The sequence below is a fragment of the Lutibacter oricola genome, assembly GCF_900106565.1.
Lineage (GTDB): Bacteria > Bacteroidota > Bacteroidia > Flavobacteriales > Flavobacteriaceae > Lutibacter > Lutibacter oricola.
In genome coordinates, this window is the sequence record NZ_FNNJ01000005.1 from 115344 (window position 1) to 230686 (window position 115343).

Below are 115343 nucleotides of genomic sequence, written 5' to 3' on the forward strand. Positions count from 1 at the left end.
AACCAACAATAATATAATCTACATTCATAAACATTCTTATTTGAAACAAAAAACTCCTACCAAAAGGTAAGAGTTTTTTGTTTTATATACTTAGAATTACTAGTAATTCCACATATCTAATTCTTTGTTTCTTATTTCGTCTTTAATCTTATTCGATTCAAGAACTTGGAATAAAGCATTACCTTTTACATAATGAGCAACATCTCTATCTCCGTAAATATTTTCTTCTCTATAAATAATTGAATTAAATCTACGAGCGTTTAATAAATGATCATAAGAAATTGGATATGCAGAATTCTTTTGGTTGAATACTTTCATATTGTGCATAATTTTTCTTGTTGAAGGATACCAAACCCAAAACAATGCTAATTGTTCACTTATATCCATATCATCTCTACCCATAGTTTGCACATCTGGTGCAACTGGAGCTAGAGCTAACAATCTATACTTTAACTCACCTTGACGTTTATCAAAATACCAAAGCCCTTTAACTTTAAAACCTTCGATATCTTGAGATGTTAAGTTAATTCTATCAATATATTCATCAATATTAGTGTTCCCAGCATTTAATTCATCAAAACCAGCATCAGTAGTATCCACTCTTTGAAGTTTCACAGCAATTTCTGCTTTTGTCATTTTTGCTGTAAAATAAGAATCATCATAAATTTCTGTTATCTCACCTGCTTTGATTCCTCTTAATAAAGTGTCAAATAATGAACGTCTATTCATTGAAACATTTGTAGTGTCAACTGGGTAATACAGTGGTAAATTTATTCTTTCATTTAAATCAATATACTCCCAAACTACTTTAGACCATAAAATATCTCTATCATCAATATAGCCATAATCTAATGGTTTATCATTATCATATGCCAATTGACCAGCTGATTTTTTACCTATTTCAGAAGGATTTTTAGCATTCAATAAATTTGATTGCGCCATAGTAACTTGACACAACATTAATGCTAAAATAAATATCCCAATGCTTTTCTTGTTCATCACTTTGAATTTTTATTATTGAATTTCTACACTTACAGGAGAAGCTGGTTTAATTCTATAACCAGAGTTTCCTGAAATAGTTGATTTTATATCAAAAAGAGTTACAACATCACCTCTTTTGGCTTTGCTAATAGCTTTTTGAGCTTGTACATTCATTCTGCTTCCTCTAACAACTACAGCAGATTGACCTGGTACTTTTACAGTAAAACCAGTTGTACTTAATTTTAAATCGAAATCAAAATCTGCCAATTCTACACCCACTGTTGCCTTACCTAAGCTTGTTTTAGGCATTTTAATATGACCACTTTGTTTTCTTATAGTTCCTCTTGGAGAAGGAATATCTTTAATTCTAAATTTTTGAGATGAGCTAACTTTTTGTCCATTAGGTAAAGTTCCTGAAACATTAATTGTAACCTCTCTACCAGAACTAGGTGTCATAATATATTTACCAGAACCACTTCCTTTTCTTAAACCAGAACCAGTTGCAGTAACTTTATTATCTGGAATACCAGGAATTGAAATAGTCATAGGGTTTACAACACCTCTATAAACTACATTCATTTTATCTGCTGAAATAACAGCACTGTTAGGTTTTGGGATTACGGCATAAGAACTGTTAATCTCAATTTCAACAGGCTCTCCGTTCTCTATAAAAACAAACTTTCCTTTTATATCTCTTTCTCCTACACTTCCAGCTGGAAACTCTAAAATAGCACCACCATCTTCAATTTTAGTAACTTTTCGTCCGTTTACTACAACTTCAGAAGGTTTTAAAGAGGCATCGTATCTACCCAATACAATTTTACCCTTAAAATTCTCTCCTTGGAAAAAGGCTGATTTTTCTGGAATTAAAATTGTTTTATAGTTAGACATTGAAACATCACTCTCTAACTGACCACCTAATAGGTTACTAAAAATCTCAGATTGAGTTGTTTTAATATCAGTTTGCATGGCAGTTAAATTGGTTACTGTAGAAATTAAAGGAAAACCTTCATATCTATTGTTTAACCATGGTTGTAGTTTAATACCATCTTTTATTTCTTGATCTGATGTATCGAATCTTTTATTAATTGAAGCCTTTAATGGACTTTTATCTCCTAATAACTCAATTATAGAATTTCTATAACCATTAATGTTATCTAAAAACTTTTGACCTTCATCTGTAGGTTTATTATTTTTAAAGAAATACTCATCAACTAAGTTAGATTGATCCATTGTCTCATAATCTGTCTTATCTTCTTTTCCTTCTAAAAAGAAAGTTTTTTGAGATTCTAAATAAGTATTAAAATCGTTAGACAGTGTATTTACTTTTGAAGCAATTTCATATAAACTTTTATATTTTTCTGGTTGCTCAGAAGCTTTAGTTGCTAAATTATCAAGTACATCTTGATTTTTAGTTGTTGCTGTTATATTGTTTTCAATTAATTTTTCATTCATATAACCAAATGCAGACAAAACTTCCTTAGACATATTCATTGCTAACATAGCAATAAAAACTAAGTACATTAAGTTAATCATTTTCTGCCTTGGTGATAATTTACCTGAAGCCATATTTAATTAGTTTTAGTGGTTAATAATATATTTGACATTAAACTAATTAATTGTTTTTAGGTGCCATAGCAGAAAGCATACCTCCATAAACTCCGTTTAAAGAAGATAAATTTGAAGTTAAAGATTCCATTTGCTCTTTTAGTTTACCAGCATTTTCGGCAACTTGTTCGTTTACCTCAGCTTGTCTACTTGTACTTTCTAACTGAACTTTATATAAACTATTTAAAGATTCCATTTGTGCAGCAGCCATTGATAGTTGCTCGCTATATTTATTTGTTGCTGCTATAGAGTCAACTGCTGGGGCTATATTATCAGCTGCTCCTTTAAAATTTTGGATGCTTTCTCCTAAGCTCTCCATTAAACCAGCATCAAGCTTAGCCTCTTTTAACATATCGTCTAATTTTTGAGACAACATACTTTGAGCTTCACCAGCCTCTTTCATTTCTTTATTTTTTCTCATTCCACCAGCTAATTCAGGGTAAACAAGAGACCAATCTAAGTCATCTTCTACTGGTTCAAATGCTGATATTGCAAATATAATAGCTTCAGTAATTAAACCAATTGCTAACATTACTCCTCCTGTTAAAGGTCCAATACTAAAGTGAGTAAGTTTAAACAGTGCTCCAATAATTACAATTGATGCTCCAAGCCCATAGGCCATATTAAACATTTTTTTAGTAGATTTAGACTGTGCCATAATAATTTTTATTTTAAAGTTTTAGGTTGATTTTGTTTTTATTGTCCAGTAATTGTTGTCCCTAAGAAGTCTTGAACTGTTCTAAATCCAATATAACTTCTAGCTGAATCAGCATATTCATAATCTCTTGTACTTACTTGTAAAAAGTAAGCAACATCTTTCCAGGATCCTCCTCTAATTACTTTTCTTCTATTATCGTTTATTTCAACATTTGGGTTCATTGTAGAACCAATATAGTATGATGCTTCGCTATACGCAGTGTTTGTCCATTCAGAAACGTTACCTGCCATATTATATAATCCATAATCGTTTGCATTGTACGATTTTGCTTCCATAGTGTATAACGCACCATCTACAGCATAATCTCCTCTACTAGGTTTAAAGTTTGCTAAAAAGCAACCTCTATCACTTGTTGTATAAGGACCACCCCAAGGGTAAGTTGCAAATTCTAGGCCTCCACGAGCGGCATACTCCCACTCAGCTTCTGTAGCTAATCTAAAGTAAGGAACTGAACTAGGGTTCTTTTTAGATTTTAAGTAGTCATTTTTCTTTTTAGTTCTCCAACTACAAAAAGCTTTTGCTTGTCCCCAAGAAACACCTACTACAGGATAATCATTATAAGCTTGGTGATAAAAATAATCTTGGTGCATTGGATCATTATACGAGTAGTTAAAATCTTTTACCCAAACTGTTGTATCTGGATATACTTCAACAACTTCACTTTTTATAAAGTCTTTTCTTTCTCCATTACTTCTTGCAGCAGCTTCTTGATCTAACCAAGAGTGTCTGAATTTTAATTTTTTAGTATCTAAAATTCTAGTTCCATCAAAACTATCTCCAATTGGGATATACATAGAATCCATTACTTCAGAATAATATACATCTGGAAATTCATTTGTTTCCCAAATTAAATCCTCTTCCCAGCTTAAAGCTCTTCCTTGTAAAGGAGAATTTACATCACCTAAGCTACCATAATTATCCATCATGTATTTTTCATATGGACTCATATTGGCTGTATCTTGATTTTTAAATTGATAATCTGGCAAAATTATATTAGCATCATCAGACATTAATTCTGAAAACAAAGCTAGTTCAGTTCTTACAATTGAATCACGAACCCAGACAACAAATTCTTTATATTCAGAATTTGTTATTTCTGTTTCATCCATATAATATGGACGAACGGTTACTGTTCTTGTAGGTGAGTTTAATGCTCCTGCAATATCCTCATCTTCTTTACCCATGGTAAATGAACCACCTGGAATAAGAGTCATTCCTACTGGTTTTTGTGAATGCCATTTGGTTTTTGATCTAACACCCATTAATTCTCCTTGGTCGTTAGAACCGCAGCTATACACTAGTAATGCTAATAAAATATACAATGATATTTTCTTCATAATAATTTTCTTATTTCTAGATAGGCAAACCTATTACTATTTATTTTAAAAAACAATATTTTCTTTTAATCTGTTAAAACTATAAAAATCTTAGTTAAGTATTAAATAATTACTAAATAACTAAACTAATTTTTTCAATGTTCTTATCCATCGATCAGGTATTTCTTGGTTTGTTGCACTAATATAATCTTGGTATGTACAAGGTATTAACGCATGTCTTTTAAATTTATTATTCTCATTTAAACTAATTTCCATCCACCATCTTCCACTCTTATTACTTTTATGAAAATTCAATACTTGATCGTCTATTGGAACAATATATTTTTTATAATTATCCTTTGTTCCAAACGGATAATCATTTGCTCTATAATTAACACCTTCAATAAAATACCAAATAATTTGCGCTATTAATTGAGCTGTTTGAGTTTTAGCATCTAACTTTTTATTATACTCATATATTCCAAACGAAGATACTTTATCGCTTATTCCTGCATACCTTGCAATCGCACACATATCTGCTCCACTTAAACCATTTGGAGTTCCGTTATTATTTGCTGGTGCTTCCACATTTTTAATGGCAGAAAGGTCTAAGCTTACAATATCTGCATCTCTTAGAACTGGTTCAACAATTTTTATATCGTTAAATACTTCTCCTAATCTATAAGTGTCGAAAAACAAATTATCAAGTAAAGCTATTTCGTCTTGAGAATTAAAGTATGTTTGATAACCAATATTTGTAAAGTTGAATAAATTATTAGGCTCATTCATTACAATTTTACTTAAATATGAATTAGAGTTTAATTCTTCTTCAATAGATCCTAAATTAAATTTATTATCAATAGAAACTAAATTTACTGTTTGCTCTAATTTATCGTAAGCTCTATAATTGGCGTATGTTAAGTCTTGACCACCACCAATAATAATAGGTATAATTTTATTTCTTATTAAATATGAAATTATTTCACCTAAAGCAAAGTAAGTGTCTTCAATAGTATTTCCTTGAGGAATATCTCCTAAATCGGCAACTTGAATTGGCCAATTTCCAGGATATAATTTATAAAGTTCTTTTCTAATTTCATCTAAATTATCTCCCGTTCCGTAATTACCAACAGCTGCTCTACCTTCATTAACACCTACAATTGCTATTTTTTTATTTGATAATTCTGGGAAACCAGAAGACATAGAGTTAATTTCAATACATTTCCCAAATGTTTGATTTGATTGCATTTTAGCATGTGCTAAAAGTGCCTCATCTACAGGTTTTAAGTATTCGAAATTCATTAATAGGGGTTACTTTTTTCTCTTTCGGGTTGCCAAGTTACTAAAAAAATTATTTTTTCTTCGTTTTTCTCTTAGCTGGTTTTTTCTTTTTTGTGTTTTTTTCGATAATTCCTTTAACTTCTTCCAAAGTTAATTTAGCTGCATCAACAGTTTTTGGTAATTCAATTTTGGTTTTTCCTTTTAAAATATTTGAGCGTCCCCAACGTGCTTTTTCTACACGAATACCTTCTTCTTCCCAATTATGAATTACTTTTTCTATTTCTTTTCGTTTTTTATCTTCAATTAATTCAACAATATTATCGAAAGTTAAATTATCGAAATCGTATTTTTTGTTTACATTAATAAACATACTATTCCATTTTATAAATGGACCAAATCTACCAACTCCTTTTTGAACTGGTAAATTTTCGTATTCTGCAACAGGAGCATCAGCTTCACGTTTTTCTTCAATCAATTCAATAGATCTATCCAAATCAATTGTCATTGGGTTTTCTCCTCTTGGAATTGACACATACATAGTATCAAACTTTACATAAGGTCCAAATCTACCATTTGCTACAATTACATCTATATCTTCATAAGTACCAATTGTTTTAGGTAACTTAAATAGTTCTAATGCTTCTTCGTAAGTAATTGAAGTTAATGTTTGCTCTCCTTGTAAACTTGCAAAACGTGGCTTTTCTTCATCTGTTGCCTCGCCAATTTGAACCATAGCTCCAAATCTACCCAACCTAGCATATACGTTTTTACCACTTTCTGGATCTACACCTAATAAACGTTCTCCTGTAGCTCTACTTGCATTTTGAGAAACATCTTCAACCAATGGGTTAAAAGTTCCATAAAACTCTTTTATCATTGAAATCCAATCTTCTTTACCTGCTGCAATTTCATCAAACTCATTTTCTACTTTGGCTGTAAAACCAAAATCTAATACTCCTGAAAAGTTTGCTACTAAAAAGTCGTTTACAATATTTCCAATATCTGTTGGCACTAACTTTCCTTTATCCGCACCTACTTTTTCTGTTAACGTTTTATCTTCAACAATACCATTAGATAATTCTAATTGGCAATAATTTCTTTCAACGCCTTCAACAGTTCCTTTTACAATATACTCTCTACGCTGAATTGTTGAAATTGTTGGTGCATATGTAGATGGACGTCCAATACCTAATTCTTCTAATTGCTTTACTAAAGAAGCCTCTGTAAATCTATAAGGTGCTTTTGTATAACGTTCTGTTGCTGTAATAAAGTTATCGGTTACTGTTTCTCCTATTTTTAAGTTAGGCAGCATTCCTGCCTGCTCTTCATCTTCATTATCGTTTCCTTCTAAATATACTTTTAAAAACCCTTCAAACTTTATCATTTCACCATTTGCTGTAAAAATCTTTTTATTGTTTGAATTTGAAACTCTTACGTTTGTACGCTCCAATTGAGCATCACTCATTTGAGATGCTACTGTTCTTTTCCAAATTAAATCGTACAACCTATCTTGGTCATAATCTACCGAAACAGTATGTGTACTCATATTTGTAGGTCTAATGGCTTCGTGGGCTTCTTGCGCTCCTTTAGATTTTGTACTAAAGTTTCTTGGATGGCTATACTCCTCTCCATATGAAGAAATAATTTCTTCTTGCGCATTGTTTTTAGCATCGTCAGATAAGTTTACACTATCTGTTCTCATATAAGTAATTAAACCAGCTTCATATAAACGTTGCGCCATCATCATGGTTTTGGCTACCGGAAAATATAATTTTCTAGCTGCTTCTTGTTGCAATGTTGAAGTTGTAAAAGGTGCTGCTGGAGATTTTTTTGCAGGTTTTTTTTGTAAATCTGCAATTTTAAAATCTGCATCTATGCAAGAATTTAAAAAATCTGATGCTTCTTTTTTAGTTTTAAAATTTGAAGGTAATGTAGCTCTAAACTTTTTACCATCTTCTGAAAGAAATTCAGCGACTACCTTATAAGATTCTACTGGTTTAAAAGCTTCAATAGATCTTTCTCTTTCTACAATTAACCTAACTGCAACCGATTGCACTCTACCTGCAGATAAACCTCCTTTTACTTTTCTCCAAAGTACTGGCGACAATTTATAACCAACTAACCTATCTAAAACTCTACGAGCTTGCTGTGCGTTAACTAAGTTATAATCAATTGCTCTAGGATTTTCTACTGCTTTTAAAATTGCTTTTTTAGTAATTTCATGAAAAACAATTCTTTTAGTAGCATCATCTTTCAACTTTAATTGCTCAAATAAATGCCAAGCAATTGCTTCTCCTTCACGATCCTCATCAGATGCTAACCAAACAGTATCGGCTTTTTTTGCTAAAGATTTTAATTTTTTTACTACTGCTTTTTTATCTGTTGAAACTTCATAATTTGGTAAAAAATCACCATCTACATTTATCCCAATTTCATTTGAAGGCAAGTCCGCAATATGTCCAAAACTAGACTCAACTTGATAATCTTTTCCTAAAAACTTCTCAATTGTTTTTGCTTTTGCTGGTGACTCTACTATAACTAAATTCTTCGCCATAAATACTATATTTCAACAAGTTACCCTTTTAAAACGCCTATTATAAAAGGTTTTTTCCTTAGATTTTTGATTGCAAAAGTATGTAGATTTTTTTTAACTTTACAAAATAATATGTACCTGACAAGAAAAAATTTCTAAAAAAAGAAAAAATTCCACCTCACATTTCAACCAATAAAAAAGCTAAAATAAGTTTAGTTTAGATTAAATGTACTTAATAAGTTTAAACCTGATTCTTGATAAGAATATTGATATAAAACTCCATCTCCTATCATTAATAAATTTGAAGCTAACGGAATTACATCGTACGTATTGATGTTTTCAAAATGATTCAACAGTTTTAAATCTTGAACATTACTCTTATCATATACTTTTAAACCAGAATCACCATCGCAAATAAAAACTTTTTCATCTTTAACACCTAAACCGTAAGGACTATCCATTAAATAGGATTTTTCTAATACCGGATTTTTTAAATCTTCAATATTTACAATTTGTAAACTGCTATCAAAAGCACCACATAAATTACCCGCTCTTAAAGTAATATAAGCATATTTATCATCTACCACTACAGGATCGCAGGCAGTACCGTGTTGAAATTCAGAAATAAAAGTTGGTGTACTTGGGTTCGAAATATTGTAGATATACATTCCAGACATGCTACCTATAAATAAATGATCGTCTTTATTAAAAATAGTTTCAATGTCAAATCCCGCATGAACACTTTCTAACTTTTTAGGTTCATCTAAATTTTGAATACCAAACACATTTATATTGTGACTATCTACAACATATAAATAATCTTCAACAATTTTAAATCGAGCCAATGACCCACCAGTTCCAACATTAGAAGCTTCTGCTGTTGCAAAAACCATATCATCGATATAATAACTGGTTTCGTTTTTTAACCTTTTCTCTTTTGTAATTACCCAATCTACCGGCAAACTTTCTTGAGTATTAAATGAAGACCAATCTACATCATCTGCTCCTTCAGGAATATTGTAGTAATAATAAAATACATCTTTTAAAATATTTACCTGTTTAATATTGTCAATATTCGAAATATCAAACACAACTAAATCAACCAAACTATTTGCATACAATTTATTGTCTTTTACAGAAATATCTACATTACCAGGAATATTTAAAAACCCAATCTTTTTAGGATTTTCTGGATTTCTATTATCTATAATATGCACACCTTTATTTGCATCATTTACAAAAACATAATAATTATAGGTGTAAATTTTACCAGACTCTTCAATTTCTCTTGGAGGTAACAAATTGAATGAAGCTCTAATTTCACTCAAATCCATTAAAACAGGAGTAGCTAAGTTATAATATTCATATTCTTCATTTTCATCACAAGAAACCAGCACCAAAAAATAGAACACAACTAAAAAGTAAAGCTTTTTCATAATATTATTTTAAATTAAAATACATAAAGGCTTAAAAATACGCATTTTATTTAATCTACTTGCTTTAAATTCTGATCTTGTTAAAATTCTGCCAATATGTCATATTTATCATTTTTTGGTTATATCTTTGCAATCCAACAAAATAATATGGGTAACGAAAAAGTTATAATAGAAAAAAATCAAGGTCAAGCATTATTAACCGAGAAAAAAGAAGGCAACGCAAAAAAGGTTTACCTTGAAAGTTATGGTTGCTCAATGAATTTAAATGATAGTGAGATTGTTGCTTCAATTCTTTCTGAAGAAGGCTACAACACTACACATTTAATGGAGGAAGCTGATTTGGTATTAGTTAATACCTGCTCTATTAGAGAAAAGGCAGAACAAACTGTTAGAAAACGTTTAGAAAAATATAACGCTGTAAAAAGAATTAATCCAACTATGAAAGTTGGAGTTTTAGGTTGTATGGCCGAACGTTTAAAAGCTAAGTTTTTAGAAGAAGAAAAAATTGTTGATTTAGTTGTTGGGCCAGATGCTTATAGAGATTTACCTAACCTTTTAGCAGAAGTTGATTCTGGTAGAGATGCTGTTAATGTTATTCTTTCCAAAGAAGAAACCTACGGAGATGTATCACCTGTTAGACTTAACAGTAACGGTGTATCTGCTTTTGTATCCATAACTCGTGGTTGCGATAATATGTGTACATTTTGCGTTGTGCCATTTACAAGAGGACGAGAACGAAGTAGAGATCCAAAGAGCATTATTGAAGAAATTAGAGATTTAGTAAATAAAAACTATAAAGAAATTACGCTTTTAGGTCAAAATGTAGATAGTTACCTATGGTATGGTGGTGGATTAAAAAAAGACTTTAAAAATGCTTCTGAAATTGCCAAAGCAACCGCTGTTGATTTTGCTCAGCTTTTAGACATGTCTGCAAAGGAATTTCCAAATACTCGTTTCCGTTTTTCTACATCTAACCCTCAAGATATGAGTGTTGATGTTATACATGTAATGGCTAAACACAAAAACATATGTAAATACTTACACTTGCCAGTACAATCTGGTAGCACTAGTGTTTTAAAAAGAATGAATAGACAGCACACCAGAGAAGAGTACATTGAATTAATTGATACTGTAAGAGAATTAATTCCTGAATGTTCTATTTCTCAAGATATGATTGCTGGTTTTTGTGGAGAAACAGAAGAAGAACATCAAGAAACTTTAAGTTTATTAGAATACGTAAAATACGATTTTGGTTTTATGTATGCATATTCTGAAAGACCTGGAACACCTGCCGAAAAACGTATGGAAGACGATGTTCCTTTAGCTACTAAAAAAAGAAGATTAGCCGAAATAATTGAATTGCAAAGAAAACACGGCCATTCAAAAATTAAACAATTTGTTGGTCAAACTGTAGAAGTACTTATTGAAGGATCTTCAAAAAAATCTGATGCACATTGGAAAGGTAGAAATACGCAAAATGCAACTGTTATATTTCCAAAAGGAGATGAAAAAGTTGGAGATTTTGTAAATATCTATATTGAAGATTGCACCTCTGCTACACTATTAGGAAAAAGAAAATAAAATACTATGGAATCACTTCAGGTTATAAAACAACGTTTTGGAATTATTGGTAATGATGTACATCTTAATTTAGCGCTTGAAAAAGCAATTAGGGTTGCTCCAACTGATATTTCGGTGTTGGTAACTGGAGAAAGTGGAGTTGGAAAAGAAAATATTCCGAAAATAATACACAATTTATCGCACCGTAAACATGCAAAATATATTGCTGTAAACTGTGGTGCTATTCCAGAAGGAACTATAGATAGTGAACTTTTTGGGCACGAAAAAGGTGCATTTACAGGAGCAACTTCAACAAGAAAAGGTTATTTTGAAGTAGCTGATGGAGGAACTATTTTTTTAGATGAAGTTGGAGAATTGCCACTTACAACCCAAGTTCGTTTACTTAGAGTTCTAGAAAATGGTGAGTTTATTAAAGTTGGATCATCGCAAGTTCAAAAAACAAATGTTAGAATTGTTGCCGCTACCAATTTAAATATGCCACAAGCAATTAGTAAAGGTAAATTTCGAGAAGATTTATTTTATCGATTAAGCACAATAGATATTCAATTACCTCCTTTAAGAGATAGAGCTGGAGATATTCATTTATTATTTAGAAAATTTGCTTCAGATTTTGCTCAAAAATACAGCATGCCAACTATTCGATTAACTGAAGAAGCTATTAAAGTTTTAATGAATTACAACTATCCTGGTAATATTAGACAGTTAAGAAACATTGCTGAACAAATTTCTGTAGTTGAAGAAGAACGCTTAATTACACCACAACGTTTAGTTAATTATTTACCAGGTAAAGGCTCAAACCTACCTTCGGTAATTGATCAACATAAATCGAATAGCGATTTTGCGAATGAACGAGAAATTATGTACAAAATTTTGTTCGATATGCGAAATGACATTAACGACCTAAAAAAATTAACGCTAGACTTAATGAAAAGCGAAGATACTGTTAAGGTTAAGGAAGAAAACAAACAATTAATTCAAAAGATATATAGCGAAGAAAAACCAATTGAACCTCAATTTAATAATGAAGTTGAAGTAGTTAGGTATGACAACGATTTTAAAGAGCCAACCAATTACGAATACGCCGAAACTATAGATGAAGATGAAAACCTATCTATTCAAGAAAAAGAAATTGAGTTAATCAAAAAATCTTTAGAACGTAATAACAACAAACGAAAACTTGCAGCAAAAGAGCTTGGAATTTCAGAAAGAACACTATACCGTAAAATAAAACAGTACGATTTATAGTTTAATTACTAAATTTGGCTAATTCAAAAAAAAATGAAAAAATTACACCTTATCATATTTGCGGTTTTTATAGTATTTACACAAAGCTGTGGTATTTATTCTTTTACAGGAACAAATATTAGTCCTGATGTAAAAACAGTACAAATAGATTATTTTCCAAACAACGCTATTTTGGTTGAACCAGGCTTAAGCCAAGCTTTTACAACCGACTTTAGAGATTTATTTGATACACAAACTAATTTAACATCTGTTAGTTCTGGCGGCGATTTACAGTTTGAAGGGGAAATTACGGGGTATAAAATTAATCCTATGACAGCTACAGCAGATCAAACTGCTGCACAAAATAGGCTAACAATAACTGTTAATGTACGTTTTTACAACAATAAAAATGAAGATGATAACTTTGAGAAATCATTTTCTCACTTTGTAGATTATGATGGAGACGTACAATTAGTAGGTAGTTTGTTAGATGATGCTTTTGAAGAAATTAACGAGCGTATTACACAAGATATTTTTAACGCATCTGTTGCAAAGTGGTAATTAAATGAATAGTACTGAATTTACATATTTACTTGAAAATCCAGAAAAAATTGATGGTCTAAACACCTCAAAACTGGATACAGTACTAAATGAATTCCCATACTTTCAAGCTGCAAGAGCAATTCAATTAAAAGGTTTAAGTAATTCAAATAGCTTTAAATACAATCAATCATTAAAAAAAACAGCTGCTTTTACAATAGATCGTAAGGTTTTGTTTGAGTATATAACATCTCCAATATTTATTTCTAATTCTAAAAAAGTTGAAGAATTAGAAGATATTACTGTAATTGAACCTGAATTAGTTCAAAACTTTATAGAAAACAACAATAGTAATACTGAAGAGGAAAAGAACATTACAGCTACAGTTTTAGAAATTGGAAAACCTCTTGAATTTAAAAGTACTGAGCCTCATTCGTTTAACGAATGGATGCAATTGGCTTCAAAAAAACCAATAAAACGAAAAGAAAACAATAAAATTACTGAGGAGAACGACACAAATTCAACTGATAAATTTAACCTAATAGAAAAATTTATTGCGTCGAATCCTAAAATTAAACCAGTTGATAAAACCAAGCAAAACATAGACATTTCGCAAGAAAGTTCTAAAGAAAATGATCACCTAATGACCGAAACATTAGCTAAAGTTTATTTAGAACAAAAAAAATATGATAGCGCTATAAAAGCTTATCGCATATTAAGTTTGAAATATCCAGAAAAAAGTGGTTTCTTTGCAGACCGAATTAAGGCAATAAAAAAAATACAAAATAAATAAGTCATGACATACAATGTTTTTTTAATCATAATTATGATAGTAGCGCTATTGTTAGTATTAATTATAATGGTTCAAAATCCTAAAGGAGGAGGATTATCTTCTTCATTTGGAGGTGGAGGTACTCAATCTCTTGGAGGTGGAGTTCAAAACACAACAAACTTTTTAGATAAAAGTACTTGGACATTATCAATTGTTTTATTAGCTCTAATTTTATTATCTAACTTTGCTGCACCAAGAGCAACAGCAAGCACTAGTTCTGAAGTAGAAAACACAATTGAGAATAGAGAAGTACAAGATGTACCTGCAACTACAACTGTTAAAGATACTGTACAGTAATCTAAATTCAACAACATATAAAAAATGCCAACGTGTCACACACATTGGCATTTTTTTATGTCTAAAAGTTACCTAAAAAGTATATTTGTCATATTTAGTGCATTGGCACACTTTTAGTCTATTTAATATTCGAATAAATAATTTTAAAAAACATATAATGAGCAACATAAACATTAAACCATTAGCAGATAGAGTATTAGTTGAACCTGCTCCTGCTGAAACTACAACAGCTTCAGGGTTAATTTTACCTGATTCAGCTAAAGAAAAACAACACAAAGGAACTGTTATTGCGGTTGGAAACGGAACAAAAGACGAACCAATGACTGTTAAAGTTGGTGATACTGTTTTATATGGAAAATACGCTGGAACTGAGCTTATTTTAGAAGGAACAGATTATTTAATTATGAGAGAAGCTGATATAATGGCAATTATTTAATTTACGGTTAACTAGTAAATAAATAAACTCTATAAATAACATAACAATTAACTTATAATAAGCTCTAAGTAACATTTAAAAGCTTATTCAAAAAATAATAAAATGGCAAAAAATATAGTATTTGATATTGAAGCACGCGACGGTTTAAAACGTGGAGTTGATGCTTTAGCAAACGCAGTAAAAGTAACATTAGGACCAAAAGGTAGAAATGTAGTAATTGGCAAAGCTTTTGGTGGCCCTTCAATTACAAAAGATGGAGTAAGTGTAGCAAAAGAAATTGAGTTAGAAGATCCATTAGAAAATATGGGAGCTCAAATGGTAAAAGAAGTTGCTTCTAAAACTAACGATCTTGCTGGTGATGGTACTACAACAGCAACCGTTTTAGCACAGGCTATTGTAAAAGAAGGATTAAAAAATGTTGCTGCAGGTGCAAATCCACTAGATTTAAAACGTGGAATTGATAAAGCTGTAATTTCTATTGTTGAAGATTTACAAAAACAATCTCAAGAGGTAGGCGGAGCTTCAGAAAAAATAAAACAAGTTGCATCTATTTCTGCAAATAATGATGAAGCTATTGGAGATTTAATTGCTCAAGCTTTTGAAAAAGTTGGAAAAGAAGGTGTAATTACTGTAGAAGAAGCAAAAGGAACTTCAACTTATGTAGATATTGTTGAAGGTATGCAGTTTGACAGAGGTTACCTATCTCCTTACTTTGTTACTAACGCAGATAAAATGTTAACAGATTTAGAAAATCCTTACATTTTATTGTTCGAAAAGAAAATAACAAACCTTAAAGATTTATTACCAATTTTAGAACCTGTTTCTCAAAGTGGTAAACCTTTATTAATTATTGCTGAAGATGTTGAAGGTGAAGCTTTAGCTACCTTAGTAATGAATAAATTACGTGGCGCTTTAAAAATTGCAGCAGTAAAAGCTCCTGGTTTTGGAGACAGAAGAAAAGCAATGTTAGAGGATATTGCAATTTTAACTGGTGGTACTGTAATCTCTGAAGAAAGAGGATTAACATTAGAAAACACAACGTTAGAAATGTTGGGTACTGCAGAAAGAGTTACAATTGATAAAGATAACACTACAGTTGTAAATGGCGCTGGAGATGCAGACGTTATTAAAACTAGAGTTGCTCAAATTAAATCTCAAATAGAAACTACAACATCAGACTACGATAAAGAAAAACTACAAGAGCGTTTAGCTAAATTGGCTGGTGGTGTTGCTGTTTTATATGTTGGAGCTCCTAGTGAAGTTGAAATGAAAGAGAAAAAAGACAGAGTTGATGATGCTTTACACGCTACGCGTGCAGCAGTTGAAGAAGGTATTGTTGCTGGTGGAGGTGTTGCTTTAGTTAGAACTAAAGATGTACTTAAAACTATTACAACTGATAATTTAGACGAAGTAACTGGAATTAAAATTTTAGATAGAGCTATTGAAGAGCCATTACGTCAAATTGTAGAAAATGCTGGTGGTGAAGGATCTGTTGTTGTTGCTAAAGTAATGGAAGGTAAAAACGACTTTGGTTACAATGCAAAAACTGAAGAGTACATTAATATGCTTTCTGCAGGTATTATAGACCCAACTAAAGTTACAAGAGTTGCTTTAGAAAACGCAGCTTCTGTAGCGGGTATGATCTTAACAACTGCTTGTACATTGGTAGATATTAAAGAAGAAGCTCCTGCTGGTGGTGGAATGCCTCCAATGGGTGGTGGAATGCCAGGTATGATGTAAAAGATTTTCTTAAATATTTAAAAAAGCCGCTTTAATTAAAGCGGCTTTTTTTTGTATAAAATTTTCGATTTAATATTAAAAGACTGAATTTCAATAAGTTTTTATAACCAAACATTAATTTTTATTATTTGATTAAAAATTTGGCACTATATTTATAACGCTATAAAAAACGTTTTCCCTCTCGTTTAAACAATTTTCCCCTAATAAATTATTGTAACCATAATCGGTCCAACTAATTAATATGTATTAAATGAAGCTAACCAAACTAATTCTTTTAGTAATATCAATTGCTGTTTTAAACACTGGAACTTCCCTCCTTTATTCAAAAAACAATAATGCAATTAATAATATAGAATGCACACAAACAATTACAGGTAAAATTATAGATAAAGAAAATGGAACTCCCGTTTTAGACGCATTTGTATCCGTATTTCTTAACGAAGTAGAAATTAAAATAGCTAAAGCAAATATTAATGGTGAATATACTTTTGATTTAAAATGTAATGCTAGCTATAAAATAACTGTAAAATCTTCCAGACATTTTAACAATTCCAAAACTATAAAAACTTCTGGTATTGACAACAATACTTTAAATATAAATTTTGAATTAAACCCAACTTGTTTCCAATCAATTTCTGGTGTAATTACTAACGAATTGTCGAAAGAAAAAATTGAAGATGCAAACGTTACACTTCAGCTTGATGGAGAAGATATTGAAAGTGTTAAAACTAAGAGTGATGGAGCCTATTCATTCGCAATAAAATGTAATACCAATTATAATATTATAGTTAGTAAGGATAATTTTATAAAAGATTTTTATGGTTTTACTTCCACAAAAAATAATAGCGACAGCAGTTCGCACAACTTTATTTTAGAACCAGAATGTATACAAACAATATCTGGAAACTTACTAAACAAAGTTACTAAAGAGCCACTTAGTGGTGAAATTAAATTATACTTAAACAATATTGAAACTGAAACAATAAAAGTAAATAACAATGGTAAATACTCTTTAAAATTTCAATGTACTACCAACTATAGAATTGTTGCTACAAAACCTAATTTTAAAGAAGATTCTTATTATTTTTTAACTGATTTTATTGAAAACAAACAACCAGACTATTACAATTTAAAAAAGGATTTGCTATTAGAACCAAACGAATGCTTTCAAGTGGTTTTTGGTAAAGTATTAAATAAAAACACCGAACAAATTATACCTAATTCAACAGTATCTTTACTTTATCAAGGACACGAAATAAAAACATTTCAAACAAATAATGACGCCTCATTCTTATTTAATATAAAATGTGGTTTAGCATATGAGTTAACTTCATCTAATACTGAAATGAATGCTAGTAGCATTACATTTAAAGCTTCTAACAAAAAAAACGACAAACTTAATAAAGACATCTATTTAGAAGAAAAAGATTGCAACCAAACTATTAACGGAATTGTTGTAAACCAAAACAGTAAAGAACCTATTTCTAACGCTACAATTACGTTGTTTGAAGGAACTTCAGAAAAAAATAAAATAACTACGGATACTAATGGAACCTATAGTTTTAAAGTAAACTGTGAGACTAGCTATAAAATTACAACTAGTAATGCTGAATTTAACTCGAACGAAATTTCTTTTACTACCAATAAAAAAAGAGATAATGCTATTTCTAAAAATATTGAGTTAAAACCTCTTGATTGCAACCAAACTATTAGCGGAATTGTTGTAAACCAAAACAGTAAAGAACCTATTTCTAATGCTACAATTACGTTGTTTGAAGGAACTTCAGAAAAAAATAAAATAACTACGGATACTAATGGAACCTATAGTTTTAAAGTAAACTGTGAGACTAGCTATAAAATTACAACTAGTAATGCTGAATTTAACTCGAACGAAATTTCTTTTACTACCAATAAAAAAAGAGATAATGCTATTTCTAAAAATATTGAGTTAAAACCTCTTGATTGCAACCAAACTATTAGCGGAATTGTTGTAAACCAAAACAGTAAAGAACCTATTTCTAATGCTACAATTACGTTGTTTGAAGGAACTTCAGAAAAAAATAAAATAACTACGGATGCTAATGGAACCTATAGTTTTAAAGTAAACTGTGAGACTAGCTATAAAATTACAACTAGTAATGCTGAATTTAACTCGAACAAAATTTCTTTTACTACCAATAAAAAAAGAGATAATACTGTTTCTAAAAATATTGAGTTAAAACCTCTTGATTGTAACCAAACTATTAGCGGAATTGTTGTAAACCAAAACAGTAAAAAACCTATTTCTAATGCTACAATTACATTGTTTGAAGGAATTTCAGAAAAAAATAAAATAACTACGGATGCTAATGGAAAATTTAGTTTTACCGCTAGCTGCAACACCAAATATTCTATAAATGCAATTGCAGATAATTATACTCTTAACACGAAAGTTATAACTACAAATACAGAAAGAGACCATAACAATTCAGTAAAAATTGAGTTATCTGAAAAAGAATGCAACCAAAAAGTGAGTGGTATTATTAGAGATAAAGAAAGTAAAAAACCTCTAGCAAACACAACTATTACACTGTATCAAAATAATCAAATAATTGCATCACAAACTGTTGGAAATGATGGTGTTTATCAATTTCCTTTGGAATGTTCATCTACCTACAAATTATCTGTATTTAAAAACAATAATTTAGAATCGTTTAGGCTTAAAACTGCACAACAACACAACAGAACGCTTACACTTCATTTTGATATTGAAGCACCTGCTTGTATGCAATTTATTAATGGTTATGTTCTTGAAAACATTAGTAACAATCCAATTCCAAATGCAAAGGTTAGCTTATTAAATTATTCTAAGCAGATTAAAAATGTAATAACAGATTCTAACGGTGCATTTTATTTTCAAATTGACTGTAACACAACATACAGCATAATAGCAGAAAAGTTAAACTATACTAAAGCACAAAAAAACTTGGTTTCTACAAGTACAATATCCCACCCACACAAAATGGATTTAGTTATAGAACCAATTGTTAAAATTTCAGAAAAAAATGGAATACAATATATTGAAACAAACCCAATACTATTTGAACTAGATGAATATGAAATAACTAACGAAGTTAAAGCTGAATTAAATAAAATTATTTTTAATATGAATCAAAACCCTGCTATAAAAATAGAAGTTAATTACCATACAGATAGTAGAGGACCAGATAAATACAATTTAGAATTAACTAAAAATAGAGCAAACGCTACCAAGGATTATTTAATTTCAAAAGGAATTGAATCTAACAGAATAATTTCTAATGGTTTTGGAGAAACCAAACTCTTAAACAATTGCAGTAACAATGTAAAATGTACAGAATTGCAACACTCTAAAAACCGCAGAACAGAGTTTATTGTTAAAAAATAATCACAAAAAAAGCGCTTAATAAAATTAAGCGCTTTTTTATAAAATATGTTTCTTAAGCTTTACAGTCGCAGCTCCCAGGCTCGCAACCATTACAATCTTGCTTAATTCTAGCTAATTTCTTTTCTTTTCCATCACAACTACTTGGCTTACATTCTTTTTTGTCTTTACAGCTAGCAGCAGTTTTACTATCTTTCTTGTCTTTGCAATCTGCAGAAGGCTTACAATCTTTCTTTTCTTTACAATCTGCTGAAGGTTTACACTCTTTTTTATCTGTACAAGATTTTTTACACTCACATTTTCCTGGTTCGCATTTAGTGCATTCCGCTTTATTTGCTTTTAAGTTCATTTTACATGTTGGACAAGTTCCAGCTTCTCCATATGTTTTTCCTTTCTCGCAATCCATTGGACATTGATACGCTAGTTTAGTTTCCGCAACTCTCTCTACAACTTCTTTCACATCGTGATTGTGCCCATCGTGATTGTCATGTTTTTCAGTTTTTACTACTTCTTTTTTAACTTCGTTACAAGAAGTAAATATAACTGCAAACGAAAACATTGCTGCAATTACCAAAATTGATTTCTTCATAATTTATATTGTTTGTTTTAATTTGATATAATTTCGCCTAAAATAGTAAAAATAAATTATTATAAGTTTTCTTTTATTTTTTTGAAGAAATATTTTGAAGTTTCTGATAATAAAACGCTGGTAACAAAACAATTAAAAAAACTGGATGTATTAAAAATCTTCTTGCATAAAAAACAACCATATATGTATTAAAAAAACGGTAGTTTAAATCTAAAATTAAAATAACACTAAGTAAAATAAACATTGCTATATAAAATTTTAAAGCAAACCTTACATAATTACCATTTTTATAAAACAAATAAATTATTATAAGCGAAATAATTGTATTTATAGAAAACCTAAAAAATAACGAAAACGTATATTTTAAATTATTAATTTCAGGAAACTCAATATATAAATAATCACTTTTAAAATAACTTATCAAAGGATCATACATATAGGTGTCAAAAAAGCCTCGCAAAAAAATAAGTAATGCAAATAATACAACTATTAATAATATTTGAAGTTTATTACTCATTTTTCAATTTCGAAAATTTTCTAATCCAAACAAACCAAAGTAAAAAAGTAAGTCCATATATAATTGCAGGAAAAATATAATCGTGCAACCAATGTTCATATTGAGGAAGTTTATATATAGCTACAGCAATTATTCCAATTCTAGCAACATTAACAACATAAATTAATGCGCTTCCAAATAATACATACAAAAAAGTACTTTTAAAGCCTGCTGAAAAAGCTACAACAAAAGAAATAAATAAAATTATAATACTTACTGCATTACAACCTTCAATAACCCTTGCTACAATATTATTATCTATAAATAAATTCATAGAAACTTCATTTGAATTTTGTTCTATTTTAGAATCAACTCCAAATGCATTTAACAACAAATTGGTTTGATTGGCAACAGCTTTAGTTATAGGTGCACAAGCAAAGTAGCTTTCTTTTTTTTGCGTACTACTTAAATAAAAAGAATACAACAAAAACAACACTAAATAAGTGCCAAAAAACTTTAACAAAAAAAATAATACTGTTTTATTTCTTTCCACTAAAAAAGACTTTAATTTTGCATAAAACTACAAATTAAAAATGAACATTACCGTATATAAAGAAGCAATACAAAGCATCATAAATTCAAACAAGCCTAATTCTAGTAAACTTCAATCTATTTGTAATTATTTAAAAGAACAAATTGATTATTACGATTGGGTAGGTTTTTATTTTAAAAATGGAGATAAAAACGAATTAAAATTGGCAGAATATGCTGGTGAAGAAACTGAACACACAATTATTCCGTTTGGAAAAGGAATTTGTGGTCAAGTTGCAGTAAGTAATAAAAATTTTGTAGTACCAGATGTTTCTGCCCAAGACAATTATATTTCTTGCGGTTGGAAAGTTAAGAGCGAAATTGTAATTCCTATATTTATAAACAATAAAAATATTGGTCAAATAGATATAGATTCTCATACAGTAAATCCATTTACTAAAAAAGATGAAGAATTGTTAGAGTTTGTATGTAAAAATGTTTCAAAAATACTTTCTTAAAAAAGCATTTGTTCAACAATTCGATTCGTTTATTAAAATAACATTTCCATTTGTTTTAGAACTCGTACAAGTTCAACAATTAAACTATTGTATTTACAAAACATAAATATTATATTTGCAATAACTAACCCTCTATAATTAATATGTTAAAACGAACCCTAAAACTAGGCGTTTTAAATAAAAACGCATCCAAAAAAGTATCCCTACTTTATAAACTTTTAGGTAAAAACGAACAAAACTCTTCTAATCAAAACTATAATGATATGGTAAATAACTTTTATTCTAAAGTTAAAAAGAAACCCTAAAATTTACCTTCATTTTGTATTGTTTAAATAGCTGATAATTATTAGCTTTGCGCAAACACAACAATACATTAAATGAGCACTACTAAAAAAGCAAAATCTGCACTAATTTCAGTCTTTCACAAAGACGGATTAGGTCCTATTGTACAAAAATTAAATGAACTAGGAGTTACTATTTATTCTACTGGTGGAACCGAAAGTTTTATTAAAGATCAGGGAATAAATGTTGTACCTGTTGAAGAATTAACATCTTACCCTTCTATTTTAGGAGGAAGAGTTAAAACTTTACACCCAAAAGTTTTTGGAGGAATTTTAGCGAGAAGAGAAAACGAAAATGATTTATCTCAACTTGGAGAATTTGAAATTCCAGAAATTGATATTGTAATTGTAGACCTTTACCCATTTGAAAAAACTGTAGCAAGTGGAGCTGCAGAACAAGATATTATAGAAAAAATTGATATAGGTGGTATTTCTTTAATTAGAGCTGCTGCAAAAAACTTTAAAGATGTTATCTGCGTTTCTTCAATGGAACAATATGGCGAGTTTTTAGACATTATGTCTAATGGAAACGGAGAAACTTCTATAGAACAACGTAAAAGTTTTGCTGCAAAATCATTTGCAGTTTCTAGCCATTACGATACTGCAATTTTTAAGTATTTAAATAAAGAAGAAATTGAATTTAGAGAAAGCTTCAATGTTTCTTCACAATTACGTTATGGAGAAAACCCACACCAAAAAGGTTTTTTCTTTGGTAATTTAGATGAATTATTTACAAAACTTCACGGAAAAGAACTTTCGTACAACAACTTATTAGATGTTGATGCTGCTGTAAATTTAATTGGAGAATTTAAAAATGAAGCGCCAACTTTTGCTATTTTAAAACACAACAATGCTTGTGGATTTGCACAAAGAGAAACATTAGTTCAGGCATACATAGATGCTTTAGCTGGCGATCCAATATCTGCATTTGGAGGTGTATTAATCGCAAATAAAGAAATTGATGAAGCAACGGCTTCTGAAATTCACAGTTTATTCTGCGAAGTGGTAATTGCTCCAAGTTATTCTGAAGAAGCTTTAACTATTTTAAAAGGAAAGAAAAACAGAATTATTTTAATTCAAAAAGATGTAGAATTTCCAAATATTAGTTACAGAACAGCTCTTAATGGAGTTTTAGCTCAAGAACCAAATAATATTACAGATACTAAAGAAGGTTTAAAAAACGTTACTAACAGAACAGTGTCTGATAGCGAAATAGAAGATTTACTTTTTGCTTCAAAAATATGTAAGCACACAAAGTCTAATACTATTATTTTAGTTAAAAACAAACAATTATGTGCTGGTGGAACAGGACAAACAAGTAGAGTTGATGCTTTAGAACAAGCAATTGCAAAAGCAAATCATTTTAAATTCGATTTAAAAGGAGCTGTTATGGCAAGTGATGCTTTCTTCCCATTTCCAGATTGTGTAGAAATTGCTGGGAACGTTGGAATTGAAGCTGTAATTCAACCAGGAGGTTCAATAAAAGACCAATTGTCTATAGATTATTGCAACGAGCATAATATTGGGATGGTTTTTACTGGTACTCGTCATTTTAAACACTAATTTTAGTAACTTTGTGAGATTTCAATTTAAAAATTAATAAAACAAAATATATTTATGGGTTTTTTCGATTTTATGACCGAAGACATAGCCATTGATTTAGGTACTGCAAACACCTTAATTATTCACGATGGTAAAGTTATTGTTGATGCACCGTCAATAGTAGCTAGAGACAGAAATTCGGGCAAGATTATTGCAACTGGAAAGAAAGCCAGTTTAATGCAAGGAAAAACACATGAAAACATAAAAACTATTAGACCTCTTAAAGATGGTGTAATTGCTGATTTTGAAGCTTCGGAACAAATGATAAAAGAATTTATCAAAAACATTCCAAGCATTAAAAAGAAATTTTTTACACCATCATTAAGAATGGTAATTTGTATTCCTTCAGGAATTACAGAGGTTGAAAAACGTGCTGTAATTGATTCTGCAGAGCATATGAATGCCAAAGAAATATATTTAATTCACGAACCAATGGCTGCAGCAATTGGTATTGGAATTGATATTATGCAACCTAAAGGTAATATGATTATTGATATAGGTGGTGGTACTACCGAAATTGCTGTAATAGCTTTAGGTGGTATTGTTTGCGATAAATCTGTAAAAGTTGCTGGAGATGTATTTACTGGTGATATTGCTTACTATATGAGAACGCAACACAACTTATATGTTGGTGAACGTACTGCTGAAAAAATTAAAATTCAAATTGGTGCAGCTACAGAAGATTTAGAAACTCCACCAGAAGACATGTTAGTTCAAGGTAGAGATTTATTAAGCGGTAAACCTAAACAAGTTCAAGTTTCATACAGAGAAATTGCAAAAGCATTAGACAAATCTATTTTAAGAATTGAAGATGCTGTAATGGAAACGTTATCTCAAACACCTCCAGAATTAGCTGCCGACATTTATAACACTGGTATTTATTTAGCAGGTGGTGGATCTATGCTTAGAGGTTTAGACAAACGTTTATCTAGAAAAACAGATTTACCTGTGTATGTTGCTGAAGATCCTTTAAGAGCAGTTGTTAGAGGTACTGGTATTTCACTTAAAGATTTAGAAAAATACAAAAACGTATTAATGAAATAGTAATATTTTCTACACAGAATGCAGCAAATAATATATTTTATTAGAAAATTTAGATTCTTTCTGCTGTTTATTCTTTTAGAAACAGTAGCATTATTCTTTACTATTCAACACCACTCCTACCACAGCAGTAAGTTTGTTAATTCAGCAAATAACTTAACTGGCGGCATCTATAGCCAAGCTATTTCTATTGGTGAATTTTTCAATTTAAAATCTGAAAACAAAAGATTAATTGATGAAAACACACATTTAAAAAATATTTTAGAACAGCGAAAACTAGATTCAAGTTCTGAATTTAAAACTCAAATTGACACTCTAAATTATTATCAAAAATACAATTACGTTTTTGCGAAAATTATTAATAATAGTTACTCTAAACCAAATAACTACTTAACCATTAATAAAGGCTCGAAACAACAAATAAATACAGATTTAGGAGTTATAAATAGTAAAGGGGTTATTGGTGTTGTAAAAAATGTTTCCTCAAATTTTGCTACAGTTTTATCTATATTGAATAGTAATTCAAAAATTAACGTAAAACTAAAAAACAGCAGTCACTTTGGTACAATGACTTGGAATGGCGAAGAAACAAATGTTATTCAATTAATTGACATTCCACGACAAGCTGTTGTAAAAGAAGGAGATACTATAATTACAGGAGGAAAATCAGCAATTTTCCCAGAAGGTATTTTAGTTGGAACCATTAAAAATGTAAATTTCGAAAACAACCAATACAAGCAAATTGATATTCAGTTATTTAATGATATGACATCAATTGGTTATGTTCAAATTATAAAAAATCTTCAAAGAGAAGAACAACTTAACCTTGAGAATACTACTGAAAATGAATAAACTAATTTTCTCAAATACGGTTCGTTTTATCTTACTAATTCTTATTCAAGTTTTAGTTTTAAACCACATCAACTTATTTGGTTACTTAAACCCAATGCCATACATAGTTTGGGTACTTTTATTTCCTATTAGAAAAAACAAAACATCATTTTTACTTTTAAGTTTTTTATTAGGTTTAACATTAGATTTTTTCTCAAATTCTGGAGGTATACACGCTGCCGCAACCTTATTTATTGCATTTATTAGGCTGCCTCTGCTAACTATTGTTTTAAGAAAAAATGATTTTGATTATTATCTTTTTAACTTAAGAGGAATTTCATTTAGCAAAGCCATTATTTTTATTTCATTATTAACAATAATTCACCATTTTATCGTTTTTAGTTTAGTATACTTTAACTTTAGTGAAATAATTACCATTCTAAACAACACTTTATTTACTAGTATTTTTACTATTATTTTAAGTCTACTGGGAATTACACTATTTACAAATAAAAAATAAATGAAAAGAACCGGTCTATTAGCTTACTTAATTCTAATTATTGGAGTTATTTACATTGGTAGATTATTCTACTTACAAGTTTTAGACAATTCATATAAAATACCAACGCTTAACAACTCTGCAGTAAAATTAAAATATGAATACCCTGAACGAGGCTATGTTTACGATAGAAATGGAGAACTACTAGTTGCGAATCAATTATCGTATGATATTATGATAATCCCGAGAGAAGTAAAATCAATAGACACTTTAGAACTATGTTCTTTATTAAAAATATCTAAAGAAGACTATATAAAAAAGTTCAACAGAGCTAAAAGATATTCAACTAGAATTCCTTCAACATTTGTTGCGCAACTAGCTAAAAACGATTATGCGTATCTACAAGAAAAAATGCATAAATTCAAAGGATTTTACATTCAAAAAAGATCTTTAAGAGAGTATTTGGTAAATTCAGCGCCAAATGTACTTGGTTATATAAGTGAAGTTAATGAAGATTTAATTAAGAAAAACCCTTATTATCAATTAGGAGAATTAATTGGTAGATCTGGTGTAGAAAGCACTTACGAAGAAACTTTAAGAGGCCAAAAAGGAGTTAAATACATTCAAAGAGATCGATTTAACAAAGAAATTGGTCCGTATAAAAATGGTAAATACGATACCGTTGCAGTTCCTGGAAACGATATTACACTAACTATAGATTCCAAATTACAGCAATATGGAGAGGCTTTAATAATAAATAAGAGAGGTGGAATTGTAGCTATCGAACCTTCAACAGGAGAAATATTGGCACTTGTATCGAGTCCAACTTACAACCCTAACTTAATGGTTGGTAGAAATCGTTCTAAAAACTTTACTAAACTATATTTAGACACTATAAACAAACCTCTTATTGATAGAGGCCTGCAAGGTATGTATCCGCCAGGATCACCTTTTAAAATTATTACGGCTCTAACAGCATTGCAAGAAAACGTAATAAATACCACAACAAGTGTTAAATGTATTAATGGATATCGTTATGGATCTAGAAAAGGTGCTTTTATGAAATGCCACTGTGGTACACATGGCAGCCCCGTTTCGCTAAACAAAGCTATATACAGATCTTGCAACAGTTACTTTGCCAATGCATATAGAAAAGTTATTGAAAAATACCCAACTTCAGAAGAAGGTATGAACACTTGGAATAAACATGTGGAAAGTTTCGGTTTAGGTAATTATTTAAACAACGATTTATCGGTTGGAAGAAAAGGGTTAATACCTGATGGAGATTTTTATAATAGATATTATCCTAGCGGAAGATGGACAGCTACATATACTATTTCAAATTCAATTGGTCAAGGAGAAATTTTAACTACACCTATTCAACTTGCAAATATGACCGCAGCAGTTGCAAACAGAGGTTATTATTTTACGCCACATATTGTAAAAAAAATAAATAACGAGAAAATAAATCAACAATATACAACACCAAAGTATACTTCAATAGATAAAAAACATTTCGAACCTGTTATTGAAGGTCTTTTTCAGGTATTAGAAAACCCAAGAGGTACAGCAAGTTGGTCTAGAGTTAAAGGCATCGAAATTTGCGGAAAAACAGGAACTGCTGAAAATCCTCACGGACAAGATCATTCTATTTTTATTGCTTTTGCACCTAAAGACAATCCAAAAATAGCCATTGCAGTTTTTGTTGAAAATGGCTATTGGGGATCTCGCTGGGCAGGACCTATTTCTAGTTTAATGATTGAAAAATATTTAACAGGAAAAATCACTAAAACTTGGGAAGAGCAGCGAATGTTTAACGGAAGTTTACAAGAAGAATACGAAAAACAATTACAAGAAGAATTAATAGAAGTTGAGAAGTAAAAAAAACAACATATTTTTAGGTATAGATTGGGTCTTGGTAGGTTTTTACTTCGTCCTTATATTTATTGGGTGGCTAAATATTTATGCCGCAACATTAGATGAAATTGACTACGATTTAATAAATTTCTCTACCGAATACGGAAAACAATTAGTCTGGATTGGGTTAAGCATACCTTTAATCTTGTTAATTTTAATGTTCGACTCTAAATTCTACGAAAAATATAGTTCCATTATTTACATAATTTCCGTAGCATCTTTAATTGGATTATTTCTCTTCGGAAAAAACATAAATGGAGCCACCTCTTGGTATAATTTAGGCATATTTAGCTTACAACCTTCCGAGTTTGCAAAAGCCGCTTGTGCGCTTGCTATGGCAAAATTGGTAAGTGATAAACAATTCAACTTAAAAAAAATAAACACACAAGTTCAAGCTTTTAGTATTTTATTAATTCCAGCAATATTTATTACATTACAACCAGATCCAGGTTCAGCTTTAGTTTATGGTGCTTTTATTTTTGTATTATATAGAGAAGGTTTACCAACCTATTACATTACCATAGGTTTTGTAGCAATTATATTATTTATTACCACCTTATACTTTGGGTATTTAAATGTTTTAATAGCAACACTTGCTCTATTTACTTTGTTTATTATCTATTTTTATTTTTTCAGAAAAAAAGTTTTAAAACGTGGTTGGTTAAAACTTATAGGTCTATATTTAATTGTAGCACTATCTACTATTAGTATCGATTTTATTTTTAATCACGTATTTCAACAAAGACATAGAGATCGATTTAATATACTATTAGGAAAGACTGATGACATAAAGAGTATTGGATACAATACAAACCAATCGGTTACTACAATTGCCTCTGGTGGATTTTCTGGCAAAGGATTTTTACAAGGGGAACGAACACAAGGAGATTTTGTACCAGAACAACAAACAGATTATATTTTCTCTACTATTGGAGAACAATGGGGTTTTATCGGAAGCTCGTTAGTTATTATTTTATTTGTAATGTTTACACTACGTATTATTTATACTGCTGAAAAACAAAAATCTAAATTTAGTAGAGTGTATGGTTATAGCATAGCTGCAATTTTCTTTTTTCACTTTGCTATTAACATTGGAATGGTTATAGGTATTTTACCTACTATTGGAATTCCACTGCCATTTTTCAGCTACGGAGGTTCCGCACTTTGGGGCTTTACAGTACTACTTTTTATATTTATTAGACTTAATGCTAACAGAACTTACGAGTGGTAAGCTAAAACAGTTAACATTACGTTTACACATCATTCTAAAAATTTCAATCTTTAATAAAACATATAACACAAAAAAAGCACCTCTAAATAAATAGAGATGCTTACAAAAATTTTTTAATTTTTCTATATGTTATAGAGCAGCTACATGTTTAGCTAATTTAGATTTCATATTTCCAGCTTTATTTTTGTGGATAATATTGTTCTTAGCTAACTTATCTAACATTGCTACTACTTTTGGAAATAAAACTTCCGCTTCTTTCTTATCTGTTAAGGCACGTAAATCTCTAACAGCATTTCTTGTTGTTTTATGCTGATATTTATTTCTAACTTGCTTAGCTCTATTGCTTCTTATTCTCTTTAATGCCGACTTATGATTTGCCATCTTAATTTTTGTTTAAAAATTGTAGTCCGTAGGGGAATCGAACCCCTGTTACCAGGATGAAAACCTGGCGTCCTAACCCCTAGACGAACGGACCATTATTTATTGTAAATACTTTGTAACTTTTAACGTTACTTGAACTTTGTAGTCCGTAGGGGAATCGAACCCCTGTTACCAGGATGAAAACCTGGCGTCCTAACCCCTAGACGAACGGACCATTAAAATGCAACCCTTGGTTATTCCCTTAAATTGCGGTTGCAAAAATACACACTTTTTTTAATCAAACAATGTTTTTTTGAAAAAATTTAATATGCTTTTGCAAATAATACTCTTTGAGTCGATTTTTTACCCGTTAAAATACACTTTCCTTCTTCTAATTTATTATCTAAAGGAATACATCTAATCGTAGCCTTAGTAAGCTCTTTGATCTTATCTTCGGTCTCAATTGTACCATCCCAATGTGCAGAAACAAACCCACCAACATTTTTTATAGCTTCTTTGAATTCTTCAAAAGAATTTACCTCTGTTGTATGTTCTTTTCTGTAAGATATAGCTTTATTAAATAAATTATCTTGAATTTCTTCTAATAAGTTAGCCACCACATCAACAACATCATCTTGAGAAACAGATTGTTTTTCTAATGTATCTCTTCTCGCTACCTCAACTGTATTGTTTTCTAAATCTCTTTTTCCAATTGCAATTCTTACTGGAACACCTTTTAATTCATACTCTGCAAACTTTGCTCCTGGTCTGTAAGTGTCTCTAGTGTCAAATTTAACCGAAATTCCTTTCTTACGCAATTCCTTCACAAAAACGTTTACCTTGTCAGAAATAGCCTCTAATTGCTCTTCTCCTTTATATATTGGAACAATAACAACTTGTATTGGCGCTAATTTTGGAGGTAGTACCAATCCTAAATCATCAGAATGAGTCATAATTAACCCACCTATTAAACGAGTTGAAACCCCCCAAGACGTTGCCCAAACAAATTCTTGCTTTCCTTCTTTTGAAGTATACTTAACATCAAATGCTTTTGCAAAATTTTGACCTAAAAAGTGAGATGTACCAGCTTGTAAAGCTTTTCCATCTTGCATTAAAGCTTCGATAGTATAAGTTTCATCTGCACCAGCAAAACGTTCGCTTTCCGATTTTGCACCTTTAATTACTGGCATTGCCATATAATTTTCAGCAAACTCTGCATAAACATCTTGCATTTGTCTTGCTTCTACTAAAGCTTCTTTTTTTGTTGCATGCGCTGTATGTCCTTCTTGCCATAAAAACTCTGCCGTTCTTAAAAACAAACGAGTTCTCATTTCCCAACGCATAACATTGGCCCACTGATTAATTAACAATGGTAAATCTCTATATGATTGAATCCATCCTTTATACGTATTCCAAATAATAGCTTCGGAAGTTGGACGAATTACAAGTTCTTCTTCTAGTTTTGCAGCTGGATCTACACGTAACTTACCTTCATTATTAGGGTCGTTTTGCAATCTATAGTGCGTTACTACTGCACATTCTTTAGCAAACCCTTCAGCATTTTTTTCTTCAGCCTCAAACAAACTTTTAGGTACAAGCAGTGGAAAATAGGCATTCTCATGTCCTGTTTCTTTAAACATTCTATCTAGTTCTGCTTGCATTTTTTCCCAAATTGCAAAACCATAAGGTTTTATAACCATACAGCCTCTAACTGCTGAGTTTTCAGCTAGATCAGCCTTCACTACTAACTCGTTATACCATTTAGAATAATCTACTTCTCTCTTTGTTAAATTCTTGCTCATAATCAAAAGTTTGGCACAAATATTGCTTCTTTTTTAGTAAAATGTACTAATTTCGACAAAACTAGTACTTTTTGAATTGTTCAACAATAAAAACTACAAATGATTATGGAAGATTCTACTATTTTTAAATCCAAACTTTCACAAGTGAGTGCTCTTTTAGTACTTTTGGTAAGTTTATATTCTTGCGGTACGTATCAAAGTGTATATAATTCAGACAATGATGGAATTTACACAAACGACACTCATAATAGATATTATAACGATGACGTTGTTGAAGTAGTAGATCAAAAAACTTTTGATGAAAATTATTTTTCAAAAAAATTAAATGAAATTGATCAAATTAGTGATGATGATATTATTACTGATATTGATGAGTATTATTATGATGATTCTGAAGAGTTAGATACTAATGATTACGGACCTTGGGAATATACCAATGATGTAACTGTTAATGTTAATTCTGGTTACGGATATTATGGTGGTTTTAATAATTTCGGGTTTTATGGAGGTATTAATAATTATGGTTATTACAATCCTTTTTATCATCCATACCACAACTACTTTCCTTATTACTCTAGTTATTACTACCCTTGGAGGTATAATTACTACAACGCTTTTGGTAACTTCGACTATGTGTATGGTATTGGGTACAACCCTTATTATTCAATTTACTACGGGCCATTTAGTAGCTATGGTAGAAATTACGGGAAAAGAAATTATGGAAAAAGAAATTCCTCGAGTACAAGTTCTCGCAGATATGCTTCTAACACAAAATTAAGCAGGAGATCTTCAGTTGGAGCAATAAATAAAAACGGAATATCATCTAGAAGAAGTACTTCAAGTACTGCAAACAGAATAAAAAGAACTGGAACATCTATTAGTAGTCCTTCAAAATCTATAAGAAGATATAAAACACCATCTAGCTCTACACGTACTAGAACATACAGTTCTCAAAAACCAAAATCAACTAGCAGCTCAAGAACAAAAACTTCTACAAGAAGATCAAGTAGTAATTACGGAAGTTCTAACAATAGAAGATCTACAACAAATAAAAGTTACTCTAAGCCTAACAGAAGTTCAAGCAGCAGTAGTAATTATAGCACAAGTAGAAGAAGCTCTAGCAGTAGCGGATATAGCAGTGGCTCAAGAAGTTCTGGAAGTTATAGTAGCGGTCGATCTTCATCATCTTCATCTAGAAGTAGCTCAAGAAGATATTAATTAAAACATCAAACAGTTAACATTATGAAAAAATTAATTTTAGGTGCAATGCTATGCATTGCCTACATATCTAATGCTCAAACTTTAGACTACAACGATATTGGAGTTCTTTTTTCAAACGAAAAAATAAACGGTACAGCTCGTTACAATGCAATGAGCGGAGCTTTTGGTGCACTCGGAGGAGATTTATCTTCAATAGACGTAAACCCAGCTGGTGCCGCTGTATTTATTAACAGTGAATTTGCTGCAACATTGAGCATTAATAATTCTGAAACAACTTCAACTTATTATAATAACAACTCAATATCTGAAAACGATGCAACAAATTTATCTCAAGCAGGTGGAGTGTTTGTTTTTGGAGGAAACAGAAATTCAGATTGGGGAAAAACCGCAATTGGCTTTAACTACACCATGGCAAATGATTTTGAAGATCTTTGGTTTGCACAAGGAAATAGTGGATATCCAACTTGGACTCAAGGACCCGATGACACAAACGATGTATACCTAGATTCTGACGGACAATATTTTGAATCTCTAACTAACGGAAAAAACAACAAATATTCGTTTACAATTGCAACACAACATAGAGATAATTTATACTTTGGTTTTTCTTTAAACACTTATGATATTGAGCACTATCAAAGAACATTATTAGAAGAAAACAACCACGATGGTAGTGGCAATTACTTAGACGCTTCCTTACTTCAAGAATTATTAACTTATGGAGATGGTGTTTCTGTTAGCTTTGGTATAATTGCTAAACCAAATCAGAACTTAAGATTAGGATTTGCTTACAAATCTCCTGTATGGTACAACCTTTCTGAAGAATATGTAGATTATGATCAAGAATTATATATAAGTAGTACTGATCAATTAATTAAAGATTTTTCTGGAGTAAATGGTTTCGATTACAAATTAAGAACTCCAAGCAAAACTACTTTAAGCGGCGCATATATTTTTGACAAACAAGGTTTAATAAGTGTAGATTATACTTATAAAAACTACAGCAATATTTCTTTAAGTGAAGCAAATTTTAACGATCAAAACACTGCGTTTAAACAAAATTTAGAAAGCACTGGTGAATTAAGAATTGGTACTGAATGGCGTTTTGACAAACTATCTTTAAGAGGCGGTTATCACATAGAACAAAGCCCTTATAAAAATGCCTTTGATTCTGATAATTTAGAAGGGTTTTCTTTAGGAGCAGGAATTAAGTTTAGAGGAGGTAAAATTGATGTTGCTTATCAAAAAGACAATAACACAGCTCCTTATAATTTTTACCCAGATTACAATGTTAATTCTGCAGAATTAGATATTGACAATACAAAAGTTACAGCAACGTTAGTATTAAATCTTTAATAACTAATTTAATTATATGCAAAACGCCTCAAATTTGAGGCGTTTTTATTTTTTAAATAATTACACTTTTGTTTTGTACTTTTGCACAAATAAAGTTGTTTATTTTTAACGACTCTAAATAATTCAATATAAAAATGAGTACAATTTCATTTCAAATAGAACCAACAACAAACGAAAGCATAATTAAATTAACTACTACAGAAATGCTAGTTAATGGAAGCTATCAGTTTAATAATATAGACGAGGCCCAAAACTCACCTCTAGCTCAACAACTTTTTCATTTACCATTTATAAAACGTGTATTTATTTCAGCAAATTTTATTGCTCTAGAACGTTTTACAATTGTTGAGTGGAAGGATGTTCAAAACGAAGTAAAGGAACAAGTTGAAAACTTTTTAAATGATGGAGGAATACTAGTTACTAATGACGAAAGTGAAAAAAGAATACCTATTGAAGTTTATGCTGAAGTTACACCAAACCCTCATGTATTAAAATTTGTATCTAACAAAGCACTTTTTAAAACAGATTTTGAGTTTAAAAATATTGAAGAAGCTAAAAACTCACCTTTAGCAAGCAATCTATTTAGTTTTCCGTTTGTAAAAGAAGTATTCTTATCTGAAAACTACGTATCTATTTCTAAATTTGACATTGTAGAATGGAGCGAAGTTACCAACGAAGTAAGAAGTTTTATAAAAGAATTTATTGCTGCAGGCAATTTATTGGTTGAAGAAGTTGAAATTTCTGAAACACAAGAACAAAATAATTCTTCTGTAAATATTGAAAATCTTGATGATGTTTCTAAACAAATTATAGGCATTTTAGACGAATACATTCGTCCGGCAGTTGCAGCGGATGGCGGAAACATTATGTTCGACTCTTACGATGAAAACACACAAACTGTAAATGTAATTTTACAAGGTGCGTGTAGCGGATGTCCATCTTCTACAATAACCTTAAAAAATGGAATTGAAACTATGCTAAAACAATTAATTCCTGGGAAAATAGAACAAGTAGTAGCTTTAAACTACTAATTTTTATGGCAGAAAAAGTAAAACCTTACAAAAACTCTAACCTTGGTAAAAAGGAACAGGTTACACAAATGTTTGATACTATTTCTAAAGAATACGACGGTTTAAACCGTGTAATTTCTTTTGGAATTGATGTAAAATGGAGAAACAATGTTGTAGATATTATTGCAAAAACCAAACCTTCAACCGTATTAGATATTGCTACAGGAACTGGAGATTTAGCTATTAATTTGGTAAAAACAAATGCTAAAAAAATTGTTGGTTTAGATATTTCTCCTGGAATGCTTGAAGTTGGTAAAGCTAAAGTTGAAAAACTAAAGTTGAACCAAATTGAAATGGTTTTAGCCGATTCAGAAAAAATTCCTTTTGAAGATAATTCATTTGACGCAATTACGGTAGCATTTGGCGTACGTAATTTTGAAGATTTAGAAAAAGGCTTATCTGAGATTTATAGAGTTTTAAAATCTGGAGGTACTTTTGTTGTTTTAGAAACTTCTGTACCTACAAAAACACCTTTTAAACAAGGTTATAACATTTATACAAAACACATAATGCCAACAATTGGCAAAGTGTTTTCTAAAGACAAAGTAGCTTATAAATATTTATCAGACTCTGCAGCTTCATTTCCATACGGAAAAGCCTTCAACAATATTTTAGCAAAAATTGGGTTTATAGATATTGAAAACAAGCCACAAACATTTGGAGTGGCATCTATATACATTGGAAAAAAGTAATTTATGAAAAAAATTGTTCTTCTACTTGTAGTTAGTTTATTTTGCGCAAGCACTTTAACTGCTCAAAAAAAAGATAAAGTAATTTACAAACAAAACTGGGATAAACAAAAGTTGTTTTGGGGTTATTACTTAGGTATAAACAATAAAGATTACAAAATAGATTATACACAAGAAAATGTATTTATTGATGTTACTGCTTCTACAGGTTTTGATGTTGGTTTAATTGGAGATTTAAAACTTACCAAACACATTAACCTACGATTAGAACCTGGCTTATCTAGCAACACTAAAGAACTTGCTTTTACACATATTCCTGGAGGTAAAAAAGATAGTATTAGAGAGGTTAACGCAACTTATTTAAGAGTTCCGTTATTAGTAAAACTAAGCACAGATAGATATTACAATATTAGACCTTATGTAATTGGAGGTGTATCTTACGATTATAATTTTTCTAGCAATCAAGACAATCCAGATGATAACTCGAACGGTGAGTTTAGAATGAAAAAGAACAATTTCACTTATGAATTAGGTGTTGGAATAGATATTTATATGCCATATTTCATATTCTCACCATCTATTAGAGGTGTTTTTGCAATTAATAACGAATTAGTAAAAGACAACGACCCCAATAGCCAATGGACTGGTAATGTAGATAATTTTGGAACTAGAGGAATTTTTCTAAAACTAGCCTTTCATTAAAGTGAACGTCTAAATTCGCTTAATAAAATAGCAGTTGCAGTTGCTACATTTAAACTTTCAGTTTGTTGAATAGTTCCAAAACGAGGTATTGATATAGTATTATTAATTAATTCAAAAACTTCTTTTGAAATACCGTTAGCTTCGTTTCCCATAACTAACACAGCGTTTTTAGGCAATGTAGTTTTATACACATTTTCACCATTCATATCTGCCACAAACTTTGGCAATTTTGTAGTTTGAAGGTAATTTGTAATTGAAGTGTATTTTATAGAAGTTCTTATAAGCGAACCCATACTTGATTGCACTACTTTATTATTAAAACAATCTACAGTATTAGTAGAACAAATTAATTGGCTTACACCAAACCAATCGCACAACCTAATAATTGTACCTAAATTTCCCGGATCATTAATTTCATCTAAAACAACTATTAACCCTTCTTCTACAAACTGATCTTTAGCAGGCATTTCAAATAATGCTAAAACATTATTTGGATTTTTTAAGTTGCTAATTTTTTTTAAGTCAATCTCAGAAATTATTGTTTTACAATTAATGTTTAAATACTCACTATCATTAACACAAAACAAACTATTTAGCTTATAATTCGAATTTAAAAATTCGCCAACAACCTTAGTTCCTTCAACAATAAATAAATTATGTCTAGTTCGGTACTTTTTTTGCTGTAAACTCGTTATTAATTTTAACTGATTTTTGCTTAAACTCATTTATATTTAAATAAAAAATGTAATTTGATTATACTTTGAAAAGTTTTACATTTGACCCAAATAATTGTAATTCAATTTTTTGAAAATTAATTTCATAAACTTTGTGTAAAAATAGTAAAACTAGAGTGTTAATTGCTTTTTTACAAAATTAAATTTAACGGTACCTATTTGAAAAACAATTTTATAATATTACTAATTGCTATTGGGGTTACTTGTTGTTTTTCATCATGTAACGCAATAAAATATGTACCCGACAATGAACTATTATTAGCCGAAAATGTAGTTTATGTTAACAATAAAAAAAATATTGAAGACGAAATTAATGATTACATAGTTCAACGCCCAAATCAATTAGTATTAGGGTTTGCTCCTATTCCACTTCACTTTTACAATATTGGTAACAAACAATTTGTATCTGACTTTGAACTTTGGAAAATAGAAAACCCAAAATGGAATAAATTTACTACTAGTGTTTTTTCTGAAAAACAAACTCGCGGTATGCGTAATTTTAAATCGAATGTACATAAATGGTGGCTAAACAATGGAGAAGCACCTGTTATATTAGATTCAAAAAAAACCAAACAAACGGTAAACAACTTAAAGCTTCATTATTACAACGAAGGTTTTTTTAAAGTTAATGTCACTTCAAAAGTAGATACTGTTTCAAGCAAAAAAGGACACGTAAGCTATTTTGTAGATACCGACAAGCCTTTTAAAATAGATAGTATTGAAACAAAAATAGATTCTAAAGTTTTAGATTCTATTTATACTATTCATAAAAACAAATCGCATATAACTAAAGGTAGTCAATTTAGGTATTCATCATTTATTAATGAACAAAACAGAATTACTAAATTATTTAGAAATAATGGAATTTATAGGTTTAACAAAAATGCTATTGGTGTTGAAGTAGATACTATTCATAAAACATATAAATCGAACGCCGTTTTATTAATTAACGATAGTATTGCAAATGTTCCATATAAAATTCAGAAAATAAAAAACATTAAAATCTATACAGATTTTACCTACAACACTAAAAATGCTCCAATAAAAGATAGTTTAAATTACAATGGTTATTTGTTTTTAGGTAGAGATAAACTCAAATACAATCCTAAATTATTATTAAATTCTATTTTTATTGAACCTAATGATATTTACAAAGATGAAAATAGAGAATTAACAAGAAAACATTTACGTGGATTACAAAATTTTAGATCTGTAGAAATAAAATACAAAGAGCTAACTGATGACATGCTTGAAGCTGAAATTTTTCTTTCACCATTAAAAAAATATTCTGTTGGGATAAGTTCAGAGTTAACACATTCTAATATTAGACAATTAGGTATTTCTGGTAAATTGTCTTTTTCTAATCGAAATATATTTAAAGGTTCAGAAATTTTACAGTTTTCAGTACAAGGTTCTTTTTTAGATTCGCAAGATGCTGCAGATAACAATAGCTTATTAAATGCTTGGGAAGTTGGTGCAGATGTTTCTTTAGCAATTCCACGTTTTTTATTACCATTTAACTCGTATAAAATAGTTCCTAAAACAATGGCACCTAACACAACTTTTACACTAGGTACAAGTTTACAAAAAAATATAGGTTTAGATAAACAGCGTTTTACAGGTATTATAGATTACACTTGGGAATCTTCAAAAACAAAATCGCACAGTTTACAACTTCTAAACGCTCAATACATTAAAAACCTTAATACAGATTCTTACTTTTCTATTTACGAATCTGAATTTGACGACATTAATAAAATTGCTTCTAATAATTTTGGGATAGAAAACCTAGAAGCTACAGAGGTAATTGATTTTATAAACAACAATATAAATAGCAATTTTGAAGCAACCAACCCTACAGAATTTAAAGTAGCACAAAACATAAAAAACAGGTATAATATTATTACCGAAGATGCTCTAATACCTTCTATTGCATATACTTTTACTCTAAACAAAAGTGAAAGTTATAAAGACAAAGATTTTTCTTTTTTTAGAGGTAGAATAGCAACTTCAGGAAATTTAACATCATTACTTTCTAACGAAGTTAATGACAATAATGTTAAAACACTCTTTAACACGCAAATTGCACAATATGCAAGAGTTGATTTAGAGTACAAACGTTTTTGGAATATTTCAAGAGAAAATGTTGTTGCCTTTAAAAGCTTTTTAGGGTTAGCATACCCTTACAACAACTCTAACTCTATACCTTTTAGTAAAAGTTATTTTATTGGTGGACCTAATGATTTAAGAGCATGGAAAATTTATGATTTAGGACCAGGATCTACCAATACTGGTTTAGAATACAATATCGGAAACTTAAAATTCTTAACTAGTTTAGAATACCGTTTTAAAATACTAAACAGTATTAAAGGAGCCTTTTTTGTTGATGCTGGAAATATTTGGGATGTAACAAATTCTGAATTAACTAGTGACGACGCTAAATTTAACGGAATTAAATCTTTAGAGGATATTGCAATAGGTTCTGGCCTAGGTTTGCGTTATGATTTAAGTTTTATTTTATTGCGTTTAGATTTAGGTTTTAAAACCTACGAACCCTATTTAGAAGACGGAAATAAATGGTTTAGTAATTACAATTTTGGAAGCACCGTTTATAATTTTGGTATTAGTTACCCATTCTAATTGGTTCACCAATTAAACTATTACGATTTCGTTTTTTTTCTGATTGATAATTCGTATAAAAGTATTATTTACTTAATTTTGTATCAACATATTAACATAAATTATTACACTTAAAATATTATGAGTCACAATATTAAACCAGGAGTTGCTACAGGTAGTGCAGTTCAAGAGATATTTAAATTAGCAAAAAGCAAAAACTTTGCTTTACCAGCTGTTAACGTTATAGGTTCTAACTCAATTAACACTGTTTTAGAAACAGCAAAAGAATTAAACTCACCAGTAATTATTCAATTTTCAAATGGTGGAGCGCAATTTAACGCAGGTAAAGGTTTGCCTAATGAAGATCAAAAAGCTGCTATTGCTGGTGGTGTTGCAGGAGCTAAACATGTACACACATTAGCAGAAGCTTACGGTGTACCAGTAATTTTACATACAGATCACGCTGCAAAAAAATTATTACCTTGGATTGATGGATTATTAGAAGCTAGTGAAAAGCATTTTGCTGAAACAGGTTATCCTTTATATAGTTCTCACATGATTGACTTATCTGAAGAGCCATTAGAAGAAAACATTGAAATTTGTAAGACTTATTTAGCTCGTATGGCTAAAATGGGAATGACATTAGAAATTGAATTAGGTATTACAGGTGGTGAAGAAGATGGTGTTGACAACTCTGATGTTGATGTTTCTAAATTATACACGCAACCAGAAGAAGTAGCATATTCATACAACGAATTGAAAAAAGTAAGTGATAACTTTACAATTGCAGCTTCATTTGGTAACGTACACGGTGTTTACAAGCCAGGAAATGTAAAATTAACTCCGAAAATTTTAGATAACTCTCAAAAATTTATTGAAAAAGAAAACGGAACTGAAGCAAACCCAGTTGATTTTGTATTCCACGGTGGATCAGGTTCTACTTTAGAAGAAATTAGAGAAGCTATTGGTTACGGTGTTGTTAAAATGAACATTGATACAGATTTACAATTTGCTTTTACAGAAGGAATTAGAGATTACATGAACGAAAAAGTTGAGTATTTAACAACTCAAATTGGTAATCCAGATGGAGCAGATATTCCTAACAAAAAATACTACGATCCAAGAGGGTGGTTACGTAAAGGTGAAGCTACTTTAAAAACTCGTTTAATTGAGGCTTTTAAAGATCTTAACTGTGTAGACGTACTATAAATTTGTACATCTAAAAACTTAAAAATAAAGAGAACGTATTTTCACATACGTTCTCTTTGTTTTTTTTAGTAACTTGCGAATCGATTTTCAACTAAAACAAAACAGTATGTCATCTTGGTTTCAAAGAAAAGATAAGGGAATCCAAACCCCTACCGAAGAAAAAAAAGACGTTCCAAAAGGATTGTGGTATAAAACTCCAAGCGGAAAAATAGTAGATACTGAAGAATTAAAAGATAACTACTATGTTAGCCCAGAGGATGGCTACCATGTAAGAATTGGTAGTGCCGAATATTTTGAAATTCTTTTTGACGATAATAAGTTCAAAGAGCTTGATAAAAATGTGGTATCTAAAGATCCTTTAAAATTTAAGGATAGTAAAAAATATACCGAAAGATTAAAAGACGCAACAGAAAAAACTAAACTTAAAGATGCAGTTAGAACGGCTGTTGGAAAATCTTTAGGTAAAGATATTGTAATTGCAGCAATGGATTTCGCCTTTATTGGTGGGTCTATGGGTAGTGTTGTTGGTGAAAAAATTGCAAGAGCAATTGATTACGCTATTAAACATAAAGTTCCATTTTTAATGATTTCAAAATCTGGTGGAGCAAGAATGATGGAAGCATCATACTCTTTAATGCAAATGGTTAAAACTTCAGTTAAATTAGCACAACTTGCAGAAGTAAACGTTCCGTATATATCGTTATGTACAGATCCAACAACAGGAGGAACAACGGCTTCTTATGCTATGTTAGGCGATATTAATATTGCAGAACCAAACGCTTTGGTTGCTTTTGCAGGTCCAAGAGTTGTAAAAGATACTACGGGTAAAGATTTACCTGAAGGTTTTCAACGTTCTGAATTTGTTTTAGAACACGGATTTCTAGACAAAATTGTTGAGCGAAAAAACTTAAAGAAACAAGTTAATTTATATATTGATTTGATTCAAAACCTTCCAGTAAGAAAATAAAAAAAGCGAGCTAAATGCTCGCTTTTTTTTATACATAAACTAAAGCTATAAACTTTAATCTTTTTTGTTCTGGAAACGTTTTTTTAATGCAATTTCTGTTTCAACACCATCAACATCAGTAAATATTGCAACATTATCACAAGTACCATCACCAAAATCTAAAGTACCAACTCTGTCACCTTTTTCAATTTCCATTACACCACTTACAATAAATCTACAAGCCATTTTTCGCATAAGTTCAGTTGTAATAGTAACAGAACGTACAGTACCATCTTTAAAAGTAGATTTCCAATTACCTGTAATTAGGTAAACATTATCACCCCAAGTTTTGGTTTCAGAACCTTCAATCCATTCTCTAGTTTTTGTTCCTACTCTTGAAATAAATTCTCCATCAGGCCAAGTATAAGTAACATCCATTATTTTAGTAGATTCTGGAACTCCATTCGCATTTGCTTTAGTTCTTACAAATGTATTCTCCCCTTCAACAGCAACATCATTAAACGTAAAACCATCAAATGTTTTAGTAACATTTACTGTTTGGGTATCTTCATCTTTAATATAAACTAAAATAATTTTCCCAGTTAAAATATGTTCATTTGGAAGCTCACAACCATCTCCAAAGTCTAATGTTACTGTTTTTGTATCTCCTTCTTCTTCAACAGTTCTAGTAACACAATCAGGTAATCCTCCAAAACCATTACCATTTCCTCCTCCAAATGTTTTAGATGAAACATCCGTTCTACTACTAGCATTGTAGTCTTCGAATATATAATCATCTACCATATTATCAACTTCATCTGAAATATCATCTGCTTCAACCAAAGCAATTGCATCATCTTCTGTAATTTTTTCTACAACAGCTGCTACGTCTGCTTCATTACTATCGTCACAACTAGTAAATGTTATACCAAATACCATAAAAGCAAAAACTAGTTTTAAATTTAAATTATTCATTCTCATAAGATTAGTGTTTTAATTATTTATTTAATATTATATTGATTCATAATTCTAAGACCCTTGAAAATTTAAAAAGTTTAATTGCAGGTTAAATAAAATTACTTTAGCATCAATTAATTGTTAATCAAAATAATAGTGGTATATTTGCCGCTTATTCGCCACATAATGTAGCGATATACATAAAAATTATTAATAAAATTAATGTTAGCATGTACTTAACAAAAGAAAAAAAAGAAGAAATTTTTGCTAAACATGGAGAAACAGCTAAAAACACTGGTTCTGCTGAGGGGCAAATTGCATTATTTACTTACCGTATTAATCACTTAACTGAACACTTAAAAAACAATCGTAAAGATTATAACACTGAGCGTTCTTTAGTAAAATTAGTAGGTAAAAGAAGAAATTTACTTGATTACTTGATTAAAAATGATATCGTTAGATATCGTGCTATTATCAAGGAATTAGGTTTAAGAAAATAATTTCAAAAAAATTAAAGAGGCATATTTTGCCTCTTTTTTTTTGATTTTTTTCTAAAAAGAAAGCATAAATTAAACTTTTCATTGGTAAACACACAACAACACAACACAAACGAAATTGTTTAATTAACATTAAAAAATTATTTATGATACCTAAGGTACATACACAAATTATTGAATTAGGAGATGGAAGAACCATTTCTTTAGAAACAGGAAAATTAGCTAAACAAGCGCACGGATCGGTTGTTGTTCAAATGGGAAAAGCTATGTTACTTTGTACAGTAGTTTCTAACTACAAACAAAGCGACGTTGACTTTTTACCTTTAACAGTAGATTATAGAGAAAAATTTGCTGCTGCAGGTCGTTACCCAGGTGGTTTCTTCAAAAGAGAAGCTAGACCAACTGATGCTGAAGTTTTAACTATGCGTTTAGTTGATAGAGTATTACGCCCTTTATTTCCAAAAGACTACCACGCTGAAACACAAGTAATGATTCAGTTAATGTCTGCAGATGAAGATGTAATGCCAGATGCTTTAGCTGGTATAGCTGCTTCTGCCGCTATTCAGTTAAGTGACATTCCTTTTGAAACTCCAATTTCAGAAGTACGTGTTGCAAGAGTTAACGGAGAATTTGTAATCAACCCAAGTAGAGCAATATTAGAACAAGCTGATATTGATATGATGGTCGGTGCATCTGCTGATTCTGTTATGATGGTTGAAGGGGAAATGGAAGAAATTAGTGAGGAAGAAATGGCTGACGCTATTAAATTTGCTCATGAAGCTATTAAAGTACAGTGTGCTGCTCAAGTTGCTTTAGCTGAATCTTTCGGTAAAAAAGAAACTCGCGAATACGAACCAGAAGAAGAAAACGAAGAATTAGCTGCTAAAATACATGAATTAGCATATCAAAAATGTTACGACATTGCTAAAAAAGGTACTTCTAAACACGAAAGAAGTGATGCTTTTGCTGCTGTAAAAGAAGAAGTTATTGCTTCATTTACTGAAGAAGAAGTAGAAGAATATGGTGCTTTAATTGGAAAATACTTTGGTAAAGCTAATAAAACTGCTGTTCGTGAATTAACACTAGCTGAAGGTTTACGTTTAGATGGAAGAAAAACTACTGAAATTAGACCAATATGGTGTGAGGTAGATTATTTACCTTCAACACACGGTTCTTCAATATTTACTCGTGGAGAAACTCAAGCATTAGCAACAGTTACTTTAGGAACTTCTAGAGAAGCAAATCAAATAGACATGCCTACTTACCAAGGTGAGGAAACATTCTATTTACATTATAACTTCCCTCCTTTCTGTACAGGTGAAGCAAGACCTTTAAGAGGTACTTCACGTAGAGAAGTTGGACACGGAAACTTAGCACAACGTGCACTTAAAAAAGTAATTCCTGCAGATTGTCCTTATACTGTAAGAGTTGTATCTGAAGTATTAGAATCTAACGGTTCTTCTTCAATGGCAACTGTTTGTGCTGGTACAATGGCGTTAATGGATGCTGGGGTTAAAATTACAAAACCAGTTTCTGGTATTGCAATGGGATTAATTTCTGATGGTGATCGTTACGCTGTATTAAGTGATATTTTAGGTGATGAAGATCATTTAGGTGATATGGACTTTAAAGTTACTGGTACTGAAGACGGTATTACTGCTTGTCAAATGGACATTAAAGTTAAAGGTTTGTCATACGAAATTTTAGTTAACGCATTACAACAAGCTCGTGCTGGTCGTTTACACATTTTAAGTAAATTAACAGACACTATTGAGCAACCTGCTGCAGATGTTAAAGCTCACGCACCTAAAATGGTTACAAGAACTATTCCTGGTGACTTTATTGGTGCATTAATTGGACCTGGAGGAAAAGTAATTCAAGAATTACAAAAAGAATCTGGTTGTACAATTGTAATTAACGAAAATGAAGCAACTGAAGAAGGTGATGTTGAAATTTTAGGAACTAATCAAGATGGTATTGATATGGTTTTAGCTAAAATTGATTCATTATTATTTAAGCCTCAAGTTGGTAGCGTTTACGAAGTTAAAGTTATTAAAATGCTTGATTTTGGTGCTGTTGTAGAATATATGGAAGCTCCTGGTAATGAAGTATTATTACATATTTCTGAATTAGCTTGGGAACGCACAAACAATGTTACTGACGTTGTTAATATGGGTGATGTTTTTGATGTGAAATATTTTGGTAAAGATCCTAAAACTCGTAAAGAGAAAGTATCTAGAAAAGCTATTTTACCAAAGCCAGAAGGTTTTGTAGAAAGACCTCCAAGAGATAACAACAGAGGAAGAGACAACCGTTCTAGAGATAATAGAGATAGAAAACCTAGACAACCTAGAAACGATAAATAGTATTCACTATTTTATATATTATTAAAAAGCATCTCAATAATTCGAGATGCTTTTTTATTTTCTTTTATAAAAAAATAAGAAGCCAACTACAAATAAAAAAATATTTGTAAATTGACTCCTCTATTTTCAATAGAATTACTAATTCTATCACTTTAATTATTAGAGAACTAACCCATAACTCCTAATAATTATCTTAAATTAGTTTTAGAGAGACCCAATCATTAGCTTTTTGCTAATGATTGGTTTCCACTCTCATTAATAATAGAAATGACTAACCCCCTACATTCCCATTATGTTTTGGTAAAATAAACCTGTAACTTTTATAATTATTTTTTCTTTTTCTAAATATGTTACAACTTTCCCCGTACAAGAATATTTCACCTTATTTTATAATTTCAACTTTTTGATCAACAAATTTCTTTATCGGTAACACTACAATTCCATCGCTAGTTTTTATAGTAATACATATGTTATCTATTTCTTGAATAACACCTTCTAAACTTTTAGTTTTAATATGCTGACCTATTTGAAAATTTCTTCTTGAATAAAATCCAAACAACAATCTTGTTACAACATCTCTAGCTCCTAAACCAAATGCTATTGTAAATGATATTAGTACTGAACCTAATATTAACGTTAAGTTATCAGTAATCATTTTTGTTTCTATACCTGCCTGATCTAGAGCCGTAATAGTTACAACTACAACTATTGCATAAAAAACTATATTACTTACTAAATTAGCTCCAGATAACTCTAAAGATTTAAAGGTATCTACTATCGCTTTTTTTACTAATGATGCCAAATAAACACCACAAACAAATATTAATAAAGCACTAATTAAAACTGGTAAGTATGCTATAAAACTACTTATTCCTTCAGAAACCATAGTTAACCCTAACATTTCCGAAGCTATTACTGTAAATATTAGAATTAATAAATACTTAATAAATTTTAAAATTATTTTTGAAGGAACTACAGTAAAATCTGATTTACCAAATAATTCAGCTTCATTCAATTTTGTAGTTAACGTATCAATTTTACTAAATTTTAAAAGTTTAGCTAAAACATAAGTTACAATTTTAATAACTAGCCAAGCTAAAATTATAAAACCAATACCTTTTAATAATACAGGTACAAAATCTACTATTTTGGACCACAACTCTTGTGTAAATGTCAAATCTAATTGATCTAATTGAATAATTGTTTTCATTTTTTGGGTTAATTTATATTATTCTTCTTTATTTTCATCTTCTAAATCCTCTTCGTTTTCGGTAGTTAAAAACTCACCAATTGTATTAGGGTATTTTACTACAAAAAGATCTGCAAGGTCAATAGAAAGCTTAATCAATGAAATATCATTAATCACCTTTTCCCTAAGCACCTTTGGCACCTCCTCGTTATGTAGCAATTTCTTAAACGGATTTTCCATTATTTAAGATTTTTATATACACTAATTACTTTTTCCCTTGCTCTCTTCAATCGCATTTTAACAGCACTCTCACCAATTTCTAACGCAGTTGATAATTCTTTTACTGAAAAGTCGTCTTGATATTTCATTAAAAGAATCATTTTATCGCTAGGATCAATAAGCTCCATTGCTTTTGATAGCTTTTCTGTTTTCAATCCAAACAGAGCAGATTCACTAGAATCAAGCTCTTCAGTTTCATCATCTGGAATTTCACCTTCAAAATTCTTTTCATTTTTTTTATAATTATTTCGCGTTACATAATTAACACAAAAATTATAGGTAAATGAATACAACCAAGTTGAAAACTTAGATGTTCCTTTAAACGTTCGCAGCTTTACAAACAATTTAATAAAAACATCGTGTGTCAAATCCTGTGCCTCTTCTTTAGAAGAAGCAAACCCATAACATTTATTATAAACACTATTCACATGCCTATCGTAAAGTACAGAAAACAAATTAGTATTATTTGTTTTTACTATCCTTTCAACAAGTTCGTTATCGCTTAATAACGCTATGTCTTTTTTAGAGTTCAATTATTTATTATAATGGGTTATAGTTCTAAGACACCTATTAATATTAAAAGTCACAAAATTATATTTTTTTGCAATTTTTTGTAACATTATCAAAAATACAACGTATATATTGTATAGCACTTATTAAAACTAAAAAATATTTTAACTTATAAATGAGACAACTTAAAATTACCAAGCAGGTTACTAACAGAGAAACTGCATCATTAGACAAGTACTTACAAGAGATTGGAAAAGTTGATTTAATTACAGCCGAAATGGAGGTTGAATTAGCTCAACGAATAAAAGCGGGAGATCAAGTTGCTTTAGAAAGGTTAACAAAGGCTAATTTACGTTTCGTTGTATCGGTTGCAAAACAATATCAAAATCAAGGTTTAACATTACCAGATTTAATTAACGAAGGAAACTTAGGTTTAATTAAAGCTGCAAAACGTTTTGATGAAACTCGTGGTTTTAAATTTATATCATATGCTGTTTGGTGGATTCGCCAATCTATTTTACAAGCATTAGCAGAGCAATCTCGTATTGTACGTTTACCTTTAAATAAAATTGGTTCTATTAATAAAATCAATAAAATGTATGCGTTTTTAGAGCAAGAGAATGAGAGACCTCCTTCTGCTGAAGAAATTGCAAAAAAGTTAGATATGACTGTAAACGATGTAAAAGAGTCTATGAAAAACTCTGGTCGTCACGTATCTATGGATGCTCCTTTAATTGAAGGTGAAGATTCTAACTTATATGACGTATTAAACACTGGTGAATCTCCAAATCCAGATAGAACTTTATTACACGAATCTTTAAAAGTTGAAATTGAAAGAGCTTTAGAAACATTAACTCCAAGAGAGGCTGATGTTGTTCAATTATACTTTGGTTTAGGTGATGCACACCCAATGACTTTAGAAGAAATTGGTGAAACTTTCGATTTAACTCGTGAGCGTGTTCGTCAAATTAAAGAAAAAGCAATTCGTAGATTAAAACATACTTCAAGAAGTAAAATATTAAAAACTTATTTAGGTTAATAATTTACCTACTTTTTTGAAAATGAATAAAAAACGCTCGAATTATCGAGCGTTTTTCTTTTTTAAATTCTATTTTTGCACAACTTTAAAAAATTAAAAATGAGTAAATATATAGCTCCTTCGATTTTAGCAGCAGATTTTGCAAATTTACAACGCGATGTTGAAATGATTAACAACAGTGAAGCTGATTGGTTTCATATTGATGTTATGGACGGTGTATTTGTACCAAACATATCTTTTGGAATGCCAGTTATAAGTGCTATAAAAAAACATGCAACTAAAACAATGGATGTACACTTAATGATTGTAAATCCTGATCGTTATATCGAAGACTTTAAAAATGTTGGTGCAGATATTTTAACGGTACATTATGAAGCTTGTACTCATTTACACAGAACTGTTCAGGCAATTAAAGCTGCGGGTATGAAAGCTGGTGTTTCTTTAAATCCACACACTCCTATTGCTGTTTTAGAAGATATTATTAAAGACCTCGATGTTGTATTAATAATGAGCGTTAACCCAGGTTTTGGTGGTCAAAGTTTTATTGAAAACACGTACAAAAAAGTACAACAACTAAAAGCTCTAATTGAATATAGCGAAGCTGATACTTTAATTGAAGTTGATGGAGGTGTTACCGACCAAAATATTGAAAAATTATTAGAAGCTGGAGTAGATGCTTTTGTGGCTGGAAGTTTTGTATTTAAAAGTGAAAATCCAACCGAAACTATTAGCAACTTAAAAAACTTAGTTTCTATTTAAACTTCTGCTGCTTCTAACTCGTATTGATCTAACAAATACTTTAACAAATCCGTTGTTGTAACTATACCTACTAGTATATCGTTTTCAACAACAGGCAATGCGTGAAACTCATTTTGAGATAAAATTTCCGCAACAGACTTTACAGTTATAGATGAGTTTACTTTTACTAAATTCTTTACCATAAGTTGTCTAATGCTAAGCATTTTATAAACTGCATTATCTATTTCTATTTCGTGAGAATCATAAGAATCTAAAAAGCTAATACGCTTTAAATCCGAATAACTAAGCATACCAATTATATGCTCATCTTCCACAACAGGAATATGCCTAATATGGTTTTCTTTAAATAGCTTTTCAGCTTTATATAAATCATCATTTAAGCTTAACGTAATAAGCTCTTTTGTCATTATTTTAGATACTGGCTCAAGACGTTTCATAAGTATATTTTTTAGTATTATTTATAAAGTTCTAAAAATATTGACACACTTTTTATGATTAAAATCATTTATTCTAAAAATAGAGGTCTTATATTGCAATTAATTTCAACATAAATACACTAAAATGCTTTTCAAAAAAACAGCTGCTTTTTACGTTTTTATACTCTTAGCATTTTCTTCACTTTTTTTTTCTTGTACCAAAAAAAAAACCAATACTATAACTGTTGCAACAGCTGCCAATATGCAATATGCTATGAAAGAGTTAACCAATACTTTCACTCAGTTAACATCTATTAAATGCAACATTATAATAAGTTCTTCAGGAAAATTAACAGCACAAATAAAAGAAGGTGCACCTTATGATATTTTTGTTTCTGCAGACATGAAATTTCCAAACGAATTAAACAAACATGGCTTTTCTGCTACCACTCCAAAAATTTACGCTTACGGAAAATTAATACTATGGTCTACAAAAAACAACATTCAACCTTCTTTTGATTTATTAACTTCAGAAAAAATAAAGCATATAGCTATTGCAAACCCTAAAACGGCACCTTATGGAATTGCTGCAGAAGAAATTTTAAAAAAGGAACAATTATTCGAACACGTAAAACACAAGTTTGTGTATGGAGAAAGTGTTGCGCAAACCAATCAATTTATTACAACCAACGCTGCGGAAATTGGTTTTACGGCAAAATCGGTTATTTATTCCTCTAACATAAAAAATAAAGGTAATTGGATAGATATTAATCAAGATAACTATACATCAATTTCGCAAGGAGTTGTAATTTTAAAAAACAGTCCTTCAAACCAAAACCAAGTAAAACAATTTTACAATTTCTTGTTTTCTAAAAAAGGCATTGAAATTTTAAATAAATTTGGGTACTCAACAAAATAGTTAATGAACACATTAAAAGGAACAATAAATAGCTTAACAATAAGTGGCAATTTAACCTTAATTGGTATTAAAGTTGGGCATATTAATATGTCTGCAATTGTTATAGACACACCCAAGACGGCTCCTTATTTAACTGTTGAAAATTCAATTTCTGTAATTTTTAAAGAAACCGAAGTAATACTTGCCAAAGGAAATACTGATTTAATTAGTATGCGAAACAAAATTAAAGGTGTTATAGAAAAAATTATTTCAGAAGAATTATTGAGTAAAATTATTATAAAATCATCCGTAGGTAACATTACATCAATTATTACTACAAATGCCGTAAAGCAACTTGAACTAAAAATTGGAGATGAAGTTACAGCAATGATAAAAACAAATGAAATAATGCTCTCCGAATGATAGATTGGGAACCACTTATATTAACCTTTAAATTGGCTTTTATTACCACCATTCTTTTGTTGGTAATTGCAATTCCGCTTGCCTATTGGTTAGCATACACAAAATCAAAATTTAAAGCTATAATTGAAACTTTGGTAAGTATGCCTTTGGTTTTACCACCAACAGTAATAGGTTTTTATTTATTGGTGGCCTTTAGCCCATCAAATGCTTTTGGAAACTGGTTAGACGAACTTTTTGGATTAAGACTGGTTTTTTCTTTTGAAGGTTTAATTATTGGGTCAATAATTTATAGTTTACCTTTTATGGTACACCCAATACAATCGGGTTTTTCTAATTTGCCAAAATCTTTAGTTGAAATGAGTGCTATTTTAGGAAAATCTACAAGCACTACATTATTTAAGGTTTTATTACCAAACATTCGCCCATCACTGTTAACTGGTATTGTTTTGGCTTTCGCACATACAATTGGCGAATTTGGAGTTGTTTTAATGATTGGCGGAAACATACCCGGAAAAACTAAAGTGGCTTCAATTGCCATTTATGATGAAGTTGAGGCGCTCAATTATAGCTTAGCAAATAGCTATTCTTTAATTTTATTTGGATTAACTTTTTGTATTTTATTAATTGTTTACCTAATTAATGGTGGCTATTTTAAACAGTTCTATAAATGATTAAAATAAACATTCAAAAAAAGTTAACTTCAGCAAAAGGAGAAATGTTATTGAATATTGATACTTCAATAGAAAAAGGAAGTTTAGTAACATTATACGGAAAATCTGGAGCCGGAAAAACTACAATTCTTAGAACTCTTGGAGGTTTATTAAAACCCGACAATGGCAAAATTATTGTAGACAATACAACTTGGTATAATAGTGAACAAAGCATAAATCTAAAACCACAAAAAAGAAATGTTGGCTTTGTTTTTCAAGATTATGCGTTGTTTCCAAATATGACGGTTAAAGAAAATTTGGAGTTTGCTTTGGAGAAAAAACAATCACCTAAAATTATTACTGAACTTATTGAACTTATTGAATTAGGTGAACTTCAAAATAGAAAACCAGAAACCCTTTCTGGAGGTCAAAAACAACGTGTGGCTTTGGCTAGAGCTCTGGTTAAAAAACCAACTATTTTAATGCTAGACGAACCACTTTCGGCATTAGATTACGAAATTAGATTTAAACTCCAACAACATATTCTACAAGTGCATAACGAGTATAATTTAACCACCATTTTAATAAGTCATGATATTTCTGAAATATTAAGAATGTCTAATCAGCTTATTGAATTAGATGAAGGAAAAATTATACGAGAAGGTAAACCAAGTGAGGTTTTTAATATAAAAGAATACAATGCTAAATTTCAATTTACAGGCACTATTATAAATATAGAAAAACAAGGTTTTATTTATATTTTAATGGTAAGAATTGGGAAAGATATAGTTAAAATAGTTGCAGATGAAACAGAAGGAAAACAACTTTTAATTGGAGATAATATTTTAATTTCTGCAAAAGCTTTTAATCCAATTATTAATAAAATTAATTAATAACAGGCTTATTTTTATAAATTTTAAGAATATCTATGTTCAACATTTTTTGAACTAGTAAAAATACTTCAGGTAATTTTTGTTTAAACTCAGTAGGTGTTTCAAAAAAGTGTTCAATTAAAACAGCCAAAAACTCAAACTTATTTTCAAAAGCATAAGAACGCAAATAATTTGTATTAAGTAATTGTTTCTGGTTTTCTGGATTAATTAAAAACAATAAAATTTGATCGAAATACTTTTTAAAGTTATAAGCTGAATAACTTTGCTCGTTTAAAAACCCAAAATGCAATGCATGTGAAAACTCGTGCAAGGCTAAATTTAAATTATCTTGCTTATCGTTAATTCCTTCTAAAAAATCTAACCAAGAAAACACAACTAAATGTAACTTTGGGTTTGTTTCTCCTTTATGATATTGGTCTAATATTGTTGAATAATAACTTTTAGGGTAAATTATAATAGTATTAACTCTAGAAAACAAGTACCTACGCATACCAAATGTTAAAGTTATAGCCATTGTAGCAACCAACGTTTTAATTTCTTCAGTTATCTTAATTCCGTTACCAATAAATTTATGCTCATCAATAAACCTAAAAACACGATGTTCAAAAACACGCTTTTCGTTTTTATTTAAACAATTGTAAAAATTAGAATACTTAGTAATTATAGTAGTTTGAAGAATATTTAACTCTTTTGGAAACACAACCAATTGCGGCAAATTAGTATTTTCAAAAAAAATACCTTTTACAGCATTTACTAGCACAAAAAATAATTTTATCAAGTTAAAATATTTAGCAATTATTAAAATTTAAAAGTAAGATAAAATAAAGTTATTACAAGGTAAATTTCACCAATTTAAAGATTCTAATTTATACTTTTTTTGTATAAGAGATTTTCTCAAATTTAATTATTAACCTTTTATAACAATAAAACATGGATTATAAATTTAGTCATATAGGAATACCAACAACCGAAGATAAAAATTGGGACGGTTATTGTGAACCAGGAAAATTTAAATATACAGATTTTGCTAAAGATGAATACAATGTTGAATATGTAAAGTTTGATAAGGATAGTGAAGCACATGAAATGGTTAAAACAATGCCACATGTTTCTTATTTTGTAGATAGCATTGAAGAAGCCATTGAAGGTAAAGAGCTTTTAGGAGCTATTTTTTCACCAGCAGAAGGTGTACGTGTTGCATATGTAGAACATAAAGGATCGCCTGTTGAGTTTTTAGAAATTAAAAGTTAAAAAATGAAACATTTAAAATCTTATAGTTTTTTAACAGCACTAACAGCTGTTGGAACGCTTTTCTTTTTTAGCTGTGGATCTCAAACCAAATCAGCTTCAAAAATTAAAACAACTACAGCAATTTTACCTTTCTCAGACCAAGAAAACAACGGAAACTGGGTGCTAAATACTGATGTTAGTGATGAATTTAACACTAAAACAATAGATGAAGACAAATGGTATATTGTTGGAAAGTTCGAAAACGGAAAACCAGTTTACAAACATCCTGATAAACCAAATAAAAAAGTTTGGATTGGTAGAGCTCCATCACAATTTTCAGGAAGAAACTATAGATTAGAAGATGGTAAATTAATGTTAGAAACTCGTTGGGAACCAAATTTTCCGTTTAGCGAAACACCAGACAAACCTGTTGGTGAAAAACGTTATGAATATAAAAACATAACCACAGCCTGTTTTATAGGTAGAAAAGAATTTAAATATGGTTATATGGAAATAAAATCTAAAGCTGCCGATGCTGAAATAACTAGCTCTTTTTGGGCAACAGGAAATGGTACTGAGTTTGATATGTTTGAAATGTTTGGAGATCATAGACAATCTACAAAACTAGATAAAGATAGAGAGTTATGGTGGTCTATTCACGATTGGACAAAGGACGGAAAAGGAAAATCAGTATATACAGAGCATAGAGATTTAGGTTTTAGAGTAGCAGATGATTTTCATGTATATGGAATAGATTGGAGTGAAACAGGAATTAAATATTATATAGACGGTAAGTTATTTTTTGAAACTACCAGAGATCAAATTAATGCCTGGGATGACATAGCTAAAAAGAAAGGCGGAAATGGAACCAAAGATAATTATGTAATTACAAGCCCAATTCATATCTGGTTAGATCAAGAAACTTTTCCTTGGCACGGCGTACCTGATAGCTTAGAAGATTTAGAAATTAATAGTCCTGAAGGAAAAAAGAAAGATGGAATTGTTGATTTCGAAATTGAATATGTACGAGTTTGGCAAAAAAATAAGTAAATAATAATAACACTTAATATATAAATCATGAAAAAAATATTAGTAACATTAGTATTAGTACTAACAGTAACAGTAACTTTTGGACAAAACAAATGGCAACAAAAACAAATCAAATATTTTGTAGATGCAGCTCAAACTGAATTTAAATTAGATGATGCTAAAACAAAAGAATTAACAAGTTTTAGAACAGATATGGTTTTAGAATACCATGCGTTACAAAAAAAAGCTAAGGCTAATGAAATTACAAAAGAAGAGCGAAAAGAAAAAGGAAAAGAAATAAGTAAAAAATTCAATAAAAAGTTAATTAAGTTAACTGGAAAATCTTACAAAGATCTAGCTCCATTTATGGACAGATTACGTAAAGAATTAAAAAATTTAAAATAATTTAACATGAAAAAAATTCTATTAACATTAGTAGTTTTATTTACTATTACCGCATCATTTGGACAAAACAAATGGCAACAAAAACAAATTAGCTACTTTGTAGATGCTGCCGTAAAAGAATATAGCCTAAACGAAGATCAAAAAACAGAACTTAATGAAATTCGTACAACAGTTATTATGGCCTATATAAATGGAGCTAAAAAAGTTAAAAGTGGAGAATTAACTAAAAATGAAAATAAGGAAATCACTAAAAAAGCATCTAATGTTTTTAATAAAAAATTTGGAAAAATGATTGGAAAAAATTACAAAGAATTTTCTCCTTTCCTTCAAAAAATAGCCAAAGAAATTAAGGATTTATAATTTTCATTTATAAAATAAATAACCAAGATAATACTCCCAACATAGAGTATTATCTTGATTTTTTATTAAAAAATTTCAAAACAATTTATTAAAATAACACAAATATTTTAAAAATAATGAAACTACTAAGGTTAATCTTTTGCACATTTTATTTAACTGTATTTAGCTGTAGCGCAAATACTTCTACTAATAAAAAAACTCCACCTCCTACAAAACCTAATATACTGGTTATTCTTTGTGACGATCTAGGTTATTCTGATGTTGGTTTTAATGGCTCAAAAGATATTCCAACACCTAACTTAGACAAGCTCGCCAAAAACGGAACTATTTTTTCTTCAGCATATGTTACACACCCATTTTGTGGCCCTAGCAGAACTAGTTTAATGACTGGTGTTTACGCTCATAAAATTGGTGCACAATTTAACCTACCTCCAAACAGTGGAGAAACCATAAAAAAAGGTATTTCAACAAAAGAAACATTTATTAGTAAAGTATTAAATGATGCTGGTTATTATACTGGAATAATGGGTAAATGGCATTTAGGTTCAAACGAAGGTTACAGACCTAATGAAAGAGGTTTTGATGAGTTTTATGGATTTTTAGGTGGCGGACACAACTATTTTCCTGAACAATACAGAGCAGCTTATGCTAGGCAGAAAAAAAATGGAAATAAAATAATTTGGGACTATTTACATCCATTAGAATATAACGGAAAACCTGTAAAAGAAACTGAGTATGTTACTGACGCCCTTTCTAGAGAAGCGGTAACTTTTATAGATAAAGCATCTAAAAAAGAAGATCCTTTCTTTTTATACTTATCATACAACGCTCCACATACTCCGCTTGAAGCCAAAGAAGAAGATTTAAAATTATTTCAACATATTAAAGATAAAAAAAGAAGAACTTATGCAGCAATGGTTTATGCTGTAGATAGAGGTGTAAAAAAAGTAGTTGAAAGTTTAAAGGCTACAAATCAATTTGATAACACACTTATTGTTTTCTTTAGTGATAATGGAGGAAAAACAAAAGCAGGAGCTACCAATTTTCCGCTACGAGAAGGAAAAGGAAGTACTTGCGAAGGTGGTTTTAGAGTTCCTATGTTTTTCCATTGGCCAAATGTTGTACCTGCAGGTGCAATTAACAACAACCCAATTTCTGCTTTAGATTTTTATCCAACTTTTGCACATTTAGCAGGTGCCAAAATTCCTGAAGGAAAAAAATTAGATGGAAAAAATATTTGGAAAAATTTTATTGAAGGAAAAAATTCTTACACAAACGAACCTATTTTTGTTCTTCGACATAGATTAAAATTTAGCGATGTTGGTGTAAGAAAAAATGAGTTTAAAGCTTTAAAAATATACAACCAAACTTGGAAATTGTATGATGTTACCAAAGACAAAGGTGAAAAAATAGATTTAAGTAAAAAATATCCTAACATTTTAAAAGACCTTGTACAAGAGGCTGAAAAATGGAGTAAAACGCACCAAGAACCAAAATGGTGGCATGATAAAAAAACAGGTATTCAATGGAAAGAAGAAAAAATGCCTCATTTTAATGAAACTTTCAAAATAAAATAACAAAATTATAGTCTTGTAAAAAAGCACTTAAATTATTTTTAAGTGCTTTTTTACTTTACAAGGGTAAAATTTAGTAACAACTTGGTAAAATTTAGATTAACTTAAAAAAGAAAAAACTAGTACTTTGTATAGTGAAATAAACTAAAATTTGAAATTAACAACATAATTATGTATCCAATAGAACAACAGGCAATGTCACCTGAAATTATAAGTAAAGTAAATAAAGCTGGCATTATAGGAATGCTTATTATTGATGAAGTAAAACACGCGGTTCCTGTAGCCAAAGCACTTTTAAAAGGAGGAATAAACACTATAGAACTTACATTAAGAACTCCAGCTGCCTTAGACGCTGCAAAAGCAATAAAAAAGGAACTACCAGAAGTATGCCTTGGTTTTGGAACAGTTTTAACAGTTGAGCAAGTAAAAGCTGTTAAAGATGTTGGAGCTGATTTTGCAGTTTCTCCAGGTTGTAATCCAAAAATAATTGCTGAAGCTCATAAACTTGGATTATCATTTTCTCCAGGAATTATGACTCCAACCGATATTGAAATGGCAGTTGAACAAGGCTGTAGAGTAATAAAATATTTCCCTGCAGAATCTTCAGGTGGAATGAATCATTTAAAAAACATGGGAGCTCCATATCAATACTTAGGAATTAAATACATTCCTTTAGGAGGTGTAAATATGAGTAACGCAAGAGGTTATTTAGAATCTGATTTAATTTCAGCTATTGGTGGATCTTGGATTGCAAAGCGTGATTTAATTCTTGCCGAAAACTGGGATCAAATAACTGCAAATGCCAAAGAAATAACAGATTTAGTAAAAGAAATAAGAGGATAACTAAGAAATTAATAACATACACATGAAAACAATTGTAACTTTTGGAGAAATAATGGGGCGCTTAGCTGCGCCTGGAAATATGCGTTTACGTCAAACTCGTCAGTTAGATGTAACTTATGCTGGTGCTGAAGCTAGTGTTGCTGCATCTATATGTAATTTTGGAGGAAAAGCACGTTACGTAACGGCATTACCAAAACATTCTTTAGCTGAAGCAACTATGGACGCTGTTCGTTCTGTTGGAATTGATACGCAATATGTTTTAAGAACTGATAATGGTCGTTTAGGAACTTACTTTTTAGAAACTGGTGCAAACCAACGTCCAAGTAATGTAATTTATGACAGAGAAGATTCTTCAATTGCAGTTACACCTGCAAGCGAATACAATTGGGCTGAAATTTTTGATGGTGCCGGTTGGTTACATTTAAGTGGAATTACACCTGCATTATCTAAAAATGCTGCTGAAGCTACTTTAGTTGCTGCTCAAAAAGCTCAAGCTGCTGGGGCAAAAGTTTCAATAGATTTAAATTTTAGAGGAAAACTTTGGAAATGGGACGCTACAAAATCTGCTCGCGAATTAGCACAAGAAACAATGCGTAAAATTTTACCTTTTATTGATGTTGTTATTGGTAACGAAGAAGATTGCCACGATGTTTTAGGAATTAGAGCTGGTGATACGGATGTACATTCAGGAAAGTTAGATACTTCAAGATATCCAGATGTTGCACGCCAAGTTGTAGCACAATTTCCAAATGTGAGCAAAGTAGCAATTACTTTAAGAGAAAGTTTATCTGCTTCGCACAACAACTGGGGAGCTATGCTTTATGAAGCTGCTACAGATACGCCTTCTTTTGCACCTTTAGATGCTGAAGGAAATTACGAATCGTATAAAATAAAAAACATTGTAGACCGAGTTGGTGGTGGAGATTCTTTTGCTGGTGGTTTAATTTTTGCTTTAAACACACCAGAATTAAGCGATTCTGCAACTGCTGTAAAATATGGTGTTGCTGCTTCTTGTTTAAAACATTCAATTAAAGGAGATTTTAATTACTCAACTCGTGCCGAAGTTGAAGCTCTTATGGGAGGTTCTGGTTCTGGTAGAGTTGTTAGGTAAATTTATAAAAGAAGTAGTAGTTACTTCCAAGTTAAACACATAATGAAATATTAAAATGATTAATAAAAATAAAATACAAAAAATCACAAGTTTTACACTTGTGATTTTTTGTTTGATGTTAGTTCAAAGCTGGACAACAATTCAAACAGAAATAAAGCCTAAACAAAACACAAGCTCTGAACCGGTTGTTTTAGAAAATAACTCAATCAAAGTAATAGTTGATACAAAAAGTGGAACTTTTCAAGTTACAGAAAAAAAATCTGGACAAATATGGAATCCAGACCCTTGGGAAAATGCCGCTGGTATTTTAACAATAAAGGATTCAAAAGGAAAATCTCAAGATGTTAACATTTCAAATAGCGAATCTATTGTAGTAAATAAAAAAGATGAAACAACAGTATCTATAAGCTTTAACAATCCTAAGCTAAATAATAACACAATTGCTAGTGGAGTATCAATTAAAACTGAGATCCGATTAACGCCTACTAAACTAGATGTTGAAGTTATTTCATATGAAGCATGTAACAATAAATTGGTTGAACTAAGATACCCTGCAAGGGCTTTTAGTTTAGAAACTGATGTAGATAAAGGAGCTGCTGTAATTCCTCAAAAGCAAGGTGTTATTTGTCCGTCTTACATTTTTCCAATGAACGGAGGTCGATTCTGTATGTGGGATGATGCTACTTATTATGGCAGATCAAAAGGTAAATTACCTTTATTCAACAACAACATTGGTTTATCTATGCCTTGGTGGGGAACCTATAATGAAAAATCAGCGGTTATTGGTATTATCGATGAATCTGCAAGACCAAGTATGTTTTTTAACATAAACAACAATGGTCAGTATTTATTTACTCCTAAAGGTATTATGTCTCCTAATAAAAGAATAGAATTCTTAGATCCTGTTTGGAACTTAAACAGAAAAAATGAGAAAAAAATTATTAGCTATCAATTTATTCCAAATGGAACACACGTTGAAATGGCAAAAGTTTACAGAAAAGAAGCCATTAAAAGAGGTTATTTTGTTTCTTTAAAAGATAAGGCTAAGAGAGATCCTGATGTAAAAAAATTACAAGGAGCCATTTATATGGGATTGTATGGAGGTTATCCTCATTATGTTGAAATGCCAGGAATGGCTTTCAATTTTAAAGATTTAAGCAATATAATTAATACAACACACAATGACTTAGGTGTTGACAATGCTTTTTTCCATGCTTGGGGAGTATTTTCTAATTTTGTACCAAATTGCTGGCCTATTAATGAAAACTTAGGAGGTGTAGCTGGTTTAAAAGAAGCAGTTGACTTAACTAAAAAATATGGATATTTATACTCATCATACCATGCTTATTCTGCCACTTTAGAAAACGACCCTGAATTTAACACAGGTTTATTTGCAAAAAGAAAAGATGGCAAACTTATAAATACAAATAGCAGATGGGCAAACATAGATCAGAATAAACAATTAGGTTTAGCAAAAAAAAGCTTACATAAGGAAATCGCGGCATTAGGTTTAGAGGCTGATATTACCGATATTTCTTTTGCAACTTATCCAGATGAAGACAATACTGGCTTATTTAATTTAGCTAAATATATTGATTCTCTAAATTTAGTTAATGGTACTGAGCACGGTCAACAACAATGGATTCCTTATTTCGATATGTTTGAAGGTATGACATATAAAAATTCTAATCTTTGGGAATTTTCTCACCCAGCACCTTTATTCAATTTAGTTTATCATGATGCTATTGCTGTGTTTGGAAAAATTCAAGATCCAGATAACCAAATGTCTAAATATGGAGACTTTAAAGTAAAGAGTTTAAGAAACATTTTATATGGAATTGGTACAACAATTTTCTTTTCACCTTACGAGTTTGACGGAATGAAAGATATGATTAAAATGGCCAATGAAGTAGTTAGCCCTGTTAATAAAGAAACTTTCTTTGAAGAATTAATTAGTCATGAATATTTAAGTGCTGATTTTAATCTTCAAAAAACAACTTTTTCTTCAAATACAGAAGTAATGGTTAATATAGGACCTGTTAAACAAACTACACCTAATGGAATAACAATTCCTGCTTTTGGGTACCAAGTAAAATTTAAAAACGGAAAGATTAAAAAAGGACAGTTTAAAACAAGTATTTAAACCAATTAACAAAAACTGTATATATAGTATTTCAACTAGATATAAACTATACATTGTTGATTTCAACAAAAAAAGACTATAACTTAGCGGAATACAGCTATTAGAATTGTAGCATAACTATAACAAAACATTACAATATAAACAACAGTTAGCAAAATGAAAATAAGACCTCTTCTTACATTATTAATATTTTTAGGTATACAAAACCAAAGTATTGCTCAACAAAACGATTGGGAAAACGAATTAATGTTTGAACAAAACAAAATGCGTTCTCGTGTTCCAAGTTATTCATTCAAAAATCATCAAGATGCCTTAACTGGAAATAGAGATATTTCTAGAATGAAATCTTTAAATGGAACGTGGAAATTTAACTACGTTGGAAAATCTAGCGATAGACCTCAAGATTTTATAGCAAAAGATTTTAATGGAGATTCAAAAGATTGGAAGGATATTCCAGTTCCTTCAAATTGGGAGTTAGAAGGTCACGGACAACCTATTTATTCAAACATTATTTATCCGTTTACACCTGATATTTTTAATGGAGGAACACGAAATTTCAATTATATGGGTCCTCACCCACCACAATTTCCTTATGTAGAAAAGTATAGAGACAATCCAGTTGGAAGCTATTACAGAGATTTTACAATTCCTGCAGATTGGGACAACCAAACTGTTGTTCTTCATTTTGGTGGAGTTTCTTCAGCATTTTATGTATGGGTAAATGGTAAAAAAGTAGGTTACAGTCAAGGAAGTAGATTGGCTGCTGAATTTGATATTACTGAATATATTTCTGAAGGTAAAAACCGCGTTGCTGTTCAAGCTTTTAGATGGAGTGATGGAAGTTATTTAGAAGATCAAGATATGTGGCGTTTAAGTGGTATTCATAGAGATGTAATGTTACTTGCGCAACCAAAAATTTCATTAAACGACTTTTTTGTTAGAACTAAATTCGATGCTGATTTAAAAGATGCTAAATTGGAAATTCGTCCAATTATTTCAATGAAAGGTGACGAAGAAAAATTAAAAGGCTGGAAACTAAATGCTGAATTGTACAATGCAGCTAATGAAAAAGTTTTGGAAACTCCAATGTCAGCTTCCATAGAAGCTATTCATTTTGAAAGATGGCCACAACGTGATATTACAAAATTCGCATTTTTAGAAGCTAATATTCAAAACCCTAACAAATGGTCTTCTGAAAGCCCATATTTATACACGTTGGTTATTGATGTAACCGATCCAAACGGAAAAGTAGTAGAATCTAGAAGCCAAAAAGTTGGGTTTAGACAAGTTGCTTTTAGTGATAAAAATGAATTATTAGTGAACGGTAAACCTGTAAAAATAATGGGTGTAAATCGTCACGATCATAGTCCAACAGGAGGAAAAGCACTTACAAGAGAAGAGATGGAAGCTGATGTAAAGTTATTAAAGCAATTCAATTTTAATTCGGTAAGAACTTCACACTACCCTAACGATCCATATTTTTATGAATTATGCGATAAGTATGGCGTATATGTTATGGACGAAGCTAATATTGAAACCCATCATTTAGGTAGTTATGCACCGCAACAACCAAGTTTAGCAATTCCTATTTTAAGTAGAATTATGCGAATGGTTGATAGAGATAAAAACCATCCAAGTATTATTTCTTGGTCTATGGGTAATGAAGCCGGCTCTGGACCTGCTTTTGCAGCTGCAGCTGGTTGGATTAGAGATTACGATTCTTCTCGTTTTGTTCATTATGAAGGAGCACAAGGAGATCCAACAGATCCTGATTATAAGGAAGGAGAAGAAGGTCAAGCTTTATTTAGAGGTCCTGCACACGCAAATCCAGATGACCCAGATTATGTAGATGTGTTGAGTAGAATGTATCCTGAAATATATCAGTTAAAAGCAATGTCTGAAAGTAAGCACATTGATAGACCAATTGTTATGTGTGAGTATGCACACGCAATGGGTAACTCTATTGGTGGTTTAGGTGAATATTGGGATTTAATAAACTCTAAACCAAACTTAATTGGTGGTTTTATTTGGGATATGATTGACCAAGGTTTAGAAACTACGAACGATAAAGGTGAAAAATATTTCGCGTATGGTGGTGATTTTGGTGATGTGCCAAACGATAAAAACTTTTGTATTAATGGTGTATTTTCTCCAGATAGAAAACCAAATCCACACGCTTGGGAATGTAAATATATTTTTCAACCATTTAATTTTAAAGATTCAGATATTAAAAACGGAAAAATTTCAGCAATTAATCATTTAAACTTTACTGATTTAGATGCTTATGAAGTTCGTTGGACCTTATCTGAAAATGGAAAACAATTACAATCTGGAATTTTAGAAAATGTTGATGCAAAAGCTGCAACAACTTCAACACTAAACATTCCATTTAAAAAAGTAAGATTTAAAGATAATGCTGAATATTGGGTGAAAATTAGTGTTCACGAAAAATCAGATAAATTTTGGGCAGCTAAAGGTTTTGAAGTAGCAAAAGATCAAATTTTGTTAAAAGCAAGAAAGTTTTCTAATGACTATACTTCTAACTCAAAATCTGCAATTACTTCTTCAGAAATTAATAATGAGATTGTAATAAAAGCTAAACGATTTTCAGCTAAAGTTACTAAAGCAAATGGAGAATTAATTTCGTTAATTAAAAATGGTAAAGAACAAATTGCTTCACCGTTAAAGCCAAACTTTTTTAGGCCTCCAATTGATAATGATTTAAGAGGTGCAAGTAGCAAAATGTTTAGAGCCAATAGAAAATATTGGGAGTTTTTAGGTGATAAATTAAAAACAACATCAGTAAAAAGTAATTCAAACAAAAATAATGAAGCTGTTGTTACGGTTAAAAAAGAATTTAATAATGAGGTTGATTTGACTATCAATTACACATTTTTAAGTGATGGCCGTGTTGTTGTAAAAATGGATATGGATGCGAAAGAATCGTTACCAGGGCTAATAAGGTTCGGTATGACAATGGGAGTTCCAAACGCATACAAAAACACTAAATTCTACGGAAAAGGCCCTTGGGAAAACTATATAGATAGAAAAAGAGGAACTGAAGTTGATGAATTTACTTTTAAAACGGATGACTTGTTTTACAACTACGTATTACCTCAAGAAAATGCAAACAGAAGTGATGTTAGATGGTTAAAATTAGTTTCATCAAGCAAAGCTAAAACAGGTTTATCAATTAAAGGTTCTCCAGAATTTGGATTCTCAATTTGGCCATATTCGGCAGATAATATCGCAAAAGCAAAACATCCGTTTGACTTAGAAAAGCAAGGTTTTTATACATTGAATTTAGACCTTATCCATTCAAGTGTTAACGGAACTTTATCTGAAACCTTACCTCAATTTATTATTCATTCAGGTACATACAGTTTTGAATTTGTTATTGAATAGCTTTCAATAATTACATAAACACACAAAAGCTTGTCTAATTGACAAGCTTTTTTTGTATACCTACATATTATTTTGAACAAAAAATCTAATTATTTAGCTCAATTTTACCATAAACAATAATAAAAAATTAAAAAAAACTTAATAAAAACTAAACATTTACATAAATTAGACTAAAAACAAGTAATTAATAAATATTCTATTATACCTTAGTTTAACCTTAAAAATAAGGTGTTTAGCAAAAGTAATTATTAAAATGACAAAAAAAATAAACAAACACTGGCACAAAATTACCTTAACACTTCTGTTTGGGCTTGTTTTTGGTTGGTCTACATTTATTTATGCCATTCAATCAACTTACTTTCAAATTCCACAAAAAAAATATATAAATAAAGAAACAGCAATAGCTGATTCAATAACTTCTTTAGAAATCGCTTACACAAACCTTATTAAAAAAGGTGATACGCTAAACGCAATTAGAACATTAAATAATTTAGCCAGAGTATATAGTCATCAAGGAAATCATAAAGAATCTTATGACAAATTATGGGCCGCATTAATTTTAGCTGACACTGCAAACAAAACAGAAACAAAATCATCAATTTATCGTGAAATAGGTAGACATTACAGTTACTATCACAGAAAAGATAAAGCAATTCATTTTTTAAACCTATCGCTAAATATTAAAAAGGAATTAGTTAAAAAAGGTAAAATTGACAAGCATAGACTTGTAAACAATTATTCTTCTTTTGTTTCAACTTATAGAGAATTAAATAATTTTGAATTAGGAGAAAAGTACTTAGATAGCTGCTATATATATTTTGACACTTTAAAAAACAAATCAAGAGCAAATTTTCTAAAATTTGAAGAAGCCGTTATTTTGAGTCACAAAGGAAAAGATGATGATGCAATTGCTATTTTTAACAACTTAATACCAAAGTTTACCAATAACCAATACGGATATCTCGTATTAATCTACAAGTATTTAGGTGATAGTTATCAAAACAATGAGAATTTCATTCAAAGTCAATTTTGTTATAAAAAAGCAATTGAGGTTTCTGAATTAAAAAATGTACATAAAGATTTTATTCCGTTAGTTTATGAAGGTCTTTCTAGTTTATACTTTTCAAAAGGAAAATATTTACAGGCATATAATTCATTAAAAAAAGCCAAGGACCTTGACGCTGTTTTTTTTGACAGCAGAAGTCCTAACAACGCCCCTTTATTAGAAATTCAAGATGATTTTAGAAAAGATAAAGAACTTCAAATTAAAACACTTCAAGAGCAAAAATTAAAACAATTTGAGCAGGAAGAAAAAGTAGAACTTTTAGAAAAAATATTACTATTAGGCCTATTAATGTTCTTATTGTTATTTGGATATAATTCATACCGAGCATTAAGAACAAAACACAAAATAGAGAAAAAACTGTTAAAAAAAGAAAGAGAACTTGAAAAGCAAAAAGATACGGAACTTATTGAATTAAAAAATAAAGAACTAGCTGCATCGGTATTAAAACTAATTGAAAAAGATGTTTTTCTAGAACAAATTAAAGACCGTTTATCTAAAACACCAAGTACAGAACTTAACAAAGACACTAAAAAAATTATTAGCTCAATTTCTAACAAAAAAAATGAAAACTGGAATGAGTTTCAAGCAAGATTTGTAGCCATTAATAAAAGTTTTTATAAAAAATTAGAAGCCGATTTTCCAAATTTAACAATGAATGATCAAAAACTTTGCGCGCTAATTAAACTAAATTTTTCGAGTAAGGATATTGCACAATTATTAAATATGTCTATTGAAAGTGTTCACACCACAAGAAGTAGATTAAGAAAAAAATTAAATATAACACGAGAGGTAAACTTAAAAAAGTTTATTTCTAACATATAATAAAAAGTTAACCGACTTTAATTATTAACAATTAAAAGTTTGAATTATGAAATTAGTATTAAAAAATTCAGAAGCTTCAGCTAATACTAGATTAAATATTCTTAAAAAAGAAGTACCTTGTTTAGACGCTGCCTGGCATTACCACTCACAATATGAATTATTGTACATTTCAAGAAGTACTGGAATTCGATTTGTTGGCGATAGTGTTTCGCAATTTTCACCTGGAGACTTAGTATTAGTAGGGCCATATTTACCACATTTATGGAGAAATGATGCAAACTATTATACGGGTGATGACTCAGTAAATGTAAAAACCATTATTACAAAATTTAACAAAAATTTTATTGGCGAAGGAACTTTTGACAATACTGAATTTTCTGAAATTAATAAAATGCTAGATGAATCTAAATTTGGTATTTGTTTTGGAAATGATACAAGTAGAAGCCTTCATAATGAAATTATTGAATTAGCTGATTTAAATCCTGCTTTGCAAAGCATTAAATTATTAGAAATTTTAAATAAATTATCAACTACCAATGATAGAACAATTTTGTCATCTTCAGATATGCGACAATATACTTCTGAAAATTCTGACAGAATAGATGTTGTATTGAAATATATATCTGATAATTACGCAAGCTATATTGGTCTTAATGATGTTGCTGAAATTGCTTGCATGACCACCAATTCTTTTTGCCGATTTTTTAAGAAAATGACCAATAAATCATTTACCCAATTTTTAAATGAAGTTCGAATAAGAAACGCTACTAGATTATTAATCCAAGACAATTTACCTATTTCAGAAATATGCTATATTGTTGGTTACAACTCGGTTACAAACTTCAATAAACAATTTAAACAAATTATGAGTTGCACACCAAAAGCATATAGAGAAAGCATTTAATTGAATAAATTTTCACATTTTTCAAATAGAATTATCTCAATTTATAATACTAAGGTAAAATATAGTTAAGGCAGGGTAAATTCTACCAACATTCTAACAAGAAAATCAATTTAATTTGTATAGAATTAAATACAAGAATAGTACACTTTTGTTAACAACAACTTATGCTATTATTGCTTATTAAAAACATAGTTAATATACTATTTAAATTGAAATAATAAAAGCTAAACAGAGATGTTGGTTTCGTTCCAATTATATAGAATTAAATTACTAAGTTTAACAAAAATTAACCTAATTTAAATTACTATTTGATGAACTCATATAAAAAAAATGCATACTTATTTTCAACAATTGTAGCAATGGGCGGTTTCGTCTTTGGTCTTGATGCTGCTTTAATTTCTGGTACAATAAAATATATTTCAGAAGAATTTTTATTAAATGATATTCAATTAGGAATGGTAGTTGGGGCTCCGGCACTTGGTGTATTATTAGCATTGCTTTTTGCAGGTTATGCTTGTAATAAATATGGTAGGCGAAACACATTAATTATTGTTGCTGCTTTATATGTTATTTCTGCAGTTGGCTCAACAATTGCACCTAGTTATATGGCTTTATTATCAGCAAGGTTTCTTGGTGGATTAGCATTTACATCTATTTCAATTGCATCTATGTATATTGGTGAAATAGCACCTCCAAAATTAAGAGGTAAACTTGTAACTATGATTCAAATAAACATAGTTGTTGGATTATCTGGTGCTTACTTTATCAATTATTTAATTCTTCAGTTAGCTTCTTCGGATGCAGCTTGGGCTACTGAATACGGGTTTAATACGCATACGTGGCGTTGGATGTTAGGTTCTGAAATTATACCTGCTATTATCTGGTTAGGTCTTTTATTTATGGTTCCAAAAAGTCCTTCTTGGTTGTTTATTAAGGGTCGAATAGAAGAAACAAAAAAGACTTTATTAAAATTAATGCCTGAAAATAAAATTGAGGCTCATCTTACAGAAATGAAAGAGAGTATGGATGATAGTTCTGATGACAGATCGGTAATGTCTCAACTTAAAGAAATTTTTAGCAAAAAATTTAGAGTTGTATTTATAATTGCATTAACCTTAGCTATTGCACAACAATCAACTGGTATTAATGCTATTTTATTCTATGCCCCAACCGTTTTTGAACAAATTGGATTAGGAAAAGACGCTGCATTTATGCAAGCAATTTGGACTGGTTTAACAGGTTTAGTTTTCACAGTCTTCGGATTATTACTTGTAGACAAATTAGGGCGTAGACCAATGATTTTAGGAGGTATGCTTTGGGTTGTAGTAAGTTTAGGAATTGCGTTTTACGGATTTAAAACCGCTACTTACACACTTACTAAAGATGCTGTTGCCGAACTTACAGAAATTGAAAACCCAGAACGGTTAAACAGTATGATTGATGTTGAATATGGTAGTGATATTGAATTAAAAAGAGCCTTAATTGATTCTATTGGTGAAGAAGAAGGAAGAAAACACTCAAGTTTATTAATTCAAAAATCGGCAAAGATAAATGCAATATTAATTTTAATAGGAATACTTAGTTTTATTGCGGCATTCCATTTTTCTGTTGGACCAGTTATGTGGGTGTTATTTTCTGAAATATTCCCAACCTCAATCCGAGGAATCGCTATTCCATTTTTCACCTTAATTACAAGTACAACAAGCTGGTTAATTCAGACATTTTTCCCAACTCAATTATCCAGTTTTGGTATTAGTAACACCTTACTGTTTTATGCAACAACAGTATTTATCGGTATGATAATACTATCAAAATATTTAGTAGAAACTAAAGGTTTAAGTATTGAAGAAATTCAGCTTAAACTTCAAAAAAAATAATAAAATAAATAATATTTAGAAATAATGAGCACTATTTCAAACATACATAATAAGGCTATAACAAACACTTCAGAAAGTCCTTTTGTAAAATTAAAAAGTATCAACTTTGGAGATTGTAAATGGAATTCAGGATTTTGGGCTGATAAAGTAAAAACAGCCGAAGATAAAATGCTTCCGTATATGGGAGACTTGTTATGTGGCGACATTGGTCATGGCTTAAACAACTTTAAAATTGCTGCAGGAGAAAAAGAAGGAGAGCACAAAGGTTTTTATTGGCACGATGGTGATTTCTTTAAATTTATGGAAGCCAAAACCTACATTTATGGACTTTCAAAAGAAACCTCAATTTTAAATGAATTGGATGAATATATTGCTTTAATTGGAAGAGCTCAAGAAGAAGATGGATATATTCATACTCACGTTCAAATTACAGAAGGTGTAGACCGATTTTCTAATCGAAAATACCATGAAATGTACAACTTTGGGCATTTGTTTATTGCCGCATCTGTACATTTTAGAATTACTGGTCAACGTAACTTCTTAGATATTGCTATAAAACAAGCAGATTTATTGTACACCTACTTTATGCCTGACACAAAACACTACCAACGTTTTGGTTTTAATCAAACTCAAATTATGGGATTAGTGGAATTGTACAGAACTGTTAAGGATAAAAAATACTTAAAGCTAGCAGAAAAATTCATTAATAGAAGAGGTACTTTTGAAATCAAACACGACTCTACTACAGAAGGTTACCCTATTGGAGATATGGTACAAGAGCGTACACCATTAAGAGAATCTAAAGAAGCTGTTGGTCATGCCGTTTTAGCCTTGTATTATTATGCAGGTGCTGCTGATGTTTATGCCGAAACTGGTGAAAAAGCTTTAATTGAAGCTCTTGATACCCTTTGGGAAAACGTTACAGGTAAAAAAATGTATGTTACAGGAGCTGTTGGACAAGCACACTATGGGGCTTCAACAAACTTAGACATGATTGAGGAAGGCTTTATAGACGCCTATATGATGCCAAATATGACTGCTTATAATGAAACTTGCGCAAACCTTTGTAATGCAATGTTTAGCAGTAGAATGATGGGTATTAAAGAAGAATCTAGATATGCAGATATTATAGAGTTAGTATTATACAACAGTGGTTTATCTGGTATTAGTTTAGAAGGAAAAGATTATTTCTACTCTAACCCATTAAGAATGGTAAATAACACTAGAGATTATGAAGCTCATGCTGATGTAACTGAAAGCCCAGTTAGACAACCATATTTAGAGTGTTTTTGCTGTCCACCAAACCTAGTAAGAACAATTTGTAAAACTTCTGGGTGGGCATATAATTTATCTGAAAATGGAGTTGCAGTTGTTTTATTTGGAGGAAATAATTTAAATACCACTATGTTAGATGGTTCTCCTTTAAAATTAACTCAAGACACAGATTACCCTTGGAAAGGCGTAGTTAAAATTACTGTTGATGAATGCAAAACTTCTGCTTTTGACATAAAAGTAAGAATTCCAAAATGGGCTGTAGGAAGTACTATTAAAGTTAATGGAAAAGCAATTAATGTTAAAGTTATTCCTGGTACTTTTACTACTATTAACAGAGTTTGGAAAGCCGGCGACACTGTTGTTTTAGATATGCCTATGGAAGTTACTTTAATTGAAGGACATGATAGAATTGAAGAGGTTAGAAATCAATTAGCAGTAAAAAGAGGCCCAATAGTTTACACTATTGAAACTCCAGATTTACCTAAAGATACTGCAATTTTAGATGTGTATTTAAAAAGTGACGCTCCTTTAAATGCTGTACATAAACCAGATTTTTTAGGAGGTGTTACAGTAATAGAAACTGAACTTTTATTAAGAAAAGGAAAGACTGATGATATGTATCAAACTATTACAAAACCTACATTCACACCTCATAAAACTCAACTAGTTCCGTATTTCGCTTGGAGTAATAGAGGTCAAGCTGAAATGACTGTTTTTATGCCTGTTGTTTGGTAGTAAAAAAAGAAAATAATTTAATTTAAAAGCCAAAGAAAATCTTTGGCTTTTTTTATATGTTACTTTTTTAAAAGATAAAATTAAGTTACCTACAGGTAAAAATAAGCAATCAACTTTCAGGTATAATTTGTTTATTTGTTACAATCCTTATTAGTATTAAATTTTAAAATTAAACCACATGAAAAAACTTATTTTTTCAATATTAAGTTTATCTATTTTATTTGTTTCTTGTAAACAAACTAAAGAAAAAAATTCAGCAATAAAAATTAAAAATAAAGTTGACATTGCTCAAATAACTCAACAGTTAGACAAAAAAACAACTTCAAACCTTGAATCTGGTATTATTGACAACATTAATAGTCCACACGTAAAATTCAAAAGTATAAACGTTGGTGATTGCCAATGGACTGATGGTTTTTGGGCAGACAAATTTAAAACAGCTGAAGAAGTAATGGTTCCTTACATGGGAGAATTGTTAACTGGAGATGTTGGCCACTCTTTAAACAATTTTAAAATTGCTGCTGGTTTAAAAGAAGGTAAACACAAAGGAATGAAATGGCATGATGGAGATTTCTACAAATGGATGGAAGCCTCAATGTACATTTACGCACAAAATAAAGATGAAAAAATTCTTAAAGAGTTAGATGAGTATATTAAGATTATTGGAAAAGCTCAAGCTCCTGATGGTTATATCCATACTAAAGTTCAAACTGAAGATGATATGCACCGTTTTGGAAACAGACAGCACCATGAAATGTATAATTTTGGTCACTTATACACAAGTGCATGTATGCACCACCGCCTTTCAGGTAAAACTAACTTTTTAAATATTGCAATTAAAAATGCAAACTTTCTTTATGACACATTCATATCGGAGCCTGATCATTTAAAACGTTTTGGATTTAACCAAACTCAAATTATGGGATTGGTAGAATTATATAGAACTACTAAAGAAAAAAAATATTTAGAGTTAGCTGAACTTTTCATTAATATGAGAGGTAAATCTAAAATACAGCCAGATGCTACTGCAAACTACAAATTTATTGGAGATATGGTACAAGAACGTACGCCTTTAAGAAAAGCTAAAACAGCTGAAGGTCATGCCGTATTAGCTTTATATTTTTATGCAGGAGCTGCTGATGTAGCAGCTGAAACTGGTGAAAAAGCTTTAATTGATGCATTAGACAGACTTTGGAATAATGTAGTTGATAAAAAAATGTATGTTACTGGTGCCTGTGGTCAAACACATCATGGTGCCTCAACTAAGGTTGATATGGTTCATGAAGCATTTATTGCAGAATATATGATGCCTAATTTAAGTGCTTATAATGAAACATGTGCAAATGTTTGTAATTCAATGTTTAGTTATAGAATGCTTGGTTTACATGGAGAATCAAAATATGCAGATGTTATGGAGTTGGTGTTATTTAACAGTGCACTTTCTGGTATTAGTGTTGAAGGTAAAGATTATTTTTATGCAAACCCACTAAGAGTTAGTCATAACGGTTACGACCCAGGAAACGATACTGAATTTGATGTTCGTCAACCTTATATTCCTTGTTTTTGTTGTCCTCCAAACTTAGTCCGTACCATTGCTAAAGTTTCAGGATGGGCATATAGTTTACCTAAAAACGGTATTGCAGTTAATTTGTATGGAGGAAATATGCTAGCTACAAAGTTATTAGATGGTTCAACGTTAAAATTAACTCAAGAAACTCAATATCCTTGGGAGGGTTCTGTTAAATTTACAATCCAAGAATGTAAAAACACTGCTTTTGATGTGCTATTAAGAATTCCTGATTGGGCTAAAGGTTCTAAAATTATGGTAAACGGAAAAGATGCTTCTTTAGAAGTTAAAGCAGGATCTTACGCAACAATAAATAGAACTTGGAAAAAAGGAGACGTAATTTCTTTAGAAATGCCAATGGAAGTTAAATTATTAGAAGGGCATCCACTAATCGAAGAAGTTAGAAATCAAGCAGCAATAAAAAGAGGTCCTGTTGTATATTGTGTAGAATCTCCAGATTTACCAAAAGATACTGATATATTAAACGTATACTTACCTGCTAAATCAAAATTAACAGCTACTTATAAACCTGAATTATTAGGAGGTATTGCAACTATAAACGGTAATGTTAAAATTAGAAAAGACGAAAAAGAAGGAATGTACCGAGAAATGAATAACATTGAATGGGAAAGCTATAATGCGCAATTTGTACCATATTTTGCTTGGGCAAACAGAGGTGAAGCTGAAATGACAGTTTGGGTTCCTATTTTAATGGAATAATAAAAATTTAACAACTATAAAAAAGCACTTCAATTTGAAGTGCTTTTTTTGTATAGCATTAAAAAAACATATTTATTACTTATAATTAACACTTTCTCATATGTTGTCTAGTTTTAATCTATACAAACCATATTAAAATTAGCACTTTTTATAATTATTTTTGTGCTATTAAAAATTTAATACCAACAACAAACTTTTATAATATGAAAAAATGCTTAACAGTTTTATTAATCTTATTAAGTTTAATTTCTTGTAAAAACGAAACAACAAATGAAACTTCATTTCAAAGAGAAGCTGACTTCAATTTCGACTGGAAATTTCAACTTCAAAAAGATACAATTCTTCCTACTACACTACCCTTAGCTGATACTAGTTGGCGAAATATTAGATTACCACATGATTGGAGTGTAGAAGCTTCATTTGATGAAAGTTTAGAAGGTTGTACTGGATATCTTCCTGGCGGTGTTGGTGTTTACCAAAAGCACTTTAATTCTCCTGCCAATAGTTCAGAAAAAAGCACTTTTATTTTATTTGATGGTGTTTACAACAATGCTACTTTTTGGTTAAATGGAGAATTATTAGGTGAAAATCCATATGGTTATTCTCCAGTTTATTTTAACGTAACTAAATTTTTAAAAACTGATAAAGAAAATATATTAACAGTTCATGTAGATCATTCACGTTATGCCGATAGCCGTTGGTATACCGGTAGTGGAATTTACAGAAATGTAAAAATAATTACCGTAAACAAATTACATATTCCTATTTGGGGAACCTTTTTAACAACTCCAAATGTTTCTGAAAAAGAAGCAACAATAGAGCTTAAAACCACAGTTGAAAATGAATTAGCCACTGAAAGTAATTTTACACTTTCAACGAGAATAATTGACAATGAAGGGAACGAAGTTGCTTTAAAAAGTGATGATTTAAATCTTCCTAGTTCAAAAAATAATGAGTTTGCTCAAACTTTTACTGTAACCAATCCAAAACTTTGGGATACCGAAAACCCAAATATGTATAAAGCTGTTACTTCTATTATTCAAAATGGTGAAACTATAGATGAATATATCACTCCGTTTGGAATTAGGAGTTTACGCTTTGATAAGGATAAAGGTTTTTTCTTAAATGAAAAATTAACAGAAGTTAAAGGAATTTCTATTCATCATGATGGTGGATTGGTTGGTGCAGCTGTTCCTAAAGGAGTTTGGAAAAGACGTTTTGAAGAACTTAAAGCTTGTGGAGTAAATGCTATTAGAACTGCTCACAACCCTTATTCAGAAGAGTTTTTAGATCTATGTGATGAAATGGGAATTTTAGTCCAAGATGAATTTTTTGACGAATGGGATTATGCAAAAGATAAAAGACAAAATTACCACGATAGACATGATGATTATATTACACGTGGTTATGTGGAGCATTTTCAAAAATGGGCAAAAAGCGATTTAACTCGTACAATGTTACGTGATAGAAATCACCCAAGTGTTTTTCAATGGAGTATTGGTAATGAAATAGAATGGACTTACTTACATTATAGATATGATACTGGTTTTTGGAAAGACCCAAACAAACCACAAGCTTCAGGAAAATATTGGGGTAGCGCTCCAATTTTAACTCCTGAAGAAATTAAAGCTAATTATGATGCTGCCGAAAAAGGTGAATATATTTTAACAGAAACAGCTCATAAATTGGCTAAATGGACAAGAGAATTAGATCCATCAAGAGTTGTAACTACTAATATGGTTGTACCACAAACAAGTATGGTAAGTGGTTATGCAGATGCAGTAGATATTTCAGGATTTAGTTATAGAAATAAAGATATTGCTTGGGCTAATAAACATTTTCCAGACAAACATATTACTATTAATGAAAATCCAGGTACTTGGGATGATTTGAAACAAGTAAAAGAAAACCCAGGTGTATTTAGCCAATTTATGTGGACTGGTATTGCCTATATGGGTGAACGCCATGGAGATTGGCCTGCAAAAAGTGGATGGGGAGATTTGTTAAATCTTGCTGGATTTAAATTACAAGGTTGGAATTATTTTAAAAGTGTTTGGGTTGATGAACCACATATTTCTTTGGGTACTTTGCCAATAGCTGACTCTGGCTTTAAGGCCAAAGGAATTTCAGGACAACAACTTCCAGAAAATAGCAATGCATACAAATGGAGAGATTCTAATATGCACTGGAATTATAAAGATGGAGAAATGGTTGTAGTTGAAGCTTGTTCAAATGCTTCTGAAGTTGAATTATTTTTAAATGAAAAGTCTTTAGGTAAGCGTAAAATGTCTGACAGTCCTGATAGATTATTCCGTTGGACAATTCCTTATGAAGCAGGTACAATTACTGCCAAAGCGATATATGAAGAAAAAGAAATAACTACAGAACTTAAAACAGCTTCAAAACCTGTAAAATTAATCGTAACATCTGATAAAACTTCATTAAAAGCAGACGCTTATGATGTTGCACACATTATTGTACAATTAGTTGATGAAAATGGAATTCCTACAAAAACTGAAAACACTAAAGTTGAGTTTGAAATAAAAGGAGATGCTAAAATGTTAGGTGTAGATAATGGTGCTCCAGAAAACTTGAACGATTTCCAATCTAATAGTGTACCTACAGATCAAGGAAGATGTTTAATGATTTTACAATCTACTAAAAAAGCAGAACAAGTTACCGTTATTGTTAAAGCAGAAGGTTTTGAAAATCAAGAAATCATTATCAATATAGAGTAATACAAAACACGAGATAATTATTGAATCTTCAACACCCTTAACAAAGTTTTTGTTAAGGGTGTTGCTTTTTTATGAACGCATTACATATTATAAACTATTTTCGAACAGATAAACTTGTAATAATTAAAGATAAAATTAAGCTAGTAAAAATTAGTTGCTTCTAGTACTTTTATAAAGTTAATACACATACAAATTTCATTTATGAAAAGCTTTATAAAAACTTCAACATTATTAGTTATACTAACACTCTTTTTTAGTTGTAATACTTCAGAAAAAAAGGAAGAAACAGTTACTAAAAAACCTAACATTCTATTTCTAGCTATCGATGATTTAAGGCCAGAATTAGGTTGTTATGGGTCAGAACTAGCTATTTCTCCAAACATTGATGCTTTGGCAAGCCAAGGTTTACAATTCGACAATGCTTATTGTCAGCAAGCTATTTGTAGCCCTTCAAGAGCTAGTATTATGACTGGTGCTCGTCCAGAATCTATAAACGTTATTGAAAACTTCACCTATTTTAGAGATGCAAATCCAGATATTGTAACACTATCTCAGCATTTTAAAAACAATGGATATGAAGCTACTCACACAGGTAAAATATATCATAAACCTGGTTTTGCTGATGGAGAATTATCTTGGAGCAGAAAACCTGCTTATGATAAAATGACTATCAAAAAAAGTAAAGGTCACGGAGGTTATGCACTTCCAGAAAACAGAAAATTATCAAAAAAGAGCACTGCTGAAATGATTGCCAAATATGGTGAAAATGCGCCAAGAAATGGTCTAGGTAAAGGACCTGCTTACGAAAGCGCAGATGTTGAAGATACATTTTATGAAGATGGATACAATGCTGAATTAGCCATTGCTACTTTAAAAGACATGTTGGAGAAAAATCCAGATAAACCATTCTTTTTAGGTATGGGAATGAAAAAGCCTCACTTAAATTTTGTGGCTCCAAAAAAATATTGGGATTTATACAACAGAGAAGACATAAAATTAACATCTCAAACTGAAGCTCCAGAAAACGGTGCAACTATGGGATTACATCCTTCTTTTGAATTACGAGCTAGATATGGAATTCCTAAAAAAGGAAACATTCCAGATTCATTAGCGGTAACTTTAAAACACGCATATTTAGCTTGTGTTAGTTATGTTGATGCTCAAATTGGTAAAATGATAAATGCTTTAGATGAAGCTGGTGTGCGTGACAACACAATTATTATTCTGTGGACAGATCACGGTTGGCATTTAGGTGAAATGGGAATTTGGGGTAAAGCAACTAATTATGAAATATCAGCACGTGTACCATTAATAATTTGGACTCCAGATATGAAAAAATCAATTAGAGGAAAAAAATCTAAGGCCTTAGTTGAATTGGTTGATATGTACCCTACTCTTTGTGACCTTGCTGGCTTAGACACTCCGAAACATGTAGAAGGTCAAAGTTTTAAACCTTTATTAGAAAACCTAGATAAAGAATGGAAAAAAGCCGCATTTACCCAATTTCCAACACCTGCATTAAGAGAATGGGCTGCTAACCCGCTTTCAAAAGGAATGCGTGAAACTTACTTTGGACCATTAATTAAAGAAGTTGAAGGTAAAATTATTAAGCAGCAAGGAAAAAAATGGGATAGAGAATTATACGAAAATTATTTAATGGGTTATGCAATGCGTACTGATCGCTACAGATTTATGGTTTGGAGAGATTACAGAGATCCAAAAGCAGAACCTGTATTTTTTGAATTATACGATCATAAAACTGACCCAACAGAAACTAAAAATATAGCTGATGAAAATCCAGAATTGGTAAAAGAGTTATTTGCTCAATTCAACAAAGGATGGAAAGGAAACTTGGCAGAAGTAAATTAACCAACTAGAAAATCAATCAAAATGAAATTACAAACTATAAAACACATTACTTTAATGTTTCTAGCATTTCTTGTAATTTCTTGTGAGCAAGAAAGCAAGAATATATATGAAAAGGAGGCATTACAAAAAATAGATATATTAGAAGATTTAATGGCTGACGCCAAATCCAAATCTATTGATATAACTAGAGAAGAAACAGTTTTATGGTTTTCTAAGGAATTTATAAAGTTTGCAAATTGGGATGAAAATAATAAAGAAGCCATTGAACAATTATTTGGCTACGAACGATATTATGAAGACAAGAAAAAGCAATTAGCTGAAGATTTACCAGACTTTGAACGTAAAAAGGTTATTGAAATATTAGATAAAGGAATCGCAGATCTTAACAAAGAACTTAGTGGTGAAATAAAGCGTCGTCCAGTACATAAGGTAGATTGGCAAAATGCAAAAGCAGGAGATGATATGTTTGTAAGTAACGGTAAACCATCTTTTCCATACGACTATTTCTCAAAAACTGTAGGACAACCTTTAACAAACACTGATGTTTATAATGATCATTTAGGAGCACTTTATCATGGTGGTGAAAATTTGTATCCAGTTGATCACGACCGTGCAATTAATTCATTCTTATTAAAAGAAGACGGTACGTTTGATGAAGAGTTAATGAAAGAACTTACATCCATTCCAGACACTAATATTGGATTCTTAATTTATTGGTCTATGGGTATTCCAGAGTGGGTTGAAGCCAAAGAACCTGAAATTAGAAAAGGACGTTCTTTATTTACAGGATTTGATATCGACAATCCTCTTGCTAGAGATGTTTGGGGAAAAATTATTCGTCGTACTGGTGAATTAACTAAAGGTAAAAAAGTTACAGAATTAGGCTACATTTTTGCTAATGAACCTCACTGGTATTCTGAAAAAGATCATTGGACGTATAATTATAAAGAAATGAATGGTATTTCTTCATATACTAAGAACAAATTCAAAAATTGGCTTAAAAAAACCTATAACGGAAATATTAAAAAGTTGAATTCTAATTGGAGTTCTTCTTATGCTAATTTCGATGCTATTGAAATAGAAATCCCTATAGATATAGCTTTAAGAGGAACACCAAAATGGTACGATTGGAATCGTTACCATATGGATAGAACAACTGAATGGTTTAAGTTCAATCAAGATGAATTACATTCTGTAAATCCAGAAGCTGATACGCATATAAAACTATTCCCACGAACATTCTATGAAGATTCACGTTCTCACGGAATGGATTTTGAAGCACTTACAGAGTTAACAACTATGATTGGTCATGATGCTAAAGCTCTTGGTGGCCCAAGTATAAGATCACACATAAACTCAGACTGGAATAAGCAATATGCTTATAAATGGGATGGTATGGCAATTCTACATGATTTCTTAGAATCTGTTGGGCCAAATAAAATTAATGTAAACTCTGAATCTCATTTTCTTTCTTCAGGAATGTGGAGAGAAATGGATCCAAGAACAAGTTATATTAGAAACGTTTATTGGTTATCTACCTTAATGGGAATGGATGCAAATATGGGATGGTTTTGGGCTAGAGATCCAGATGGTTCTCCAGAAGATCGATTAGAAGGTGAATTAAATTTCTTCGATCCAGGTTTAGGTGGTGCTTATGCAGGATCTAACAATATGCAACCACATATTGCTAATGAAGTTACCCAAGTTATGTTCGATTTAAATACGTTTTCTGAAGAAATAATTGCCCTTCGTAAACAAGCTCGACCTCTACGTTTCTTTTATTCTGAAGCTTCAGCAATTAATACTCCAAATTATATGACAGAGACAGGAAAACTGTACAAGTCTTTATTCTTTGAAGGTTTCCCTCTAGGTTTTGCAACTAAAAACATAATTAAAAAACAAAACAATTCAACTTGGAATACAATTATTGTTTATAAAACAAAGTATGTTACTGATGCTGAATTTAACACGTTACAATCTTATTTAAACAATGGAGGAACTGTAATTTTAGACTCTTCGGAAAGTTTATCTATGAATGAATATGGTAAAAAACGTGCTAAAAAATTAACTGCAGGTAAAGGAAAATTAATTGCTTTAAATAATGCTGATAAGAATGAAATCAAAAAAGTTGCATTAGCTGAAGTTGCAGACCTTATGCCAGAAATAATTGTTGAATCAACTAATGGAAAAGAGTTTAAAACAACTATTTCTCGTGTTGTAAAACAAGAAAATGGCTCATACTTGGTTAACATATTAAATGTTGGTCATGATAAAACTAAGGTTAAGTTATCATCAAGATCTGGAACACAAATTACAATCAAGAATTTATTAACATCAAATACTGTAAATACTGAATTCGATTTAGCATCTGAAGGAGTTTTATTACTTGAAGTTATTACAAAATAATTATAATGAAATTATCAAACTATTTTATTTTATTAGCATTGATTTCAATCTGTATTTCAGCTTGTAGCTCTAATGATGACGATTCAATACCAGATCCTGATCCTGTTGTAACTCCTAACCCAGATCCAATTCCCGACCCAGACCCAGAACCAAATGCAGATTACCCTCTTTCAGACCAAACAAATTCAGGTAATTGGCAATTAATAGAAGCTGTAAGTGATGAGTTTGAAGGCACAAAATTAGATGAGAACAAATGGCTAATTCAAGGTAGAAATGGTGTATTTCAATCTAACTTTAAAGGAAGAGCTCCTTCTCAATTTTCAACAGAAAATATACGATTAGAAGACGGAATGTTAAAATTAGAAACTCGTTGGGAGCCTGATTATAATTTCAACCCAACTCACGATAAAAATGGTGACCCGTATGAAAACATTACAACTGCAGCCATTATTACAAAAAGTGAGTTTGTTTACGGATATTTAGAAATAAAATCTAAAGCTGCCGATGCAGAAATAACTAGCTCGTTTTGGGCAACTGGAAATAATACTGAATTCGATTTTTTTGAAATGTTTGGTAACCATAAACAGGCAACAAAAAAAGAAAAAGAAAAAGAATTGTGGTGGTCTATACACGATTGGTCTTCTGCTGGTGGTGGTAAAACCACTTACACAGAACATCAAGACCTAGGGTTTAGAGTTGCCGATGACTTTCACGTATATGGATATGATTGGAGCCCTGATGGAGTTAAAATTTATATTGATGGGCAGCTATTTAGAGATGTTTCTAAAGAAACAATAAATGCGTATGATGATACTACCAATGGCGGCGGAAATGGTGCAAACGAGAACTTTGTAGTTACCAAACCTATTAAATTATGGTTAGACCAAGAAACTTTTCCTTGGCACGGTGTACCTGATAGCCTAGAAGACCTTGAAGCAAATAGTCCTGCAGGTAAGAAAACTGATGGAATTGTAGATTTTGAGGTTGAATACGTACGTGTTTGGCAAAAAAAATAAATCCTAATTATATTGAATTGATAAATGAAGTTAGATTGACATCTCGATCTAACTTCATTTTTTTTCTTAAGCGATGGCGTGCAACGTGTATACTTCCTACTGATATACCCAATAAATAAGCCATTTCTTTACCTGAAAAATTAAGTTTAATCAAGGCACAAATTTTTAAATCTGCTGCGCTTAAATTAGTTACTTTGAGTTTTAATTGTTCATAAAAATCTTCATTTAAAGAAGTAAACCTATAATTAAATTCATCCCATAAACTACCCGAAGTATGTTCAATTGATTTTAATAATGTTTTAGCAGTTTTTGTTGAATCTTTAGCTTCAATATGGTCTTTTAACTGTTTAATAATTTGATCTTTCTCTATTAATTTAAGCATATTAGCTGTTAGCTCTTTATTTTTATGTTCTAATATTTCTTTTGAATTCTGTTGCTTTTTTTGATGCTTAATATGTTTAATTCTATTCCAAATAATTAAACCTGCAATTACTAAAGTAGATAGCGTAATAAAAAACAATATTCTAAAACTTAATACTTCTTGTTTTTTTTCAGATAGCATTAACTTATTAGTAGCTAACTCGTTATTTTTTTTAATAAGTTGATTCTTATAATAATTATTAACCACTATAAAACCTCTATTTCCATCAGTTCTTGTATTTAAATAAGTATCATTAATTTGTTTAGAAATTGCCAAATTATTATATGCTAATTTATTTTCACCTAACTTACTCAACAATTCAGCATATTTTTCATGAAAATACGCCTTATAAAACGTGAGTTCACCACTAACACACTTTATTTTTAATGATTTCTCATAATAAAGTTTAGCTTTATTTAAATTATTATTCAACCTATAAACATTTCCTAAAACTGCATAAACAATTATTAAAAAACTTTTTTTATTGGCTGTTTCTTCATTTACAACTTTAATGTTTTCTAATTCAAAAGCTAGTTCTTCCAGCAATTTTATTGCTTTATCTGTTTGTCCTACATGTCTAAGGTAAAAGGACTTTTTTTCTTTTAAAAAAAGTTTAGTACTTGCTTTAAAGGTAAAATCTCTTGAAATTGAAGCGCAACTATCTATGTAAAACTTTAAGTTATCAACATCAATAATGCGTTGGTAGTATAGAACCATATTATAATAAGATCTATATAACTGTTTTGCTGAAATTTCCCCTCTTTTGAATAACTCTTTATATAAAAAATGCGACCTTTTAAAAGATTCTCCAACATCATTATCTTGTTTAAACAAATAATTTAACACTCCAAATTCTTCATAGCTTTTAGCAATTAACAAAGAGTCTTTAAATTCTTCAGAAAGAATCAAAGCATCACCAGTTTTATTAAATGATTTATTATAATCTAGTTGTTTTCTATAATAAGCACTCAAAGAAATTAAACTTTTTATAAGGCTAGTAGTATCATTTTTAACCACTGCTTTTTTATATAAGTTATTTAATTTAATTTCAACTGAATCTATTAAAATATTAGAATCTAATAAACCTTCATACTTGTATGTTTTAAATTGCTGCCCTTGTAAGCAATAAAAAAACAAAAAGTTAAACACTATAAACAATAAAATACGTTTACCCGCTATAAACACACTTTTTAAAACATTCATTACCAATATTTTAATATAATATTATAAAAATACAATTAATTAAACTGTTAAGTTTAAAAAAAAGTAAAAAAAAGCAAATGTTAAGTTTTTGTAAGATGTTTTAATTAAGAATATTGTATGTAATTATGTAAATTACAACAATTAAAATTCAACAAATAACAATAATGAAAAAACTATTATTTATAATTCTATTATGTATAATTAATACAGTTGAAGCACAACAAAAACCAAATATTCTTTTTATTGCAATTGATGATTTACGCCCTGAATTAGGATGCTATGGATCTGACATTGCTATAAGCCCTAATATGGACAAGCTAGCAAGTGAAGGTTTATTATTTAACAATGCTTATTGCCAACAAGCTATATGCGGACCTTCAAGAGCAAGTTTAATGACAGGTGTTAGACCATCAACAAGCGGAGTAACCCATAACTACATTCGTTTTAGAGATCAACTTCCGCAGGTAAAAACTATAGCGCAACATTTTACTTCAAACGGGTATCAATCGGTTTATTATGGGAAAATTTTTCATCACGGTGATGAAGATGAAATCTCGTGGACTAGACCTCAACTTAAAGGTGATAAAAAACCTGTTGGTTTTGCGCTACCTGAAAATAACAAAGTTAGAGCAGAAACACGTAAAAAAATGTTTGCAAAATATGGTAAAGTTGCTAAATATGGCTTGGCAATGGGACCTGCATATGAATGTGCTGATGTACCAGATGACACTTATTCTGATGGTTTAAATACCAACTTAGCAATTCAAACAATAAAAAATATGGTTAAAGAAGATGGAAAGCCTTTTTTCTTAGGTTTAGGTTTTCATAAACCACATTTAAATTGGGTAGCTCCTAAAAAATATTGGGATTTATATAATAAAGATGCTATTAAACTATCTACCCAAACAAACGCTCCATTTAATGGTGCAGAAATGGGGATTCACCCTTCTTTTGAATTAAGGGTAAGAAGTGGAATTCCTAAAAGCGGAAAATTAAATAATGAATTGTCAACAACATTAAAACACGCTTATTTAGCTTGTGTGAGTTACGTAGATGCACAAATAGGAAAAGTTATAAATGCTTTAGACGAGGCTGGAATTAAAGACAATACCATTATTGTTTTATGGGGTGATCACGGTTGGCATTTAGGTGAAATGGGAATTTGGGGAAAAGCCACAAATTATGAAATTGCTACACGAGTACCAATGATGATTTACACTCCAAATATGCCAACTAAAAGCAGAGGTAAAAAAACAAATGCTTTAGTAGAATTAGTGGACATATACCCTACATTATCTGATTTAGCAGGATTAAAAACACCTACACATTTAGAAGGAAAAAGCTTTAAACCTTTATTAAAAAATCCAGAAAAAAAATGGAAAAAAGCTGCATTTAGCCAATTTCCTTCACCTGCATTAAGAGAATGGGGAGCTTTCCCAATTAGACCAGCAATGCGTGAAACATATTTTGGTCCTTTATTAAAAGAAGTTGAAGGTAAAATTAAACTTCAACAAAAAGAAAAATGGGATAGAGATTTATTTGAAAACCATTTAATGGGTTATGCCATGAGAACCAAAGATTACAGATTTGTAATTTGGAAAGACAGTAGGAATAAAAATAGCAAACCTGTATATGTTGAGTTATTTGATCATAAAACTGACCCTACTGAAACTACAAACATTGCTAATAAACATCCAAAACTTGTCTCAAAACTGTTAAAAACCTTCAATAAAGAATGGAAAAAGGTACATAAACCAAAAACTCTTTAATTATGACAAAAAAGACTTTATTTAAAATATCAATCCTAGTAGTTTTAACTCTTTTATTTTCAGCAAACAACTCAGTTGCTCAAAACTCAAAAAAACCTAATGTGTTGCTTATAATGCTTGATGATTTAAATGATTATGTTGGTTTTTTAGGTGGACATCCTCAGGTACAAACTCCAAATATGGATGCCTTAGCTAAAGAGAGTGTAATTTTTACTAATGCACACACCAACGCTCCTATTTGTGCACCATCAAGGGCTAGTATGCTTACTGGTATTTATCCTCATGAATCAAAAAATTTTTGGTTCTCCAAATGGACACAAAATAATATATTAAAAAACAGCAAAACACTAATGCAATTTATGAGCGACAATGGTTATGAAACCTATGGAACTGGTAAACTAATGCATGACAGAGTTAAAAGTGAATGGAATGAATATGGCGTTGAAAATGATTTTGGCCCATATGCTTTTGATGGTAAAAAAGCCGCAAGACATCCATCTGTTCCCAAAGAATATTACCAAAACAAAAATGATGGCTTGTATAGCTCTTTAGCTGATGTGCCAAATGTACCAGCATCTAATAAAGTTAAAGGATATAAAGGTTGGTACGACATTAAAAACAGAAAACATTTTAAATATGTTAACGATGATAATCGAGACCTATTAAGTGATGAAAAAAGTGCGAATTGGGCTGTATCTAAAATAACGGAACTAGAAAACAAAAGTAATTCTTCACCATTTTTTATGGCTGTTGGTTTTGTTCGTCCACATACACCATTAGTAGCTCCTCAAAAATATTTTGATAAATATCCTTTAGAAAGTTTACAACTTCCAAAAATTAAGGAGAATGATTTTGAAGACACTTATTATAGATCTACTTTTAAATGGACTCCTGCATGGGCAAAACATTATGAAGAATTAAAAGCCTCATATACTAATTTTGATGATGGTTTACGTGCGTATCTTCAAGCTTACTTAGCTTGTGTAAGTTTTGCTGACGACCAAGTTGGTAAAGTAATAACAGCCTTAAAAAACAGCAAATTAAATAATAATACTATTGTAATTTTAGTAAGTGACCACGGTTATAATCAGGGGGAAAAAGAATTTATTTATAAAAATAATTTATGGGAAGAAACTACAAGAATTCCAATGTTAATTCGTTCTCCTGAATTCAAAAAAAATGGTGGAAAAAAAGTGAAAAATCCGGTTTCTTTAATAGATGTTTATCCAACCATTGCTGACTTATGCAATATTAAAGTCAGAAATCTAAAAAATGAAAACGGCAAGTTACTAAGTGGTTTTAGTATGAAACCATTTTTAGAAGACCCAGAAAACGGAAAATGGAATGGCCCAAATGTAGCATTAACAGTCGTTCGAGGAAATTTCAAAAGTAATGAACCTAATGGGCAAAGCTATTCTGTTCGTTCAAAAAATTATAGATATATCCGCTATGTAAACGGTAAAGAAGAACTATACAACCATACCAGCGACACTTATGAATGGACAAATTTAGCGAAAAATCCAACATATAAAAAAGTGAAAAAGAAGCTAAAAAAAGAACTAGATAACTTATTAAAATAACACATTAAAAATATACACCTTATAATGAAACGTAGAGATTTTTTTAAGAAAGGAACCAAAGGAGCAATTGCTGCCAGTTTAATACCTATTGCTGGTAATGCTTTTGAAATGAATTCAGACCTAGAAAAAATAAAACCAACAAATTGGGAACAGCAAGGAGCTGGGATAAAAGAAATTCCAAACCGTAAAAAAACACTTAATTATGATGTTGCTGTTTTGGGTGCTGGATTGGCAGGAATTTGCGCAGCAGTTTCAGCAGCTAGAAACGGTGTCAAGACTGTTTTAGTTCAGGACCGTCCAGTTTTAGGAGGAAATAGCTCTAGCGAAATTAGAGTTCATGTAAACGGAGTAGGTCACTTAAAACCTGATAATTGGGCTGAACGTGAAACAGGAATTATTGAAGAATTACTTTTGTTGAATAGGTTTCAAAACCCTCAGCAATCATTCCCTGTTTGGGATCACGTTTTATACGATTATGTACATCAAGTTGAAAATTTAGATTTAATGCTAAACACCCAAGCTATTGAAGCCAATATGGATGGTAATAAAATAGTTTCTGCCCGTTGTTGGCAATTAACTACTGAAACTGAATTCACTATAAACGCTCAACAGTTTATAGACTGTTCTGGTGATGGAATGTTAGCAGCTTCAGCAGGTGCTATTTTTAGAACTGGTAGAGAGGCCTCTTCTGAATTTAACGAAGTTTACGCACCAAAGGTTGCTGATGGATGGCAAATGGGAGCTACTATTCTGTTTTCAACAAAAGATATGGGAAAACCAATGCCTTTTACACCGCCTTCTTACACTCTTAAATACGATGCTGAAAATGCATATAAAAGAAAAGTGAAACCATATGTTGGAGGTATCTGGTGGGTTGAAGTTGGAAGTGAAAATGATATTATTGCCGAAGCCGAAACTAGCAGACATAAAATTATGGGGTATATGTATGGTGTTTGGGATTATATTAAAAACTCTGGAGACTTTCCAGATTCTGAAAATTTAGCGTTAGACTGGGTTGGAGCTGTACCAGGTAGAAGAGAATCTCGCAGGTTTATAGGAGATTATATACTTTCAGAAAAAGATTTAACGGAACACAGACATTTTGAAGATGGTGTTGCTTATGGCGGATGGAGCATTGACGAACACGGTGAAGGAGGAATAGAAAATTTAAAAGTTCCAGGTAGTTATTTCCACCATCATTTCAAAAAAATATATGAAATTCCATACAGAAGCCTGTATTCAAAAAATATTGAAAATTTACAATTCTCAGGTCGAAATATAAGTCAAACCCATATTGCTCTTTCATCTTCAAGAGTTATGGCAACCTGTGCAACTATGGGACAAGCTACAGGTACGGCAGCTAGTTTGTGTGTAAAGAAAAATGTGAATCCAAGAGATATTGCTCAAAACTATATAAATAATTTACAGGAACAATTATTAAGAGATGATTCTTATGTTCCTTTAAGACCTGCGAATGACAATCTAGATCTAGCTCGAAAGGCTAATTTAATATTTGGTTCATCTACATTATCAGGTAATGCTAAAAACCTTGTAAATGGAATTGCAAGAGATATAGATGGAAACATTAATCATTGGCAAGCAGATGGTTTAAATGCTGAACTACAATTAGAATGGAGTAAATCAATAAAACTTTCTAAAGTTGAAATTAAGTGCGACACGAATCTTAAAAAGAACATTTTTATGCACAAGCTTTCACCTGAAAACAAAAAACACACAAGTGTTGTTCCTGCAGAATTATTAAAGTCTATGGAAGTTGAAGCTCGTATTAAAGGAGAATGGGTAAAAGTTGGTGAAATAGACAATAATAAAACTCGACTTATTAAATTCAATTTTGACCAAATAAAAACTACAGCAGTTAGGTTAAAACTAAAAGAAACATACGGATATAAAAACATTAAATTGTTTGAAGTAAGATGTTATGAAGCTTAAAATTTTAAAAGTGCCTATAAACTATATGCACTTTTTTACTAATATTTTGTACGTTTAATTGGTTATCTTTAATGTTCAATTACAACAAAAAAATAATGACACTAAATGATTTAGGGTTTAACAAACAATTAGACAACTATAGAATAGAACAAGGTTTAGATTCTTTTGAAGTTGCTCGTGTAATTTCAGAACATAAAGACCGATATACAGTTAAAACAGCTGCTAATGAATTTGATGCTGAACTTATTGGAAACTTAAGGTTTTCTGCTGAATCTAAGCACGATTTACCTGCTGTTGGAGATTGGGTTGCTATTAGCGAATATGACGAAAACAAAGCATTAATTCATTCTGTATACCCACGAACTTCAATTCTTGAAAGAAAAGCAATTGGTAAACTAGGCGAAACTCAAATTATTGCTACTAATATAGACGTTGGTATAATTGTATTAGCAGTAAATAGAGATTTTAACATTAACAGAATAGAGCGTTATTTAACCATTTGTAATTCTTCAAAAATTGAACCTATAATACTAATTAGTAAAATTGATTTAATTGATGCTTCAGAATTAAAGATATTATTAAATGAAATTAAAAAACGCATAAAAAATATTTCCATAATTGCAATAAGTAATCAATCTCAAATAGGTATAGATATTATTAAACAAAAACTAACCAAAGGTAAAACCTATTGTTTACTAGGCTCTTCAGGCGTTGGAAAATCAACATTAATAAATAGTCTAATGGGTAAAAACATTATGATTACAAAAGAAATTAGTGACAGTATTGATAGAGGAAAACACGCTACAACCCATAGAGAGTTGATTGTTTCGGAAAATGGAATTTTAATTGACAATCCTGGAATGAGAGAAGTTGGAATTACAGACAATTCCGAAGCTCTTGAAATTACTTTTGATGAAATTACCAATTTAGCACTTAACTGTAAATTTAATGATTGCTCACATACAAATGAAAAAGGTTGTGCAATTATAGAAGCTTTGGAAAATGATGAATTAGATAATGATTCTTATCTTAATTTTCAGAAAATGGAACGTGAAAGAAACTTTTTTGACTCAAACCAAGAAGAAAGAAAAAAGAAAGATAAAGATTTAGGTAAACTGATTAAAAGAGTTGTAAAACAACGAAAAAAGCACAAGTTTTAAACAAGATATTATTCAAAAAAAAACTCCTTCAAAATTAACATATTTCAAAGGAGTCTTTTTTATCAAACTAATTTTTAACTAGTTTCTATATCTATCCATTCTATCTATATCAACTTTTTCGAATTTCTTTTGAAGTAACCAAGCTGGTCTTTCTAGAGTTAATTCCCAATGATATAATTTTTTGAATAATTGCTTTACTCTATCTGGATAATAAACTGCTAAATTTTTCTTTTCTGAAGGATCATCTTCAATATTAAATAACTCTGCAGGTCTATCAGAGTATCTAATTAATTTCCAGTCTCCATCTCTAACAGCTGCTCTTGCTCCTAATTTCCAGAATAATTCCTTGTGCGGACGTTCTGTATTTAAACCTTGAACAAAAGGTACAATATTAACACCATCTACATTCTTCAAATCTTTAGTTTTCCCACCTCCTGCTGCATAAAAAGTAGGTAATAAATCTAGAGTGCTAATTGGGTAATTATACGTTGTATTTTCTTGAATTTTCCCTGGCCACTTCATTAAAAACGGCACACGAATACCACCTTCTAAGTGGTTAGATTTTGTTCCACTTAACGGTAAATTAATTGAAGCATTTTTATCTGTTGGACCTCCATTATCATTTGAAAAAACAACTAAAGTATTATCCTCTAAACCAAGTTCTTTTAGCTTATCTAAAACATTTCCACAGGCTCTATCCAACCCTAAAGTCATAGCTGCAACTTCTTGTCTTTTACCTGTTAGTTCAGGAAACTTTGCTAAATCTTCTTTAGTAGCGTGCATTGGTGTATGAACCGCATTAAATGAAAGCACAATAAAAAATGGTTTTTTCTTATTGCGTGTCATAAAATCAATTGCTTCATCAGCAAGCTTATCTGTTAAATAGCCATCGTGCTCTTTAAAATTTCCAAAGTTCTTTTCTAACTTATTCAATTCTTCTTGTGGTGGTTTTGTATATGCCCAATAATCTCTTGCACCACCTCTAAAACCGTAAAACTCATCGAAACCTCTTTTCATAGGATGAAACTTATCTGCACCACCTAAATGCCATTTTCCATAAAAAGCAGTTTGGTATCCAATACTTTTCATATAATCTCCCATAGTAGTTTCAGTCAAAGGAATTCCCATATTAGGGCCGTCTAACCCAGACATTTTACTCATATATTGAGGAACATTATTCTCTTCGAACCCAAAACGTTGCTGGTATCTACCTGTTAACAAACCAGCTCTTGAAGGACCGCAAACTGATGCAGAAACGTAACCTTGTGTAAATTGAACTCCTTCTGAAGCCAACTTATCTAAATTAGGAGTTATCATTACTTCACTTCCTTGAAAACCAAAATCTGCATACCCTGCATCATCCGAAAATAATAAAATAACGTTTGGTTGTTTTTGTGCACTTGTATATTGAAATACCAATGACACAATAACCAATACTAAAACCGTTTTTAAATTTTTCATAATTTTATATTTATTATTAAAAACAACTAATCCACAATAAAAATTGTGGAATTAGTTTATTGCACAAAACTTAAGTTAACCGACTTTTTTTATACAATTAATTGTTTATACTTTTCTACTCTAAGAATAACCCATTACAACTACCGCAACAATAATTACAAATACACCTAGTAGCATTATGTAAAAAGGTTTTTTTGCACCTTCCCATTCTTTATTCAAATAAGACCATATATTACCAACAATTAAAGAAAGACCTAACATAATTGGCCAAGCAATTACATCTCCAAGACTTCCCATAAGCGTTGCTCCTTGCCCATATATTCCTAAAGCACCAAACCAAAGTATAGCTGCTCCAATAGACCAAGCATATGCTTTTCCAGCATTTGGTGTTGAGAATGAACTCCACGTATTATTTTTGAATAATAAGAATAGTGCGTAACCTGCATTTATTGCAAATCCACCCCAAAGTACAACTACCCAAATAGCTAAACTACTGTTACGTGCAATTGCTCCGGCTTCTTGTGCTATAGCACCTATTGCACTTCCTTCAGCAAAACCAATTGCTAAAAAGGCTGATAAGAATCCACTTAAAACCGCTATAATTATTCCTAATTTTAAATTTACTTTTTCTCCACTAGCTTCAGTAATTGCTTGTAATTTGTCTTTTTGCACACCAGCATAAGCGGTAATTGCAACTCCAACAACCATTAAAGCTACTCCTCCTAAAATATAAGGTAATGCTGGTATCATACTTTGATATTGAGCATCATCAGCAGTAAATAAAGGAATTAAACCACCTGCAGCGGCACAAACTCCCATTACAATTCCATAGGTTAAAGAAATCCCGATATAAGGAACACTTTTTCCAAACATAATTCCTCCAACTCCCCACAAAGCTCCAAAAGCCATAGCCATTAACATATCTTCTGAAGGTGCACTTGTAACTACACTAAATAAATCTGGGGTTACAAAATACGCCCATAAAGTTGGTAATAATATCATGGCGAATAGTGAATGAACTAACCACCAAGCCTCCCATTTTAGGGGGTTCATAAATTTCATTCCAAGTCCAAAAGAACCTTGAAAAATACTAGCAAAAATTACTAGCAAAAAAGGAAAAAGCATTGATTCCATATATATTTAATTGTTAAGTTGATTTGTAATTTCTTTAAAATTTTTCATTATTAATCCAACATCTACAGCGTAAGATATGTATTGAACTCCTATTGATTTCCACATTTTAGCATCTTCGACAGATTCAGTAAAAGTTCCAACTGCCTTACCATATTGTTGGGCAAGTTTTACGGCATCTTTCATTGCTTTCATAACTTTCTCGTGTTTAACTTCTCCCGGAACACCACAAGATTGAGATAAATCATAAGGCCCTAGAAAAATAACATCAATGCCTTCAACAGAAACTATTTCTGAAAGGTTTTCGATACCTTCCATACCTTCAATATGAATTATAGTAGTAATAGAATCATTGGCTGAACCAAAATGAGTTGCACCATCTATTGCAGTATAATCAGCAGCTCGCACATATCTACACATACCTCTTTCTCCTTTAGGATAAAAAGATGTTGCTTTTACAACTTTTTGTGCGTCTTCTTTCGTACAAATTTGTGGTACTTGAACACATTTTGCGCCAATATCTAACGTTCTTAAAATTAGAGTTTCAGAATTTTCAGTAACTCTTACAATAGGAGTTAATCCTCTTGCTTCAGCAGCTCTAATCATATTCTGAACAGACTCGGTTCCGTAAGGACCGTGTTCCATATCAATTATTACAAAATTAAAACCACTTAAGGCTGCAATTTCTACAATTGCTGGGTCTTGAATTTTGCAAAAAGGACCGTATACGGTATCTCCTTTTGTTAAGCTATCTTTTAGTAGATTGGTTACCATTTTACAAGGCTGTAGAAACTCTCTTTTTAACTAAATAATCATCTAAAGCTAGGTGAGAACAATCGTGACCAATACCACTATTTTTAATTCCACCGTGCGGTAAATAAATAGCATATTTTACACCATTAATTTGTATTTCACCAAACTCTAAATCTTCTGTAAAACGCTCAATTCTTTTATGATTGTTTGTAAAAATATAGGAAGCTAATCCATACTCTGTATCGTTTGCCATTTCTAATACTTCATCATCAGTATCAAAACTCATAATACCTGCAACGGGTCCAAAAGTTTCTTTTCTAAATAAATCCATTTCTGTAGTTATTCCAGAAACAACTGTAGGTTCAATCCAGTTTCCATCTTCTGGAAAACCTTCTGGAACTTTTCCTCCGTATTCTAATTTTGCGCCTTTGCTAACGGCATCTTCAACTAAATCAAACATTCTATCTCTGTCTGATTTTGATACTACAGGTCCCATAAATACATCTGGATTTTCTTTAATTCCAAATCCTAATTTTAATTCTGAAGTTCTTTTAACAAAAGCTTTTACAAACTTGTCGTAAATATTTTTATGAACCATTACTCTATTTGCTGCAACACAAATTTGACCTGAATTATGGAAATTCAATACCACAGCTAAGTTTAAAGCTGCTTCAAAATCTGCATCTTCAAATACCATAAATGGTGCGTTTCCACCCAATTCCATTCCTAATTTTTTGATAGAAGTTGTACTATCTGCAATTACTTTTTGACCAGTAGCTGTTGAACCAATCATAGTTAATATAGCTGGAATTTTACTTTTTGTCATTGGTGTTGCAACTTCTCTACTAGAACCTGCAACTATATTTACAACGCCTGCTGGAAAATTAATGCTATGCATAATTTCTCCAATCATATATGTTGATAAAGGAGATAATGTAGATGGTTTTATTATTAACGAACACCCTGCAGCTAAAGCTGGTCCTAATTTAAAACCAACATTTAACAATGGAAAATTCCAAGCTAAATATGCAACCGCAACACCTGCTGGTTTCGAAATCATTTTATGAGTATGCGTATTCTCATAATCTGGAATTTGCTCTTCTCTTAAGTTTTTCATTGCAGCCGGATACCATTCTAAAGCATTTACAACTGCCTCAATATCTTCAGCGGCGCCACCATAGGTTTTACCCATTTCGTGAACCATTGCTGTTTTTAATTCGTGTTCTTTATCTAACACTGCTGAACGTAATTTAGTCATCCATTCAGTTCTTTCAGCCAACGATAATTTAGACCAATATTTAAATCCTTTATCTGCCGCTTCTAAAGCTTTTTCAGCATCAGCAGTTCCTGCTTTTGCAATTTGAGCTATAACTTCTCCTGTTGCTGGGCAAACTACATCTTCTCTTTCTCCACTTACTGAATCTAAAAGCTCACCCCCTATATATAGTTTTTTATATCCGAAATTTTGAGTTTTCATTTTGTATATTTTAAATAATTGGACTTTCTACTAAGTTTGTTGAAACTGAATATTCTCTTAAAACATTCTCATCAATATCAATACCTAATCCTGGCCTTGTTGGAACTTCTATCATTCCATCTTTCATTTCTATTTTTGGGTAGGTAAGTTTTTCTCTTAACCCATTTTCCGTTTGATCGTATTCCATTAAAAACTCTGGAGCATACATTCTTCCTGGTATAGCTTCTAAATTTGAAATAAAATGTAATGCTACGTGAATACCTATTGAAGTTCCCCAAGTGTGTGGAATAATATCAATACCATTTGCACTTGCTATTGCTGAAATTCTTTTAGCCTCGGTTAAACCTCCACTTGCACAAATATCTGGCTGAATAATATCTACAGATTTATTTTTTATTAATTGTTGAAATCCAAAACGAAAATACTCACATTCACCTCCTGAAATTGGAATGGTAGTTTTACTCCTCAGTTCTCTAGATTGCTCATAAAACTCTGGAGAAATAGGTTCTTCGAACCAACCGATATCGTATTTCTCAATTTTTCTTGCTAATTCTGTAGCTTCTCTTAACGTATATGCGTGATTAGAATCTACCATTAAACCAATATCTGGCCCTATTGCTTCACGAATAGCTTTTACAATTTCAATATCCTTTTTTATACCTAATCCAACTTTCATTTTCATAGATTTAAAACCTTGCTCTACATACATTTTGGCCTCTTCCACCAATCCTTCCGCAGGGTTTTCATAATTAGTAAAGTATAAACCTGTTGCATACGGTCTAATTTTAGTTCTTAATGCTCCACCAAGTAATGTTGAAACTGGTAAGCCTAAAATTTTACCTTTTAGATCCCATATTGCAATATCAATTGCACTTATAGAAGCAGCTAAAACACCTCTTCTAGCAAAATCTAATGTTTTTCGATACATATGGTTCCACACAACTTCATTTTCTAACGGGTTCAACCCAACTACATGAGGCGCCAATAGTTTTACACCTTCTTCTAAAACAGCTGCAGGTCCATATCCTTCTCCCCAACCATAACTACCATCTGAAGCAGTTACTTTAACAACACATATACATCTCTCTGAATATTCCCATTGAGAAAAGAAAAAACTTTTTGACAGTTTATCTTTAAGTATGAACGTTTCTATTTTTTCAATTGTCATAATTATATTTTTATAAAAAAGTCTTTATTATTTTAAACAAATAAGATTTTCTATTTCTAGTATAAAATTAAATGTTCTTAATACCATATTAATCACCATTATTATCTTAAACAAATCAAATTTTACCTTAATAAAAGTCACTTTTTACCTCAATTTTTGGCCTTAAACACTTAATTTATTCGAAATATGTTTATAAAGGTAAGATTCATTTTTAAAACAAAAAACCGCTTTAAAAAGCGGTTTTTTATTTATATAAACATTGTTATGGTCTTACTTCTAATTCAATAAAAGAAAAATCATCTAAATACATTGTTTGTCTACCTGATGAGGCATTTTGATTTATATTAGGATGAACCACAATTGTTACCTTTTTCTTAGCTTCAAGAGCTGGAACAGTAACAACATGCTCTACTTTCACCCATTTTTCTCTTTCTAATCCATCTAAATTCCATACTCCAGATTTATTTATTGGAACTACATCTCCCCAAGTATAAAAACCACCCATAGTGTTTCCTGCTTCTAGATATACCATAAATGATATTTTATAAGTACCTGCTGGTATTTTATCTATTGTTCCTAAACCAAAGGTGTGTAATTGATACTGTTTACCTATTCCATCTACTGAGAACTTCATACTTGCATCTCCTGAAAATGCTTTTTCTTGCGTACGTGACCAATTTGGATCAGCTTCTGTTCCATTTGCTCCTACCCAAAATGCACCAGATGGTCCTGCATAAGCTCTATTTAACGCTCCTAAAGATGGCTCAAAGCCAGACCAACTATTAGAAACTAAAATATTATTTCCAAAATGCATATTTGCATATTTAGCATCAAAATCTAACAGATCTCTTTCATCTAACGATTTTATTTCTCCGCCATTATAAGCTACAGTAACCACATCGCTATTATAAATTGGTTCAGCTAGTGTTAATTCGATTAAAGTTCCATCATCTTCATTTACTCTTGCTGTTTGCACAGCTATATCTCCGCTAAATCCAGACACACTATTAGTTACGTGAACTGTAAAATTCTCTTCTTCACCTGTAAATGGCTCTACCAATCCAGATACTCTAAAAGAAAGAGTTTCATCTTCCTCCTCTTTGACTGGTCCAACAAACTCAAAAGGCAGTGTAGATTGAGTTACAGTAACTCTTAAAGGAATTACTTTTTCTGCATTTGTTGTTGGAGGTGAAGTTCTTAAAGATCTTATTGTACCTGCTAAATAAGTTCCAAGTTTATAAAATTTAATAGTCGCTTCTTCAGCTCCCGTTTGTGTTGGAAAACCATCTGGAGTAAACCAAGTTCTTCCTGTTGGTCTATCTTCAGTAGTTAAATCTACAAAAGTTAATGAAGCTCCAGATTCAACCTCAACTTCTGGCCAAGTTTCTGAATCTTCTAAATTTGGTTCATCTTCAGCTGTAATATTTAACACCTCAACTCCTTCTTTTAATACTTTAAAAGCTGGTAATAGTTTACCATAAATATCGAATGTAAACGTAGTGTCAATTACCCAAACGTCGCCTACTTTATGAGATTGTAAAATTCTATCTGCGCCTCTATATGTTACAGAGTCTTTAAATTCATTATACAATCTTACTTTGTTTATTCCTTGATTTCTGAATAACACATGTGCTTTAACCTCATCTATTGATATGCCAGCATCTTCATTTATAAAAAGAGGTAAAGAATCATTCTTTTTAAAACCTTCATTCAAAAAATTATTTCCTTCTTCAATTTCCCATTTATGAACCAAAGCTCCTTGAGATAAATCTAAAAAAGACACAAAAGAATCTGCGTGTAAACTAAATGGATCTTGCGAAAACTCATCTATACTTAGCAGCCAACTAATGTCTGACAATTCATCAGGAGCTGTGTAATCTTCATATTCTTCTTCGCAGCTTAAAAAGAAAACTAAGCTAAAAAGAAACAGTATATATTTTATATTTTTCATGATTATATTTTTTAGTTAATATTAGGGTTTGAACTAACCTCTGAAAGTGGAAGTGGAAAAGTTCCATTCAATTTCTCGCTATAATTTGCAGCTGGAGTATCGTACTCATAATCTACAATAATTGACGAACCACCTATTGCTCCTGATGGATCTATTACTATTGAAGGAAAGTTCCATTTTGTTTTTGTAACACCTGCTGAGTTTACGTACTTGTATGGCACACCATAATACACTTCATTAGATAATTCTGCAAATCTTTGTTCTAATCCAATACCTTCAGATTGTTCCCATCTTTTAAAATCTATGTATCGTGTTGCATAACCTTCTACACACATTTCTAATGCTTTTTCTTCATTCATTAAATGCTCCATTAACTCACTAGCTGTATAAGTTTCTTCATTATATGTGTGAACAGTATCTGATCCTGATTCACCTAGTAAAACTAAGCCCCATCTTTGTCTAATTTTATTCATTAGTTCAATTGCTGCATCCAAGTCTCCTGTTTTAATTTTACATTCTGCTTGCATTAACATAACATCCGCTAATCTATTCATTGTAACATTTTTACCTGAACGAACCGCTCCGTAAGGCAATGCACTTTCAGCTTCAACAATATCGTGATTCGAATACTTTTTCCACCATCCATAACCCCAAGCGGTTCCGTGAAATTTTCCATTTTCTGTTACTGTACCTGTTAAATAATACTCTGTTTGATTATCTTCAACTATCGCCGCCATTGCAGAAGCTCTTAGAGGTACATTACGTAATGTTTTTCCAGTACTTGGATCATCATAATAGTTTCTATTATCTAATGGATCCATTTGTTCTGTTTTAAATCTCCAAACCATCCAAGCAGGGATAGTTGGCCCAACCGTATTTGTAAATATTTGACCTAAAGTTGTTGATACTGCCTCTCCACTCCAAACATTTTCTTCTGGTTTTAAATCAGAGCTAAAAGTAACTTCAAAAATAGATTCTTCATTGTGTTCTCCTTCAGTTGTAAACAACCTATCCATGTCATATACTAATTGATAACCGTGATTGTCAATTACATCTTCAAAATATGTCATTGCAGTAGTGTAATCAAATTCGTTTAAATAAATTGAACCTAAAATTGTAGCTGCCGCTCCAGAAGTTGCTCTATTCAAATCGTTAGAATTTGGATATTCTCCTTTTTTATATAAGTTATCGTAAGCATATTCCATATCAGTTTTAATAAAAGCTAATACTTCTTCTGCTGGCGAAACTGCTTTGTTTATTTCTTCGTCTGTTAATGGGTTTTTTTCTCTTAGAATTACGCTGCCATTGTTATAAACTGTATATAAATAATAATGAAATAATCCTCTTAAAAACTTAGCTTGCGCCATTTGGGAAGTCCATTCTAAATCTTCGCCATATTCTCCTTGAATATTTTCTAAAGCTTCAATTACTTGGTTAGCTCTAAAAATACCTTTGTAATTAGCTTGCCATCTTTCAATTATAGCTTCAGAGCTATTTGTAAAGGTTTGGTTGTAATACTCGTTTATATTGTTCGGAGCAGGACGCCCATAACCAGGCCAACCTTGATCTGTTCTAATAGCATCTTCAACTACTCCTAAAATAAACCTGTCGTGTAACGTATGGTAAGTTGCATTTAGACCAGCTCCTGTTTCATCTAAGTTTCTCCAGTAGCTATCTTTAGCTATTTCATTTGGATTAACCTCTGTTAAATATTCATCTCCACAAGCGCTAAATAGGCCTACAATGAAGGTAAATACTAATATTTTTAAACTTATATTTTTCATGATATTTTATTCTTAAAAATTAAAATTCAACCCAACCACATATTGCTTAGATGTTGGACCTACACCTCTATCTAAACCTCTACCTGTAATACCTCCTCCAATTTCTGGGTTATAACCCTTATACTTTGTAATTGTTAATGGGTTTTGTGCTCTTACGTATACTCTTAAAGAAGAAAATCCAATTTTTTCAAGTTTTTCCTTAGGAAGTTTATATCCTAAAGTAATTGCTTTTAATCTTATATACGATCCATCTTCCATCCATCTATCACTATATCCAATATAATTAGGATGTTTTTTAATATCACCTCTATATGCCGGGATAGTAGTATCTTGATTATCTTCAGACCATTGGTATATTAAATCTTTATGTCTTCCATAAGCAAATGCTGTTGCTCTTGATCCATTCATTATTTCTTGACCAACTGCTGCAAACCAGTTCATTTGAAAATCGAAATTTTTATAAGCTGTACTTAATGTATAACCAACTTCAAATTTTGGCAATCCGCTACCGCTATAAACTCTATCTTCTCCGTTTAATTTTTTATCATTATTAACATCTTTATACATGGCATCTCCCATTTGAGCTGAAGGTACAATTTCTTGATAAGCAGCTAATTTTTCATCGGTATTAATAATTCCATCTGTTTGCCATAAAAAGAAAGCTCCTGCTTCTCTACCAACTGCTAGAGCTGTAATTTGAGATTGATCTCTTGCTCCATTTACTAAGCCCCAATCACTAGTTAGCAAATAATTAGATTGCCCTTTAATTTTAGTAATCTCATTTTTATTAGTTGTAAAAGTTCCGTCCATTCTATACCAAAACTTACCTATTCTATTTTGGTGTCTCATTGAAAGTTCGAATCCTTTATTTACCATATTACCAACATTTAGAGTTACCTGAGCATTATCTCCTCCACCTGCTGATGGCGATAATACTACTGGAAATAACATGTCCTTTTTATCAGTATTATAGTATTCTGCAGAAATGGTTAACTTGTTTTTAAATAAGCCTAAATCTACACCAATGTTAGTTTGAGTAGTAGTTTCCCACTTTAACAACTCGTTAGAGTAAGTAGTTTGAATTGCACCTAAACTTAATTGCTCATTACCATTCTCATCTACAGATAAATAATCTACATTTTGCGTAATACTTGGTGCGTACAAATACGATCGTATTCTTTGGTTACCAACTTCACCTCTAGAAGCTCTAAACTTAAAATTATTTATAGTACTTTTTAATGGTTCCCAAAAACCTTCATCAGAAACATTCCAAGCAAAAGCTACTGAAGGAAACATTCCCCATTTATTACCTTCTGGAAATTTAGAAGAACCATCTCTACGTACACTCGAACTAAAAAGGTATTTACCTTTATAATCATACTGAACCCTACCTATAACACCTATTAATTTATCAATATAATTAAATCCAGAACCAACCTCAGATTCTAAAGTTGCTCCATCTAAAACCGTTATATCTGGGTTAGTTGCACCTGCTCTTCTAGCAAAATAAGTATCATACTCATATCTTTCTGAAGTAGCAAAAACAGTTCCTGTTAACTTATGATCTCCTATTTTTTTTTGATAAGTTGCACCAACCTCAAAGTTTAATGCTTTTCTATATCCAGAATCCATTCTAACATAACTTTGAGAAGGGTTACTAAATATTTGTCCTGTTTGATAATTTTTTAGCTCTTGATAAGGAACTACTCTTTTACCATAAGTATTTGTGAATACTAAACCAGCATTTCCAGTTAGTTTAAATCCATCGAACAATTCATAATCTATTTTAAATGAAGCATTTCCTCTTGTAGTTTTTGTATACTGAGTACTTCTTAAACTGTTTATTACCCAACCTAATCTATTAGATTCGTCACCGGCACTTTCTAATAAATCAAATTCACCTAAATCAATACCAGGTTGGTAAGGATAATATCTTATTGTTTGTCCTAATAAATAATTTGGAGAAACATCTCTATGATCTGAAGATAAACCTGCGCTAGTTTGTATTCTTAATTTATTTTTTTTGTATACCGTATTAGCTCTGGTGTTAAAACGTTCATAGCCAGAATTAATCATTAAACCTTTTTGATCAAAAAGACCAACACTTACATTATAAGTAATGTCTTCTGTACCACCAGAAATATTAGTATTAAAATTTATTGTTGGTACATTATCTCTAAACACTAACTTGTTTAGGTCTGTTTCATTTTGAAAACTATATGGTAATCTTTCTATTTGTAATGTTTGATCTCCATCTGCAACTCCAGTAACATTTTGCTGTGCAACTATATTAAAAAACAATTGTTCAGTAGAATTCATTAATGGAAGTGTTGCATTTCTAGTTTCTATAGCATAACTAGCGGTACTTCTAACTTGTAAAGATCCTGCTTTACCTTGCTTGGTTGTAATTAAAATTACTCCTGTTGCACCTCTAGAACCATAAATAGCTGTTGACGCAGCATCTTTTAAAATATCAATAGTTTCAATATCACTAGGTGCAATTCTTGGGTCTCCTTCTTGAATTACACCATCTACAACAAACAATGGAGTATTATCACCCAAAGTAGTAATACCTCTAATTAATATTTCTGAATCTCCTCCAGGCTCGGTAGCACTAACTATACTAACTCCAGATGCCTGACCTTGTAAAACAGATCCTAAATCTTGAGAAACAATGCGCTCTAAATCTTCAGATTTTACTTGTGTTACCGCACCTGTTAATTCTTTCTTTTTAACAGTTCCATAACCAATAACTACAACTTCTTCTAAACCTTGAACATCAGCAACTAAAGCAACATTCATTGTTTTTCCTTTTACTTTTAAAGCTTTGGTTTCCATACCTAAAAAGCTAAATTCAAGTACATCCCCAATTTTTGCACTAAGCAAATAATTACCATCAAAATCTGTGGTTGTTCCATTAGTTGTACCTTGTATTAAAACAGTAACTCCTGGTATAGGAGCTCCATCATCTTTACCGGTAACAACACCCTGCACATTAATTTTTTGAGCTTGTATATTCAAACTGAATAACAAGGCGAACAGAGTAAGTAGCAAATAACTACGCTTTGTTCTTTTAAATTCAATAAATTTCATTCGGTTATTTTTATTTAAGTTTTACAGAAAATATCTTAATACAAATGAATAATTTCTTAGCAAGGTTATATTCCAATAAATTAGCACTTACCCAATCTATTTTACCCAAGACTTAAAAAATGACCAATAACCATCTATTTTCAAAAAAAGAATAATTTAAGTGTAGCTTCAACAAATACAGAGCTTTGAAGGTTTTTTATTTAATTCTCAGTTTTTTAATTTTTTAAAAAAAACACCAAATTTTAACAAAATAACTTTCGAAAAGATAAATATGTGTTATAAAAAGATAATTTTTAAGTATTTATCGTTTAATCAATTGTTAGAATTTATAGTACTTCAATTATGAAGAGCTAACCACATAGAAAGTAAAAGCTTACAATGCAGATACTCATTCACTTTTCTAGACTAAGCAAACTCTTCAGAAGTTATAATTTGGTAATTATTGATTCTATATTTGATTTTACTTACCTTTAAAAAGGAGAGGGTTTATGTTTTATGTATTATACGCTCTTGCGAATATATTTTACAAAACAAAATGTAGCGTTTTGCTAACACTGTATTACTTGCTAAATATTCTATTTTATACTAGTGTTACTTATGGAAACGTATTTGTTAAAAGTTTATATTTTAATAAAATTCTGAATCAAGCTTTGAATTACTTGTTCTGAAATTTTATTTAATTAATTCTATGCACGCATTGTTAAAGTTATAAATAAGAGCTTAAGTAATTATAATAATGATTATATTTGAGTGTTAGGTTTTCATAGGCCTAATCTTTTTCATAGCAATTTTCCCCACCCTTGAGGTGGGGTTTTTTATTTCCTTTTTAATATGATTAACAAAAAATAAAAACCCTTGTAAAATATAGGATTTACAAGGATTAAGGTTTATTTGAGTATAACTCTAGTGACCTCGATAGGATTCAGACTTTCTGCTGATTACCCAATATTTAAAGGGCTCCTATGTCTTGTATTTTTTTGTTGACCGATTTGTTGACCTAACCATTAATATCTATTGGTTAATTTTAACTTTCAATCTTAAAACAAATATAAGATTTTCACATTAAGAAATAGCAATAATTAACATCAAATATTATGGTAATTGTTCTAGTAACATTAATTAAACTACCATATTATAATTACAAACTTCTGCTTATTTTATGTAAAAAATATTTCATTTGTATTTAAAGCTGTTTCAAATTAAATTTAAGACGCTTCACGTAAAATTATCTATTTCAAGATACCTGTAACCGTACTTTTGAATAGAAATTTAAAACTAATATATTATGAAAAATCTTAAGTATTCACTAATTATGATTATTGCTATTAGCATATCTTTTATATCATGTAGCAATGACAACGACAATGACCACAATTACCATTTAGAGTATGTAAATACAATAAGTGCAGATCTTCCAGATGAATTTGACTACGGAAGTTTCTATGACATTGAAGTTACAATAGAATTACCAAATAGTAGCTATTACCATTATGGACAATTTGACTATTTCTACGAAGGAACATCGAGACTAATTTATCCTATTGCACATGTAGATGATGGAATTGGATATAATCCAAGTATTAGAGAAACAACCTTTTCAATTCCAATTCATGTTCTACAAGATGAACCTTATATTTTTAAGTTTTATCAAGGTGAAGATTCTGATGGCGAAGATAAATTTTTAACAATTGAGGTTCCTGTAAATAATGAAAAATCAGTTGAAAAAATAGATCTAAATACCGATGAAACTGTTTACAAATAGTATTTAAGCAATTAATTCTAAAAAACCACTCATAAATTCTAATATTGAGTGGTTTTTTTATAATCTAAATATCAATAGACCTTTTTTCTTGTTGTCTGCATAGTATAATTATTTCGCTAATTATTCATCCAATTTTTAAATTCGGTTGCTTTTGCTTTACTAACAATTATTCGTTCTTTAAATGGTGGGTTTGTTTTTAAAACTAATTTACCATTAAAATAAAATTTGATTTTTAAAACAGCTTCTCTATTAACAACAAATTGCCTGTTTACTCTATAAAATTTTGAAGTATCAATCTCTTCTACTATACTTTCAAGTTTTTCATTAATAATAAATGATTTATTATCCAAAGTTATAGCTTTAATAATCCCTACTTCTATATAAAAATAAGCTATATCTGAAATTTTTAAAGGAATTAACTCATCTCTACTTTGAACTAAATAGGTTGACTTAAAAGTTTTATTATTTGAATTTAACAATTGTAAAACACTTTCAATTTGACTATTATTAATTGTTGGCTCAGTTTTAACAATAGAATTAAATTTAATAATAGCATCTGCCAACTCTTCTTCATTTAATGGTTTTAAAAGATAATCGACACTATTAACCTTAAATGCTTTTATTGCATATTGATCATAGGCCGTAGTAAATATTAAAGGAGTTTTAACAGTTACCTTATCAAAAATTTCAAATGATAAACCATCTGCTAAATGGATATCCATAAATATCAAGTCGGCTTCAATAGGTTTCGAAAAGAAATTAATAGAAGATTTAACAGAGTCTAAAACTTTTAACACCTCAATATTTGGGTCTATGTTTTTCAATAAATAAATTAAATTCTCACTTGCTAATACTTCATCTTCAACTATAATTACTTTCATAGAATTATTAATTTATAGGTAGTTTTACTTTAAAAACATTATTTAAATTACTTATTGAAATATGTTCTTCTTTCAATAACAGATAGCGTTTATTAATATTTGAAAGCCCTTTTCCGGTACTTTCCACATGACTTATTTTTGGATTTATTAAATTTTCAATCACTATATAATTTCGATCAATATAAATATTTATTTCCAATGGATTATCAACAGAAATTTCATTATGTTTAATACAGTTTTCAACTAACAATTGTAAAGTTAACACTGGTATTTTGCTTTTATAATATTCTTCAGAAATATCAATATTAATTATTATTCTATCTCTATATCTCGTTTTAATTAGATGTATATAGCTTTCTAAAAATTTCATTTCTTCCTTTAATGTCACCAAATCCTTCTCACTACTTTGCAAAATATAACGATACATAAATGAAAGTTTAGTTACAAAAGTTGTGGCTTCTTTATTTTCTCTAACTAATGAACTAAGAGAATTTAAAGAGTTAAATAAGAAATGAGGATTTACTTGATTTTTTAATGCTGTTAACTCATTCTCTATACTTTGCTGCTTCAAGATCTCTTTTTCTAATAAATCTTCTTCTCTAAACACTTGGTACCTTAAAATTTTTGCAACAAAAAATAACACAATAAATACTATGACGTATCCAAAATAAATAAACCCAATTTCCTCATCAGTCTGTGATTTCTCATTTAGTGCGGAAAAAATGAAAATAAATAGTTTAACAGATCCATATAAAATTACAAAGTGAACAATAAGAGTTATTATTATCTCAAAAAATAATGACGATTTTTTTAATTGATACCTCCAATTAGCATTAAGTTGTAGAACTCCCCAAGAGATTACGAAAAGAAATATAACACGTAAGATTAAATCACTTATAGAAATGGTTGCATTTTGACTTTCCAGAGTATTTGAAATTTCAAACAATTTCAAACCTCTAGGTAAGTTCATTAGCATTGAGACTGAAAAAGCAATAACTACAATTAGAAAATTACTAACTTTTTTAAAAGACAATTTTTTTAGTTTTAATAGTTTATTAATATCCAAAGTTACATCATTTTTAAATTTCGTTCAAATTTATAATTTACCACTATTAAAGTTTTAAATATATTAGTGAAACAACTCTTTTAATATTTAAAGTCTTCTTTAACCAACTTAAAACATTTCAAAAAATGAACTTTCAGGTTAAAAGTCACAACTAATATAAAATCTTCAAAAGTGTGAATTCATTTCACATTTCAAATAAGACGTTTCACTTATCATTTTAACTGCTTCACCTAAAAACGACTACTCATAGGCTACTGAAGGCCATACATTTGTACAAGAAATAACAAATAAAATATTTAAAAACAACATATTATGAAAGCTCAAATTTTAAACAACTCAAACAACAATCAACAATTATTCTTAAATACAACTGAATTATCATTCATTAAAAAAGCTAAAAACATTTTACATAGAATAAATAACACAATGGAACTATTGGGTTCTGCAGCCGCAGGAGCAATTAGAAATTAAACTTTAACTAAAAAAAAATGAAAACATTAATAAAAATAAGCAGCCTTGTATTTTTAATAATTATTACCATAACTAGCTGCTCTTCAGTAAAACTAATTGACAGTTGGGAAAACTCTAAATTAAATGAAATAAACAAAAAATCAATTGCAGTAATTAGTAAAACAAATAATGATTTTGCTAGAATTCAGTTTGAAACTGATATTTCAAAAAAATTGAATGAGAATAATTTAAAATCAATTGAAAGTTATAAGATTTTAAGAAAACTAGATACTTCTAATAACCTATCATTTATAAGTACTAAGAATGTTCAAAACAAATTAAAAAAACAAGGAATTGATATTATTATTGCAACAATTTTAAAAGACACCCAAGAGTATACAAGAACCGCTGTTGAAAATAATATTAGTGTACATCATACAGTAAGATACTCTAGAAGATACCGTAAATTTTTTGTAATACCATATTATAATGTTGAACCATCGAGTTCGTATACTTATACTAGCAAAAGGTACATCTTAGAAACTGTTGTATATGATATTACAAAAGATGAAGACAATCAGTTAATTGCTATTTTAACTTCTGAAGTTGACAATCCTAAAAGTTTAGGTAAAATTTCAAAAGACTTTTCTAAAAAAATAACAGAGCAAATACTTAAATAACTTTTTCAATAACTCAAGAATGTCTTATTTAATAGCTTCATTATGTTTATTAATACTAGTATTTCTAAAAGAACATTATGAAAATAAATTTAACAAGTAGTTATTTCTATATCCACATCTTAAATTATTTATTATGAAAAATATTTTTACATTAATCGTTTTACTTATGCTTGTACTAAAAACTACAGCTCAAAATAAATTATCGAGAAAAAAAATGAAAGAAGCTAGAGCTAAAAAAGAATATTCACTTGTTAAAAATTTAGTTGAATCTAAATCTTTTGTATTCGAAGCTGAACAAGTAAACCCAATGGGAGGAGCTCATATAGATGTAAAGGGCGAAGGAGATTTTCTAGAGATAAAAAGCGATAGCATAAAATCATATTTACCTTATTTTGGCGTATTACATAACGCCACAGGTTTTAATGGAAGTGGAGCAATTAAGATTAATAATATTATAGAGAATTACAAAGTTCAGTATAATGATGTTAAAAAAAATATTTGTATAAAACTCAAAGGGTATAAAAATATGGAAGCATTTGAAATTATTTTGAACATTTATAAAAGTGGTACCGCTTCACTTTCTATATATGGAAGTAATAGAAGTTTTATTAAGTACTCAGGAATTATTCATAGTATATAAATTCAATATGAAACAATTTAAACTAACTCCTTACGCTCTAGCTATATTTTTATTGATGTCTTGTGGAACCAAAAAAACGAATGCTACCTATGTTATTAATAAAAAAACAGAAGCTAAACAATTATTAAATGATATATGGATTTTAGACTCTATAGATAATTTAACAATTAACAATACGGCACAAAAAAAACCTCAATTAGAGGTTAATATAAAAGAAAACAAGTTTTACGGTAATGATAGCTGTAATCAAATTAAAGGCTCTATAACTAAACTCACCAATTCTGAAATTCAATTCAAGCATATATTTGGCACAAAGATGCGGTGTAATAATATGAAATTTACAGAGCAATATCATTCAAAATTATTAAAAACGAAATATTATACAATTGATAAATTGCAACTTTCATTATTAGATTCTGAAGAAAACATTTTATTAACATTTAGAAAAATTGATTAACACAAAATGAAATACTTTAAATTTATATCAACTAAATTCTTATTATTGATTTTGCTTATCTCCGTTTCAAGTTGTTCGTTAATGAAACTTTCGTTTGAATCTGAAGAAATACCACTTTCAAAAATTCAATTAAATACTAGAATAGCTGTAAGATCATTTCAAAATGATTTTTCAAGCAGTATTATAAAAACTGCCGATAGTATAATTAGCAGTAGCAATGACCTTAAAATTAAATTAAATGTAATACAGTTTAAAAAAGGATTGGTTGCTGCATCAGCTAAAACAGCTTTTCAATCAGTCCCAGAATTATCATTAGTAGATACCTGGATTTTAAGTAAACAATTAGTTGAAGTTTTAAAAACAAAAGAAGGTGTTGAATACCTTGGACCACAAAATGTATTAATGCTTAATACAGCAATTAGCTTAGAATATAAAATTTCGCAAATTGCTAAATCGTTACTAAATAAAGAACGTTTTAAATCGCTTTATCTATTTGCTACCAATTACACTAAAAACAACCCAATAACAACTTTTGATTTCCCTAGAACAAATTTACTTTCACCTCTAGCAAAACATTTAGGTGTTGCAGATACTTCTTATGTAAAAACATTAGGAACTGGAGCTGAAGCTTTGAGTGATATTGGAGATAGAATTGGTATAGCAAAAGAACAAATCAGTCAACAACTTGCTTGGGAAAAAGAACGTTTGTCTTTACAATGGGATGATGCAAATATATCAGATGAATTTTTATCAAGAGCAGATTCTCTAAATCTTATTTTAGATAGATTTACTATTCTAGCAGAAAATTCACCAGAACTTTTAGGAGAAATTTCAGCAAATATTAAAAATGAATTAATGCCTTTAATTTATGAACTTAATGGTGGTGTTAATTCATCTGTAAATAAATTAGCTGATGAAAGATTACAGCTTCAAACTTATTTAAGTGACCTCCAAGAAACAGTTATAAAAAATTTGAATTCTACTGGAGATCACATGATAGAAAAAAGCGCATCGAGTATTACACAAATAATAAAAGATGTAGCTTGGATAATAATTTTAGGTATTATAATTCTTATTCTACTTATTTTTGGAATTCCATTTATGGCAGGCTTTTATTTAGCTAAGGCAAAATTTAATAAAACAACTTAAAAAAACAATGATAAAAAAAAATATAATTACACTGTTAGCATTCATCTTCTTACTTACATCTTGTGCTACAACTTCAAATTGCAAAGGTTGTGTTGAAGGAAAACTAATTGATAATTCTGCTCTGGATGGTTGTGGGTGGTTAATTGAATTAGAAAATGGAAAATGGTTAAACCCAATTAATATTAACGAATATAATATTGAAAAATCGAACAACTTAATCGTACACATTAAATATGAAGAAGTAAACAATGTTGCTACAATTTGTATGTCTGGTAAAACTGTAAAACTATCTTTAATAAACCCCAAATAAAACTCAAATACATCTTAAAGTTAAATACACATTAACCTATACTTGTTTTGGTTAATGGCTATCTGTATAATTCAAATTAAAATCAGTATATCTTAATAACAAAAAAGTTAATGTTAATTAAACACTTCCCAAATTTAAGGTCGTCAAAATTAATTGTTAAAAAAATGTATATTTGGGTATTCTATGAGACACAATAAATTATTACTTTTTCACATACTAACATTGACTTTGTTAATTTGTTGTCAATTAAGTTATTCCCAAAATCAAGATTCTTCACAAACAGCATTTAAAAAAGGTCGTTGGTTAACAGGTTTATCTGGAACTATAAACTCTACAACTACTAACAGAGGCAATGACGATCTCAAAACTACATCAAATAATTTTGGAATAAATATTGAATCTGGAAAATTTATTAGAGATCGATTCCTTATTGGTGGTCGATTTCAAACAAACAAAAATAGTACTAATGGTAGCCTAGAAGGATCAACTGAAACCATTTTTATTGGTCCTTTTTCAAACTATTATTTTTCAGATAGTACAACAGGTTCGTTATTTGTAACAACATCTTTAGGGTACGTAAGATATAAAGATAAAATTCAATTACAGCAAGCAGATTTATTAGTTCAAGAATTTGGAGAAGGTAGTGGTTTAGGAGCCTTAGTTGGGTTTGGCTACTCTTATACAATTAACAACTCAGTTGCATTTGATTTAGGTATAAATGTTGACCTATACTGGGTAAATATTGAGCAAGAATCTTTACCAATTGAAACCATTACTAACACTAAAATAACATCAAATGATATTTCCTTTTCTTTTGGTTTTAATGTCATTCTAGATGATTTCTTTTTTTAAATGAAAAATCTCATATTATATAGTTGCATTTTATTAATTACTTTTCAAGTATTTAGCCAAAGAAAAGATGAAAATAACTTGGTAAAAACAGATACCATTTCAAATACTAAAAATCATCAACTAATTGCAATACCTATTGCTTTTTATACACCTGAAACTGGATTTGGTTTTGGTGGAGGTGGTCAACTTTTCTTTTTAAATAAAAAGAATACTTTTAAAAACCGTCTTTCAAATGTTCTATTTAGTGGTATTTATACATTAAATGAGCAATTAATGTTTGAAATAACTCCACAAATATATTTAGGTAAAGGAGATTACTTCATTGATGCACATTATTTATTAGAAATATATCCAAATTCTTTTTGGGGTATTGGTAACAATACACCAGACACAAATGAGGAAGTTTATAAGCAAACTACTCACGCGGTTAATATTTCTTTTCTAAAGCGATTACCACCCGATCTTAATTTTGGATTTCAATTTATATTTAAAAATCATGAAGTTACCGAAATTAAAGAAAATGGTATTTTAGACACTCAAAATATTATAGGTCGCAAAAGAACTGTTGTTGCAGGATTAGGCGCCGTTTTTAATTATGACACACGTGATAATGTTGGCTCTCCTAATAAAGGATTCTATTATCAAGCAAAAGCCCAATTTTCAAGTGAAATTTTTGGAGCAACTAAAGGGTTCAATAAATTCATCCTTGATTTAAGAGAATATTTACCAATTGGAGATAAAAGCCTTTTGGCTTTTCAATTGTATTCAGAAAACAATTTTGGTAATATTCCTTTTCAAAGCTTAGCTAGTTATGGTGGTGGCTCTAGAGCTAGAGGATATTTCTTTGGGCGATACCTTGATAAGCAAATGTATGTTTCACAAATTGAATACAGATGGCGTTTTAAACCTCGATGGACTTTAGCATCTTTTTTATTAGCTGGAGAAGTAGCTAACAAACCTGAAGATTTTTTCAGTATTAAAAACATTAAACCTAGTTATGGTTTAGGAGCACGATATAAATTATTTAAGAATAAAGATACTTGGCTACGTTTTGATTTTGGGAAAGGTAAAGACGAAAACTCTGGAATATATTTTGGTATTAACGAAGCATTCTAAAGTTCTAATTACAAAAAAATTTAACTTAATATTCCCAACCTTTTCGCAGGCTAATATTCCATAATATAGTTTTGAAATTATTTACATGCTGTTGATATTGACTTTCAGTTAGCAAAGGTTTTAATTTTGAATTCATTTTATCGACAATTGTGTTCAATCCAGTTTTAACTTCCTCTTTATTAAACACCTTATTTTCTTTACCATATTGTGACATACTATCTGTATACTTTAACAAAATATCATAATATTCTAATTTTACTTTTTCTGATAATTCCATTGATTCAATTTCACTATTAAACCACTCTTTTATATAATTATCTTCTTCGTTAGAGTAAATTTTCTTTTTATTTTCCTTTATTTTAATACTATCTTTATTTTGATGCTGTGCGTAAACAGTTGTATTAATTATGCAGAGTACAGTTAACAATACTAAATATTTCATTTTTAAATTTTATATTGTGATTAGTTGTCTTTTGAAACTTGACTTACATATTTACCTACAACAATAGCTGTAACTACGACTAAGTACATTTGGCCTGTTAAACCTATAAGAATCGCAGACTTTTGAGCCAATGAAGTTATAGGTAACACCTCACCATACCCTATTGTTAGTAATGTAACATAACTGTAATACATTATATTTTCGGTTAATGATATTCCCTCACTAAAACCTTGAAAAGAACCTGGAGTTATCATTTCTATAGTCATACAAATAAAAAACCCTATCAACCCTAATGATATATACCCACTGATTAACCCAAAAATAACATTCTTACCTACTCTTTTAGATTTCCATACCTGCTTAATTAATTGAAATGTTACAATTATGTAGAATAAAAAATAAGCACTCATTTTGAAAAAATTCAAAATTCCTTTTTCAGTATGATTTACAATATTCGAACTTATAATAATTGATGTTATGATTAAAAGAAATATTAAAAACCACATTAATTTTTTCTTTTTGAACAACAATAATACTCCTGCTAAAATATTAACTTGAAACAATATTGGTGAAACAACATTTTCAAACAATATTGGAGGTATTATTAACGACCCAAATAGTATGATTATTTGACTATAAAAGAATATTTCAAAACGATATGGATAAATAACCTTCTCCATCATAACATCAACAATAATTAACCTAATAGCTCTTTTTTAAATTCATACTTTTTATAATCTACTTTATAAAACACACTATAAAATGACGGTATAAAAAGTAATGTAATTACAGTTCCAAATAATAATCCAATCATAATAGTTACGGCCATTGGCTCCCACATTTCACCTCCACCTAAATATAATGGCACTAAACCTAATACAGTTGTAAATGTAGCTAACAAAATAGGTCTAAAACGCTGTAAACAAGCTGCTACCACAGCATCTTGAGGACTACGCTTAACTTCATTTATTTCAACATCAATTCTATCAATTAATACAATTGCATTATTTATAACAATCCCTGCTAAAGATATAACTCCTAAAAAGGCCATAAAACCAAAAGGTACTCCAAATAATAGTAAACCTATTACCATTCCAATAACACCTAATGGAATGGTACTTACAATCATTACTGTTTTTCTAAAAGAGTTAAATTGAATAATCAATAACATTACAATAATAAAAGCTGATAATGGCAAATAATTTGCAACAGCTCCCATATTTTCTGCAGAACTAGCTGCATCACCACCTAAAGAATATGTATAATCTTTACCCCATCTTTCTTCTTGCTCTTTTAACCAAGGTGTAATTTTAGCTGTTACTTCAGAAGCATTTCCAGTTTCAGACAACTCACTTGAAACATTCATTGTTCTTGTTAAATTCAATCTTTTTATTTTTGAATATTGCCAATACGGCTCAATAGTAGCTACTTGTAATAAAGGAATGCTTTTCCCTGAATTTTGTGCATAAATATTCAATGTTTCTAACGATGATAAAGATTGTTGCTTACTTTGGTTGTTAAGTAAAACAATAGGAATTGACTTGTTTCCTTCTCTATATTCACCTGCCTGAAACCCATCTAAAACGGTTCTTAATGATGTAGCGATATCTTGGTTTGTAACACCTGCAGTTTGTGCTTTATTTTGATCTATATTAATTATAAATTTTTTCCCTTTTGGTCCCCAATCATCTTTAATATTTTTTGTTCCTTCTATCGTAAAAAGTTTTGATTTTATTTCTTGAGAAATACTTGCCAATTTATCAGGATCATCTCCAGATATTTTTATTTCTATTGGTGTTCCTCCACCTCCAGAACCTAATAAACCAACCTTAATATCTGCATTAGGAAATTGAGTAAAACAATATGCATCTAATTTATTTACCATATTATTATTTACCATAAATGAAGATGTATTAACTAAAATATGAGCATAATTAGAATTTGCTTCATCAGCATTATACCCCAAATCATAAGATGATGGGCCTTGACCAATATAAGCAGACCAATCTACAATTCCTTCAACTCTATCAGAATTGACTTTTAATTCTTTAGTTATAAAATCTTCAATAGATTTAACCGTAGAAATTGTATTTTCAATATTTGTACCTTCAGGTAAATTAACATCAATAGTTATCATATTTCTATCACTATCTGGAAAGAAAACGAATGCTAATTTTGTAAAACCAACTATTGACAAAAAGAACATTACAACAATACCTGCAAGTACAGATCTTTTCCAAGACAATGCAAATAAAATAATATCTTTATATTTTTCTTTTAAATAGTTAATTAACCTATCTAAAAAACTAACTTTCCCACCTTTTTCTTTCTTTTTTATCTTTAAAAAGAAAACACAAAAAAGAGGAATTATACTTAAAGCAATTACCCACGAAGAAACTAATGCTATTGTAATCACGACAAATATTGGCCCCATAA

The 115343-nt window shown here is 30.3% G+C and carries 96 protein-coding genes and 2 tRNA genes (2 of these 98 cut by a window edge); 62 read left to right on the top strand and 36 right to left on the bottom strand.

Translation table 11 applies throughout. The features are described from left to right. The 8 genes from BLU40_RS10775 to BLU40_RS10810 form a co-directional block, all read right to left on the bottom strand. Window positions 1-28, bottom strand: the 5' portion of a protein-coding gene (locus tag BLU40_RS10775) for an NAD(P)/FAD-dependent oxidoreductase (RefSeq protein ID WP_090123276.1). It extends 1022 nt beyond the left edge of the window; only the first 28 of its 1050 coding nucleotides appear in the window; it begins with the start codon at window positions 26-28; its stop codon lies beyond the left edge, outside the window. Between the two features lie 71 nt (window positions 29-99). Further along, window positions 100-999, bottom strand: a complete 900-nt coding sequence (porN, locus tag BLU40_RS10780; RefSeq protein ID WP_090123278.1) for a type IX secretion system ring subunit PorN/GldN — start codon at window positions 997-999, stop codon at window positions 100-102. A gap of 15 nt (window positions 1000-1014) precedes the next feature. Next, complete coding sequence (gene porM / locus BLU40_RS10785) at window positions 1015-2550, bottom strand: type IX secretion system motor protein PorM/GldM (protein WP_090123280.1); 1536 nt, start codon at window positions 2548-2550, stop codon at window positions 1015-1017. 46 nt (window positions 2551-2596) lie between these two features. Next, entirely contained in the window at window positions 2597-3247 is a 651-nt protein-coding gene (gene porL, locus BLU40_RS10790; protein WP_090123282.1) for a type IX secretion system motor protein PorL/GldL, read from the bottom strand. Between the two features lie 38 nt (window positions 3248-3285). After that, window positions 3286-4644: a T9SS ring complex lipoprotein PorK/GldK gene (gene porK / locus BLU40_RS10795; RefSeq protein WP_090123284.1), complete on the bottom strand. Its 1359-nt coding sequence runs from the start codon at window positions 4642-4644 to the stop codon at window positions 3286-3288. Between the two features lie 120 nt (window positions 4645-4764). Next, window positions 4765-5925 (bottom strand): formimidoylglutamase, encoded by a 1161-nt coding sequence (locus tag BLU40_RS10800; RefSeq protein WP_090123286.1) that lies wholly within the window; start codon window positions 5923-5925, stop codon window positions 4765-4767. Between the two features lie 49 nt (window positions 5926-5974). Beyond that, the gene (topA, locus tag BLU40_RS10805) at window positions 5975-8458 is read right to left on the bottom strand and encodes a type I DNA topoisomerase (protein ID WP_090123288.1); all 2484 of its coding nucleotides are present in this window, start codon (window positions 8456-8458) and stop codon (window positions 5975-5977) included. 191 nt (window positions 8459-8649) lie between these two features. Further along, entirely contained in the window at window positions 8650-9873 is a 1224-nt protein-coding gene (locus BLU40_RS10810) for an LVIVD repeat-containing protein (RefSeq protein WP_090123290.1), read from the bottom strand. A gap of 96 nt (window positions 9874-9969) precedes the next feature. Between BLU40_RS10810 and miaB the strand changes: the two genes are divergently transcribed. The 8 genes from miaB to BLU40_RS10850 all read left to right on the top strand — a co-directional run bounded on the left by miaB (window position 9970) and on the right by BLU40_RS10850 (window position 19929). After that, complete coding sequence (miaB, locus tag BLU40_RS10815) at window positions 9970-11454, top strand: tRNA (N6-isopentenyl adenosine(37)-C2)-methylthiotransferase MiaB (protein WP_245729932.1); 1485 nt, start codon at window positions 9970-9972, stop codon at window positions 11452-11454. Between the two features lie 6 nt (window positions 11455-11460). Further along, window positions 11461-12699 (top strand): sigma-54 interaction domain-containing protein, encoded by a 1239-nt coding sequence (locus tag BLU40_RS10820; RefSeq protein ID WP_090123294.1) that lies wholly within the window; start codon window positions 11461-11463, stop codon window positions 12697-12699. Window positions 12700-12732: 33 nt separating this feature from the next. Further along, window positions 12733-13239, top strand: a complete 507-nt coding sequence (locus tag BLU40_RS10825) for an LptE family protein (protein ID WP_090123296.1) — start codon at window positions 12733-12735, stop codon at window positions 13237-13239. A gap of 4 nt (window positions 13240-13243) precedes the next feature. Further along, window positions 13244-14011 carry a hypothetical protein gene (locus BLU40_RS10830; RefSeq protein ID WP_090123298.1) on the top strand — a complete coding sequence of 256 codons (768 nt, stop codon included), beginning with the start codon at window positions 13244-13246 and terminating at the stop codon, window positions 14009-14011. Window positions 14012-14014: 3 nt separating this feature from the next. Beyond that, on the top strand, window positions 14015-14347 hold the full coding sequence (secG, locus tag BLU40_RS10835; RefSeq protein ID WP_090123301.1) for a preprotein translocase subunit SecG: 333 nt from the start codon (window positions 14015-14017) through the stop codon (window positions 14345-14347). A gap of 157 nt (window positions 14348-14504) precedes the next feature. Further along, entirely contained in the window at window positions 14505-14783 is a 279-nt protein-coding gene (locus tag BLU40_RS10840) for a co-chaperone GroES (RefSeq protein ID WP_090123303.1), read from the top strand. A gap of 102 nt (window positions 14784-14885) precedes the next feature. Then, on the top strand, window positions 14886-16523 hold the full coding sequence (groL, locus tag BLU40_RS10845) for a chaperonin GroEL (protein WP_090123305.1): 1638 nt from the start codon (window positions 14886-14888) through the stop codon (window positions 16521-16523). Window positions 16524-16773: 250 nt separating this feature from the next. Next, window positions 16774-19929, top strand: coding sequence for a carboxypeptidase regulatory-like domain-containing protein (locus BLU40_RS10850; RefSeq protein WP_090123307.1), 3156 nt, complete (start codon window positions 16774-16776; stop codon window positions 19927-19929). Between the two features lie 52 nt (window positions 19930-19981). On the opposite strand, the gene BLU40_RS10855 is transcribed toward BLU40_RS10850, so the two are convergent. The 3 genes from BLU40_RS10855 to xrtF form a co-directional block, all read right to left on the bottom strand. Beyond that, window positions 19982-20515, bottom strand: a complete 534-nt coding sequence (locus BLU40_RS10855) for a heavy metal-binding domain-containing protein (protein ID WP_090123309.1) — start codon at window positions 20513-20515, stop codon at window positions 19982-19984. 73 nt (window positions 20516-20588) lie between these two features. Then, complete coding sequence (locus BLU40_RS17885) at window positions 20589-21032, bottom strand: exosortase F system-associated membrane protein (protein ID WP_090123311.1); 444 nt, start codon at window positions 21030-21032, stop codon at window positions 20589-20591. Then, entirely contained in the window at window positions 21025-21564 is a 540-nt protein-coding gene (gene xrtF, locus BLU40_RS10865) for an exosortase family protein XrtF (RefSeq protein ID WP_090123314.1), read from the bottom strand. The genes BLU40_RS17885 and xrtF overlap by 8 nt, the downstream gene beginning before the upstream one ends. A gap of 40 nt (window positions 21565-21604) precedes the next feature. Here xrtF and BLU40_RS10870 point away from each other — a divergent pair, with 40 nt between their 5' ends. The 7 genes from BLU40_RS10870 to rodA all read left to right on the top strand — a co-directional run bounded on the left by BLU40_RS10870 (window position 21605) and on the right by rodA (window position 29522). Next, window positions 21605-22060, top strand: a complete 456-nt coding sequence (locus BLU40_RS10870) for a GAF domain-containing protein (RefSeq protein ID WP_090123316.1) — start codon at window positions 21605-21607, stop codon at window positions 22058-22060. 377 nt (window positions 22061-22437) lie between these two features. Beyond that, the gene (gene purH, locus BLU40_RS10875) at window positions 22438-23964 is read left to right on the top strand and encodes a bifunctional phosphoribosylaminoimidazolecarboxamide formyltransferase/IMP cyclohydrolase (RefSeq protein WP_090123318.1); all 1527 of its coding nucleotides are present in this window, start codon (window positions 22438-22440) and stop codon (window positions 23962-23964) included. Between the two features lie 54 nt (window positions 23965-24018). After that, window positions 24019-25047, top strand: a complete 1029-nt coding sequence (locus tag BLU40_RS10880; RefSeq protein ID WP_090123320.1) for a rod shape-determining protein — start codon at window positions 24019-24021, stop codon at window positions 25045-25047. An 18-nt stretch (window positions 25048-25065) separates the two neighbouring features. Continuing rightward, entirely contained in the window at window positions 25066-25896 is an 831-nt protein-coding gene (mreC, locus tag BLU40_RS10885) for a rod shape-determining protein MreC (protein ID WP_090123322.1), read from the top strand. Continuing rightward, window positions 25889-26395 carry a rod shape-determining protein MreD gene (mreD, locus tag BLU40_RS10890; RefSeq protein ID WP_090123324.1) on the top strand — a complete coding sequence of 169 codons (507 nt, stop codon included), beginning with the start codon at window positions 25889-25891 and terminating at the stop codon, window positions 26393-26395. The genes mreC and mreD overlap by 8 nt, the downstream gene beginning before the upstream one ends. After that, window positions 26396-28255, top strand: coding sequence for a penicillin-binding protein 2 (mrdA, locus tag BLU40_RS10895; RefSeq protein ID WP_090123326.1), 1860 nt, complete (start codon window positions 26396-26398; stop codon window positions 28253-28255). It begins immediately after the preceding gene. Continuing rightward, the gene (gene rodA, locus BLU40_RS10900; protein ID WP_090123328.1) at window positions 28245-29522 is read left to right on the top strand and encodes a rod shape-determining protein RodA; all 1278 of its coding nucleotides are present in this window, start codon (window positions 28245-28247) and stop codon (window positions 29520-29522) included. The genes mrdA and rodA overlap by 11 nt, the downstream gene beginning before the upstream one ends. 129 nt (window positions 29523-29651) lie before the next feature. Here the strand turns inward: rodA and rpsT are convergent, their stop codons facing one another. The 4 genes from rpsT to proS form a co-directional block, all read right to left on the bottom strand. Continuing rightward, the gene (rpsT, locus tag BLU40_RS10905; RefSeq protein WP_090123330.1) at window positions 29652-29903 is read right to left on the bottom strand and encodes a 30S ribosomal protein S20; all 252 of its coding nucleotides are present in this window, start codon (window positions 29901-29903) and stop codon (window positions 29652-29654) included. Between the two features lie 22 nt (window positions 29904-29925). Next, window positions 29926-29997, bottom strand: a tRNA-Glu gene (locus BLU40_RS10910). Window positions 29998-30045: 48 nt separating this feature from the next. Further along, window positions 30046-30117: transfer RNA gene (locus BLU40_RS10915), tRNA-Glu, on the bottom strand. Window positions 30118-30205: 88 nt separating this feature from the next. Further along, window positions 30206-31684 carry a proline--tRNA ligase gene (proS, locus tag BLU40_RS10920; protein WP_090123332.1) on the bottom strand — a complete coding sequence of 493 codons (1479 nt, stop codon included), beginning with the start codon at window positions 31682-31684 and terminating at the stop codon, window positions 30206-30208. Between the two features lie 99 nt (window positions 31685-31783). Here proS and BLU40_RS10925 point away from each other — a divergent pair, with 99 nt between their 5' ends. The 5 genes from BLU40_RS10925 (at window position 31784) to porT (ending at window position 36722) form a co-directional block, all read left to right on the top strand. Continuing rightward, window positions 31784-32902 carry a hypothetical protein gene (locus BLU40_RS10925; RefSeq protein ID WP_139170946.1) on the top strand — a complete coding sequence of 373 codons (1119 nt, stop codon included), beginning with the start codon at window positions 31784-31786 and terminating at the stop codon, window positions 32900-32902. A 24-nt stretch (window positions 32903-32926) separates the two neighbouring features. After that, on the top strand, window positions 32927-34261 hold the full coding sequence (locus BLU40_RS10930; RefSeq protein WP_090123336.1) for an OmpP1/FadL family transporter: 1335 nt from the start codon (window positions 32927-32929) through the stop codon (window positions 34259-34261). Window positions 34262-34395: 134 nt separating this feature from the next. After that, window positions 34396-35292, top strand: a complete 897-nt coding sequence (locus tag BLU40_RS10935; protein WP_090123338.1) for a NifU family protein — start codon at window positions 34396-34398, stop codon at window positions 35290-35292. A gap of 5 nt (window positions 35293-35297) precedes the next feature. Beyond that, the gene (gene ubiE / locus BLU40_RS10940; protein ID WP_090123340.1) at window positions 35298-36023 is read left to right on the top strand and encodes a bifunctional demethylmenaquinone methyltransferase/2-methoxy-6-polyprenyl-1,4-benzoquinol methylase UbiE; all 726 of its coding nucleotides are present in this window, start codon (window positions 35298-35300) and stop codon (window positions 36021-36023) included. 3 nt (window positions 36024-36026) lie between these two features. After that, window positions 36027-36722 (top strand): type IX secretion/gliding motility protein PorT/SprT, encoded by a 696-nt coding sequence (gene porT, locus BLU40_RS10945; RefSeq protein WP_090123343.1) that lies wholly within the window; start codon window positions 36027-36029, stop codon window positions 36720-36722. Here the strand turns inward: porT and BLU40_RS10950 are convergent. After that, window positions 36719-37447 (bottom strand): TrmH family RNA methyltransferase, encoded by a 729-nt coding sequence (locus BLU40_RS10950; protein ID WP_090123345.1) that lies wholly within the window; start codon window positions 37445-37447, stop codon window positions 36719-36721. The genes porT and BLU40_RS10950 overlap by 4 nt on opposite strands. Before the next feature lie 168 nt (window positions 37448-37615). Between BLU40_RS10950 and tamL the strand changes: the two genes are divergently transcribed. The 3 genes from tamL (at window position 37616) to accD (ending at window position 42251) form a co-directional block, all read left to right on the top strand. After that, window positions 37616-40096 carry a translocation and assembly module lipoprotein TamL gene (gene tamL / locus BLU40_RS10955; protein WP_139170947.1) on the top strand — a complete coding sequence of 827 codons (2481 nt, stop codon included), beginning with the start codon at window positions 37616-37618 and terminating at the stop codon, window positions 40094-40096. 120 nt (window positions 40097-40216) lie between these two features. After that, window positions 40217-41284 (top strand): class II fructose-bisphosphate aldolase, encoded by a 1068-nt coding sequence (fbaA, locus tag BLU40_RS10960; RefSeq protein ID WP_090123349.1) that lies wholly within the window; start codon window positions 40217-40219, stop codon window positions 41282-41284. A 106-nt stretch (window positions 41285-41390) separates the two neighbouring features. Further along, complete coding sequence (gene accD / locus BLU40_RS10965) at window positions 41391-42251, top strand: acetyl-CoA carboxylase, carboxyltransferase subunit beta (RefSeq protein WP_090123351.1); 861 nt, start codon at window positions 41391-41393, stop codon at window positions 42249-42251. Window positions 42252-42305: 54 nt separating this feature from the next. Here the strand turns inward: accD and BLU40_RS10970 are convergent, their stop codons facing one another. Next, the gene (locus BLU40_RS10970; RefSeq protein ID WP_139170948.1) at window positions 42306-43211 is read right to left on the bottom strand and encodes a hypothetical protein; all 906 of its coding nucleotides are present in this window, start codon (window positions 43209-43211) and stop codon (window positions 42306-42308) included. Between the two features lie 206 nt (window positions 43212-43417). On the opposite strand from BLU40_RS10970, the gene rpsO reads away from it, so the two are divergent. Both rpsO and BLU40_RS10980 read left to right on the top strand, forming a co-directional pair. Beyond that, window positions 43418-43687, top strand: coding sequence for a 30S ribosomal protein S15 (gene rpsO / locus BLU40_RS10975; protein WP_090123356.1), 270 nt, complete (start codon window positions 43418-43420; stop codon window positions 43685-43687). Between the two features lie 143 nt (window positions 43688-43830). Further along, the gene (locus BLU40_RS10980) at window positions 43831-46050 is read left to right on the top strand and encodes a polyribonucleotide nucleotidyltransferase (RefSeq protein WP_090123358.1); all 2220 of its coding nucleotides are present in this window, start codon (window positions 43831-43833) and stop codon (window positions 46048-46050) included. Between the two features lie 382 nt (window positions 46051-46432). On the opposite strand, the gene BLU40_RS10985 is transcribed toward BLU40_RS10980, so the two are convergent. The 3 genes from BLU40_RS10985 to BLU40_RS10995 are packed head-to-tail and all read right to left on the bottom strand — an operon-like array spanning window position 46433 to window position 48051. Further along, entirely contained in the window at window positions 46433-47260 is an 828-nt protein-coding gene (locus BLU40_RS10985; RefSeq protein WP_090123360.1) for a mechanosensitive ion channel family protein, read from the bottom strand. 18 nt (window positions 47261-47278) lie between these two features. Next, window positions 47279-47479, bottom strand: coding sequence for a hypothetical protein (locus BLU40_RS10990; protein ID WP_090123362.1), 201 nt, complete (start codon window positions 47477-47479; stop codon window positions 47279-47281). After that, entirely contained in the window at window positions 47479-48051 is a 573-nt protein-coding gene (locus tag BLU40_RS10995) for an RNA polymerase sigma factor (protein ID WP_090123364.1), read from the bottom strand. The genes BLU40_RS10990 and BLU40_RS10995 overlap by 1 nt, the downstream gene beginning before the upstream one ends. A 152-nt stretch (window positions 48052-48203) precedes the next feature. Here BLU40_RS10995 and BLU40_RS11000 point away from each other — a divergent pair, with 152 nt between their 5' ends. Further along, on the top strand, window positions 48204-49067 hold the full coding sequence (locus BLU40_RS11000; protein WP_090123366.1) for a sigma-70 family RNA polymerase sigma factor: 864 nt from the start codon (window positions 48204-48206) through the stop codon (window positions 49065-49067). A 99-nt stretch (window positions 49068-49166) separates the two neighbouring features. Beyond that, window positions 49167-49826, top strand: coding sequence for a ribulose-phosphate 3-epimerase (rpe, locus tag BLU40_RS11005; RefSeq protein ID WP_090123368.1), 660 nt, complete (start codon window positions 49167-49169; stop codon window positions 49824-49826). On the opposite strand, the gene BLU40_RS11010 is transcribed toward rpe, so the two are convergent. Continuing rightward, window positions 49823-50263 (bottom strand): CBS domain-containing protein, encoded by a 441-nt coding sequence (locus tag BLU40_RS11010; RefSeq protein WP_090123370.1) that lies wholly within the window; start codon window positions 50261-50263, stop codon window positions 49823-49825. The two genes, rpe and BLU40_RS11010, sit on opposite strands and share 4 nt — an antisense overlap. A 124-nt stretch (window positions 50264-50387) precedes the next feature. On the opposite strand from BLU40_RS11010, the gene modA reads away from it, so the two are divergent. The 4 genes from modA to BLU40_RS11030 are packed head-to-tail and all read left to right on the top strand — an operon-like array spanning window position 50388 to window position 53106. Continuing rightward, window positions 50388-51161 carry a molybdate ABC transporter substrate-binding protein gene (modA, locus tag BLU40_RS11015; RefSeq protein WP_090123372.1) on the top strand — a complete coding sequence of 258 codons (774 nt, stop codon included), beginning with the start codon at window positions 50388-50390 and terminating at the stop codon, window positions 51159-51161. A 3-nt stretch (window positions 51162-51164) separates the two neighbouring features. Continuing rightward, window positions 51165-51563, top strand: a complete 399-nt coding sequence (locus BLU40_RS11020) for a TOBE domain-containing protein (RefSeq protein WP_090123374.1) — start codon at window positions 51165-51167, stop codon at window positions 51561-51563. Then, on the top strand, window positions 51563-52234 hold the full coding sequence (gene modB, locus BLU40_RS11025; RefSeq protein ID WP_394331708.1) for a molybdate ABC transporter permease subunit: 672 nt from the start codon (window positions 51563-51565) through the stop codon (window positions 52232-52234). Before BLU40_RS11020 ends, modB begins: the two co-directional genes overlap by 1 nt. After that, window positions 52231-53106, top strand: a complete 876-nt coding sequence (locus tag BLU40_RS11030; protein ID WP_090123377.1) for a sulfate/molybdate ABC transporter ATP-binding protein — start codon at window positions 52231-52233, stop codon at window positions 53104-53106. Before modB ends, BLU40_RS11030 begins: the two co-directional genes overlap by 4 nt. Here BLU40_RS11030 and BLU40_RS11035 read toward each other — a convergent pair. After that, window positions 53099-53884 (bottom strand): zinc-dependent peptidase, encoded by a 786-nt coding sequence (locus tag BLU40_RS11035; RefSeq protein WP_175454777.1) that lies wholly within the window; start codon window positions 53882-53884, stop codon window positions 53099-53101. The two genes, BLU40_RS11030 and BLU40_RS11035, sit on opposite strands and share 8 nt — an antisense overlap. A gap of 152 nt (window positions 53885-54036) precedes the next feature. Here BLU40_RS11035 and BLU40_RS11040 point away from each other — a divergent pair, with 152 nt between their 5' ends. From BLU40_RS11040 to BLU40_RS11125, 18 genes are all read left to right on the top strand, one after another. Next, entirely contained in the window at window positions 54037-54357 is a 321-nt protein-coding gene (locus BLU40_RS11040; protein ID WP_090123381.1) for a hypothetical protein, read from the top strand. A 3-nt stretch (window positions 54358-54360) separates the two neighbouring features. Continuing rightward, window positions 54361-55386: a family 16 glycosylhydrolase gene (locus tag BLU40_RS11045; protein WP_090123383.1), complete on the top strand. Its 1026-nt coding sequence runs from the start codon at window positions 54361-54363 to the stop codon at window positions 55384-55386. A 27-nt stretch (window positions 55387-55413) separates the two neighbouring features. Next, the gene (locus BLU40_RS11050; RefSeq protein WP_090123385.1) at window positions 55414-55770 is read left to right on the top strand and encodes a hypothetical protein; all 357 of its coding nucleotides are present in this window, start codon (window positions 55414-55416) and stop codon (window positions 55768-55770) included. 6 nt (window positions 55771-55776) lie between these two features. Next, window positions 55777-56130, top strand: coding sequence for a hypothetical protein (locus BLU40_RS11055; protein WP_090123387.1), 354 nt, complete (start codon window positions 55777-55779; stop codon window positions 56128-56130). A 116-nt stretch (window positions 56131-56246) separates the two neighbouring features. Continuing rightward, entirely contained in the window at window positions 56247-57707 is a 1461-nt protein-coding gene (locus tag BLU40_RS11060; protein ID WP_090123388.1) for a sulfatase-like hydrolase/transferase, read from the top strand. Between the two features lie 168 nt (window positions 57708-57875). After that, a complete protein-coding gene (locus BLU40_RS11065) occupies window positions 57876-58547 on the top strand; it encodes a bifunctional 4-hydroxy-2-oxoglutarate aldolase/2-dehydro-3-deoxy-phosphogluconate aldolase (RefSeq protein WP_217633395.1) in 672 nt (223 codons plus the stop codon). Between the two features lie 22 nt (window positions 58548-58569). Continuing rightward, complete coding sequence (locus BLU40_RS11070; protein ID WP_090123390.1) at window positions 58570-59658, top strand: sugar kinase; 1089 nt, start codon at window positions 58570-58572, stop codon at window positions 59656-59658. Between the two features lie 115 nt (window positions 59659-59773). After that, on the top strand, window positions 59774-61801 hold the full coding sequence (locus BLU40_RS11075; protein ID WP_139170949.1) for a DUF5696 domain-containing protein: 2028 nt from the start codon (window positions 59774-59776) through the stop codon (window positions 61799-61801). 156 nt (window positions 61802-61957) lie between these two features. Next, complete coding sequence (locus BLU40_RS11080) at window positions 61958-65206, top strand: glycoside hydrolase family 2 TIM barrel-domain containing protein (RefSeq protein WP_090123394.1); 3249 nt, start codon at window positions 61958-61960, stop codon at window positions 65204-65206. Window positions 65207-65459: 253 nt separating this feature from the next. Then, window positions 65460-67094 (top strand): tetratricopeptide repeat protein, encoded by a 1635-nt coding sequence (locus BLU40_RS11085; protein WP_090123396.1) that lies wholly within the window; start codon window positions 65460-65462, stop codon window positions 67092-67094. Between the two features lie 46 nt (window positions 67095-67140). Continuing rightward, window positions 67141-67998 carry an AraC family transcriptional regulator gene (locus BLU40_RS11090; protein WP_090123397.1) on the top strand — a complete coding sequence of 286 codons (858 nt, stop codon included), beginning with the start codon at window positions 67141-67143 and terminating at the stop codon, window positions 67996-67998. A 311-nt stretch (window positions 67999-68309) separates the two neighbouring features. Then, the gene (locus BLU40_RS11095) at window positions 68310-69875 is read left to right on the top strand and encodes an MFS transporter (protein WP_090123399.1); all 1566 of its coding nucleotides are present in this window, start codon (window positions 68310-68312) and stop codon (window positions 69873-69875) included. 24 nt (window positions 69876-69899) lie between these two features. After that, window positions 69900-71885 carry a glycoside hydrolase family 127 protein gene (locus BLU40_RS11100; RefSeq protein WP_090123401.1) on the top strand — a complete coding sequence of 662 codons (1986 nt, stop codon included), beginning with the start codon at window positions 69900-69902 and terminating at the stop codon, window positions 71883-71885. A 178-nt stretch (window positions 71886-72063) separates the two neighbouring features. Further along, window positions 72064-74172 (top strand): glycoside hydrolase family 127 protein, encoded by a 2109-nt coding sequence (locus BLU40_RS11105; protein ID WP_090123403.1) that lies wholly within the window; start codon window positions 72064-72066, stop codon window positions 74170-74172. Between the two features lie 203 nt (window positions 74173-74375). Continuing rightward, window positions 74376-76910 carry a glycoside hydrolase family 2 TIM barrel-domain containing protein gene (locus tag BLU40_RS11110; RefSeq protein ID WP_090123404.1) on the top strand — a complete coding sequence of 845 codons (2535 nt, stop codon included), beginning with the start codon at window positions 74376-74378 and terminating at the stop codon, window positions 76908-76910. A gap of 201 nt (window positions 76911-77111) precedes the next feature. Next, on the top strand, window positions 77112-78779 hold the full coding sequence (locus BLU40_RS11115; protein WP_090123406.1) for a sulfatase: 1668 nt from the start codon (window positions 77112-77114) through the stop codon (window positions 78777-78779). 21 nt (window positions 78780-78800) lie between these two features. Then, window positions 78801-81185, top strand: coding sequence for a glycoside hydrolase family 42 (locus BLU40_RS11120; RefSeq protein ID WP_175454778.1), 2385 nt, complete (start codon window positions 78801-78803; stop codon window positions 81183-81185). Between the two features lie 5 nt (window positions 81186-81190). Next, a complete protein-coding gene (locus BLU40_RS11125) occupies window positions 81191-82201 on the top strand; it encodes a family 16 glycosylhydrolase (protein ID WP_090123408.1) in 1011 nt (336 codons plus the stop codon). A gap of 7 nt (window positions 82202-82208) precedes the next feature. Here the strand turns inward: BLU40_RS11125 and BLU40_RS11130 are convergent, their stop codons facing one another. Beyond that, window positions 82209-83825, bottom strand: a complete 1617-nt coding sequence (locus BLU40_RS11130) for a helix-turn-helix transcriptional regulator (RefSeq protein WP_090123410.1) — start codon at window positions 83823-83825, stop codon at window positions 82209-82211. A 164-nt stretch (window positions 83826-83989) separates the two neighbouring features. Between BLU40_RS11130 and BLU40_RS11135 the strand changes: the two genes are divergently transcribed. The 4 genes from BLU40_RS11135 (at window position 83990) to rsgA (ending at window position 90284) form a co-directional block, all read left to right on the top strand. Next, complete coding sequence (locus BLU40_RS11135; protein WP_090123412.1) at window positions 83990-85594, top strand: sulfatase; 1605 nt, start codon at window positions 83990-83992, stop codon at window positions 85592-85594. 2 nt (window positions 85595-85596) lie between these two features. Continuing rightward, entirely contained in the window at window positions 85597-87174 is a 1578-nt protein-coding gene (locus BLU40_RS11140; protein WP_090123414.1) for a sulfatase, read from the top strand. A 24-nt stretch (window positions 87175-87198) separates the two neighbouring features. Next, the gene (locus BLU40_RS11145) at window positions 87199-89124 is read left to right on the top strand and encodes an FAD-dependent oxidoreductase (protein ID WP_090123416.1); all 1926 of its coding nucleotides are present in this window, start codon (window positions 87199-87201) and stop codon (window positions 89122-89124) included. A 95-nt stretch (window positions 89125-89219) separates the two neighbouring features. Further along, window positions 89220-90284: a ribosome small subunit-dependent GTPase A gene (gene rsgA / locus BLU40_RS11150; protein WP_090123488.1), complete on the top strand. Its 1065-nt coding sequence runs from the start codon at window positions 89220-89222 to the stop codon at window positions 90282-90284. 78 nt (window positions 90285-90362) lie between these two features. On the opposite strand, the gene BLU40_RS11155 is transcribed toward rsgA, so the two are convergent. The 8 genes from BLU40_RS11155 to BLU40_RS11190 all read right to left on the bottom strand — a co-directional run bounded on the left by BLU40_RS11155 (window position 90363) and on the right by BLU40_RS11190 (window position 103102). After that, on the bottom strand, window positions 90363-91745 hold the full coding sequence (locus BLU40_RS11155; RefSeq protein WP_090123418.1) for a sulfatase: 1383 nt from the start codon (window positions 91743-91745) through the stop codon (window positions 90363-90365). Between the two features lie 120 nt (window positions 91746-91865). Then, window positions 91866-92879: an L-rhamnose/proton symporter RhaT gene (locus tag BLU40_RS11160; protein ID WP_090123420.1), complete on the bottom strand. Its 1014-nt coding sequence runs from the start codon at window positions 92877-92879 to the stop codon at window positions 91866-91868. Between the two features lie 6 nt (window positions 92880-92885). Beyond that, window positions 92886-93650 (bottom strand): HpcH/HpaI aldolase family protein, encoded by a 765-nt coding sequence (locus tag BLU40_RS11165; RefSeq protein ID WP_090123422.1) that lies wholly within the window; start codon window positions 93648-93650, stop codon window positions 92886-92888. A gap of 1 nt (window position 93651) precedes the next feature. Continuing rightward, window positions 93652-95106 carry an aldehyde dehydrogenase family protein gene (locus BLU40_RS11170; protein ID WP_090123426.1) on the bottom strand — a complete coding sequence of 485 codons (1455 nt, stop codon included), beginning with the start codon at window positions 95104-95106 and terminating at the stop codon, window positions 93652-93654. 10 nt (window positions 95107-95116) lie between these two features. Beyond that, a complete protein-coding gene (locus BLU40_RS11175; protein ID WP_090123429.1) occupies window positions 95117-96274 on the bottom strand; it encodes a mandelate racemase/muconate lactonizing enzyme family protein in 1158 nt (385 codons plus the stop codon). Window positions 96275-96536: 262 nt separating this feature from the next. Further along, on the bottom strand, window positions 96537-98225 hold the full coding sequence (locus BLU40_RS11180; protein ID WP_090123431.1) for a hypothetical protein: 1689 nt from the start codon (window positions 98223-98225) through the stop codon (window positions 96537-96539). Window positions 98226-98236: 11 nt separating this feature from the next. Beyond that, window positions 98237-100009, bottom strand: coding sequence for a RagB/SusD family nutrient uptake outer membrane protein (locus tag BLU40_RS11185; RefSeq protein ID WP_090123433.1), 1773 nt, complete (start codon window positions 100007-100009; stop codon window positions 98237-98239). Between the two features lie 12 nt (window positions 100010-100021). Further along, the gene (locus BLU40_RS11190) at window positions 100022-103102 is read right to left on the bottom strand and encodes a SusC/RagA family TonB-linked outer membrane protein (RefSeq protein WP_090123435.1); all 3081 of its coding nucleotides are present in this window, start codon (window positions 103100-103102) and stop codon (window positions 100022-100024) included. A 1285-nt stretch (window positions 103103-104387) separates the two neighbouring features. Here BLU40_RS11190 and BLU40_RS11195 point away from each other — a divergent pair. Continuing rightward, complete coding sequence (locus tag BLU40_RS11195; RefSeq protein WP_090123437.1) at window positions 104388-104864, top strand: hypothetical protein; 477 nt, start codon at window positions 104388-104390, stop codon at window positions 104862-104864. 116 nt (window positions 104865-104980) lie between these two features. Here the strand turns inward: BLU40_RS11195 and BLU40_RS11200 are convergent, their stop codons facing one another. Together BLU40_RS11200 and BLU40_RS11205 are read right to left on the bottom strand one after the other, a co-directional pair. Then, window positions 104981-105745 carry a LytR/AlgR family response regulator transcription factor gene (locus tag BLU40_RS11200; protein WP_090123439.1) on the bottom strand — a complete coding sequence of 255 codons (765 nt, stop codon included), beginning with the start codon at window positions 105743-105745 and terminating at the stop codon, window positions 104981-104983. A 7-nt stretch (window positions 105746-105752) separates the two neighbouring features. Next, window positions 105753-106811 (bottom strand): sensor histidine kinase, encoded by a 1059-nt coding sequence (locus BLU40_RS11205; RefSeq protein ID WP_090123441.1) that lies wholly within the window; start codon window positions 106809-106811, stop codon window positions 105753-105755. A 312-nt stretch (window positions 106812-107123) separates the two neighbouring features. Here BLU40_RS11205 and BLU40_RS17580 point away from each other — a divergent pair, with 312 nt between their 5' ends. The 8 genes from BLU40_RS17580 to BLU40_RS11240 all read left to right on the top strand — a co-directional run bounded on the left by BLU40_RS17580 (window position 107124) and on the right by BLU40_RS11240 (window position 112465). After that, window positions 107124-107282, top strand: a complete 159-nt coding sequence (locus BLU40_RS17580; RefSeq protein WP_175454779.1) for a hypothetical protein — start codon at window positions 107124-107126, stop codon at window positions 107280-107282. A gap of 17 nt (window positions 107283-107299) precedes the next feature. Then, window positions 107300-107941, top strand: coding sequence for a hypothetical protein (locus tag BLU40_RS11210; protein ID WP_090123443.1), 642 nt, complete (start codon window positions 107300-107302; stop codon window positions 107939-107941). A 133-nt stretch (window positions 107942-108074) separates the two neighbouring features. After that, window positions 108075-108581 carry a DUF4251 domain-containing protein gene (locus BLU40_RS11215; RefSeq protein ID WP_090123445.1) on the top strand — a complete coding sequence of 169 codons (507 nt, stop codon included), beginning with the start codon at window positions 108075-108077 and terminating at the stop codon, window positions 108579-108581. A gap of 7 nt (window positions 108582-108588) precedes the next feature. After that, entirely contained in the window at window positions 108589-109038 is a 450-nt protein-coding gene (locus BLU40_RS11220; RefSeq protein WP_175454780.1) for an META domain-containing protein, read from the top strand. 81 nt (window positions 109039-109119) lie between these two features. Beyond that, complete coding sequence (locus BLU40_RS11225) at window positions 109120-110187, top strand: hypothetical protein (protein ID WP_090123449.1); 1068 nt, start codon at window positions 109120-109122, stop codon at window positions 110185-110187. Between the two features lie 7 nt (window positions 110188-110194). After that, complete coding sequence (locus BLU40_RS11230) at window positions 110195-110497, top strand: hypothetical protein (RefSeq protein WP_090123451.1); 303 nt, start codon at window positions 110195-110197, stop codon at window positions 110495-110497. Window positions 110498-110719: 222 nt separating this feature from the next. Continuing rightward, window positions 110720-111349 carry a DUF481 domain-containing protein gene (locus BLU40_RS11235; protein WP_175454781.1) on the top strand — a complete coding sequence of 210 codons (630 nt, stop codon included), beginning with the start codon at window positions 110720-110722 and terminating at the stop codon, window positions 111347-111349. Further along, a complete protein-coding gene (locus BLU40_RS11240) occupies window positions 111350-112465 on the top strand; it encodes a BamA/TamA family outer membrane protein (RefSeq protein WP_090123455.1) in 1116 nt (371 codons plus the stop codon). A gap of 25 nt (window positions 112466-112490) precedes the next feature. Here BLU40_RS11240 and BLU40_RS11245 read toward each other — a convergent pair whose 3' ends face one another. The 3 genes in view from BLU40_RS11245 to BLU40_RS11255 are tightly spaced (at most 20 nt apart) and all read right to left on the bottom strand, a layout consistent with a single transcriptional unit that may run on beyond the window. Beyond that, entirely contained in the window at window positions 112491-112907 is a 417-nt protein-coding gene (locus BLU40_RS11245) for a hypothetical protein (RefSeq protein ID WP_090123456.1), read from the bottom strand. Window positions 112908-112927: 20 nt separating this feature from the next. Next, window positions 112928-113590, bottom strand: coding sequence for an ion channel (locus BLU40_RS11250; protein WP_090123458.1), 663 nt, complete (start codon window positions 113588-113590; stop codon window positions 112928-112930). A 14-nt stretch (window positions 113591-113604) separates the two neighbouring features. Next, a protein-coding gene (locus BLU40_RS11255) for an efflux RND transporter permease subunit (protein WP_090123459.1) crosses the window boundary here: on the bottom strand, window positions 113605-115343 show its 3' portion. 1375 nt of this gene lie beyond the right edge of the window; 1739 of the gene's 3114 nt are visible here — the last part of the coding sequence; its start codon lies off the right edge, out of view — the gene reads right to left on this strand; the stop codon is at window positions 113605-113607.

Coding starts and splice junctions, on each gene's coding strand:
- BLU40_RS10810 (WP_090123290.1), bottom strand. CDS start 9,873: ATGAAAAAGCTTTACTTTTTAGTTGTGTTCTATTTTTTGGTGCTGGTT.
- BLU40_RS11045 (WP_090123383.1), top strand. CDS start 54,361: ATGAAACATTTAAAATCTTATAGTTTTTTAACAGCACTAACAGCTGTT.
- BLU40_RS10925 (WP_139170946.1), top strand. CDS start 31,784: ATGATTATGGAAGATTCTACTATTTTTAAATCCAAACTTTCACAAGTG.
- BLU40_RS11055 (WP_090123387.1), top strand. CDS start 55,777: ATGAAAAAAATTCTATTAACATTAGTAGTTTTATTTACTATTACCGCA.
- BLU40_RS11175 (WP_090123429.1), bottom strand. CDS start 96,274: ATGACAATTGAAAAAATAGAAACGTTCATACTTAAAGATAAACTGTCA.
- BLU40_RS17885 (WP_090123311.1), bottom strand. CDS start 21,032: ATGAGTAATAAACTTCAAATATTATTAATAGTTGTATTATTTGCATTA.
- porM (WP_090123280.1), bottom strand. CDS start 2,550: ATGGCTTCAGGTAAATTATCACCAAGGCAGAAAATGATTAACTTAATG.
- BLU40_RS11155 (WP_090123418.1), bottom strand. CDS start 91,745: ATGAAAAATTTAAAAACGGTTTTAGTATTGGTTATTGTGTCATTGGTA.
- BLU40_RS10850 (WP_090123307.1), top strand. CDS start 16,774: ATGAAGCTAACCAAACTAATTCTTTTAGTAATATCAATTGCTGTTTTA.
- proS (WP_090123332.1), bottom strand. CDS start 31,684: ATGAGCAAGAATTTAACAAAGAGAGAAGTAGATTATTCTAAATGGTAT.
- BLU40_RS10800 (WP_090123286.1), bottom strand. CDS start 5,925: ATGAATTTCGAATACTTAAAACCTGTAGATGAGGCACTTTTAGCACAT.
- mrdA (WP_090123326.1), top strand. CDS start 26,396: ATGAAAAGAACCGGTCTATTAGCTTACTTAATTCTAATTATTGGAGTT.
- BLU40_RS11220 (WP_175454780.1), top strand. CDS start 108,589: ATGAAACAATTTAAACTAACTCCTTACGCTCTAGCTATATTTTTATTG.
- BLU40_RS11095 (WP_090123399.1), top strand. CDS start 68,310: ATGAACTCATATAAAAAAAATGCATACTTATTTTCAACAATTGTAGCA.
- BLU40_RS11160 (WP_090123420.1), bottom strand. CDS start 92,879: ATGGAATCAATGCTTTTTCCTTTTTTGCTAGTAATTTTTGCTAGTATT.
- BLU40_RS11245 (WP_090123456.1), bottom strand. CDS start 112,907: ATGAAATATTTAGTATTGTTAACTGTACTCTGCATAATTAATACAACT.
- BLU40_RS11040 (WP_090123381.1), top strand. CDS start 54,037: ATGGATTATAAATTTAGTCATATAGGAATACCAACAACCGAAGATAAA.
- BLU40_RS11215 (WP_090123445.1), top strand. CDS start 108,075: ATGAAAAATATTTTTACATTAATCGTTTTACTTATGCTTGTACTAAAA.
- BLU40_RS11050 (WP_090123385.1), top strand. CDS start 55,414: ATGAAAAAAATATTAGTAACATTAGTATTAGTACTAACAGTAACAGTA.
- BLU40_RS11190 (WP_090123435.1), bottom strand. CDS start 103,102: ATGAAATTTATTGAATTTAAAAGAACAAAGCGTAGTTATTTGCTACTT.
- groL (WP_090123305.1), top strand. CDS start 14,886: ATGGCAAAAAATATAGTATTTGATATTGAAGCACGCGACGGTTTAAAA.
- fbaA (WP_090123349.1), top strand. CDS start 40,217: ATGAGTCACAATATTAAACCAGGAGTTGCTACAGGTAGTGCAGTTCAA.
- BLU40_RS11135 (WP_090123412.1), top strand. CDS start 83,990: ATGAAAAAACTATTATTTATAATTCTATTATGTATAATTAATACAGTT.
- BLU40_RS11000 (WP_090123366.1), top strand. CDS start 48,204: ATGAGACAACTTAAAATTACCAAGCAGGTTACTAACAGAGAAACTGCA.
- BLU40_RS11105 (WP_090123403.1), top strand. CDS start 72,064: ATGAAAAAACTTATTTTTTCAATATTAAGTTTATCTATTTTATTTGTT.
- BLU40_RS11250 (WP_090123458.1), bottom strand. CDS start 113,590: ATGATGGAGAAGGTTATTTATCCATATCGTTTTGAAATATTCTTTTAT.
- BLU40_RS11075 (WP_139170949.1), top strand. CDS start 59,774: ATGTTAGTTCAAAGCTGGACAACAATTCAAACAGAAATAAAGCCTAAA.
- BLU40_RS11090 (WP_090123397.1), top strand. CDS start 67,141: ATGAAATTAGTATTAAAAAATTCAGAAGCTTCAGCTAATACTAGATTA.
- BLU40_RS11200 (WP_090123439.1), bottom strand. CDS start 105,745: ATGAAAGTAATTATAGTTGAAGATGAAGTATTAGCAAGTGAGAATTTA.
- BLU40_RS10950 (WP_090123345.1), bottom strand. CDS start 37,447: ATGAGTTTAAGCAAAAATCAGTTAAAATTAATAACGAGTTTACAGCAA.
- BLU40_RS10820 (WP_090123294.1), top strand. CDS start 11,461: ATGGAATCACTTCAGGTTATAAAACAACGTTTTGGAATTATTGGTAAT.
- BLU40_RS11100 (WP_090123401.1), top strand. CDS start 69,900: ATGAGCACTATTTCAAACATACATAATAAGGCTATAACAAACACTTCA.
- BLU40_RS10970 (WP_139170948.1), bottom strand. CDS start 43,211: ATGAGAATGAATAATTTAAATTTAAAACTAGTTTTTGCTTTTATGGTA.
- BLU40_RS11165 (WP_090123422.1), bottom strand. CDS start 93,650: ATGGTAACCAATCTACTAAAAGATAGCTTAACAAAAGGAGATACCGTA.
- BLU40_RS11020 (WP_090123374.1), top strand. CDS start 51,165: ATGAACACATTAAAAGGAACAATAAATAGCTTAACAATAAGTGGCAAT.
- porT (WP_090123343.1), top strand. CDS start 36,027: ATGAAAAAAATTGTTCTTCTACTTGTAGTTAGTTTATTTTGCGCAAGC.
- rpsT (WP_090123330.1), bottom strand. CDS start 29,903: ATGGCAAATCATAAGTCGGCATTAAAGAGAATAAGAAGCAATAGAGCT.
- BLU40_RS10930 (WP_090123336.1), top strand. CDS start 32,927: ATGAAAAAATTAATTTTAGGTGCAATGCTATGCATTGCCTACATATCT.
- rpe (WP_090123368.1), top strand. CDS start 49,167: ATGAGTAAATATATAGCTCCTTCGATTTTAGCAGCAGATTTTGCAAAT.
- BLU40_RS11120 (WP_175454778.1), top strand. CDS start 78,801: ATGAAATTACAAACTATAAAACACATTACTTTAATGTTTCTAGCATTT.
- BLU40_RS10840 (WP_090123303.1), top strand. CDS start 14,505: ATGAGCAACATAAACATTAAACCATTAGCAGATAGAGTATTAGTTGAA.
- BLU40_RS11010 (WP_090123370.1), bottom strand. CDS start 50,263: ATGAAACGTCTTGAGCCAGTATCTAAAATAATGACAAAAGAGCTTATT.
- BLU40_RS10825 (WP_090123296.1), top strand. CDS start 12,733: ATGAAAAAATTACACCTTATCATATTTGCGGTTTTTATAGTATTTACA.
- BLU40_RS11195 (WP_090123437.1), top strand. CDS start 104,388: ATGAAAAATCTTAAGTATTCACTAATTATGATTATTGCTATTAGCATA.
- porK (WP_090123284.1), bottom strand. CDS start 4,644: ATGAAGAAAATATCATTGTATATTTTATTAGCATTACTAGTGTATAGC.
- topA (WP_090123288.1), bottom strand. CDS start 8,458: ATGGCGAAGAATTTAGTTATAGTAGAGTCACCAGCAAAAGCAAAAACA.
- miaB (WP_245729932.1), top strand. CDS start 9,970: ATGTCATATTTATCATTTTTTGGTTATATCTTTGCAATCCAACAAAAT.
- porL (WP_090123282.1), bottom strand. CDS start 3,247: ATGGCACAGTCTAAATCTACTAAAAAAATGTTTAATATGGCCTATGGG.
- BLU40_RS11030 (WP_090123377.1), top strand. CDS start 52,231: ATGATTAAAATAAACATTCAAAAAAAGTTAACTTCAGCAAAAGGAGAA.
- accD (WP_090123351.1), top strand. CDS start 41,391: ATGTCATCTTGGTTTCAAAGAAAAGATAAGGGAATCCAAACCCCTACC.
- secG (WP_090123301.1), top strand. CDS start 14,015: ATGACATACAATGTTTTTTTAATCATAATTATGATAGTAGCGCTATTG.
- BLU40_RS11230 (WP_090123451.1), top strand. CDS start 110,195: ATGATAAAAAAAAATATAATTACACTGTTAGCATTCATCTTCTTACTT.
- BLU40_RS11110 (WP_090123404.1), top strand. CDS start 74,376: ATGAAAAAATGCTTAACAGTTTTATTAATCTTATTAAGTTTAATTTCT.
- rpsO (WP_090123356.1), top strand. CDS start 43,418: ATGTACTTAACAAAAGAAAAAAAAGAAGAAATTTTTGCTAAACATGGA.
- BLU40_RS11080 (WP_090123394.1), top strand. CDS start 61,958: ATGAAAATAAGACCTCTTCTTACATTATTAATATTTTTAGGTATACAA.
- BLU40_RS11070 (WP_090123390.1), top strand. CDS start 58,570: ATGAAAACAATTGTAACTTTTGGAGAAATAATGGGGCGCTTAGCTGCG.
- BLU40_RS11115 (WP_090123406.1), top strand. CDS start 77,112: ATGAAAAGCTTTATAAAAACTTCAACATTATTAGTTATACTAACACTC.
- BLU40_RS11210 (WP_090123443.1), top strand. CDS start 107,300: ATGAAAACATTAATAAAAATAAGCAGCCTTGTATTTTTAATAATTATT.
- BLU40_RS11130 (WP_090123410.1), bottom strand. CDS start 83,825: ATGAATGTTTTAAAAAGTGTGTTTATAGCGGGTAAACGTATTTTATTG.
- BLU40_RS10985 (WP_090123360.1), bottom strand. CDS start 47,260: ATGAAAACAATTATTCAATTAGATCAATTAGATTTGACATTTACACAA.
- modA (WP_090123372.1), top strand. CDS start 50,388: ATGCTTTTCAAAAAAACAGCTGCTTTTTACGTTTTTATACTCTTAGCA.
- BLU40_RS11065 (WP_217633395.1), top strand. CDS start 57,876: ATGTATCCAATAGAACAACAGGCAATGTCACCTGAAATTATAAGTAAA.
- BLU40_RS11240 (WP_090123455.1), top strand. CDS start 111,350: ATGAAAAATCTCATATTATATAGTTGCATTTTATTAATTACTTTTCAA.
- mreC (WP_090123322.1), top strand. CDS start 25,066: ATGCAGCAAATAATATATTTTATTAGAAAATTTAGATTCTTTCTGCTG.
- BLU40_RS11185 (WP_090123433.1), bottom strand. CDS start 100,009: ATGAAAAATATAAGTTTAAAAATATTAGTATTTACCTTCATTGTAGGC.
- BLU40_RS10855 (WP_090123309.1), bottom strand. CDS start 20,515: ATGAAGAAATCAATTTTGGTAATTGCAGCAATGTTTTCGTTTGCAGTT.
- BLU40_RS11125 (WP_090123408.1), top strand. CDS start 81,191: ATGAAATTATCAAACTATTTTATTTTATTAGCATTGATTTCAATCTGT.
- rsgA (WP_090123488.1), top strand. CDS start 89,220: ATGACACTAAATGATTTAGGGTTTAACAAACAATTAGACAACTATAGA.
- BLU40_RS11140 (WP_090123414.1), top strand. CDS start 85,597: ATGACAAAAAAGACTTTATTTAAAATATCAATCCTAGTAGTTTTAACT.
- purH (WP_090123318.1), top strand. CDS start 22,438: ATGAGCACTACTAAAAAAGCAAAATCTGCACTAATTTCAGTCTTTCAC.
- BLU40_RS11180 (WP_090123431.1), bottom strand. CDS start 98,225: ATGAAAAATATAAAATATATACTGTTTCTTTTTAGCTTAGTTTTCTTT.
- BLU40_RS11060 (WP_090123388.1), top strand. CDS start 56,247: ATGAAACTACTAAGGTTAATCTTTTGCACATTTTATTTAACTGTATTT.
- BLU40_RS10935 (WP_090123338.1), top strand. CDS start 34,396: ATGAGTACAATTTCATTTCAAATAGAACCAACAACAAACGAAAGCATA.
- BLU40_RS10980 (WP_090123358.1), top strand. CDS start 43,831: ATGATACCTAAGGTACATACACAAATTATTGAATTAGGAGATGGAAGA.
- BLU40_RS11085 (WP_090123396.1), top strand. CDS start 65,460: ATGACAAAAAAAATAAACAAACACTGGCACAAAATTACCTTAACACTT.
- BLU40_RS10830 (WP_090123298.1), top strand. CDS start 13,244: ATGAATAGTACTGAATTTACATATTTACTTGAAAATCCAGAAAAAATT.
- BLU40_RS17580 (WP_175454779.1), top strand. CDS start 107,124: ATGAAAGCTCAAATTTTAAACAACTCAAACAACAATCAACAATTATTC.
- BLU40_RS11225 (WP_090123449.1), top strand. CDS start 109,120: ATGAAACTTTCGTTTGAATCTGAAGAAATACCACTTTCAAAAATTCAA.
- BLU40_RS11170 (WP_090123426.1), bottom strand. CDS start 95,106: ATGAAAACTCAAAATTTCGGATATAAAAAACTATATATAGGGGGTGAG.
- BLU40_RS10870 (WP_090123316.1), top strand. CDS start 21,605: ATGAACATTACCGTATATAAAGAAGCAATACAAAGCATCATAAATTCA.
- BLU40_RS10880 (WP_090123320.1), top strand. CDS start 24,019: ATGGGTTTTTTCGATTTTATGACCGAAGACATAGCCATTGATTTAGGT.
- BLU40_RS10990 (WP_090123362.1), bottom strand. CDS start 47,479: ATGGAAAATCCGTTTAAGAAATTGCTACATAACGAGGAGGTGCCAAAG.
- BLU40_RS11145 (WP_090123416.1), top strand. CDS start 87,199: ATGAAACGTAGAGATTTTTTTAAGAAAGGAACCAAAGGAGCAATTGCT.
- porN (WP_090123278.1), bottom strand. CDS start 999: ATGAACAAGAAAAGCATTGGGATATTTATTTTAGCATTAATGTTGTGT.
- mreD (WP_090123324.1), top strand. CDS start 25,889: ATGAATAAACTAATTTTCTCAAATACGGTTCGTTTTATCTTACTAATT.
- ubiE (WP_090123340.1), top strand. CDS start 35,298: ATGGCAGAAAAAGTAAAACCTTACAAAAACTCTAACCTTGGTAAAAAG.